Here is a 109160-nt window from a genome sequence, read left to right as displayed (position 1 = left end):
ACAAATGCCAGAAACAACAAAGCCCCGACTTACGTCGAGGCTCTGTCTTGGAATATGGTACCGGTGGGCGGACTTGAACCGCCACGCCCGAAGGCAACGGATTTTGAATCAAATTTAGCGGAGCTAAATGCGTGTATAAACAATTACTTGAAGTCATTTCCACACCAGAATCCATGGTAACTTATCGGCATGAAATGCACTGTTAGATTACGCAAGCAGAAACCCATCTAACCATCGCGTTTGCCCATAGCTCGCCAAGGAGCTCTAAGCGAACTACTGTTCAAAAGACGATTACATCAATCTATATAAATCATAGTGTTACATTACAATGAAAGCGAGTGATGAATTCCTTCGTGATCTTTTAACTATCTGCATTTAGCTCCAAATCTAAGATTCTAAATCACCCATATTAAAGCGATAAGAATCCAGTTTCCCTAATTCTTCACTATACCGTTTTCTAGTTTCATAACTAATAGACATATCATTTCTTAGGTTAGTTAGACACGCCTGACGAATCCCTTTGTATTGTTGACAGCTTTTATCGTGGAACTTATCCGTCAATATAAGAGCAGACTTAGCATCCCCTTTTTCCAAAGACAACATTGATATTTCACCATTCATAAGATAGCAATGAGAAAGCTCTCTCAATAACGCAAACCCTTTTCGTTTATGTTTTTCTGATTCCTTGTAAGCCTGGATTGCCTCTTTTATGCGACCTCTTTTCCTTTCCAAAAAGCCCTGTAAAAAATATATATTCTTGTAATCATCTATTGGATACAAATCATCAATCTGCTGTTGAGCTGCTTCCCATCGCTCATCTTGAATTAACGCCTTAATCAAGTATGTTCTAGTTGTAGCATTATCAGGGTTGTGCTCTAGAGCTTCGAAACCAAGCTTAATTGCATCTTTATATTTTCTTTGATGGTAAGCATCTTCAAGCATTTTAATGTAGTCAGAATTCAATTTGATGCCATTTTCACTAGCTTTGGAATCATTCAGGTAAAACCCTAACCTGAAAAGAACACGTGACAGTTCTAATTTTTTCTCATCTTCAACCTGTTCTATGTAATCGGACAAAGCTGGCAATATCGTTTGCAAAGCACTTGTATCTGCATACCCAAAAACACTATTTACTGAACCTTTTATTGGATCTGCAATTTTATATAGCTGTCCTGATTGAACCCTGATAAGAGAGCAATCAATCATGTCATAAATACGATCATGCGCTGTTATTTTGTCAAAGTCATCGTATAGTGAAAGAAGGGCATCAAGTGGCAAAGGAGAGTAACCAGCCAAAACTTGTAACACTTTTATGTCTGACTTTTGTAGGTCGTGATCTTTAAGGTGGTTTATAAACCTTTTTTGACTAAATTGTGCTAATTTACCTTTGTCATTCATCAAAGCGTCAATACCGTAGATCGATGCCTGCTTGATAGCAAAACTAGCTGCAGGTGGATAACCCGCTATATACTCCGTTAACTCTCGAATATGTTTCGATTCAATAGGTAAATTTGCTCGTCTAGACAAACTTGCTAATAACTGAGAAGTTGATTTATTGGAAAGCTGCTCAATAGCAAGTGACTTGACTTCTTGAGAGTTTTCCCTACTGATGCGACGAGTCAATATAAAAACCAAATAAGCATCATCACTATTTTCAACACCATCAACAATTTCATTTAGGAAGTTATGCAAGCAACCATCATTCTTTACAGCCCCCCCCATATCAATAAATAGGGGTAGCTCACCAGATCTAACGATATTACCAATATTTTTAATTGTTCTATTGATGGCATCTCTTTCTGGAAGATCCATTATTTCAGTAACGATATCTTTCAGCTCTTCTTGACAAGAGTAAGGTTCAATGACATCCGCTAGCTTTGCACAAATTGCGTTAGCGTTGTCACCAGAATCAACTTCTATCTCCACATACTTCTTTAGACTGTAAAGCTCTCTAATAGCACTTTTAATAAGAGCTCGCCTACCTACCCCTGGCAACCCAAATATAGATATAACTTGAGGGCTCTTGGTTCCATCAAATGGGTTTAAATACTCTTCTAATTCATCTCGTTCACTACCCCGCCCCAGAAATACAGGTCGTTGGAATTCATCCGCTTGCTTCTCCAAGTGATGCTTTATATCTCTCGCTATCGCGGAGGGAGAGTTTTCATTGACAATTAAAGCTGATTTCAACCAACTAGGAAGTAAGTCTAGGGAAACTCCACTACCAATGTTGTAGACGATAGACTTGCTGATCTGAGACTTCAATTGAGCATGAAATGCCTGACTTATTTCGAAGTTACACCAGAATGACTCTAGTGAGTTTCTAGTCATAAAAAATACGAATACTGATGAATTATCTAAGTGCTCCTGTATTGCATCTTCAAATTTGTCACCAACGTTAAAGCTTCTTTCATCAAAAACACAATGAAGCCTACCTAACTTATTTGCCACTTCTCGGACAAACTCTTTATCAATTGAGGAATGAGACAAAAAAGCTTTCAAATTCAGTATCCCTTTTATCATGTAAAAATAGGCTCTAGTTGACGATTGTCATTTTGAGCGAACCACCTTTTTTAACTCATCAGCAAATCTTTTTAGATTAGCATTTACAACTTCGATATTAGAAACTAACTGGTCATACTCTGGAAAATCACGCTGAATTTCTTGTGGAGACCTAGTTTTATTGTTATCAATATTTTTCGCAAACTCATACCATGAGCGATATTTAGCTTGCCACTCAGTCAAGTGTGGTCTTAGACCTTCATTTAACACTTTGGTCGAGATATCTATAAGCTTTTCAATATCAACTTGTTCTCGACCTCTAAGCTTTTCTACAGGGACAGCGGCTATTTGCTCCCTAACACAATGAAATAGAGAGTGCCAACTGTCATATACTTCAACAATAACGTCCTTATCACGTTGAAATGGAAGAGCAGCTTTCCTAGTAACTAACTCAGTCCAAATCCTATGAGCTACTTTTTTATCCTCAGTGTTAGCTTTTATTTTAATCTGACTTCCTGTGAATGGGTCTTTGACGGTAACTTCTTCTGCTCGAAAACCCTTAAAACCATCGAGTTTTATCTTTTTCATTATGCCTAAAACAAGGAGAATAGTTACAATTAAACTTACCGAAACAGGTAGGTTCACTTTTAGAGCTGTATTCAAACCATCTATGGTTATGGAAAATACATTAAGCTCGATAAGCTGACTGGCATTTGTATATGACAACATTTCGTTTTCTAAAGCCACTAGTGAATTACTCCGCAAACATTACAAACCTTGAGCCACCATTGGCTAGCTAACTCATTCTATATGCTCACACAATCTATGCAACAACAAGTCATATCAAGTACACATATGGAAACCCTCATCAGAGCATACATTTCGGCAATTAAACTACCAGCACCGAATCTCAGGCAACAAAAAAGGAAACAGCTACTCAACCAACTGTTCAATGAAACCATCAAACTCACCATCAACTTGATCCAGTGATAGATTGCGAACCTCACCTTGATTCTTAGCTCGACAAGCCTTGTCATTCAACGAGGTAATGGCCGTACCTAAATCACCACCAGAAACGAGACAAAAAAGCGCAGAATTCAATCAAGCAGTAACAAAGACCTGATCCCACTATAGGATCAGGCTCTCTATACCGCACATAAAGTCAGACCAAATCGCTCACCACTCACTATCAGGGTAATACCATATTAAATCGGACCTCCTAGCGGAGTTATTTATATGTTTAGTTACACTCGATGAAAAACAGCACCGTTTTGAGACTTCCCATACCCGGTATGGGTTTCTACTTTCATCAATTGCCCCACTCTCCATACCACACATCAAAATCTCAAAAATCATCGTTCTGCCCCTCCCACTTTCTACACAACCTTATCACTCACACACAAAACCAAGACGAAGCCACGCTCATCAGTGGATGAGCTCTGTGGTATAAAGAGGGACGCATCACCCGCCAACAATGCACTTGGTTATAAGAGAACAACGATGAACAATGAAAACAAACCTAACCATGTTGAAGCCATAGATAAAGAACTCGACGAATACTTCCAAGCAGAAACCACCGACCAAACCACAGTATCAAGCAGCATTGAACTCGACGCTTTTCTAGCGCAAGAGCAAACCGATGAATACTCAAGTAAAGCCGTCGATGATGAGCTCGATATCTACTTCGAGAATGAAAAACAATCACCATGGCAAGCACTCAAAGGTGATGATGAAGCGGTTCACATTGGTATAGACAGTGAGTACGTCTACAACGCCGAAGAAAACCGAAACGACATTCTGTCCTATCAATATTATCTAATCGCAGGTGAGCACCATATGAGTGATGTCGTGCTTACCCCCGTTGCTGATGTTATCAAGAAATCCAGAGCTGCGAACAAAAGCCGTGAAGATGAACTGAAAGCGATTAATCGCATAAAGAAACCTCGTAAGAAATTTGAAGAGTTCTTGGTTGAAGTACTCCAAACTGCAATGGGGCGCGGATTCATCACAGGATGGCCAAAGAAAATCTACATCTATGCTCACTACCTCAGAGCTGACATGGTGTCATTCGAAGCGTTCTGGGATACCAGTCAGAAAGCGAAACTGGAGGTCGTCAGAAGTACATTAACCTCCACGCGTGGCGCATACGGCATCGACCTCGACGCAGTGGGTAGAACCAAGCAAGCTTCAGAGCCCGTTCACTTTACAGACAAGAATGGAAAGAAACGTGAGAGTCGTGTCCGCTTTGTAGATACTTTACTACTTAGCCCAGGGCAAAGTGGACTTGATAGTGCGGGAGAACTCATCGGCATACCAAAAGAAGTGATCCCTGCTCCATATCGCAAAGACCGAATGGATGAACTACTCGTAGAGAATGAACCACTCTTCCTTCGTTACGCATTGAGAGACGCCGAAATCACCGTTAAGTACGGATTGGAAATGCAACGCTTCGCTCTTAACGACATCAAAGAATCATTAAAGGGTAAAATTCCAGAAAACAGGTTAGATAAACTTCAGTTTAAGCACCTACCATCAACACTGGGTAACTTCTCAGTATCACTCTTCAAAGCACTCACGGGTGATAAAGACGCATTAAACCAAGCACTCGGCATGGAGACCAAAACGATTCAATACTGGAATCAAACTCAAGGTCGAGTCATGCAGAAGAAAGAGACTGTCATCACAGCAGGTCGTCGTATCTTCGAACAGCTCAGTGTCGATTGTTTCCATGGCGGCAGAAACGAATGTTACGTGTTTGGTGGCGTAAACTTAGGCGATTACAACGATTTCGATCTTGCTACAGCGTACGTCAATGCCTTAATGGACATTAAACCCGTAGACTTCGAGAAAAGCTTCACTTCAACCAATATCAATGACTATCTCGGTCATAAAATGGGGTTTGCTTACGTTAAGTTCAGCTTCAATAAAGACACTACGAAATTTCCATGCCTACCCGTTAGAACTGACCTCTATGGATTATATTATCCGCTAGAGGGCTACTCTTACTGCACCGCACCTGAAATAGAAGTCGCATATAACATGGGATGTGATATTGAAATTCAGTTCGGAGTGATAGTTCCATGGATTGAAGATAAAGAGCCACTTTTCAAAGGCTTTACGGAACTCATCAGAGAGCAAAGACAAAAATACACGGATGAAGGCGATAAATTCAGAGAGAAGCTCTGGAAAGAAATAGGCAACACACTATACGGTAAATTAGGGCAGGGACTTAAAGGAAAACGAGGCTTCAACTCGTTAGATGGGTTAAGCAAAAATATCCCACACTCTCCTGTTACCAATCCATATTTCGCAGCTCATGCGACAGGGTTCGTTAGAGCGGTTCTCTCAGAGCAATTAGCAGGGTTATCGATACAGGATGATAAAGGTAATCACGACGGCGTTACCGTTGTAAGTGCCACAACAGATGGGTATCTCGTAGACTGTACTGAAGAACAACTCCATGTTTCAGGAACCATTAGCCAACGGTTCAGTAAGATATGCGAGCAAACGGGTGACGGTAAGATGATTAAGCATAAGCACCATGCTAAACAAATCATCGCAATGAAAACCCGTGGACAAATCACTGGTGAATATGGCGATACCGAACCTGTCATAGCAAAAGCAGGCGTTAAGCCACCAGAATCAGCCTTATCATCGGTAAAGGATGAAAATGCTTATATGGTCGAACTGTTCTTAGACCGCTACCCCGGACAGAAGATCCCAAACAACTCATTGATTTCACCTCGTGACATGTACCTTAAAGACATGGACTTGATAGAAATCCAACGAGAAAAGACGCTCAACTTAGAGTTCGACTTTAAGCGTAAACCCGTTAATCCTCGCATGACTAAAATCCGCCACCCTAAAGGTCACATCGTCGAACATATCTACTTCGATACCGTACCGTGGAAGAACGAGCAAGAGGGACAACAGATTCGCGCATTGTTTGATGGATGGCGACGCGATAACTGTCTTAAAACAATGGAAGATTGGGAGAACTGGATCGACTACAGCAAAACCAAACCACTACTGAAGGGATCATACATCAAGTATGAGGAAGGCGGTTCACAGGGTGCCCTGCTAAAACTCGCGTTAAGAGCTCTATCTAAAGAGAACTACGGACTCACCAAAACCATTAATGGTAAGAAACTTACTCTCAAACAACTTACTGAACTGTTTAACAATGCAGGATTTAGGATTGCAGATAATGCCATTAGTAATTCACGAGACACAGCCTTCCGTCCTAACGTACTCGCTGCAACCCCAAGACTAATCCCACTATTACGTTGGTTAATTGCAACGTTCCCTGACATGGAGATAGAACACTTTTTCCATAAAGACGAACTGGATGAAGTAAAAATGATGCTGAAGAACTCGTGATAGTTGGTAACGATAGCGGAAAACGTGAAGAGAACCGCTTACACACAAACACATAACTGGTTGATTTTAATAAATTATATCAACATAAATGGATGTTATATCTTGATAGGGGATTAGGTTAAAGATTTCGTGATGGGATTACTGACGTAATCAGAGGGGAATTGCGTGACCTAATTACACTATCAAGATACAACATCCATCTTTTAACTTAATATTATGATTTATATACCATTATTCAGTCAGAACTAAGTTTACCTATCCTAATTTTTTGCCTCTATTCAAACTAAAAAAGGAGTGGACGGTATCTACCCTCCATTCAAATGCATACAACGTGATCAGGTTCACAAAAATAACGCTAAAAATCTTGATCCAATTTGCTCTTGAAAAATCCGATACATGTCTAGCAGGCTCTTAAACCAATTCTCCCGAGTGGATTAATATCCCTTTTTAGTAACAAGCAATTCGGTAATACCCTCCTTACACGCCTTTTAAACAACGATACGCCCCCTTGTAATCCACTTTTCATTTTTTCACTATAAAACACTCAAATCCATAACTAAGTGATTGTTTTGAAAGAACTTTTACTATTGACCGAAAACTTAAAAGGGGATTAAATGGAGCTCTTTTTTAAGTATGGAGCCTAGAAAAATGACTGATGTAAACAAAGCATTAGAGCACATTGAAAACCTTTTAAGCGAGTTAGCCAATACAGCAGTAAACGCATTGTCGAACGCGGGGGCAGGTCGTGTTGTTGATAAGGAACTGTGTGAGCAAGCCCAGTACGATATTGGTGCTGCAATGCATGAAGCTAAGCAGCTCTTTCAAGGAAACAAGAATAAGTTCGGTAAATGGCGTGATGAAAATATTATCGGCAACGGTAAACGTACGGTAGATAAGCGCACGCTTACACGTTGGACTAACTTATGTGAATTCGGAACGCTAGATGAATGTCGTAAAGTAGGATTTACCAAAGTTTACAAGTTATCGAGTAAACGCTATGCACCTTTGCGTGAGCAAATTAAACAACACCTAGAACAACACCCGGGTGTTGAATCCGACACTATCAATGAAATGTTCAACGATTTTGCAACTCAAATAAAAACAGAGAAGAAACAAACCAACTCCGTTGTGAATGATGACTTGGTTGACAAAGTATCGGAGCTGGAAGCTCGCCTCAAAGAGCTAGAGCAGGAGAATGCCAACCTACGTCAACAATTAGAAGGTCAACCCACTCTTGAAGCTGCGTAACTTGTTACCGAAACGACATTATGACGTTTCGGTTTTGCTATCGACTATTAAGGAACACCCATGGCAACCGAAGTAAAAAAGAACACGGTGAACTTATTCAGTGTCAAGTTACAGGTGTCAACGAGTATCTTGGCATCAATCAATATCACTGATGGCAATATCAGTGTCAGAGCAGCGAGCGGTAAACAGCTAGCTCATTTGACTCTTAAAGATGAAGAAAGTGAGCAAAATCTCGATACGCTATTTGCTGACCTTGAGAAGCTTTGTATCCGAGACGCGAATTACTGGATAACCCTCCCAACAGGTAGTTGGGTGCGGAAAAACGCCATTCTAGGATATGAATGTCACCTTAGTGAAAAATATCAAGGACTTATCCTGAGAACTCAAGGTAACCGGATTCTTTCATTTATTCCCTGTGATGATCTAGATACACAGTTAATGATCAAACAGGAAATTCAGAAGGCTACAGCAGCCTCATCACCGTCCCGTCGTTACAAACCGACTTGGGACTTTTATCAAAAACGCAGTTTAACTGCATCTTTTACTTAACTATTGGAGTATCCATCATGAACATGTCTATCTATGATTTAATCGTTAATGCTTTCACCGCTGAAGCAAATCGCACGAACCAGAACCGCCAAACTCGCCTTCGTGAGGTTCGTAAAGTTGGTCAGAATATCGAGTCGAAAGGTGGCAAGATCCAACACTGGGATCAAATCCTTGATGAGCTTGAAACCGCGCTGGTGCACGACTATGACACTAAACGCGATTCTTTCGGTTACAAGGAGACAGCGAAACGCTTGAAGCAGGTGATTAGCGAAGTCACTGGTCACTAACGTGTTACAAGTTACTCTCACTACTTAATAGTTTTTTAATAGTACGTTTTTTATCAAATAAATTGCCCAGACCTTAGCGATTATTTCATGCAAGAATTTCCATATCCTATCTGAAAGGTGTTTGTTGACAGGCGTTAGCAAGCACCTTTCGACCTTCTGCTTTCCATTCTTGAAACAACATAATTTCAGCTCGAACCCACCAATAAAAAAGAAGCAGAGTCACCCCTACTTCTTCCTTTACTAGATAACATCTAGCTCATCTAACGCCCCTCCGATTAATGCACCTGCGACAAACCCGATCGCTCCACCAATCACGACACCCTGTGGACCATAGCGGGTACCGAGTGTGGCACCGTACTTCGCGAATTGAACACCTGTTGACGCGCTCGGCTTAAACCAGCGCTGCTGAGGGTTAGAGTGAAAATGTGTCTTCGCCATAATGTTTTTTCCTTTCCTATAGATACAGAAAAGGGCGATACCTTTCGATACCACCCTTGTTGATAAGCCTAATTTAGTGATGGGACTTAATCATCGTCATCATCAGCCATGAAGTCGCCGCCGAGCCAACCATCGTCGCCCGGTTCCATGTCGAAGTCCTGACTGAAGCCAGAATCTTCTGTGCCATCATCATAGTCACCTTGGTCTTCTGTCCAACCGCCCATAACGAATACTCCTTCTTAACTGTAATCCATTGCGCCACACGTATCGCATGACCCACCCTTGGTGACCCAACCGGGACAACCTAAAGAGCGGCATGAGTAACCTGATGCCATAAGTGGCTTAATGAATGTCACTTGCATTGCTTGTTTCCTTTAATTGACGTTGTAGTAAATCTACGTTGTGTAGTATCCCACTGCGCTCGGACAGGATGTGTCCAAGACCGCAGAGTGAGTGTGAAAATAGTCATCGTCATTGCCCTGCCTTATCCAATGAAAGCTATGCCAAACCTCAGTGCGCGACGGTTTGAAACATTTAAAAATGTTTTGCCCTCAACCTGTCCAAGGGAAACCGTACGCTAGTAGCATGAGCGATAAGAGTGAAAAGCTAGCTTTAAGGCTAGGTGACATATTGACGAGATTGTTTATGGGAGAAGTGCTCTCCCCTGAGCAGTTGGTCGCGGATTATCAGGTAAGCGAGAAAACCCTGAGACGCGATTTCAATGAAAGGCTAGTCAACGCTCCGATTATCCGCACTAATGAGGGTTATCGGTTAGATCCGGTAACTCGAAATAATGGTAATGCGAATACCAACAAGGTACTGCACGATACGGGTTTGTCTGCGCTACTACCTAATCACTACAAGTTCAACGGTCACACTCCCGTTCTGTTTAAGAACCCACGCTCCGAATCCATCGCGAAATTCGATGCGCTGTTTAGACAGTTGACCGAAGTTATTACCACTCACTCTGTTATTGACCTTATTTACAATGGCAAAACGTTTGAATCTGTCCATCCATATCGTTTGGTAAATGACCGTGGTATCTGGTTCCTCGCTGCGACCTACAGTGACCAGCTACATTCGTACCGATTACCGAATATTTCACGGATTCACCACCGGGAAGATAAATACAAACCGAGTCAAAAGGTCCACGAGGAGATACATAAACAAGGGATGGAGTGGCTAACTCCGGATGATGCTGAAGTGCTTGTACAGGTTGATAGGGACGTTGCCCCGCGCTTTCTTGAAAGTATGATTCTTCCCCACCAGCAGCTATTGAAAGAACTGAGCGACGGTAGTTTGTTGGTTAGCAGTCGAGTATCAAGATTGAGCGATATCTTGCCCTTGTTGAAGTCCTGGATGCCTCAAGTTGAGGTTCTCTCCCCAGTCAGCCTTAAGCTTGAACTGATACGCGATCTTCACGCTACTTTGGATCGTTACAAGTAGAAGACACGCTTCAGATGACCATACCCGATCAGCTTACGGAGTAATTAGATCATGATGATCCAAATGCTTTATTTGCTGTACGTAAATATTGTGTCATGACGTTGCCACGTTAATTAATGACGCCCTAGCGTTCCCTCTAGAAGCACAGCTCCAAAACAACAAAGAACCCCGACATAATGTCGTTTCACTACGCCGCGACCGACCGCCTTACCCATGAACTTGCCACTATGTACCGATTTTGAACTTACCTATGCTGGATAAGGGAAAGAGGTGATTTGACGAAACCTCAAACCGATACCGTTCAAGGGAAAACTCAAAATGATGCTGTTTTTCACCGAACGTAACCTAACTAATAAATAACTCCGCTAGGAGGTTGTTATTAAAGAGGTATAACCATGATGTCTGATGCACGAACTCTGCTCCAAATCACTCAGTCCAGTCCGTATTTTTACCTAGTTGATATCGCCAACTTGTTTAGCTTCACCGCCGTTGGCTATCTACTGGGTATGATGACTGGATAAACAGAGCCATGAATTGAACTTGTCACTATAGATTCCAGTGACAAGTTCCTTTTGTTACACCTAACCTGTTTTAACTAGCTTCTGAAAATAGGTGAAAAATTTGAGTAAAAGTTCATTTGTGTCAATCCATTCACGAATATCGTTATAAATCTATCAGTTAGACTAGTGTTTTATAAGTGAAGCATGTTTAATCCGCGTATCGAAACCAAAACAAAATAGGTACAAAAACATGTCTATTTCATTTAATAAAACAGAGCATCTACTTAACGACTGTCAAAGTGAGAAAATTGCCAAGTGTGCGGCAGCAGCTTGGGGACATGAAGCAACAATGGGAACTCAAATGTTTTTCGCAGAGTCGGATCACTACTCGATTCAGATGGCAGAAGAGCATTTGGAAAACCCAGAAAGCCAAGAAGTTATCTTCATTGAATTTCTAGCTTACAGCGACCATGAAAAGTCACGTACATCTGCGGTTGTTTACGAGAAAGAAGACCTCGTAATGCTTTGTCATTGGTTTTCATTTGGGGATGATGAGGAAGAATATTTTGAGCCTGGATACCCTATGACCACTTCCGGATTCTTCAGCTACCTGAACTCTCTACCAAATATAAAGAGACATGTTCACCCATCTGCACTAGATGACAAGTATCAGCTAGGTTTGTCTCTACTGGAAGAGCTAAGCCAGTAAGTTATACCTAATTCTGTTTGTACTGGGAGTAAATTGGATAAGTTGTCATTTCGTATGGCAACGTTGAAAATACCCAAGTTTTCGCGCCAAACTACGAACATAAGATTAAGGGGCGCCTCTCGTCGCATAATAGGCAAGCCTTTATCCCTAGTTGCAGAGATAGCATCAGACAAATCATTCTCTCGGTATTTTATATAGGCTTCCCATCCCTTACTGCTCCCATTGCTTAGACATAGCAATGGGAGCTTTTAATAACAAAACACCAGTGTAAACCAACCAAACTCGTTAAAATTAAGACTCCCTTCCTTGGTGTTTCCACCGTCCATTGCATCCAGCAACTTCATCCCCTCTGAATCCCGAAGGCAACGGATTGGGTAAACGTTGCTAAAACTTGCCCCAATGAAAAAGGCTTCCCATCACACCATGATTAACATGGAGCAATAGGAAGCCTCTGAGTCACTAGGAAGTGAGTAACCAATTTTATGGTTCATATACGGTGCTTTCAACTTGGTTCCAGACGAATGGACTAATCCACAGTGACTTTTATCTCATCGAACACGCCCATTTCGACGTAGCTGAGAAAGTTGGATTCCCACATCGAGTAGAACTCCATTACCTCACTATTTGTTATCGGCAGTTCTGGAACATAGGAAAAACTGGCTGTTCCAGATGAGAAGTTAAAATCCACCTCTTTAACCAGTTCGGGATAAGGACCACTGCAATACGCAAAGTCAGTGATGTAATCAAATATCCACTGGTCGTAGAGGCGAACAAGCCTGATTTCAACAGGGTGCCAACCGCCGTTTTCCGAACTATAAGATGAATCTCGGAAGTTGATCACCACCGATTGGATCATCGGTGTCCATTTGCCTGATTCGCTGATCACTCGGTTTAAAGCATCTTGAAGATCGACACTGACAGGCAGCAGTAATCGCTCAACGTCAAAAGTTAAGTTCATAATAAAGTCTCGTTTAAATTGTCAGGGAAGCACTCTTGTTAAGTGCTCAGTATGAAAGCCAGAAATGGTTTAGTAGGTAAGGAATGATGTGTTTTTGGGACTATTTAGCTTTGGTTTCAGAGTCCACTAATGACAGCAACTCATCACGACGTTGCTCGTAGTCTGTCGCAAGAACGTGGAGAAACACTGATTTCTCCGACTGGATGATAAGACCAAGCCCCCTACAACAAGCTGCCATAAAACCCGCGTTGTTCGCTGACTGCCCAGAAAACACACACTTCAGCACAGAACTCTTGAACGGCTTATCACCCTGCACATCCAGAACAGCGGTAATATCTTTAAGTGGTATCCATTCCTTGCTGTGCAGACCGCCACCTTCATTACCAGACATGCGGATATAGAGCTCGTTATCTCCATCATGAATGGCTATTTCATAGAACACGTGGTTCTCTGTTTTCGGACTTAACTTCTTCGCTTTGCCCTCGCGCACTATATGAGTGAAATGGTCTACTGGTTGATCGTCAGTGACCGTGACTTGTTCATTGCCCTCTAAGATTTCAGGTTGAACCGTTTCTTGTTTATTGCTTGGTTTACGTGCCATAGGACACCTCCTTTAAGATGGAATTGTTCAGGTTTAATTTGGTTTTAAGATTCAGTTTGGTCTGCTAACTTCACGACAGGGAACGTGGGACTGTTCATAGGAGCACAGCAGTACACGCCAGAGCCTTCCATGGTCACTATGGCAACCGCTAATAGCCAAGGACACTCATCGTCGTTTAACAACAGAACCCATTCAGGGTAGTTAGTAACAAAGCGAAGGAAGTGTTGGTCTTCCTCAGATTCCTCACTCAAGGTTTCGTCGGTATCGGACTCCTCAATCAAGTACAAAGTCGTACCGACCTCATCCCAGAACGCTTTCGTACTTTCTTCATCACCGAATGGCTCTATCAAGTGCTCTAGCAGCTTTGCTTTCACTGAATCAGGCATTGGCAGTGATTGAATGTCTTCAAACTTGTTTACTGTTTTCATTTCTAATCTCCGTTTAATAATGAAAAAGCCCCTGTTTAGCTCATCGCTAAACAGGGGCTTTTCTAATGTCGTTTCTAAATTAAATGGTTAAACCTAACTTCTTCATTCCCAACGTATCTCTGGCTTCGCAGTCACCATATCCGACAAACGAGAGCCAATCTCTCGTCTACGTCCAACGGTCAGCTTCGAATAGCGCCTTGTTGATGACAAGTCAGCGTGATTGAGCTGCTTGGCTATGTCGTGTAACGAAACACCTTGTGATGCCAGAAGACTACCAACAGTATGCCTTGCACTGTGCAGGGTTAGATTCGCTTTATCACCGGGTATGTCGGGCAGTCCCATCTTGACTTTGATAGCCTTGAAAGCATGCCTAGGTTGCCCTACTGGTTTACCCTTTTTGCGTCCAGGAAAGAGATACGGATTATTCGCCACATGAGGCACCGACCTCAAAATATCAAGCATGTAATCACTCAAGTAAATAACGTGGCTACTACCGTTTTTCGTATGCGGGATATTGAGTATTTTTTCCTCCCAATTCACATCGGATTTCAAGCGCAAACGCAGTTCCTTATCCCTTGCGCCAGTCAAAAACAGCAAAGCTAGGTACGCGCCGATGCTCTTATCCTCATGGTTCAGAGCGTGACCTATGAACTCCTTTAGCTGTGATTCAGACAAGTAACCAGTACGCACGTTATCCTCTTTCAACAAGCTCACCTTGTCAGCAATGAGCGGAGCATCCATCAACTTGTATGCTTGACGATTGATAGTTTTGAGCAGAGCTAGAACACGGTTAATCGAAGCAGGAGCATAAGGCTTGCCTTTAATCGTAACGGCGTTTTGCATCTCCATTTGGACTTTGATGATATCGGCGGCGGTTAGGTCGTGAATCGATATGTGATGTATTGACTTTGCTAAACGAAATCGCGCTACATCATCCTTCCAACTACGTTTCTGTTTAGCGAGAGGCAAATAGACTTCATCAAAGAACCGTTCCAGAGTCATCTCCTTAACGGTAGTCTGATTGTCACGCTCAAGCTTTGGATCAATACCTTCAATAATTTGCTGGCGATACTCTTTGGCTGTTTTGCGCAGTGTGGTGAGGTCAGTTTCAGGGTGCTTACCAAGACCAATAGATGCCTTCTTACCTGTTACCGGACTGGTATAACGCAGTAGGAAGCGTTTCCCTCCAGACTTACCCACTAAGCAGCGAACACCAGTAGGTAAGCCACTGTCTTTCATAGCAGATAAATTAACTTCGTAATCGGTAGATTTAGCGTTAGCCGAATTGGGTTTAAGGTTGTTGAGGAAAGTGGTGGTGAGTCGCTGTGATTTACTCATTCAAACCTCCATTAACTAGATATTCAATTAGTTAATATGTGTTTGAATGAGCGTTTGGTACGGGTAGTAGTTTGGGATAGCCCTAAGCTAAGATGAAATATCATTACTACCATAATCAAGTTTTGAAACGATCAATCACTTTATTTACTAACGCAGATCAACTTAAAGTTGAAGTAAGCACATACGGTATTTTTTCCTTTTTAGCTACATACATAGCTCTATCCGTCTTCTCTATTAACACTGATAATTCACGATCATCATGCGGATAAATGCCAATTCCGATACTAACTCCAACCGCAATATCACCATCGATCTTATCTACTGAAACAGGCTCTGAAATTAGTTCATGTAGTTTACTCGCAATACCTTTAGCTTCTTTTTCGTAGTTCTTGTGGTCATTAATATCAAACAATATAAGGATTTCATCCCCACCTACTCGAAAACAGATATCACTACTACGTAGCTGCCCTTTCAAGCGAGTAGATATCTCAACAAGAAGCTGGTCACCAATATCATGACCAAACGTGTCATTAATTAATTTAAATCCGTTTAAGTCTAGATAGGCAACTCCCAAACAACCAGAATCAAGCACGCTTAATGACTGATTTTCTAATACACTCTCAAGGTGTCGCTTATTAAATAAGCCCGTTAGTGCGTCAGTATTTGCTTCATCTTTCAGCTCATCAATTAACTCTTGAACTCTAGAGTAATCATGTAAAGTCGCTATCCCACATTGCATACCATTAAATACAATGTTTGCTATAGAGATTCTAGCGTTAAACCCGTCACCACTAGCATTTCGACAAGGCATAATACTTCTAGACATCATAGCTCTTGCTTGTGATTGGTTAAGTACAAAGTTACTAACCTTCGCATCGTGATGATTGACAACATCCGGTTGCATCAAGTCGTTCAGCCTAAGGGTTAACAATACATCTCTTTCATAACCAAATAACCGAGCGCATGACTTATTCGCAAACACAATATTAGAGTGTTGATCAACAATCAAAATGGCATCCACCAGAAAGTCTAAAAACTGAGAAATTTCATCTGATTGTTCCATTACCATACATATCCATACTAGTTAACATCAATAGATAATAGTTTGATTTCATATATATATCTTTGACTTAAGTACAACATCCACACATAAATACAGCCAATTAACATCACCAAACTAGTGGTATCAATAAGCTCTATCTTTAGCACCTAACCCATTTTTTCTTGGACTGAGGACTACGCTTGATTTGATTATTCTTTGATAGCTCATGAATAGCTCTAGAAAAGTCGGACTTTGACAGCCCTAGCTGCTTTTGAAAGCTAGGATCTAAAGCACGAGGAGACTTCAAAGCATGAAGAAGCTTGTCTTCAGGGGATTTTTGGGGTGTCTGTTGTGGCTTAACAATTGGAACAACTGTGTTCTCTCTAGTTCTGATGCTTTGAAAAGGTGCGCCTAATTGCTTGCACTGAAACTCAAATGCTGAGATCAAACTCTCATCATTACTGTAGAGCTCGAAGTGAACTGAACCCAGTTGCTTTTTATCTAAAGCGAGCAGCACCCTAGACAGATATGCAATGATATAGAAATCGGCTTGGTTCTGACCTGTCGGATAGTCAGACAAGAACAGGTACAACGACTTTTCACAAACAAGCTTGACTGAATCTGACTTAGAAAAAACAAAGACTTTATCAACGACAGACGCGTTTATTTTTTCTAATTCCTTCAGTCCTACATTTTCAGCATCGACGAAAATCATCTTCATAGTTGGCCAACCTCCATTTGTTCACCACTATAAAGAAGATTACACAGTTGCATATCGATATCAACTTGGGGTTAATTCATCTATGTGATTGACTGTAGATGTATTACCCCAACGCACTTGCGACACACAGCCAATCAATGCCCATAATAAAAGGCTTAAAGGAGGGCAGTGGAAACGAAATAACATCTCAGGCACCGAGTAGCAGCTTAAGCTATGCCCAGTTTACTTAGAAGCTTTCCATCTCGAATAAAAGCAGGAATATCAAGAGGTTCGTCATCATCATTTAACGATTTTGGAATTACTGCTTCTAGTTCCTCATACTTAACCTCGAAGAAGCGTGAGGCAGTCATAAGACCATTGATAAATTGCTTCTTACCAACCTTTTCAGCAATCAGTGAACTTGGAATATTAGCGTACTCTTCAAATTGCTCAGCTAAATGCTTTAGAAATGCTTCTTTACTCATGATATTAACCTTTAATAATCAAAGCCTAAATACAGAGTACATTTATAAAGCGCAATTATCCAAGCTTCCCACCCACGCAATTCATAAAAAGAATTCATTCACCGTAAAGTCACCATGGTCACACCATGGTTCTAGTAGCCCTGAATCCTTACTGATACTGGCTTGCGAGTTTACAGGATTTAGCATTTGTTGGATTTACTAGGATTCCCTTGCGCACAGAATCGACATGCGATGAACCATATATGGACCATGAGAGAGATTTTAAAGTTGATAAAGTGAGTCTAATCGAGCGAGAAAAGCGTCGATAACAAGGAAGGGGAAACGGGCTAAGCTTCTGATTTCTTGAGTGTTTTCAAAGCTTATAAACGACGAAAGGCCGCTATAAAAGCGACCTTTCTAATATGGTACCGGTGGGCGGACTTGAACCGCCACGCCCGAAGGCAACGGATTTTGAATCCGTCGTGTATACCAATTTCACCACACCGGCATCTCTGGGCTATTGCCTTTTGATGGTTGGCATTATACGGAAGCTTTTGACCTGCGCAAGCAGAAAAACCTTAAATAACTATCGTTTGCTGATAATTTCGCCACAAAGTGTGACAAAGCTAAGCTCGGAGGAGAAAATCAAATTCATCTTCACAAAAAACCGTGCAAAATTCTCTCGTTTAGAAAAGATTTACAGTCGATTCACTGTAATATCAGAAACGTAGCCATTGCCAATGTTAGCTAGCGAACCATGTATCATTAATGCTGCATCTTCTGCGCTCATAAAGCTACTCGTATCCAAGCTCTTACCACTGGTTTCCCAAAACTCCGTCGCCATTCCTCCCGGATACACGGCAATAATCTTCATTGGCTTACCTTTCAGCTCCAGACGAACCGATTCAATCAATCCTTTGACTGCCCATTTCACAGCGCAGTATGTGGATTCTTGAGCTTTGGGCTGCTGAGCCGCAGTAGACATGATCATCACTATATTAACAGGCTGATCCTTGTATCGCTTAACCAACTCACGAAGCACGTTAATCGCTGAGCTGAGATTATTCTCTATTAAGGTTTGAATCTGCTCTGGATCTTGCTCTTCTAACAACCCAAAGTACCCACTGCCTGCACTGTGAACCACCGTGCTCGGAATAGAATCTAACTGTTCAAACAATTGTTCCACTTCTTGATGGGATGCGAGATCACAAGCTCGATAGCCAACATTGTTCGATAAGCGGTTTGTGACTGTAGAGAGCTTACTCTCACTTCGGCCATTCAGATAAGTGGCTTTCCCTTCCGCATCATAAAGCTTGGCCAACTCCGCCCCTAAGCCGCTACTTGCACCTGTGATTACAATCATTTTCTACCTCGTTCGTAAAAATGCTTTCTAATGTGTGTACCAATTAAGGTAACGGAATATAGGCTGATTCACATCTTACGAACGCCATTCTTTGAAGCAGCATGACTTTCTGATTTTAACGCTCGTTAACTTCTAAATATGCCCAATAGTTTTCAAAACTATCCAATGGTTCGGATACCTGTACCTTGATCACGAAGCACAAAGAGAAACCGGAAATTTCACCTATGCTTAAACAAAGAATAACGTTTTGAATTTCCTATCGACTTTCTCACTAAAGATAAGAGGCACATGAGAATGACCGGCTCCAAATGGCAGTGGCTGCTTAAACAAATGACACGCAAACTGTGGGTTCGTACATCACTTTTCGCCTTACTTGCTGTTGTAACCGCCCTGATCTCTATTGTTTTAAATAAATTCATTACCCTGCCTCCCACCATCAATGTCAGTAATGAGCTGCTGAATAACATATTGAATATTCTCGCGACGTCGATGCTGGCGGTGACGACGTTTTCACTCAACATTATGGTTTCAGCGTACAGCGCGGCCAGTGCAGGGGTCACTCCTAGAGCTACTAAGCTATTGATGGAAGACAGCACAACGCAAAATGCTCTGGCGACTTTTCTTGGCTCATTCTTGTTTAGTTTGGTAGGCATCATCGCACTTGGTATTGGCGCCTATCACGAGCAGGCACAGATCTATTTGTTCATCGTAACCATGGTGGTGATCATTATGATCATCCTGACTCTACTTCGCTGGATTCAGCACCTATCTGTACTTGGTAGAGTCTCGGAAACCACCTCAAATGTGGAACAAGCGCTATTAAGTGCGATTCGAAAACGAGGCTGTGAGCCTTGGCTGGGTGCATTTCCTTGGAGTCATCCAGAGCACAAACCGAGAGGAAGCAAACCGATTGTCAGCAAAGAAATTGGTTACTTACAACATATTGATATGCACCACCTAGATAGTGTTGCTAAAGCCTCTCAATCCACTATCTATATTGAGAGGCAGCCAGGGAGTTTTGTTTATCTTGGTCAACCATTGGCTTGGGTCTGTGGCGAATTAACAGAAGAAAGTGAGGTAACGGCAGCGTTCACGATCCGAACTGAGCGATCCTATGACCAAGATCCTCGCTTTGGCTTAGTTGTACTTGCAGAAATAGCCTCGAGGGCCCTCTCTCCTGCCGTTAATGATAATGGTACTGCGATTGATGTTCTGGGACGTTCGATTCGGGCTCTTTCACTTTGGGGAGAACTTATTAGCCAACAGCCAACCAAAACTCGCTTCCCAAGATTGTTTGTGCCCTCGCTAAACTGCCAAGATTTATTCGATGATGTCTTTTTGCCGATAGCGCATGATGGGGCAGCTCAACTGCAAGTTCAGGTTCGCCTGCAAAAGGCATTACTAGCTTTGTCTAGTATGCATCCCAAGCTGTTTAGCGCTCCAGCAACCAAACTGTCAGAGAAAGCTTTAGAACTCACGTTGACCCAACATTTTACTGAAGATGAAAAGCATCAACTTGCGCAACTTTCGAACCAGGTAACTGACCCAAAAACACGGCGCTGACGATCCATTCAATCAGCATCGTTTTAAGCATACGCCTCAAACATGCGTATGCGCAGCCATCATCCTTCGTGAAAAGCTCTTAGATTTGGTCGTAATTGGAGAGTCTGTGCGTCAGCTCTCTTTTCACAGACTGGCGGAATCTATATCCTGACGCACAATTTTTAAGGTAAGTGATGGAATTATGACTACTTCTACAACTCTTCCACCAGCGGGATTTTTCCGTCGATTGGCCGCTTTGTTTTATGACACTCTAATTGTCTTAGCCATTGAGATGATGGCGGCGGGTGTCGTAATAGCAGTGGTGTTTGCTTTGAATGCAGCAGGCTTGCTGAGCTACGGAGAATATGTGGATGCCGCAGATATGTTAGGGAAACACCCGGTGTTGAGTCCGATATTCACACTTTATCTGGCGGTAGTCTGGATTTACTTCTTCGTCTTTTTCTGGACGCGAGCAGGTCAAACCCTAGGCATGCACGCTTGGAAAATGCAAATTCGAAACGCGAAAGACGGCGCTCCAATTACGGCGACCCAAGCATTAATCCGCCTTGCGACATCAGGCTTTGGTCTTGCGAACTTAACCGTGCCAATTGACCCGAAAAAACGTGGTTTCCACGATATCTGGGCAAAAACTGAAGTGGTGGTTTTGCCAAAAGCAAAATAAATCGCAGAGAAACAAAAAAGGAAGGCATAGCGCCTTCCTTTTTCTTTGATTATAGCTTTCTTCTCAGCAACGCCACCGCAATCGCCAAAAACGCTAAGCTCGGGGCTAAGGCACCAAATATCGGCGGTATACCATACACCAGAGTCAATGGCCCGAAGAACTCACTGGAGATATAGAAAGTGAAACCAGCCACAACGCCAGATAAAACTCTCGCTCCCATTGTTACACTTCGCAACGGGCCAAAGACGAAAGACAACGCCATCAGCATCATTACGGCAATCGACAAAGGCTGCGTCAGTTTACGCCAAAATGCGAGTTCGTAACGTGAAGCATCTTGCTCTGATGCTTTCAAATACGTCACGTAATCATACAAACCGCTCAGAGAGAGCTCTTCTGGTTTTACTGTCACCACGGCTAGCTTGTCAGGAGCCAACGACGTGTGCCATTCCATTTGATCCATCTCTTGTTTGGAAATCACGTTTTCGTCTTGCATGTTGGTGATTTGCACGTCACGCATCAACCAATTGTTATCTTGTTGGTAATCCACTTCTTCAGCGAAGATAACTTTTTCTAAGTTCTTGTCATCATCAAAGCGCCACATGTTCAACGCATACAACTTGTCATCTTCCACTTTACCGATAAAGATGAAGTCGTTGGCATCACGAGCCCAAACCCCAGCACGAACCGAAACGATGCTGCCGCCAGACAATGCAAAAGATCGCAAATCACGCGCCATTTTCTGAGCTTCTGGAGCCCCCCATTGACCTAAAGTCATCACGATAAGCATCAATGGAACGGCCGTTTTTAGCACGGACAAACCGATATCCAGCTTGGAGAAACCCGCCGCTTGCATGACCACAAGCTCAGAGCTCGACGCCAGCATACCCAAACCAATCAGTGCACCCAGCAATGCTGCCATTGGGAAAAACATTTCAACGTCACGAGGCACGCTCAACAAAACGAAGTACAAAGCGTGCGTCAGGTCATACACACCACGCCCCACTTTTCGTAGCTGTTCCACGTATTTGATGATACCCGATAGGCCAACAAACGTTGCCAAAACCAAGGCTGTGGTAGAAATGATGGTTCTACCGATGTAAAGGTCTAAGATTTTGAACACAGCTTACGCGAGCCTCTTCTTACGGAATTTTTCTTTCATTCGTCGAGCTGGAACACTGTCCATCATATTGGCCATGATCGCGACAATCAGCAACATCGCATTAATAGGCCACATGCCAATCGCCGCCGGAATCGCACCGTCTTCCAATGCCGATTTTGTCGCACTAATCGCAAGGAAGTATGCCAAGTAAATCAGAATCGCCGGGCCCATTTTGGCAAAGCGCCCTTGACGAGGGTTCACCGCAGACAAAGGAATCACAAGCATCGTGAGCAATGGAATACATACAAACAGAGAAATACGCCATTGCAGCTCCGCTTGCGCTTCAGGATCCGGATGGCCAATCAAATCCGCCGTTGGGTAAGCTTCCCAGTCACGACCTTTCTGTTTGACTTCACGCTGCCCGATCACCCCTTCATATTCATCAAATTTGGTGATCATATACTCCACGCGAGTTGGCACACCTTCATAGCGCGTACCTTCTTGCATCGTAATAACCTGACGGCCATCTGACAGTTCTTTTACTTCACCAGAAGAAGAGAACATCACGCTAGGTAGAACCGAATCTCGTGGACGCATTTGCGCGACAAACACGTTACTAAGCGTGCTGTCCTTAATATCGTCAATGAATACCACGGATGAACCGTCTGGCGTACCTTGGAACTGACCCTTTTTAAGTAAGTCGACGCTGTTTTCCGCCGCGACTTGTTCGTAAAGGTGCTCCACTCGGTCTTGAGACCAAGGTGATAACCAAAGTGCATTAAACGCAGCCACACCAGAGGTGATCAACGCCAAGTAAAGTGCAGCTTGCACTAGGAACTTGTTGCCGATCCCCGTCGCATTCATCACGACAATTTCGCTTTCTGCATAGAGACGACCAAAAGTGATCAATATGCCGATGTACAAACTCAATGGCAGCATCAATAAACCCATTGCTGGCATGTTCAAACCAACAATAGAGAAAATCAATCCAGCAGGAATATCCCCGTCAGAAGCATCAGCGAGAACACTGATGAACTTCTGGCTCACAAACACCAAAAAAAGTACGAAAAAAATCGCAAATTGACTCTTGAGTGTTTCGCGGATCAAATATCTAACAATAATCACGCTGAAATTACCTATACAAAACTTGTTTTTTTGGTCGAATCACTATAGTTTCCCGTTGAACCATTTATTTTTTTAAAAATTATAAACTAAATGTTAGTCGCTTAAATCAGCTCTGAATGTAAGCTAGGAGCTAAAATTCAACAAGTAAGCGATCATTATCTAACATTTAGAGCAATTTGTCTTCAGGATGTAGGAGTACGCATGGAGTTCAGTGTTAAAAGTGGCAGTCCAGAGAAACAACGTAGCGCATGTATCGTTGTTGGTGTGTTTGAACCACGTCGCCTTTCTCCAGTAGCCGAGCAACTTGATAAAATCAGTGACGGTTACATCAGTTCACTACTTCGCCGTGGTGATCTAGAGGGTAAACCTGGTCAGATGCTGCTACTGCATCAAGTACCAGGTGTTTTGTCAGAGCGCGTTTTACTTGTCGGTTGCGGTAAAGAACGTGAGCTTGGCGAGCGCCAGTACAAGGAAATCATTCAAAAGACGATCAGCACACTTAACGAAACAGGTTCGATGGAAGCTGTATGTTTCCTAACTGAACTGCACGTTAAAGGTCGCGATACTTACTGGAAAGTTCGCCAGGCAGTAGAAGCGACGAAAGATGGTCTATACACATTCAACCAATTCAAGAGCGTTAAACCTGAAACTCGCCGCCCACTGCGTAAACTTGTTTTCAACGTACCAACGCGTCGTGAATTGAGCCTAGGTGAAAAAGCAATCACCCACGGTCTAGCCATTGCGTCTGGTGTAAAAGCATCGAAAGACCTTGGCAACATGCCACCAAACGTAGCTAACCCAGCTTACCTTGCCTCTCAAGCTCGTCGTCTAGCGGACGATTACGAAAGCGTCACCACCAAGATCATCGGTGAGCAAGAGATGGAAAAACTGGGCATGACATCTTACCTAGCCGTAGGTCGTGGTTCGAAGAACGAATCTATGATGTCTATCATCGAGTACAAGGGTAACCCTGACTCAGATGCAAAACCTATCGTGCTTGTAGGTAAAGGTCTAACCTTCGATTCAGGCGGAATCTCATTGAAACCGGGCGAAGGTATGGATGAGATGAAGTACGACATGTGTGGTGCGGCATCGGTATTCGGTACAATGAAAGCGCTAGCGAAGCTAAACCTACCAATCAATGTAATTGGTGTTCTAGCAGGCTGTGAAAACATGCCAGGCAGCAACGCTTACCGTCCAGGTGACATCCTGACCACAATGTCAGGTCAAACTGTTGAAGTACTAAATACTGACGCAGAGGGCCGTTTGGTTCTGTGTGATGCACTGACTTACGTAGAGCGTTTCGAACCAGACTGTGTTGTTGACGTAGCAACGCTAACAGGCGCTTGTGTTATCGCACTTGGTCACCACATCAGCGGCGTTCTATCGAACCACAACCCACTGGCGCACGAACTTGTAAACGCTTCTGAGCAATCAAGTGACCGCGCGTGGCGTCTACCAATGGCGGATGAATACCACGAACAGTTGAAGAGCCCATTTGCTGATATGGCAAACATTGGTGGTCGCCCTGGTGGCACTATCACTGCGGGTTGTTTCCTGTCTAAGTTTGCGAAAAAGTACAACTGGGCACACATTGATATCGCAGGAACTGCGTGGAAGTCAGGCGCAGCGAAAGGCTCAACGGGCCGCCCTGTCTCAATGCTTGTCCAATTCCTTTTGAACCGCAGCGGCCAAGAGACAGAAGAGTAATTTCTGAACAAAATCGAAAAGGGCCGCAAGGCCCTTTTTTATTACCCCGATTTTCTTCATTGAAAATGGGCTTTAAGATGGTCTTAGGATGAGACCAAGGCAAGTGAGAGAGTAATGCAAACTGCGACCTTCTACATCATTAACGAAGAGAGCCCGCAAGCAACGACGGCTGGCTTTGAAGAGTACATCGTTTTTTTGGCGCAGCATTTCGCACGCCAAGGCGCTAAAGTGTACCTAAACTGCCAAGATAAACCGCATGCCGAACAGCTTGCTGAAGCTTTCTGGCAAATTGATGCAGACCAGTTCATGGCACATAATCTCGTTGGCGAAGGACCGAAATACGCCACCAATATTGAAATCGGCCACGATGGCGTGAAACCATCTTGGAATCGTCAACTGGTAATTAATTTGGCGGAAAATGAGACAACCTTTGCGAACAAGTTTGCTCAAGTGGTAGACTTCGTGCCTTGCGAAGAAAAAGCTAAACAGCTCGCAAGGGAAAGATATAAAATTTACCGACAAGCAGGCTACCAGCTGCAAACGATCGAAATTCAATATCCTTAGCGGTCAATCCTTATAGTTAAGCTCTCTCTTTAGAGAGTTCACTTATAGAGATTGACTAAGATTCAACCATCAACGTATCCATTTAAAGAGCGCTATGGAAAAGACATACAACCCAACTTCAATCGAACAAGCTCTGTATCAGACTTGGGAAGAGAAAGGCTACTTTAAGCCACACGGTGACACTACTAAAGAATCATACAGCATCATGATCCCGCCACCGAACGTCACTGGTAGCCTACATATGGGCCACGCGTTCCAAGATACGATCATGGATACGCTTATCCGTTGTGAACGTATGAAGGGTAAAAACACCCTTTGGCAAGTAGGTACTGACCACGCAGGTATCGCTACTCAGATGGTTGTTGAGCGTAAGATCGCAGCAGAAGAAGGCAAAACTAAGCACGATTACGGTCGTGATGCTTTCATCGACAAAATCTGGGAATGGAAAGGCGAATCAGGCGGCACAATCACTAAGCAGCTTCGTCGTCTTGGCGCATCGGTAGACTGGGATCGTGAACGCTTCACGATGGACGATGGTCTGTCTAACGCCGTTCAAGAAGTTTTCGTTCGTCTATACGAAGATGACCTAATCTACCGCGGTAAGCGCCTAGTTAACTGGGATCCAAAGCTACACACCGCTATCTCAGATCTAGAAGTAGAGAACAAAGACACTAAAGGCCACATGTGGCACTTCCGCTACCCGCTAGCAGATGGCGTTAAAACAGCAGATGGCAAAGACTACATCGTTGTTGCAACCACTCGTCCAGAGACCATGCTAGGCGATACTGGTGTTGCGGTTAACCCTGAAGATCCACGTTACAAAGATCTTATCGGTAAAGAAATCATCCTTCCTATCGTTGACCGTCGCATCCCAATCGTGGGCGATGAGCACGCTGATATGGAAAAAGGTACTGGCTGTGTGAAAATCACACCTGCACACGACTTCAATGACTACGAAGTTGGTAAGCGCCACCTGCTACCAATGATCAACATTCTAACTTTCGACGCAAACATTCGCGGTGCGGCTGAAGTATTCAACACAAACGGTGAGCCAAGCGACGCTTACTCAACAGAACTTCCTGCTAAGTACCATGGCATGGAGCGTTTTGCTGCGCGTAAAGCTGTTGTTGCTGAATTCGACGAGCTAGGCCTACTTGAAGAAGTTAAAGATCACGATCTACAAGTTCCTTACGGCGACCGTGGTGGCGTGGTTATCGAACCAATGCTAACTGACCAATGGTACGTACGTACTGCGCCTCTAGCGAAAACAGCGGTTGAAGCAGTTGAAAACGGCGACATCCAGTTCGTGCCTAAGCAATACGAAAACATGTACTTCTCTTGGATGCGTGACGTTCAAGACTGGTGTATCTCTCGTCAGCTATGGTGGGGTCACCGTATCCCAGCTTGGTACGACAACCAAGGCAACGTTTACGTAGGCCGTACTGAGGAAGAAGTTCGTAGCAACAACAACCTAGAGTCAGTCATTGAGCTGCACCAAGACGAAGACGTACTGGATACTTGGTTCTCTTCTGCTCTATGGACATTCGGTACTCAAGGTTGGCCAGAGCAAACTGACGATCTGAAAGTATTCCACCCTTCAGACGTACTAGTTACTGGTTTCGACATCATCTTCTTCTGGGTTGCGCGCATGATCATGATGACCATGCACTTCGTGAAAGACGAAGACGGCAAGCCACAAGTACCATTCAAAACCGTTTACGTTACCGGTCTAATCCGTGACGAAAACGGCGACAAGATGTCTAAGTCGAAAGGTAACGTACTTGACCCAATCGACATGATCGATGGTATCGACCTAGAGTCTCTGGTTGAGAAGCGCACTGGCAACATGATGCAGCCTCAGCTAGCGAAGAAGATCGAGAAGAACACTCGTAAGACATTTGAAAACGGTATCGAAGCATACGGTACAGACGCACTGCGTTTCACACTTGCAGCAATGGCATCAACAGGCCGCGATATCAACTGGGATATGAAGCGTCTTGAAGGTTACCGTAACTTCTGTAACAAACTATGGAACGCTAGCCGTTACGTAATGATGAACACAGAAGAGCAAGATTGTGGCTTCAACGGTGGTGACATTGAATACTCACTAGCGGACAAGTGGATCGAGTCTCAGTTTGAACTAGCAGCGAAAGCGTTCAACAACCATATCGACAACTTCCGTCTGGATATGGCGTCGAACACGCTTTACGAATTCATTTGGAACCAATTCTGTGACTGGTACCTAGAGCTAACGAAACCTGTTCTATGGAAAGGCACAGAAGCGCAGCAACGCGGTACTCGTCGTACACTAATCACGGTTCTTGAGAAGACACTACGTCTGGCTCACCCAGTGATTCCTTACATCACAGAGACTATCTGGCAAAGCATCAAGCCACTAGTAGATGGTGTTGAAGGTGAAACAATCATGCTTCAAGCTCTACCTCAATTCGACGAAGCGAACTTCCATCAAGAAGCGCTAGACGACATCGAGTGGGTTAAAGCGTTCATCACTAGCATCCGTAACCTACGTGCTGAGTACGACATCAACCCGGGTAAACCTCTTGATGTAATGCTAAAAGCAGCAAGCGAAGAAGATGCGACTCGTCTAGAAGCGAACAAGCAAGTACTGATGTCTCTGGCGAAGCTAGAAGCGGTACGCGTTCTTGAAGCTGGCGAAGAAACACCAGCGTGTGCAACAGCATTGGTTGGTAAGTCTGAGCTGATGATCCCAATGGCGGGTCTTATCGACAAAGACGCAGAACTTGCGCGTCTTGATGGCGAAATCAAGAAAACGCACGGCGAGATCAAGCGTATTGAAGGCAAACTTGGTAACGAAGGCTTCGTAGCGAAAGCACCTGAAGCGGTTGTTGCTAAAGAGCGCGAGAAGCTTGAAGGCTACAAAGAAACACTGGCTAAGCTAGAAGAGCAAAAAAACACAATTGCGGCTCTTTAATCGCTAAAGCAAAAACAGAAGCCAAACGCTTCTATGCTTGAATCAAAAAGGTTGGTCATCAAGGCCAACCTTTTTTGTATCTTCCCTTCGCAACGTACGCATTGATAGCTTTCCCCTATTGAATTAATACTCACCACCCATTGGCGACAATGAGAATTATTATCGATAATAAACACATCGAAACAAACACGATGAGTAATTATCATGAAAAAGACACTAACTTTCGCTGCATTACATTTTACTATCGCATTTAGTGTCGCTTACGTACTTACTGGCGACATCTTGATTGGTAGTTTAATTGCTATGATCGAGCCATCAGTAAACACGGTCGCTTTCTACTTTCATGAAAAAGCTTGGACAAGTGTTCCCGCTTTAAAAGCTCGTCAATTTATGACCAAGCTAAAAACCGCGAGTTTCGCAACAGTACACTTTAGCGTAGCGTTTACAGTGGTTTACTTGTTAACGGGTGATGCGTTTGTCGGCGGTATCATGGCGATGCTAGAGCCAAGCTTGAACACAGTGGCTTACTACTTCCACGAAAAAGTATGGATGCGTAAATCAGATAACCAAGCACCACAGTTTTGTTTGCACCAACACGCTAAAACATGGAGGCTCAATACGCCTCCTAACGAGTAAAATAACATTTACCATTGACAAAGTTGCGCACCGCAATTAATTTAATTGCGGTGCGCAACTTTACTTTTAGAGGTAAGTGATAATGAATGCTCGTCAACTCCGAAGCCACTCCCGTCAAGCCGTCCGATTACTTGGTATGCTCGATAAACAATGCGGCGATGTCGCTATCACTCCAGTGCAAGCACATGCGTTAGGTGAAATCCAATTGCAGCCGTTGACCATCAATCAACTGGCACAGCAGCTTAATGTCGACAAGTCCAATGCGAGCCGAACCGTTACCGGTTTGATTAAATTAGGCTTGGTTGAGAGCATCGAAAACCCAAAAGACAAACGTAGCCAGCTTGTAGCGCTTACAGAGCAAGGGCAACAGGCGTTATCGCAACTAGACCAACAGCAAAACAGCTTCTTTGAACAACTACTTACCCAACTCGATGACAGCGAGCAAGAACAACTCAAACTTGGTCTAGAGACTTACCTAAAAGGGCTAACGAAAGTGTGTCAGGCTGAGGAATACGTTCTTCGACCTCTTACCAAAGCAGATAACTCGCAAGTCGCAGACGTGATTCGTAAAGTCTCTGCAGAATACGGTTTAACCGCAGACAAAGGTTATGGCGTGGCCGATCCAACGCTTGATGACATGTACTCGGTTTACGACCAAATAGGCGCTGCCTACTGGGTGGTAGAATACCAAGGCGAGATTGTGGGCGGCGGCGGCTTTGCACCTTTAGCTGGTGAGCCAAATGTGTGTGAGCTGCAAAAGATGTACTTCTTACCTCAAACGCGAGGACACGGTTTAGCCAAGCGCATCGTCGCATTGAGCTTACAGCTAGCGAAACAGTTTGGGTATCAGCAGTGCTATTTAGAAACGACAGAATGTCTAAGAGAAGCGGTAGGCTTGTATGAAAAGCTAGGCTTTGAGCATCTCGATGCCCCGCTAGGACAAACAGGGCATGATGCATGTGAAGTCGTGATGCTTAAAACGTTATAGCGCTTTATCCCCAAACTTAAAGTACAAGGTGGGTAACACAGAGCTCTTGGCTAAGTGCCACAGTAAACGCTTGGCGTTGCCCATCCAACTCCACTGCGAGTTCGTAGAGATCTTTTGGATCGGGATCATTAAGATCGGCATACTTTGGCGCTTCGATCTGGAATAAAGCGCTCGCGTGATCCGCTCGGACATCAATAGGAATATGATAAGTCATGCCATTAAACTTAACCGATGCTGATACTAAACCCGGCGCAAAAGTTTGGTAGTACAAATCCACTTTAAACTCACAGCCACCACCGTGGTGCCAAATCTGCTCGGTTGCCACACGGTCTAAACGCACATTGCGAATAAACTGCAGATACGGCTCTTGCCATACCCCTAAGCGCTCGTCACTCTTTTGGTATTCATGATCCGCAAGTGAGCACAACTCTGGTTTATCCTCATCCAACAGAAGATCTTCGTCTTCCTCTAAGAACAAGATTTCAAAGCGGTTTCGCCCCATTTGCATGTAAGGGCGAATGTCTTTCTTGTAGACATTCTGAGAGCCATCGCAGTCAAACAATGCAACGCCATTCAAACGCACCTCAGCGTGGTAGTCCACCCCACCCAGCACCATTTCAACCGCCGGGAACGCCATCATGGATTCATCCACCTCAATGTCGTGCATCAAGTGCCATTCTTGTTGGCGAATGGCCGCTTCCGTCAATTCAGCGGGCAGCACCTGACTCAGAGGAGCAGGGAAAGTGATGTCATCCTGTGGGATAGAAAGGTCCGTCAGTGGAGAGACTTGCCATAATCCGGCGAGTGAGAGTTGCATATTTACCTTGAGCTAGATCAATTTTCACGCATTATAGGGAGAAATCCCCCATAAACTCAACGTGAATTGTTTATCGTTACTCACCATTGTCATTTTCTAGGCATAAAAAAACCAGCGATAAACGCTGGTTTTTCGAAAACATTAAATTACTCGTCTTCATCATCTTCGTCAGAGTAAAGCGCATCTTCGCCTTCGTAGTACGTACCCCAGCCATCGTAGATGATGTCGTATTTTTCAGCTAGGTGAACCAGCTTTTCAACTTGTGCGTCAATCGCCTCTGCATTTAGAGCCGATTCCATTGTCGCGTCACAACACAGCAGTTTGTTGCCGTCTTCGTCTTCTGTTTCTTCTGCTTCTAGAACTTCGAAGCCCATTTTGAACGCTTCAACAACCGCTTTTTCTAGCGTATCGAAATCTTCAGCAAAAAGGTGGTGCTCAATTTCGTATAGCGAATCTGGATCGCTGCCATCTTCTAGCAATGCTGCAATGATATCGCGAGTCTCTTCCTTTTGAATCTCAATTAATTCTTCTACTGATAGATATTCATCTTCGTGAGACATGTTTTTGGCTCCAGATTAGTTACTTGATGGAAACACTATACCCGATACTGAGTATGCTGATCCGGTGAAATATGGCATGGATTGCGATGAAAAGCCACAAACAAACGCCAAACCGCGATGATTCTTCCTGCCCAAATATTAAAACCCATCACAAAGAAACAAAAAGTTAACAAAAAACGGTATTTTTTAATATTCAGAAGATCCTAATTGAGCTCATTGTAGGATATTTGATGGTTTGTTGAGTGATTATGACGCCTGAGTGAATACAGCCACGCTACCAATTTGGAAGGATAACGAATAAAGAAAACTGAAAAACTGCATATTTTAGAATAGAAATGCACGTTTTATGCACTAAGCATGTAATCTTTCCTGCAAAATACAAAAAGAATAAAAACGCATTCATTTAAAAACCAGCAAGATGGAATTAAAAACCAAAAATCAAATACAAAAATGCCAACTAAAATAAAAACCACTAAAAATATAACCAATCACAACATTTAAACGAAGTTAACGAATTTGCATCTTTGCCGTAAGATTGTCATAACTAATGGCTAGAAAATTTGTAAGGATGCAAAATGAGTAAGCTGTACGTTGGATCAGAAGTTGGTCAACTTAGACGAGTACTTTTAAACCGCCCAGAGCGCGCCCTCACCCACCTCACGCCGTCAAACTGTCATGAGCTATTGTTTGATGACGTGCTTGCTGTAGAAGCCGCGGGTGAAGAGCATGATGCTTTTGCTCGAACTTTGAGAGAGCAAGATGTTGAAGTACTTCTGCTCCACGATTTACTGGTGGAAACCCTAGCCGTTCCAGAGGCAAAACAGTGGCTGTTGAACACGCAGATTTCTGACTTCCGCTACGGGCCAACCTTCGCTCGCGATTTACGCCAATATCTTTTGGAAATGGACGACGAACACCTCGCGACTATTTTGCTTGGCGGCTTAGCCTATTCTGAGTTACCTATTCAATCTTCTTCGATGCTACCGAAGATGAAGCGCCCACTGGATTTCGTGATCGAGCCACTACCAAACCATCTATTTACCCGCGACACCTCATGTTGGGTATATGGCGGTGTATCACTCAACCCAATGATGATGCCTGCGCGCCAACGCGAAACAAACCATTTACGCGCTATCTATCGCTGGCACCCGATCTTTGCAGGCCAAGACTTCATTAAATATTTTGGTGATGATGATCTGCATTACGACAACGCAAACGTTGAAGGCGGTGACGTACTGGTGATCGGTAAAGGCGCGGTATTGATTGGCATGTCTGAGCGAACCACTCCACAAGGGGTAGAAAACTTAGCGGCAAGCCTGTTTAAAGCAGGGCAAGCGAGCGAAGTGATCGCCATTGACCTGCCTAAGCACCGCTCTTGTATGCACTTAGATACGGTCATGACACATATGGATGTGGATACCTTCTCAGTCTACCCAGAAATCATGCGCAAGGATCTGGATACATGGCGTCTTACCCCGAAAGGCACAGACGGTGAAATGCATGTCGAAGCGTCACACAACTACCTACACGCGATTGAATCTGCTCTTGGTCTTGATCAGCTTAAAATCATCACCACAGGCGGTGACAGCTACGAAGCAGAGCGCGAGCAATGGAATGACGCGAACAACGTGCTGACTGTAAAACCAGGCGTTGTGATTGGTTACGAGCGCAACGTCTACACCAACGAGAAGTACGACAAAGCTGGCATCCAAGTGTTGACCGTTCCTGGTAACGAATTGGGCCGTGGTCGTGGTGGTGCTCGCTGTATGAGCTGTCCAATAGAACGAGACGATATATAGCCGATTCACCTTTTACATTAAGTGAATAAAAACTAAGGTTGATGTGAATGCATCAACCTTTTTTAGTTTTACTTTAAAATAATTATTCACAAATAAAGCATTTATATGTTTTAATGCAATGACTCAATTCAATCACACGTACTAAGGGACGAGCTATGGCTTTCAATTTACGTAACCGCAACTTTTTGAAGCTATTGGATTTCTCAACCAAAGAAATCCAGTTCTTGCTCGAACTGTCTGCAGAGCTAAAAAAAGCAAAATATGCAGGAACAGAGCAGAAGACACTTCAAGGTAAAAACATTGCACTCATCTTTGAGAAATCTTCTACTCGAACCCGATGTGCGTTTGAAGTCGCCGCCTTTGATCAAGGCGCACAAGTCACCTATATCGGTCCTTCAGGATCTCAAATCGGCCATAAAGAATCGATGAAAGATACCGCGCGCGTCTTAGGTCGCATGTATGACGGCATCGAATACCGAGGCTTTGGTCAATCCATTGTGGAAGAGCTTGGCGCTCATGCGGGCGTTCCGGTTTGGAACGGATTAACTGACGAGTTCCACCCAACGCAAATCCTCGCAGATTTCCTTACCATGCAAGAACATAGTCGTGGCAAACAGCTCCACGAAATGACCTTTGCGTACCTTGGCGACGCTCGTAACAACATGGGTAACTCATTGATGGTTGGCGCAGCGAAAATGGGCATGGACATTCGCCTAGTGGCACCAAAAGCATTCTGGCCAGAAGAACATCTTGTCGCGACTTGCCAAGACATTGCAAAACAAACCGGCGCGAAAATCACCTTGACGGAAAACGTCGAAGAAGGCGTGAAAGGCTGTGATTTCCTCTACACTGATGTTTGGGTTTCAATGGGTGAAGCAGCAGAAGCATGGGATGAACGTGTCGCGCTTATGACGCCTTATCAAATCAATATGGATGTCATCAAGCAGACGGGTAATCCACACGTGAAATTTATGCATTGTCTACCTGCGTTCCATAATGACGAAACCACTGTTGGTAAAGAAATCGCAGAGAAATACGGCATGAAAGGCCTAGAAGTTACCGAAGATGTGTTTGAATCAGAGTACTCTATCGTCTTTGATGAAGCAGAAAACCGCATGCACACAATCAAAGCCATTATGGTTGCAACGCTAGGAAGTTAGTGTTTTTTGGAAAGCAAAAAGCATGATGTAATCGCTTGCGCTCGCAAAAGTTAGGCGTATAATGCTCGGCAATTTGTCTGAGGATTAAGAAATGACCAAGCTGATTGCTGACGTAAAAACGCGATTTGCTCTAACTAAGCGACTACGCTTACGTGGTGTTATTTTCGTTAATTCTATCGATTTTTAAACCTCCCCATTTGGGGAGGTTTTTTTATGTCCAAAATTCCTCAGCGGTCAATTTTGGAGATAGTCATCACTGTTATAGGGAAGAAGATCATGGCGAACTCGCTTTACCAGAAGCACATCATCTCTATTCCAGAGCTTTCTCGTGAAGAGCTGGAACTTATCGTCGAAACTGCAGGTAATCTGAAAAAGGAACCTCGACCAGAACTGATTAAAAACAAAGTCGTTGCGAGCTGTTTCTTTGAGCCATCAACGCGTACTCGCTTGTCGTTTGAGACCGCGATTCAACGCATTGGTGGTGATGTCATTGGTTTTGATAACGATGGTAATACGTCTCTGGCGAAGAAAGGGGAAACGCTTTCTGATTCTGTACAAGTTATCTCTTCATACGTCGATGCATTTGTGATGCGCCACCCTCAAGAAGGTGCAGCGCGCCTTGCTTCCGAGTTTTCGAATGGCGTTCCAGTGATTAACGCGGGCGACGGTGCTAACCAACACCCAACTCAAACTCTGCTTGACCTCTACACCATCGCGGAAACGCAAGGTCGCTTAGACAACCTAAACGTGGCATTTGTCGGCGATTTAAAATACGGCCGCACCGTTCACTCACTGACTCAAGCACTGGCGAAGTTCAATAACATCCGCTTCTACTTTGTCGCTCCAGACGCATTGGCGATGCCAGAGTACATCTGCGAAGAACTCGATGAAGCTGGCATTGAATACAGCCTACACACAGAGATGGAAGCGGTAATTCCTGAGCTCGATATTCTTTACATGACTCGCGTTCAAAAAGAGCGTTTCGACGAGTCTGAATATGCGCACATCAAGTCAGCTTACATTCTGACGGCGGCTCTATTGGAAGGCGCGCGTGAAAATCTAAAAGTACTGCACCCGCTACCTCGTGTTGATGAAATCACGACAGACGTAGATAAAACCCCACACGCGTACTACTTCCAGCAGGCACAAAATGGCGTGTACGCTCGCCAAGCGCTGTTGGCTTTGGTTCTAAACGAAACACTGTAATCGAGGAGATAAAAACATGGCTAAAGAAACTCAATTGCAGGTAGAAGCAATCAAAAACGGCACCGTCATCGACCACATTCCAGCACAAATTGGTATCAAAGTGCTGAAATTGTTCGATATGCACAATTCTTCTCAACGTGTAACGATTGGTCTCAACTTGCCATCTTCAGCTCTGGGTCACAAAGACTTGCTGAAGATTGAGAACGTGTTCATCAATGAAGAACAAGCAAGCAAACTGGCGCTGTACGCACCGCACGCGACGGTAAACCAAATCGAAAACTACGAAGTCGTGAAAAAACTGGCTCTAGAGTTGCCAGAGAAAATCAACAACGTGTTTGAGTGTCCAAACTCAAACTGTATCTCTCACAACGAGCCAGTAGAAAGCAGTTTTAAAGTTTTCGAGAAGAAAAAAGAGATTCGTTTGAAGTGCAAATACTGTGAGAAAGTATTCTCACGTGAGATTGTGACTGAGCGATAATCTCGCCAACGTCCCGAACTCTCATACGCATGAAATACCCTGTCTCGGCAGGGTATTTTGCTCTTTACCTGCCGGAGGTTTAAAGGCAAACTGATTACCTTCAAGCATATTAATAAGGCTTGGGTATACTCTTTCTTCCCCTAAAACAGATGGAAAAAATCAAATGACGAAAGTACTTCACACTGAGTCTGCACCAGCAGCAATCGGTCCTTACGTTCAAGGCGTAGATCTAGGCAACATGGTTCTAACTTCTGGTCAAATTCCAGTAAACCCAGCGACAGGTGAAGTGTCTGCTGACATCGCAGAACAAGCTCGTCAATCTCTAGACAACGTTAAAGCGGTTGTTGAAGCATCTGGTCTTAAAGTGTCAGACATTGTAAAAATGACGGTTTTCGTTAAAGATCTAAACGACTTCGGTACAGTAAACGAAGTGTACGGCAAATTCTTTGATGAGCACGAAGTAGCAAACTACCCTGCTCGCTCTTGTGTTGAAGTTGCACGTCTACCAAAAGACGTAGGTATCGAAATTGAAGCAATCGCGGTTCGCAAATAATTGCGATATCAGATTGAATGAATAAAAAATGGGTAGCCTTAGCTACCCATTTTTGTATTCGGTGTTTAACCCGTTTAAGCGGCGTTACGCTGTTTTACTTCTTCATCCAGCGCTTCTAGCTTTTCCTTCATCTGCTCGCGGCATACATTTGCGAGTTCACGAATGCCATCTTTACCGTAACCTTCAGTGCTCACCGGAGGCAACATTTCAACAATTACATGACCATTGTTCCAGCGGTTAAGTTTAATGTGGTCAGTGGAGCTACATACGATTGGAATAATTGGCACTTCAGCGCCAATTGCCGCATGGAACGCACCCGTTTTAAACGGCAGCAAACCACGACCACGTGAGCGTGTACCTTCTGGGAACATCCAAACCGACACATCACTTTCTTTCATGCTGTTAACCACTTGGTCGATGGTACCTTTCGCTTTTGAACGGTTTGCGCGGTCAATCAGAATATTGCCCGTCAACCAGTAAAGCTGACCAAACAGTGGCATCCACGCTAGGCTTTTCTTACCGACGGTCACCACTTTTGGTGTCACTGCTGCAGACACAGTAAACATGTCCCAGTTGTTTTGGTGGTTAGCAATGTAAACGTGCTGACCACGAGAGTACGCATCTTCAGGAATACGTAATTCTAGCTTTACCCCAAATACGCGAGACATCTTGGCAAACAAGCGGCCAAATGTGAAAACGTGTTTAGGATTTCGAGGGCTTAATAGGCAGTAACCACAACCACCAATAAACATCACAATTGCGAAAATTGCGACAGCAAATACACGTAACAGTGCAATCATTCTTGTTCTCCAGGAACCGGCTTTTGCCAGATACAGCTATTAATATCGCTTTTTACATAGTCAGAAACTATGACAGAAAGCGCGATATAAAAAAGCCGAAACCTGAGTTTCGGCTCTCTTCATATCCAAGTCACCTGCGGTGCAGTTTAACTTGACTAGCTCACTCGCTCAATATTTGCGCCGAGTGCAGCCAGTTTATTTTCAATTTTGTCATAACCGCGATCGATGTGATAAATACGATCTACGATGGTTTCGCCTTTCGCGATACAACCAGCAATCACCAAACTTGCCGAAGCACGTAGATCCGTTGCCATCACTTGTGCACCACTTAGAGATTCAACGTCACCACAAATAACCGTGTTACCTTCAATCTCCGCTTTCGCCCCCATACGCATCAGCTCAGGCACATGCATAAAGCGGTTTTCAAAGATAGTTTCAGTGATCACGCCGCCGCCTTTTGCCATCATGTTCAGCAGAGTAAATTGCGCTTGCATGTCTGTCGGGAAGCCAGGGTGAGGCGCAGTGCGAATACTTACTGCTTTTAACTCGCGGTCTGTCATATCAACAGAGATCCAGTCTTCACCTGTCTCCACCAATGCGCCCGCTTCTTCTAGCTTCGCTAGAACCGCTTCAAGCAAGTGACCGTTGGTATTACGACAAACCACTTTACCGCCAGATACCGCTGCAGCTACTAGGAATGTCCCCGTTTCAATACGGTCTGCTACGACACTGTGCTTGCCGCCACCTAAGCGCTCAACACCTTCGATAGTGATGGTGTCTGTACCCGCGCCAGAGATTTTCGCGCCAAGTTTATTTAGGAAATCCGCCGTATCGACGATTTCAGGTTCGCGCGCTGCGTTGTCTAACGTTGTAGTACCTTCAGCCAGAGCTGCTGCACACATGATGGTAATGGTCGCGCCAACGCTCACTTTGTCCATCACGATGTGCGCGCCTTTCAGACGACCATCAACTTCAGCTTTCACGTAACCATCTTCAAGTGTGATGGTTGCGCCTAGTTGTTCCAGGCCAGTAATGTGCAAGTCAACTGGACGTGCGCCGATAGCACAACCACCAGGTAGAGAAACTTGACCTTGACCAAAACGAGCCACAAGTGGGCCTAACGCCCAGATAGAAGCACGCATGGTTTTAACTAGATCATAAGGAGCGCAATATTCATTGATGCTGCTTGGATCGACGTGAACAGAACCGTTACGGCTTACTTTAGCGCCAAGGCGTTTTAGTAGCTCCATGGTTGTGTCGATATCGCGAAGATGCGGTACGTTTGCCACTTCTACAGGCTCTTCAGCCAAGATAGACGCAAATAAAATAGGCAGTGCTGCGTTTTTTGCACCAGAAATGGTCACTTCACCAACTAGTGGTTTATCTGACCCAATAACTCGAAACTTTTCCATCAATAAACCTTAAAGCGACATCAGTTTCTTATCACGAGCCCACTCTTCCGGTGTGAACGCTTTGATCGATAATGCGTGAATGTCGTTACGCTGGATGTATTCCATCAGAGGACCATAAATCAATTGCTGCTTCTTAACGCGGCTCATTCCCTCGAAACAAGCATCAACAGCAACCACTTCATAGTGGCTACCTTCACCTTTTACATGCACTTCTTGAAGGTTTAGTGCTTCTTCTAATAACTGTTGTACTTTTGCGCTGTCCACAATTTACCCCTGATAATTCTTTATGTGTTTGGCCACTAAAGATTCAACGTTGCTAAGTTGAAACAAAGTGCGCAGTTGCGCCGGCACGAAACTGAGCATTATATGACAGTTTTGCTTTTTTGCATGCTCTAATAAGTGGATTAACATCACCATTCCTGCAGAGTCGACTCGTTCGATCTCTTCTAGTGAGCATTCCAGTTCTTTTTGCGACGGTTTCCACTGCTGGGCAAAGGCCCACAATGACGGCACTGAGTCTCTATCCAGCGCCCCCGTTAGTGTTAACGTATCTTGTTGCAACTGCCACTGTGCGTGAGACTGAGCCATTACTTTTTCGCCTCAAAGCGAATTGGCTCCGCTGCAAGTTTTTCAAGGTCTTGCGCTACCGCAAGAATACCGTCTTGGCGAATTTTGGTGTTCCACTCAGATTGCTTGCTTGAAAGTAAACTAATGCCTTCTGCAACCATGTCGAACGCTTCCCATTCGTCAGTTTTGTTGTCTTTACGCAGTTTAAATTCTAGTTTGATGTTTGGACGAGGTGCATCAATGATCTCAACTTTGATGCTGGTAATACGCTTAGAGTCGTCTAATTTCGGCTCTGGACCAAACTCAATTTGTTGATCGCTGTATTGCGTCAAGACTTGTGCGTAAGACGCAATCAAGTAAGCACGGAACGCATCGACAAACTCTAGCACGTCTTCACGTTTTGCCCCTTTCAAGTTAGGGCCAAGCAGTTTCAGTGCTGCATAACGGTCGTTGACGTAAGGCATCAGCTCTTGCTCAACAATCACCTTTAATAGATTAGGATCTTGTTTGATTTTTGGCTGTTCTGCTTTTAGTCGGGCAAATGTCACTTCAGCCACTTGCTTCATCATTTGATATGGCTGAGTTTTATCCACTTCTGCCGCGCCAACCCCAAAAGCAGTAAGCACCATTGAAAATGAAAGTAATAGTCTAGCTAACATAGTTATTCCTTACTTGAACCGTCTGAACCACCAACGCTGTAAAGTACCTGACCAATTAAGTCTTCAAGTACTAACGCAGATTTAGTGTCTTCGATGGTATCTCCGTCTACCAGCATAGCTTCGTCATCAAAAACAAACCCTGGTACTAAACCAATGTACTGCTCACCGATCAACCCTGACGTCAGAATTTGTACGCTGGATGTTTCTGGAAATTGATTGTACTGGCTGTTAATTGACAAGCTGACCACTGGCAACAAGTTATCTGGATTCAGAGTAATGTTACTTACACGACCGATAACCACGCCTCCAACTTTCACAGGAGAGCGTACTTTCAAGCTGCCAATATTATCGAACTCGGCTTTGAGGGTGTAAGTATCACCAGAGCCAATGCTTTTTACGTCAGCAACTTGAAAAATCATCACAAGAATCGCGCAAATTCCCGCTAATACAAAGCTGCCAACCCATAATTCTGTTTTACGTGTTTGTTGCATGATTAATTCCCAAACATCAATGCGGTCAGTACAAAGTCTAGTCCCAGTACTGCTAAAGAAGAATGCACAACAGTGCGCGTAGTTGCTCGGCTGATCCCTTCCGAGGTAGGAATCGCATCGTAGCCATTAAATAGAGCAATCCAAGTTACCGTAATGGCAAACACAAAGCATTTGATCATGCTGTTGCCGATATCTTGTCCCAACTCAACAGAAGATTGCATGGCTGCCCAAAAGCTGCCGTGATCCACACCTTTCCAATCCACACCGACGAGCTGTGCCCCCCAGATGCCAACAGCCATGAAGATCATCGCAAGTAGTGGCATTGAGATAGCCCCAGCCCAAAAACGTGGTGCAATCACTCGTTTCAGTGGGTCAACTGCCATCATTTCTAAGCTTGAAAGCTGCTCAGTAGCTTTCATCAAACCAATTTCTGCCGTCAGCGCAGAGCCTGCACGTCCAGCGAAAAGAAGCGCAGTAACCACCGGCCCAAGTTCACGCAGTAGTGACAACGCGACCATCTGACCAAGACTGCCTTCCGCGCCGTAATCCACCAGCACTACATAGCCTTGCAAGCTAAGAACCATGCCGATGAACAAACCGGAGACTACGATGATAGCCAGTGATTGCACGCCAACGGAATACAACTGTTTGATGAGTAGAGGAAAACTTTTAGAGGGTTGAGGCTTAGAGAAGATAGCGCCAACAAGCATCAAGGTTGCACGGCCAAAAGCTTCACAGATGGCGAGCGTGCGTCTTCCTAATGAAGCGACAAATTGAATAAAGCTAGCGACCATCAAATAGATCCTTTTCGATACTTTGCGCAGGAAAACGAAACGGCACAGGGCCATCTGCATCACCTTGTAAGAACTGCTGCACTCGCGGGTCTGGGTTTTGACTCAACTCCTCTGGCGTGCCAAACGCGATGATCTTGCCATCTGCTAGTAGGTAAACCCAATCAGCAATACTCATAACCTCCGGTACATCGTGTGATACCACAATAGACGTAAGGCCTAGAGCTTGGTTTAAGTCTTTGATCAACTCAACCAAAACCCCCATGGTAATGGGGTCTTGTCCCACAAATGGTTCATCGAACATGATTAAATCAGGGTCAAGTGCGATAGCACGAGCCAATGCGGCGCGCCTCGCCATACCTCCCGAAAGCTCACTTGGCATTAATTGCGCAGCTCCGCGCAGACCAACCGCTTCGAGCTTAAGCAGCACCATAGTACGAATCAAATCTTCTGAAAGATTGGTGTGTTCACGCAGTGGAAAGGCCACATTGTCAAATACATTCAAATCCGTGAACAGAGCCCCGGATTGAAACAGCATGCTCATTTTCTTACGAGCGTTGTAGAGTTTTTTGCGAGAGAGAGTCGGAATGTTGTCACCATCAAACCAAATCTCTCCTTGTTCGGGATACAACTGACCGCCAATTAAACGGAGCAGTGTCGTTTTACCGATTCCCGATGGTCCCATAATCGCCGTCACTTTACCTTCAGGAACATGCAGATCAATACCATCAAAGATCGTGCGATTTCCTCGTGAAAAAGTGAGGTTGTTCACGGTGACTAAATCGTTGTTCGACATATCATCTCTTCTACTGTCAGAGCATTAACGCTCGCAGAGTTGTCAAGTCAATCCACTTCCGAATAGCGCTAAGGGTTCCCTTATCGCCACTTCGGTACATTTATTAGGCTGCAATCATAAGCACATTGGCTTGGAATTTAAAGCACTGTTCGATTAAATAAAGCCGACCAAATTCAAGCTATTCTCCATAAATTATGGCCTGATCGTCACCAAGTGTTTAAATCCTAGACCAGAATCATCACTTTATTTGCAATGATTGAATGAGTGACAATTACATACATTTTCGTTACTAACCTTTAATTTATTCGTTGTTTATCTTCCATTTTAAGCTGCAAAAGGTCAAAATTAGCGGTTACTCATTTCACTCATTTAATACTTAGGAATTCTCATGCTCGAAGCCGTAGCGTTGCTTATCGTCGGTCTTGTTTTACTTGTTTGGAGCGCAGATAAACTTGTTTTTGGTTCTGCAGCTATAGCCCGCAACGTCGGTATTTCACCTTTAGTGATCGGTATGACCATTCTTGCAATGGGCTCATCAGCACCAGAAATGATGGTGTCAGCAACAGCCGCTTGGGACGGTAAAACCGATACCGCTGTCGGTAACGTTTTGGGTTCAAACATTGCTAACATTGCCCTAATCCTAGGTATTACTGCGCTGATCAAACCTCTTTCTATTAGTTCTGCAGTTATCCGTCGCGAATTACCATTAATGATCGCGGTAACCGTACTAGCCGGGATTTTACTGTGGAACAGCCACCTTGGTTTTTATGAAGGTGTCTTACTATTTGTTCTGTTTGGTGCTTTTTTATTTGCTATGTTGCAAATCAGCCGCAAAGAACAAAAATCTGGCGATGCGTTTCTTGAAGATCAAGAATCAGAAATCCCACAAGGCGTTAGCAACCCTAAGGCCATCATGTGGGTGGTTATCGGTTTAATATTGCTTCCTTTGGCAGCAAGCCTGCTGGTCGATAATGCGGTTATTATTGCTAAGCATTTCGGCATGAGCGACCTAGTGATCGGTCTGACAATTATTGCTATCGGTACGAGTCTTCCTGAGCTTGCAGCATCACTTGCTGGTGTATTGAAAGGCGAAGACGACATGGCAGTTGGTAACATCATCGGCTCGAACGTTTTCAATATTTTGGCGGTAATGGGCCTTCCTGGCATCATTAACCCATCCACACTAAGTGAATACGCAATGGGACGTGACTTTTGGGTCATGCTTGGCGTGTCACTGTTGTTAGTAGCAATGTGTTTAGGTAAATCACGTAGCATCAACCGCCTCGAAGGGGCGATTCTGTTTACGTGTTTCTTGGGTTACCAAGTGTACCTATTTGCCAACATGGCCGCTTAATCCCATTAATAAGTAGAGACAAATTGGAGCCCTGATATGTCCAATCCATTTGATTTTCGCGCTGCAGCTAAACAAGTTCTTGATATCGAAGTCGCGGCTCTGCAAGAGCTAGACAAATACTTTGATGAGCAGTTTGAACAAGCTTGCGAATTGATCCTTTCCAATAGCGGCAAAGTTGTCGTGATGGGTATGGGCAAATCAGGCCACATTGGCAACAAGATTGCAGCAACACTTGCCAGCACAGGTACATCAGCGTTTTTCGTTCACCCGGGTGAAGCAGCGCATGGTGACTTGGGTATGATCAGCGCGGGTGACATTGTTATCGCCATTTCTAACTCTGGCGAGTCCCATGAAATCTTGTCTCTCTTCCCAGTTCTAAAGCGTTTAAACATTAAAATCATTAGCATGACGGGCAAGCCAGAATCCAACATGGCCAAACTGGCTGACTTGCACTTGCAAATCACTGTCCCTCAAGAAGCTTGTCCACTTGGCCTTGCACCAACCAGCAGTACCACAGCAACTTTAGTAATGGGCGATGCGCTAGCAGTTGCCCTACTTCAAGCGCGTGGATTCTCAGCAGAAGACTTCGCTCTCTCACATCCTGGTGGTGCTTTAGGAAGAAAATTGCTACTTAAGCTGTCTGATATTATGCACTTCGGAAATGCATTACCGAAAGTGTCTCCAGATGCGTTGATTCGCGATGCGCTTTTGGAGATTTCAGAGAAAGGTTTGGGAATGACCGCAATCGTGGACGAGCACGATGCTATGCTTGGTATATTCACCGATGGTGACTTACGCCGCACTTTGGATAAGCGCATTGATATTCATACCACGGCTATTGGCGAAGTCATGACGAAAAATCCAACCACGGCACATCCAGAAATGTTAGCAGTGGAAGGATTGAACTTAATGCAGAACAAAAACATCAACGCACTTATCCTATGCAAAGAAGATAAAATCGTTGGTGCATTAAATATGCATGATTTACTAAAAGCTGGTGTGATGTAATATCGGCAACACGAAACATTCAAACGATTGATTACACAGATTAAGGCAATAGTCAGGGAAGTACTGAGCTAAACAAAAGGCCTTTAATATATGAGTTTTACTCGCCTTATTTATTTGCTCTTGGTTTTCGTCGTCGCATGGTGTGGTTATTACCTACTCACACCAAAAGGTAACGATGCAATTCAAGTAGCCCCAGACACCGAACTGCCATTGTTCAGTGGAACTGGTTTAGAAAACATCACCTATGGTGAAGATGGTGTACGTAGTTACATCATCCGCTCCAACAACTTAGATTACTATGCTAAGAGTGGAGAAACGATTTTTAACAGCCCTACCTTGATGGTTTACCGAGAAGGTAGCGTCGTCGAGTGGAAGGTAACAGCCACAAGAGCTGTTTTAGATGAAGACCAAGTGCTGACTTTGTACGACAAAGTCTTAATGCAAAACCTATTACCGGGGGCCAGTTTCGATACGATGGCGACCGATAAGTTGGTCATCAATCTAACCAATCGTGATTTTAAAGCCGATCAACAAGTAATGTTGGTTGGACCGCAATTTGAAACTACTGGAGGCGCGATGCAAGGAAACTTAAAACAGCACACCGCGACTCTAACGAATGAAGTTCAAGGTCGATATGAAACCGTTACACCTTAGTCTACTGGCACTAGTATTAGCAGCGCCTCAAGCGTTTGCACTTAAGTCGGATACTCAACAGCCGGTTTACATTAACTCTGACACCCAACAGGTGGACATGAAGAGTAACCAGGTCATTTTTAAAGGTGATGTCTCGCTTAAGCAAGGCAGCATCAATATCGATGCAGATAGAATTGTCGTCACTCGCGATCCAAAAACGGAAGCAATCAAACAAATTCAAGCATTTGGTAAGCCTGCGACATTTTCGCAGCTGATGGACGATGGTAAAACGTTAAGTGGTCAAGCAACCGAGCTCGATTACCGCATCTCGACTGACGAACTGACCATGAAAGGCCAAGCGCAGCTCGCTCAAGATGGTAACACCATCAAAGGCTCGTCGATTCGTTACCAAATCGGTCAACAGAAGTTGGTGGCTGACAGCTCTAAAAACGAGCGTGTAACCACGATTTTGCAACCAAATCAGATAGAGAACTAATATGGCGGTACTGAGTGCAAAAAATCTCGCAAAGAGCTACAAAAAGCGCAAAGTCGTCACCGATGTTAGCTTAGAAGTAGAGTCTGGTCAGATTGTGGGCTTACTTGGTCCTAACGGTGCCGGTAAAACCACCTCGTTTTACATGATTGTTGGTCTGGTGCCTCGTGATGAAGGCACCATCACCATTGACGACAAAGACATCAGTATTTTGCCAATGCACAGCCGCTCTCGCATGGGTATTGGCTATCTACCGCAGGAAGCGTCGATTTTCCGCAAACTGTCCGTGGAAGATAACATCATGGCCGTATTGGAAACTCGCCAAGAAATGACCCGCGAAGAGCGTCAGGACAAGCTGGAAGATTTGTTGGAAGAATTCCACATACAGCACATAAGAACCAGTGCGGGTATGGCACTATCGGGTGGTGAACGTCGCCGAGTCGAAATCGCTCGAGCTCTTGCGGCAAACCCACAATTCATTTTGTTGGATGAACCTTTCGCAGGTGTCGACCCTATTTCGGTTAATGACATCAAGAAAATCATCGAGCACCTACGCGATCGTGGCCTTGGTGTATTAATCACAGACCATAACGTACGTGAAACACTGGACGTATGTGAAAAAGCCTATATCGTAAGCCAAGGGCACCTCATTGCATCGGGAACTCCGGAAGAAGTTCTGAACAATGAACAGGTGAAACAAGTTTATCTCGGCGAACAATTCCGTCTATGATTACATTAGGAACGGTAAGATTCTGAGCATTACAAGGTAAGTAACACTGAATGAAACCTTCATTACAACTCAAGCTAGGTCAACAGTTAGCCATGACGCCACAGTTGCAACAAGCGATTCGCTTGCTGCAGTTGTCGACTCTCGATCTTCAACAAGAAATCCAAGAAGCATTGGACTCAAACCCACTATTGGAAGTTGAAGAAGGCCACGAAGAACCTCAAGCAAATGGTGAAGACAAATCAGCACTCGAAACTGCTGACAACAGTGCCAACGAGCCAACAGAAATCGAAGTTCCTGATAGTTCTGACGTCATCGAAAAGTCCGAAATCAGCTCAGAGCTTGAAATCGACACAACTTGGGATGATGTCTACAGCGCAAATACGGGCAGTACCGGTTTAGCGTTAGACGATGATATGCCGGTCTACCAAGGCGAAACCACCGAATCGCTACACGATTACTTAATGTGGCAACTCGACTTAACGCCTTTCAGTGAGACCGACCGTACGATTGCCATTGCCATCATTGATGCGATTGACGATTACGGCTACCTGACCCTATCTCCTGAAGAGATTCACGAAAGCTTCAACAACGAAGATATTGAGTTGGATGAAGTCGAAGCCGTGCGCAAACGCATCCAACAGTTTGACCCGCTTGGTGTGGCATCGCAGAACCTGCAAGAATGCTTACTACTGCAACTTGCAACCTTCCCAGAAGACACGCCTTGGCTTGCGGAAGCCAAAATGATTCTTGCCGATCACATCGATCACCTTGGTAATCGCGATTACAAACTGGTCATCAAAGAAACTAAGCTAAAAGAAGCGGATCTACGCGAAGTATTAAAACTGATCCAACAGTTAGATCCTCGTCCGGGCAGCCGCATTACCCCAGACGACACAGAATACGTCATTCCGGACGTATCGGTATTTAAAGATCATGGGAAATGGACCGTTTCCATCAACCCTGACAGCATTCCAAAGTTAAAAGTTAACCAACAATACGCTCAATTAGGCAAAGGCAACAGTGCGGATAGCCAGTACATTCGCAGCAATTTGCAAGAGGCAAAATGGTTAATTAAGAGCTTAGAGAGCAGAAACGAGACGCTACTCAAAGTTGCAAGATGTATTGTTGAACATCAACAAGATTTCTTCGAGTATGGTGAAGAAGCCATGAAGCCAATGGTACTCAATGATGTAGCCTTGGCGGTGGACATGCATGAATCCACAATATCTCGTGTTACGACACAAAAGTTCATGCATACGCCACGTGGCATTTTTGAATTGAAGTACTTCTTCTCCAGCCACGTCAGTACAGACAATGGCGGAGAATGTTCGTCAACAGCAATCCGTGCACTCATTAAGAAACTGGTCGCGGCAGAGAATACTGCTAAACCACTTAGTGACAGTAAGATTGCTGCTCTTCTGGCTGACCAAGGGATTCAGGTCGCAAGACGTACGATAGCTAAATATCGAGAATCCTTGGGTATTGCCCCTTCAAGTCAGCGTAAACGCCTACTTTAAGGCACTAACTGAAAAGGAAAGTCTATGCAAATCAATATTCAAGGCCATCACGTTGATCTTACCGATTCAATGCAAGACTATGTTCAATCTAAGTTTCAGAAGCTCGAAAGGTTCTTCGACCATATCAATCAAGTACAAGTTGTACTAAAAGTTGAAAAAATAAACCAAATCGCGGAAGCTACACTCCACGTAAATCATGGCGAAATCCACGCATCAGCCGATGACGAGAATATGTATGCCGCGATCGATTCGCTGGTAGATAAATTGGTTCGCCAACTTAATAAGCACAAAGAAAAATTAAACAGTCATTAATCATGCAACTGAGCGAAATACTGTCATTGGACTGCACGAAAAGTGCAGTCCACTGTACGAGTAAAAAACGCGCCCTCGAAATGATCAGCCAAATCGTCGCTGAACACACGGGCCAAGATTCTACCGAGCTGTTTGAGTGCATGCTCAACAGAGAGAAAATGGGCAGTACTGGTATCGGAAACGGTATTGCAATCCCACACGCACGAATGCAATCTAGCGACAAAGCCATTGCGGTACTTCTGCAATGCGATGAAGCAATTGAATTTGATGCGATTGACAATCGACCTGTCGACCTTTTGTTTGCACTCCTTGTACCAGAAGAACAGTGCAAAGAGCACCTCAAGACTCTATCCTCTATGGCAGAACGTCTGAGCGACAAGCAAGTACTGAAATTGCTACGCAATGCTCAGAGTGATGAAGAACTCTACGACATCATGATTCACCAATAAGCAGGACGATCACCATGCGATTAATTGTTGTTAGCGGGCACTCTGGTGCAGGCAAAAGTATTGCGTTGCGCGTGCTAGAGGACTTGGGGTACTACTGTGTCGACAACCTACCAGTAAACCTATTGGATGCGTTTGTACATTCCATCGCTGACAGCAAGCAAAATGTTGCGGTGAGCATTGATATCCGCAACATCCCCAAAAAGCTCAAAGAATTGACTGGCACGTTAGAGCAGCTAAAAACTGAACTCGATGTAACCGTACTTTTCTTAGACGCCAATAAGGAAACCTTGCTCAAACGCTACAGCGAAACTCGTCGTATCCACCCGCTATCATTAGGCGGTCAGTCTCTATCGCTCGATCAAGCTATCGAGCGAGAAAAAGAGATCCTGACACCACTAAAAGCGCATGCGGATTTAATCCTCAACAGTAGCGGTCAGTCTTTGCATGAACTGAGTGAAACAGTTCGCATGCGAGTAGAAGGACGTGATCGCAAAGGCTTGGTGATGGTGTTTGAATCATTCGGCTTTAAATACGGCCTCCCGTCTGATGCGGATTACGTATTTGATGTGCGATTCCTACCGAACCCACACTGGGAACCAGCACTGCGCCCACTGACGGGTTTAGATGCACCTATCGCTGCGTTTTTGGAACAGCACCAGTCGGTATTGAGCCTCAAGTACCAGATAGAAAGTTTTATTGAAACTTGGCTACCTTTGCTCGAAAAAAATAATCGCAGCTATCTCACCGTAGCCATTGGCTGTACTGGCGGCAAGCACCGCTCAGTGTATTTAACCCAACAGATTGGCGAGTACTTTGCGGATAAAGGACATCAAGTTCAGATTCGTCACACCTCGCTCGAGAAAAATGCTAAGGAGTAGCAGTGGAGTTAAGTCGTAAAGTATTGATTCAAAATCGTCTTGGGTTACACGCGCGCGCCGCAGTTAAGTTGGTAGAACTTGCGCAAAGCTTTGATGCTGTAGTAACCATCGACAACGAAGAAGACAAAACCGCCACCGCAGACAGCGTGATGGGGCTGTTGATGTTGGAATCGGCTCAAGGACAATACGTAACGATTCATGCCACAGGCGATCAAGCAGAGTTGGCGCTCGACGCTGTATGTCATCTGATTGAAGACAAGTTTGACGAAGGCGAGTAATTTACTCGCTTTTTTAGTTCCAATCTCTAGCCTCCAAACTGAATAGAGCGCAATCCCCTTTCCTAGCTAAAAAGCACAGCGATATCTCTCCCAAATCTTTGCGACTGCTCTGGTCACTCAGCAAATAATTTTGTCCTGTTTCACAAGTTGTTATTAAAAGGTGCCTAGAATTAAGTTATTATTCAAAGCATTGTAAATATCAGGAATTGGGAGGAACGAATGGCAGAGCAAATAGAATTCGACCAAGCTCACCAAGCCCTCCAAGAAGTCACAGAAGCGCTGGAAAACGGCCGCTTCGTCCATGTTCGTCGTCAGCTTCAGGACATGGAACCTGAGGATATTGCTCACCTTTTAGAAGCATCCCCACGTAAAAGCCGTGAAGTTCTTTGGCAACTTACCGACCCCGAAGATTACGGTGAAATTCTTGACGAACTAAACGAAGACGTTAAAGACAGTCTTGTATCAAAAATGGCTCCCGAAGACCTTGCAGAGGCGACGGAAGGCATGGATACCGATGACGTAGCATACGTCCTACGTAGTTTGCCAGATGATCTTTCCCGTGAAGTTCTCTCCCAAATGGATTCAGCAGATCGTGCTCGCGTCGAGACGGCACTGTCTTATCCTGAAGACACCGCTGGTGGGTTGATGAACACGGACGTTATCACGATTCGTGGTGACGTTGATGTCGACGTAGTCCTGCGTTATCTGCGTATGAAGGGCGAGCTGCCTGAAGCCACCGATGCACTCTACGTGATTGATGACGAAAGCAAACTGATTGGCGAACTCCCAATCACGACACTTATTACGACCCAACCCGACGTAAAAATTATCGACGTCATGGAAGATGCTGACGATGCGATTACCGTTGACACCAGTGACTCAGACGTTGCTAGCCTGTTTGAACGTCGTAATTGGGTGTCAGCACCCGTAGTGGATGAAAACCAGCACCTTGTTGGTCGTATCACCATTGATGACGTGGTTGACGTTATTCGTGAAGATGCCGAACACTCAATGATGAGTATGGCAGGTATGGATGATGACGAAGATACCTTCGCTCCCGTCTTCAAATCCGCGCGTAAACGCAGTGTTTGGCTCGGAGCCAATGTCCTAGCTGCATTAGCCGCAGCTTCGGTTTCCAACATGTTTGAAGCCACGCTGGACCAAATGGCGGCAATTGCGGTCTTGATGACCATCGTGCCATCCATGGGTGGTGTTGCAGGTAACCAAACCGTTGCACTGGTTATTCGTGGCCTTGCTTTAGGTCATATCGGTGACTCGAACAAACGTGAATTGTTGATGAAAGAAGCCGCGATCGGTTTGCTTAACGGCATCATGTGGGCGTTGATCATCGGTGGTATCGTTGTGGTTTGGAAAGGTAACTGGATGCTCGGAGGTATCATCTCTGCCGCCATGTTGACCAACCTGTTCGTGGCCGGGGTTGCAGGGGTAACCATCCCTGTCCTTCTGAAGAAGATGAATATCGACCCTGCCCTTGCTGGCGGTATGGCACTGACGACTGTCACTGATGTGATTGGCTTGTCTGTTTTCCTTGGTCTCGCAACCTTGCTGATCTAAGCCAGTAACCAACAATGAGCATTAAAAAAGCCTGATGAACACATCAGGCTTTTTGGTATTTCGCGCTAGTAACTATTATTCACCTGCGACTTTCATTGTATCGAGCAAGATAGAACCGGTTTGGATTTGTGAGCGTGTTTCAATATCACTACCAACTGCCACTATCTTCGTGAACATGTCTTTTAGATTACCGGCGATGGTAATTTCAGAGACTGGGTATTGGATTTCACCGTTCTCAACCCAGAAGCCTGCCGCACCGCGAGAGTAATCACCCGTTACTACATTTACACCTTGGCCCATCACTTCTGTTACCAAAAGGCCTGTGCCCAATTCCTTCAGCATTTGCTCAAAGTTTTGGCCTGTCGACTTCACGTACCAGTTGTGAATACCACCAGCGTGACCGGTTGGCTCCATCTTCATCTTGCGAGCGGCATAACTGGTCAGTAGGTAGGTCGCCAACACACCATCGGTAATGATTTCACGATCTTGCGTATAAACGCCTTCGCTATCGAATGGGCTGGAAGCCAAACCGCGCAATACATGCGGACGCTCTGAAATATTGAACCATTCAGGCAAGACTTGTTTACCCAAATGATCCAGTAAGAAAGAAGATTTGCGGTACAGGTTGCCACCGCTGATCGCCATCACTAGGTGACCAATCAAGCCAGTTGCCACATCTGCCGCAAACATAATTGGGTATTGGCCCGTTTTCAATCGTTGAGCATCCAGTCGGCTTACAGTATTTTCCGCCGCTTTGCGGCCGACGGTTTCTGGCGTCCACAAATCATCACGATGGCGGGCAACGGTATAGCTGTAGTCACGTTCCATTTCGCCATTTTTGCCTACGCCAATAACGCAGCAGCTTGTGCTGTGGCGGCTAGACGCGTAGCTTGCTAACAAACCATGGCTGTTTCCGTACACTTTGACGCCGTAGTGGCTATCGTAGCTTGCACCGTCACTTTGCTTGATTGCATCGCTGTAGCTTAGCGCTTCTTTCTCAGCGGCAATCGCCACTTGTGCTGCGTAGTCTGGGTCTGGAGAGTCTGGGTGGAAAAGGTCAAGATCTGGCACCTCTTTCACCATAAATTCTTTCGGCGCTGGGCCTGCGAACGGGTCTTCAGATGTGTAATGAGCGATATCAAGCGCGGCATTCACTGTCTGTTCAATCGCCGCTTCACTCAAATCAGATGTGGAAGCGCTGCCCTTACGTTGGCCTCGGTAAACGGTAATGCCAAGCGCACCATCACTGTTGAACTCGACATTTTCTACATCACCCATTCGAGTGGAAACACTCAAACCTGTGCTTTTAGTAATTGCGACTTCTGCTGCATCCGACTTCGCCGACGCGAGCTCCAATGCTCGTGCCACGGCTTGCTCTAGCTCGGTACGTTGCTCAGCAACCTGCTGTTTAATATCCATTGTCTTTCACATCTTGTATTCAATACGCAATAGAATAACAAGAATTTCGCTTTCTCCCCACGATTCTTGTTAAAATAGTCATAATATTAATCAAAACACAGGCAACTGAAATGGCACGTAAGAATCAAAAAGCGCCATGGGAACCAGAAGAAGAGATCATCTGGGTAAGTAAATCCGAGATGAAGCGAGACATGGAAGAGCTGCAAAAGCTTGGCGAAGAGCTTGTCGGCCTAAAGCCAGCAGTTCTCGAAAAGTTTCCATTGAGCGAAGACCTGCGAGAAGCAATTGCCGATGCACAGCGCTTTAAGAACGAAGCGCGTCGTCGTCAGCTACAACGTATCGGTAAATTGATGCGTTATGAAGACCCAGAACCAATCCAAGCGGCATTGGACAAAGTACGCAACAAACACTCACAAGCAACAGCAGCGCTTCATAAACTGGAAATGCTGCGTGATCGCGTTGTGGAAGAAGGCGACAAAGCCATTGATGACGTCATGGAATTGTACCCAGAAGCGGATCGTCAGCGTCTACGTCAACTTGCACGCCAAGCAGCGAAAGAGAAAAAAGCCGGTAAACCAGCAAAATCTTACCGTGAAATTTTCCAAATCCTGAAAGCGTTAAATGAAGAAGAAATCTAATCTTCCTTCGTAAACCATAAAGACAAAGCAGACCACTAGGTCTGCTTTTTTAATGCGGATAATCAACGCCCACTAAGCGAGGCGATTGAGGAGCTCTCCGCGCTGAAACGCGTTAATGTTCTCAATCAGAATGTCAGCCAAGCGTTGAATCGACGAATCACTTCCCCACGCAACATGAGGCGTTAACAGCAAATTCGGTAAGTGAATATTAGCGATCAGAGGGTTGCTCTCATCGGCAGGCTCCTGAGTAAATACATCAAAACCCGCAGCTGCGATCTCACCCTGTTTTAGCGCATCCACCAACGCTTGCTCATCAACCAAACCGCCACGACCGGTGTTGAGTAGAATCGCGTTTGGTTTCATTTGCTGTAACTCGGCTTTGCCAATCAAATTCTGCGTATGCTCGTTAAGCGGACAGTGCAAAGTCAACGCGTCAGAGTGTTTCAACACTTCCTCAAATGGCACATAACCTGGTCGACATTCTGCCGCTCCTTTACGCTCCGCAAATAAAACCGTCATTCCTAGCGCTTGAGCCAGATTCGCCGTGGCCTGCCCCAAGACACCACTACCGACGACACCTAGTGTACTGCCGCCAACATCCCCGATGGAATGAGTAAAAAAGCAGAACTGCTTATTTCGCTGCCATTCACCAGCCGCAATGTCTTGATGGTACCCAAGCAAGTTTCGACGCAAAGCAAACAACATCGCGATCACATGCTCAGGCACAGATCGAGTGGCATAACCACGCACGTTCGCGACTGCAATGCCATGTTCAGCACAATAGTTTACATCGACATTGTTAAACCCTGTCGCCGCAACGGCAATCATCTTGAGCTGAGGCAGCTGCGAAAGTACCGATTGATCCAGCACCACTTTATTGCTGATGACGATATCGGCATCAGCCAAGCGTTCAACCACGAACTCAGGCGGTGTCAGTGCATACTCCATCCAATGATGAGGAAACTCAGGGCGCGGGACTTGAATGTGATTGGGAATGGTGGCGCGGTCGAGAAAGACCACTTTAGGCAGTGACATAACGGCTCCTTGTTCACTGCCTAATGAAATCTATTTATGGGCGTGGCAGTGTTTTGTAATCAGGTAATTTACGCTCTGGATCGAAATAGTCAAAGATCATCTCTTCGGCTTCCTGGTAAAAGTCACACGGAACAAAAATACTGCGGAGCCAGTGACTTTTCGGATGGTAGAAGCTCAATTCAGAAGCGTGCAGTTCCAAACGCTCAGAGAAAGCTTTGGCTTCTTCGGTCGCGTAGAACTCGTCACCAACAATAGGGTGACCCAACGCTTGCATGTGCACACGCAATTGATGTGAGCGGCCAGTAATAGGCAGTAAACGTACGATGGTCGTCTTTGTTCCGTCTTCGTGTTCTTCTCGCTTCGCGACTTGGAAGAGAGTTTTTGATGGCTTACCATCTTCAAAACACACTTTTTGCAGCGGACGGTTTGGCCAGTCACAGATCAATGGCAGATCGATTTCGCCCTCTTCCTGCTCGACATGACCCCAAACGCGTGCGTAGTAAATTTTATGCGTTAAGCGGAACTGGAACTGCTTTTTCAACGCACTTTCTGCTCGCTTGTTTTTAGCCAGTATCATCAATCCCGACGTCGACATATCTAAGCGATGCACGACTTGGATATCTGGGTACTCTTCCTGTAAACGACTCCACATGCTGTCATGGTGCTCTGCAAGACGTCCCGGAACTGACAACAAACCAGATGGCTTATTCACAGCCAAGATATGGTCGTCCTCAAAAACGATGTCGATCCAAGGATCAGTTGGTGGGTTGTACTCAAGCATTGCCATGGGTGGGATCTCTAGAAAATAAAAACGCCGCGATTATAACGAGGGCTCAGCCAAAACGCATTTTAATTTCGCGACCAATGAAAACACCAAAACCAACATGGTTAATCAAGTCAATAAATTCGAAAAATAAAATAAAAACTGTTTTGTAAATATAGTTTGACAAGTACTGCGGGAGTGATATTTATAGAGTGGTTACCCAAATAACTTTATTCCGTTCGGAAAAGCACCCCATAACATTAAATAAGGTTTCACGCCGTTTGGATTCCCGCGAACCGTTCTCGCGGGGGAAGGTTATGCCGTTATACACAACATCAAAGGACAATAAGAAATGGAATCCGCCGTACCAGATCAACCCCAATCCAGAATATCGCTATTTTTCCGCTCACTTGGCCCAGGCATCCTAATGGCTTCTGCGGCGGTGGGTGGCTCTCACCTTGTAGCCTCAACCAAAGCGGGCGCCATCTATGGCTGGCAACTTGCCGCACTCATCCTGCTCGTAAACCTGTTTAAATACCCATTTTTCCGAGCTGGCGTGCAATACACGATGGGCACTGGGCTTACGTTAGTCGAAGGCTACGCGAGACTGGGTCGCCCTTACCTTTGGCTGTTTCTGTTCTTAAGTGTGGTGTCGGCGGTGATCAACACCGCAGCATTGTTGATGTTTAGTGCGAGCCTGCTGGGTTACTTCATACCGTTTTCACTGTCGATGGCATCGTTGAGCATCATCGTTTTGGTCACGTGTTTGATCATTTTATTCGCCGGCCATTACAAAGCACTCGACACACTTTCGAAAGTGATCATGTCCGTGCTCACCATTGCAACGCTGCTTGCTGTTGTAATTGCGTTTGGTAACCCAGTGGAACCCGTCGCGAACTTTGAATCACCTTCCCCTTGGTCAATTGCGGCAATTGGTTTCATCGTGGTTACGATGGGGTGGATGCCAGCACCAATTGAGATTTCGTGTTTAACCTCAGCGTGGCTAAAGCGCCAGTCGAGTCAGCAAGAAGTAACACCTCGCTCTGCTCTGTTTGACTTCAACGTTGGCTACATCGGTACAGCCGTTTTGGCGCTAGTGTTTGTTTCGCTCGGTGCGTTAATGCTGCACGGTTCTGGAATTGAACTGAAGAGCTCCGGGGTAGGCTTCTCGCATCAGTTGGTTGGCTTGTACGCTTCGACCATCGGGGAATGGTCACGTTACTTAATCGCGGTGATTGCGTTCTTCTGTATTTTCGGCAGCACAATTACCGTTATTGACGGTTACTCGCGCGTAATTGCTGACTCACAACGCCTGTTGCGCTCTCAAGCGGAAACCGATCCAAAAGCAACGTCAGCGATTATGTTGGCGGTATCATTGCTGGCGCTAGGTATCGTCGTATTCTGGGCATCGGCACTGCTACCTATGCTCGACTTCGCGATGGTTCTAGCGTTTATGACGACACCATTCTTCGCGCTACTGAACTACATCTTAGTGAGCAAAACGGACTTACCGGAACCGCTGGCGGTGGGACGCAAACTGAAATGGCTATCGATTGCTGGGCTGATTTACTTGTTTGGCTTCTTAGCTTTGTTTATTTGGTGGAAGTGGTTGATGTAATCCGCAGGCAAACCGCAGATAAAGAAAAAGGTCTTCGATTGAAGACCTTTTTTAATGCGTTTTACGCGATTAGTTGTGGCTCACCACGATCAGACGGAGCGAATCGAGCTGCACTTGAGCTTGATTGATGTAACCAGTCAGCTCTTTGATTTGTGCTTCAATCGCTTCAATCTCTTCATCACGAATGTTTGGGTTCACCGCTTTCAAGGCTTGTAAACGCTCTAGCTCCGCATTCAAGCTTTGCTGCATATCTTGCTGCGCTTGCTTACGAACGGCTTCCACTTTCTCTTCAACCAGCACATCACCCGCTTCAATCAAACGGTGCACGTCTTTTTGCACAGACGTCACCAGCTTGCTGCCAAGATGACGGTTTACTGGGCTAAGTTGACGGTTGAAACCTTCAAACTCTACTTGAGCCGATAGATCGTTACCACGCGAGTCCATCATCAGACGGATTGGCGTTTTCGGTAAGAAGCGCGTGATACCGCTGCGTTTTGGTGCTTGCGCATCTACCGCGTAAATCAGTTCAAGCAGAATCGTACCAACTGGCAACGCCTTGTTTTTCAACAGAGATACCGCAGAAGTACCCACACCTTCACTCATCAGAAGATCGATACCACCTTGGATCATTGGGTGTTCCCAACTGATGAAGTGCATGTCTTCACGAGAAAGCGCGGTATCGCGATCAAAAGTGATCGTCGCACCTTCGTATGGCAAACCAGGGTAGCTTGGCACCATCATGTGCTCTGATGGCGTCACCACCAGTGCATTTTCGCCTTTGTCGTCTTGGTTCAAACCAATCGTATCAAACAGAGAAAGCGCAAACGTGACTAGGTTTGTATCACCATCGGTTGATTCAATTTTCTCAACGATTTGCTGAGCTTTTTCGCCGCCGTTGGAGTGCATTTCTAGCAAGCGGTCACGACCTTGCTCTAGTTGCGATTTCAATTCTTTGTTCAGCTTCGCTGATTCTTCGATGATCTCATCCAGAGTGCTGGTATCTCCTGACGCCAGAATCTCAATCAGAGCGTCTGAGTACTTGTCGTAAACCGCACGACCTGTCGGGCAGGTTTCTGCAAAGGCGTTCAAACCTTCATCGAACCAACGCGCTAGGATCGCTTGCGATGTGCCTTTCAAGTAAGGAACATGAATGTCGATATCGCGGTTTTGACCGATACGGTCCAAACGTCCAATACGTTGCTCAAGCAAGTCTGGGTTGAATGGCAAGTCGAACATCACCAGTTGGTTGGCAAATTGGAAGTTACGACCTTCAGAACCGATTTCGCTACAGATCAGAACCTGTGCACCGCCTTCTTCTTGCGCAAAGTAAGCCGCAGCTTTGTCGCGCTCAAGAATCGACATACCTTCGTGGAAGACCGTCGCACGGATGCCTTCGCGTTCACGCAGCGCTTGCTCCAATTGCAATGCCGTGCTCGCACGAGAAGCAATCACGAGAATCTTCTCGCCGCGTTTCTCTTTTACTTTTTCAAGTAGCCAGTTCACACGTGAGTCAAACTGCCACCAGCTTGCGTCATCGCCTTCAAATTCTTGGAAAATTTCTTCCGGGTACAGGTTCTTCATCGCACGCGCTTCAGAACTCATCTTACCGCCAATCATCCCTGCCACACGCATTGACGTGGTGTACTGCTGTGGGATATCCATCGGCATAAGATGCACATTACGCGTTGGGAAACCTTTGATTGCCGCACGCGTGTTACGGAACAAAACACGCCCCGTACCGTGACGGTCCATTAGGTTATCGATAAGCTCTTGGCGCGCTGATGCTTTCGCCTCTTCATCGCTGTTGCTTTCGATAATTCGGAAAAGTGGTTCTACGTCTTGTTCAGACAACAGTTCAGTGATCTGGTTTTTCGCGTCATCAGGCAGCTTTTCGCCTGAGAATAGTGAAGTAATCGCATCAGCTACAGGCGCGTATTGCTCTTCTTCCTCGACGAACGCTTCGTAATCATAGAAACGATCGGGATCCAGCAGGCGTAGACGAGCAAAGTGGCTTTCACGACCAAGCTGTTCTGGCGTTGCCGTCAGTAGCAACACGCCCGGCGTACGTTCAGCCAAGCCTTCTACCACTTGGTATTCACGGCTTGGTTTGTCTTGGCTCCACTCAAGGTGATGCGCTTCATCGACAACAAGCAGATCCCATTCGCCTTCTAGCGCTTGTTCAAAACGCTTGCGGCTCTTACGTAGGAAATCGAGAGAACACAGCACGTATTGCTGAGTATCAAATGGGTTTTCAGCGTCCGCGAATGCTTCAATACAACGCTCTTCGTCGAAGATAGAGAAATGCAGGTTGAAACGACGCATCATCTCAACTAGCCATTGGTGTTGCAGTGTTTCAGGCACCACAATCAAAATGCGTTCAGCACGACCAGACAACACTTGCTGGTGAATGATCATGCCCGCTTCAATGGTCTTACCCAAACCTACTTCATCCGCCAACAAAACGCGTGGCGCGTGACGGCGACCGACTTCATGCGCGATGTAAAGCTGATGAGGGATCAAACCTGCTCGCATACCACACAAGCCACGCATTGGGCTCTTGTGCTGTTCAAACTGGTTGGTTAGCGCACGGTAACGAAGAACGAAGTTGTCCATGCGGTCGATTTGACCCGCATACAACTTATCTTGAGGTTTGTTGAAACGAATTTGGTTGCTAAGGAAAATCTCACGCAGAACAACTGCGGTTTCTTGCGTGTCTTCACGAGTACCGAAATAGGTGTACAGACCTTCATCTTCCAGTACTTCTTCAACTTTCAGAGACCAACCTTCTTGGCAATCGATGACATCACCGACGTTAAACGTTACTCGGGTAACAGGTGCATCGTTACGTGCGTAAACTCGGTTTTCCTCTGACGCTGCAAACATCAATGTCACAGTACGAGCATCCATTGCTACTACGGTACCTAAACCTAAATCGCTTTCCGTATCGCTAATCCAGCGCTGCCCCAAAGCAAATGTCATGAATTGACTACCTCGTTATTAGTTCTTGATTCGTATTTCTTGTTGGTCTACTCACACCCGAGGGCATGGATAATAGTTTAGATCTGATTCTGGCTTCTGCTATGCACATTGAGCTCGTCATGCGAGTGTGGACTGAACATTTTTAAGTCAGCTCAACATGATAAATCGGACGTAGCCTATGCGCAGAAAAAGGTCGCTAATCTTACTTGAAGCTGTGATTTAGGTCACGCCGAAACCGCACCAAGCGGAAACTTTTTTTCCCAAATTACAAATGCAATCAAATTGTAAAAAACTAATGCCAATTATTAAGTTGTTGGAAGTAAATATTACGTATACTTCTAATGAGGGGCGCTTAAAGACATTGCATATAATTTGAGCGCATTAGTACACGATTAGGATCAACACGGGTTTGCAGTAAGTTGTCTTGCTACTCGGTTGCTAACTAACCGACGATAGCCCGATAACCTCTATTGCAAGCAATCAGAGTTAGGTCATTTCTTATGTTGAATTTGGCTTAACCACTCGCAAGCAAAGCCGCGCTGCGGCAAGGAGACGCTATGGGCGATACCGATCGGAAACTGTTTGTACTTGATACCAACATCCTTCTTCATGAACCCTTCGCCATCTTCTCTTTCCAAGAACACGATGTCGTCATCCCTATGACCGTGTTGGAAGAACTCGACCGAATTAAAGACAGCAAACGCGATGTTGCAAGAGACGCACGCGTAGCTATTCGCGCTTTGGAAGATCTCTTTAAAGACGCAACGCCAGATGAAATTTCAGAAGGCATTCCCGTATCGAAAGAAAAACCAGACCAAGGCTCTATTTCCATTTTGGCGGATTTTGAATTGCAGGAAACCGTCAAAGCTTTCGCCGACAAAGCCGGTGACAACCGTATTCTCAACGCGGTGCTTTATCTGCAAAACAAACGAGCACCACGAGAAGTCGTGCTTATCACCAAAGACATCAACATGCGTCTGCGCGCGAAAGGAGCCGGAGTTCGCTTTGTTGAAGACTACCGAACCGACCAACTCATCGACGACATTCAATACCTCACTAAAGGCTTCCAACAACGAGAAGGCGATTTCTGGAGCGGCATTGATGAAGTTGAAAGCTACGCGTTGGGTGGCAGAACTTATCACAAACTCAGTCGTGAGCCTTTTGACCCAACGTTCATCAACCAATACGTCATTGATGAAGACAGCGATTTTGCAGGCCGCGTTGAAACCATCAATGAAGACAAGCTAACCCTACTCGACCTAAGCCGAGAACGCATGATGCACCGCCGAGCTTGGGACATCACACCAAAAAACATTTATCAGGCCATGGCGCTCGATGCCCTACTCGACCCTGATATTGATTTGGTGATCCTCACTGGTGCGGCGGGTAGCGGTAAAACGCTATTGGCTATGGCAGCTGCGCTCGAGCAAACTATTGAAAAAGGCATGTTTGATAAAATCATCGTCACGCGTAACACGCCAGACATTGGTGAGTCGATTGGCTTCTTACCAGGCTCAGAAGAGGAAAAAATGATGCCTTGGTTGGCGGCGGTAACCGATACTTTGGAGGCGCTGCATAAGCACGATCACTGCACCGAAGGCTCGTTGAAATACATCTGCGATAAAGCCAACATTCAGTTTAAGTCGATCAACTTTATGCGTGGCCGTTCGATTCAAAATGCGTTTGTGTTGCTTGATGAGTGTCAAAACCTCACTGCATCACAAATCAAAACCATCATCACCCGCTGCGGTGAAGGAACCAAAATCGTCTGCTCCGGTAACTTGGCGCAGATTGACTCACATTACCTCACCCCAGTGACGTCAGGTTTGACCTACATGGTTGAACGCTTCAAGAACTTTGAAGGCAGTGCGAACATTCACCTCAACGGCGTGGTTCGTAGCCGCTTGGCAGAGTTTGCAGAAGAAAACCTCTAACCCACATCGATTCACGCACAAAGTAAAAGAGCGCTCCAATGAGCGCTCTTTTTATCAAGATTCGAGTGATTTATTCGGTGCCACCAACAGTCAGTGAATCAAGCTTCAACGTTGGCTGACCAACGCCTACTGGCACGCTTTGCCCTGCTTTACCACAAACGCCAACACCTTTATCGATGCTTAAGTCGTTACCGACCATCGACACTTGCTGCATCGCTTCAATGCCTGAACCGATTAGAGTTGCCCCTTTGACGGGACGAGTCACTTTACCATCCTCAATCAAGTACGCTTCTGATGCAGAGAACACGAACTTACCAGAGGTGATATCCACCTGACCACCACCGAAGTTAGGCGCGTAGATGCCTTTCTTCACGGTAGAGATGATTTCTTCTGGTGTGTGTTCACCTGGCAGCATGTAGGTATTAGTCATGCGTGGCATCGGTAAGTGCGCGTAAGATTCGCGGCGACCGTTACCCGTTGGGTTTACCCCCATTAGGCGCGCGTTCAGCTTGTCTTGCATGTAGCCTTTCAATACGCCATTTTCGATCAGCGTGTTGTACTGACCATTCACACCTTCGTCGTCCACATTGAGTGAACCACGTAGATCTTTCAGCGTACCATCATCCACAATCGTACATAGCGATGACGTCACCTGCTGACCCATTTTGCCAGAGAATACCGACGACTCTTTGCGGTTGAAATCCCCTTCTAAACCGTGACCTACCGCTTCATGCAGCAGTACGCCCGGCCAACCAGAACCAAGAACCACAGGCATCATACCTGCAGGTGCAGCTTCTGCTTCTAGGTTAACTAACGCCATACGGATGGCTTCGTCCGCGAAGTGGAAGGCTTGCTTCACACCATCTGTTTCAGACAAGAAGAAATCGTAGCCAAAACGACCACCACCACCAGCACTGCCACGCTCGCGACGGTCACCTTTCTGTGCAAGTACACTGATGGATAGTCGAACAAGCGGACGAGTATCACCAGCGAAAGTGCCATCTGTAGCGGCAACTAGCATTTGCTCGTGCACGCCACTGATGCTGATAGAAACTTCTTTGATCAGAGGCTCTTTAGTGCGAATGTACGCATCCAAAGACATCAGTAACTCGGTTTTTTGTTGTTTTTCCCAGCTTGCTAGCGGGTTAACCGCATCATAGTAAGCTTGATTTTCCGAACGTTTGAATGCTTGAACTTTGCCATTTTGGCCCTGCTGCGCAATGCCTCGCGCCGCAATAGCACTTTGCTTCAAACCTTCCGGATTGATTTGATCTGAGTAGGCGAAACCGGTTTTTTCGCCCGTCACCGCACGCACACCAACACCACAATCAATGTTAAAAGAGCCATCTTTGATGATGCTGTCTTCTAGAACCAGAGACTCGTGCCAGCTGGACTGAAAGTAGATGTCCGCATAATCGATCTGGCGCGTAGCAATGCTGGCAAGCGTGTCAGCAATGTCCTGCTCTGTCAGACCATTTGGGGCAAGGAGTGCCTGTTCTATTTGGTTTGTGCTCATAGTTAGCTCTTTTATTTCCGTCTCAATTCATTTTGAAAGCGACTGTGTTGAGTCAGCGGCATATTCTGCCTTACTTGCTGGGTTTGTGACAAATCTATCTCTGCCACCAGCAAACCCACTTGGTCTTGAAGTTGTTTGTGAATGCGTCCCCAAGGGTCAATCACCATGGAATGCCCCCACGTTTTACGGCCGCAAGAGTGTGTTCCCGTTTGTCCACTGGCTAAAATCCAACATTGCGTTTCACTTGCTCGAGCTCGCAGCAACACTTCCCAGTGAGCTTGCCCAGTAACCGCAGTAAACGCGGCGGGAACAACAATGATATCCGCCCCCGCTAAACGCAGTGCTTTGTACAATTCGGGGAAACGAACGTCGTAACAAATGCTCAAGCCGACGCTGCCGATATCCGTTTCTGCCACCACAATTTGGTTGCCCGCGGTGAAAGTATCTGACTCTCGGTAGCTGCCATGGCCATCTTCTACATCGACATCAAACATATGCAGCTTGTCATAATGGGCAATGCATTTTCCGTGAGGTGGTAAAACGAGCGTCGTCGTTGTCACACCTCGCGCGGTTTGAATCGGCATACTACCAACGACAAGCGTCAGTTGATGACTCTTCGCGATATTGGCTAAACGCTCTTGAATAGCACCGCTACCTAACGGCTCTGCATGTTGATGGTACTCTTCTCGACTGGCAAACAACACCGCATTTTCCGGCGTGAGCACCAGCTTTACTCCTTGATTGGCCGCCAAAGTACATTGCTGGTCAATAAAGTCCAAATTCGCCTGAATATCAGGCCCCGAAGTCATTTGAATGATGCCAACACGTTCCATGTGTTCTCTTCCTTCTACCACTTAGTCGGGCGATCTATTTAGCCTGCTCACGCAGTTTTTCTGGCAGCTTGTATTCGCCTTTACTACGTGAAATCTCTTTTACGGTTGGTGAATCTAACGGGCCTTTGACCTCGTAATTCACTTGGGTGAACACCTCTACAACTGGAGAAATTACCGTAGAAATCGCCAGCACGTACAGAGCAGTTTGAGGGGCTACCGCAAACGCCGTCAACATTGGCAACCCTGACGTAATATCCGGCGTAAACTTCACTTCCGCATCCACCATTCTGCTGGTCATGTTTGCAATACCACGAATTTGCATTTCACCAGCTAGCGCATCCATCACAATATCATTAGTGATGAACACACCATCTTGGATTTTGCCTGTACCCGTGATGGAGTTGAACGCCATGCCTTTGTCGAATACGTCGGTAAAATCGAGCTGCATCTTACGAATGATGGAGTCCAAGCTAAATAGGCCAAGCAAACGCGCCGCGCCGCTGACTTCACTCACAACCCCTTTGCCAAACTCCGTCGAGACATTCCCCTGCAAGGTTGGTGTCTTCATCGACCAAGGCGCACCATCCCAATTCATATTGGCGTTGATCTCAAATGGCGCTTGCTGGATCCCAGACGTGATACCAAAACGCTCCATCAGATCCGTATTGTTATCGCCTTTCATTTTTAACGTCAGATTGGAATGGCTACGATCTTTGGTCAGCTCCCACCAACCATTCATATCGATGCGGTTTTTGCCGCTACTGAAGGTAATGTTTTTCCACTCCAAACGATCATCTTGACGCTGTAAGTCGACATTCACTTTGCCAACCTTGTAACCTTGCAGCCAAAAATCGTCGATGTTCAATGTTAAGTTTGGCATCTCTGCGTGAAACTTGCGGTCAAAGTTGGTAATAAGTGGCGCACTCTGATCTTCACTAGCGAAAATCGAACTGCGCTCTTTGGTCATTTCCTCAAAGTCTGGCAAGTACAAATGTAAATGGTCTAGAGACACCGATAAATCGTACGGTTTGAGGTACGTTGCTTTGCCTTTCACCTCTTGGCTACTCACGTCCAACTGCCAACTTAGGTTCTTTTTACTGGCATTCAATGCCACATCGTGAAACTCAATGCCGCCCAGCAACAAGTTCGGCGTTTCGACTTCAATACGCGTTGGTAAAGGAATCGTAGGCGTCTGCATGTTTGCCAGCACCGATTGCGCTTTACTCTCTGGCGTATCCAGTAACGTCGCCCACTTATCTAGGTTTAACTCATCTAGACGAATCGAAGCATCGTGCCCAACGACAGGGCTAATTTTAAAACCGCCTTTGCCTAACACTAAGTTGGTCGCGGTTAACACTGGCACATCGCCCGAGATATCAATTTCGGTCTGATATTTCGCATTTGGGATTTGCAAACGAGCCGAAATGCTCTCCTGATTCCCCGATGCTTGGAGTTTCGCCTGACCAGCTTCACCGACCTTTTTCGTCAATGGGTATGGGTATTCACTGGCTAATCGACCGAGCTGCGCCAACACATCCACTTGGTAAGTAAAACCCACATCGTTGAGCTGCAAGTCAATGTCCATTTGCCAAGGTGCATGACCGGAAACCAAGCTCAACCAACGTTCACCTAAATAAGGCTTGAGAGGCTCTACATCCCAATCACCTAAAGTATTGATGGTCACATTGTAGCCTTGGTCCGCACTTTCGCCGTGGAAATCGAGTGAAATAGGCTGCGAGAGTAACTCTGCTGATAAGCCAGATGTCGTCACCACATCGTTGTCGAACTGAATGCGTCCAGTGGCTTTTTCTAGCGTCATTGGCGGCGCATCAATATCAACACGGTTGTCTTTCAAATCCGCATAACCCCAAGCTCGTGCGTCTTTTTCCATATCAAAAGGAATGTTGAGCTGGAACTCGGAATACACCGGGCCACTGACTTGCAAGGCCGTCAAAGCGGCACCAACCGAGTCAACCAGCGGCGTAGCCATCATGTAGTCGCGAACTTCATTACCCGGAGCTGTGGCTTTAGCTTCAATTTCGATATGACCATCTTCAGCCAACTCCGGAATGCGCCCCGTGATGCGTTTAGCATGAACGCCATTTAACGTCGCCGATTTGGAATCCAGATACATGGCGTCGTTTTCAAACAATAGATCAAGCTGCAAGTCGGTAATGGTTGGCCACGCAGTATCAAAACTGAATTTCGCGTCTTTTAAGCCAACCCATGCCTGGAACATGCCGTTGTGCTCTTTGTAAGGAAAATCTCCTAACTCGCCATACCATAGCAATTTGGCCGTGTTTACTTTACCGCCTTGAATTGCGGTCGATAGGTAATCCGTTAGATCTTGGCCTAATGCCAAAGTTGGCAAGTAACGCCAAGTTTCACCAGCGTTGTAGAGATCCGCCTCAGCATAAAACGATAGGAATGGGCTTTGCTCTTTAGGGAAATCGAGTCGAAATGCGCCCAACACTTGAAGGTCCGGAGTCGCAGCCGTGACTTTATCCGACCACAAACGCCAACCTGTCTCATCTTGCTGCCAGATGATGTCGACTTCGCCTTGCTTGATGTTCAATGGGGCTTGGAATACATCCCCGTACGGGAAAACATCATCAATGACCGTGACTTTCGCTTTCGCTTGCTTCAAGTCACCCGCAACGCTGCCTTGCACATGTTGAAAGCCCGGCAACAGTTCCCACTGAGTCATAGCTAACTCATCGAGGTCCGCCGAATAACGCAGCGTATCTAAGCCACCATTCATGGCTAAACGAATGTCTTCAACACGACCTTTCGGCGCTAACTTATTGAGTAAGTCACTGGTTGATTCCGATTCCGGCGCGAGCTTAACGAGTGGAATCAGCGCCTCAATGTCGAGCTGAGAAAGATTGAGCTTCCAGCCATCTGGTTGCCAATCAAAAGCCGCATCAAGTTCAGGCCAGGATTTGTCATCGGTGCGAATTTGAAGTGAGTGACCATTTACTTTCCAACCTTGCTTATCAGGCAAGAGCTTAAACACTCCCGATTCGATAAACAGTTCATGGCGGCCATTTTCATTCCATACGAGCTCAGACGGTTGCAGCTCCACGTACGCATAATTAGGTTGGCTGTGTTTGAGAGTCAGCCAGGTATTCAAACTGACCTTGCCAGACTCCGCCCCCGACTCTTCTTGCATGTAAGTGGTAAGCCAAGGCGTTACCGAGACATCTTGCGCACTCACGTAAAACTCACCAGACACATCACGCAGCGAACCATGATCTTTAAAGTTAGCATTTACTAACAGTGAATTCAGGCTAGCGTCTGCAATACTGACTGTGCCTTCCGCTAAGTGACGTTTGCCTTGGTTACTCCAGCGAAGCTGTTCGATATCGAGTCGACGAGTTTCGCCCGATACCGATTTGTACCAGACGCGTGAATTCGTAATGGTGAAGTCTTCAAACTGGCGCAGCAATAGTGAGTCCAGCTGATCAATCAGCTTAACTTCATTTTGGTCAACATCAGTGGTCGGCTCTTGATTGCTCGACGTAGGTAGAAGATCGACCGTGCGAATATCTAATGCCAAGTTATGAATGGTTAAGTCGGCCACGACGGGCTTAAACTGAAGTAACGATTGAATCAAATCGAATTCAATTTGAATTTCATCAACGGCGAATCGAGCTTCTTGGTTATTCGGTAAGTTAGCTTCTAAGCCGAGTAACGCGATAGAGGGATGGCTATTACGCCAAGAACCAGCAACGCTGGAGATAGAAAAGTCAAAACCTGTGCCTTGTTTGACCCAGGTTTTGATCTCATCTTGGAAGTGGTTAAGTTGTGGCAATGTGACGCGTAGAGTGGTCACTAGAATGGCTAAAAAAACCAAGACAGTGACTAACGTCCACGCGCAAAAACGCCCAAAACGGTTAAAACCAGAATTCACAAATGTTCCAATTACATCATCACGACGTCAAACTGTTCCTGAATGTACAGGGGTTCAGCCTGAATACGGACTTGCTTACCAATAAATACTTCAAGTTCTGCCAACGCATGAGACTCATCACCCAAAAGCGCTTCTGCGACAAATGGCGATGCGTATACGACAAAGTTGTCGGCATCGTACGCTCGGTTTACACGAGTGATCTCGCGCAGAATCTCGTAACACACCGTTTCAACCGTTTTCACGGTGCCACGGCCTTCACAAGTAGGACAACCAGAACAAAGAATATGTTCAATACTTTCGCGCGTACGCTTACGCGTCATTTCAACCAGACCTAACTGCGTAAAGCCATTGATGTTGGTTTTCACGCGGTCTTTCGACAATGCTGCTTCTAACGAAGTTAGTACTCGCTGACGATGCTCTTCTGACGCCATATCGATAAAGTCGATAATGATGATGCCACCTAGGTTACGCAGACGTAACTGGCGAGCAATGGCTTGAGTCGCTTCAATATTGGTATTAAAGATGGTCTCTTCTAAGTTACGACGACCAACAAACGCACCCGTGTTGATGTCGATGGTGGTCATCGCTTCTGTTTGATCGATGATTAAGTAACCACCCGACTTGAGCTCAACTTTGCGCTCCAAAGAGCGTTGAATTTCGTTCTCAGTGTCGTACATATCAAAGATAGGCTTGTCACCTTCGTAAAGCTCAAGCTTATCGGTCAGCTCCGGTACGTACTCAGAAGTAAACTCTTTGAGGTTCTCATATTCTAAACGTGAATCGACCAAAATCTTGTCGAGTTCCGTTCCAACGAAGTCACGCAAAATACGTTGTGCAAGACCAAGCTCGCCATACAGCGTTGAACGTGTCTTGTACTTAGAACGACGCTCCATGACTTTCAGCCATAAGCGTTTTAGGAACGCAGCATCTTGAGAGAGTTCTTTCTCGTCCGCCCCTTCTGCAGCCGTGCGGATAATGAAACCACCGTGCTCATCGCAGTAGTGATTCACCACTTTTTTAAGGCGCTCACGTTCGCTTTCGCTTTCAATACGTTGCGATACACCAACGTGGCTAGCGCCAGGCATAAAGACGAGATAACGGGAAGGAAGTGTGATGTCAGTAGTTAAACGCGCACCTTTAGTGCCAAGAGGATCTTTAACTACCTGTACGACGATATCCTGACCTTGGCGAACCAATTCAGAAATGTCACGAACTTGAAACTGCTGTTTCTCGTTCTCTGCCACACATTCAGTATGCGGAACGATATCAGACGCATGTAAAAACGCCGCTTTATCTAAACCGATATCGACGAAAGCCGCTTGCATGCCAGGCAGCACTCGGCTTACTTTGCCTTTGTAAATGTTGCCCACAATACCGCGACGAGATTCGCGCTCGATATGAATTTCTTGTAGTACTCCACCTTCAATCATGGCCACACGAGTTTCACTCGGGGTCACGTTAAGCAGCAATTCTGCACTCATGTGCACACCTCAAAACAATTATAAAAATTCTTGAATTAGCTGATCGGTTTCGAACAAAGGTAAGCCTACTACAGCGTGATAACTGCCTTCGATTCGGGTGACAAATCGCCCTCCGAGTCCCTGAATACCATAACTTCCAGCTTTATCGCATGGCTCTCCTGACTGCCAATATTGTTCGATTTCTTCGTGAGTCAGTGGCTTGAACCATACGTCAGTGGTGACGACCACCGAGTGTTGTTGTTCCGATGATACGACGCTCACCGCTGTCATCACTTGATGACGACGACCGGATAAGTCAGTAAGCATACGCTTTGAATCTTCAAAACTTTTTGGCTTCTCTAAAACACGGTCATCGCATACTACGACCGTGTCTGAGCCCAATACAACGGAATCAGGCTTAGCCAACGCTAAGCCTGCCTGAGCTTTTTCCAAAGAAAGACGCAGCACGTAATCTTGTGCTTGCTCATCAGCCTGTTTGGCTTCTTCGATGTCCGGTAATACGATATCAAAGTCATAGCCTAGTTGAGCAAGCAGCTCTTTTCTTCTCGGAGAACCCGAAGCGAGAACGAGAGATAGGCTCTTTTTCACCGCATTACCTTACGTGCCAAGCGCGACGAACTCGTCGCATTAATAAAAACATCCATGGCCAAAGTATACAGTTTATTGCCGCCGTCCACAGAGATAATGGATTAAATACTACGTCCTGGTTCAAATATTCCCCACAGAATATCAAAACTTCCAATAACGCAGTAAAAAAGGCAATTAAAATCGACTGTTGCCACAATGCCATGTTACGAATTAGCAAGAAATTCAGTGCCACCAAGTAGATGACAATGGACATCATCATGCCCCGAATTCCTAGCGTTGAACCAATGAGAATGTCCCACAATAAGCCCAACACTAACGCCGTGCCGACGTTTACTCGATGCGGCAATGCCAGCACCCAATAACACGTCACCAAAAATAGCCATGAAGGACGAAGTAGGTCCAATACACCTGGCCAAGGAATGGTTTGCAGAACTAGCGCAACGAAGAAACTAACACCAATCACCATTCTGCTACGCAATACATTACTGGCCATTAGTTACCTCTTGTTCTTGCTCTAACCCGTCATTCGCATTGGATTGCAATACTTTGTGCTGACGATCTTCGTTTGGCCAGATCAACAGCAAGTATCGTAGACGATCAAACTCCACCACAGGTTCGGCTTTGATCGATGCAAATTCTTGACGAGTATCGTGATCCACATTCGTGACCGTCGCCACAGGGTAGCCTTCAGGGTAAATACCTCCCAGACCGGATGTCACAAGTAAATCACCAACTTGAATATCAGTACTGGTTGGAATGTGTTCCAGTTGGATTTCATCCATTTCACCATTACCTGATGCAATCACTCGAATGTCATTACGAATGACCTGAACTGGAATGGCATTTTTTGCATCTGTCAGTAGCAATACGCGCGCATTGTGCGCCGCAACAAACGTAACCTGACCGACAATACCTTTTTCGTTAATAACGGGCTGACCAACGTACACACCGTCAATTTGGCCTTTATCAATCACCACTTGATGACGATAAGGTGAAGTATCCACCGCCATTACTTCGGTCACGACCTTCTTCTCATCACGAACAAAAGACGAGCCAAGCAACTTACGCAAGCGTTGGTTCTCTTCTTTATATTGGTCGAGCAAGATCAATTCGCTTTTTAGACGAAGCACTTCGCGCTTTAAGTTGCGATTGCCTTCTACTAATGCCTGACGAGTATTAAAACGTTCGAATACACCGTCAAACATGCTACGAGGCATATTCGCTGCGTACTGAATTGGCGCAACCATACTGTTGAGTAGGTAGCGAACGTTGGAAAACGTATCTAGACGACTATCAGCCAGCATCAAGCTCGCCGACGCGATGACAGCAAAAAACAGACGTAATTGCAGAGACGGGCCTCTGCCAAAAATCGGTTTCATCTTGTTTTTAACCTGATTGCTTCCATGATTATTGAGCCTTACTTGGCAACCTGAAACGCGTTCAGATATGGAGCATGTTTGAATTACAGAGAGAGCAGAAAAGAAGGTGAAGCCCGTAATGAGCTTCACCTACATTTTTATTCTTCAGAGAACAGATCGCCACCGTGCATGTCGATCATTTCTAGTGCTTTACCACCACCACGTGCCACACACGTTAGTGGATCTTCAGCGATAACTACCGGAATACCCGTTTCTTCCATAAGTAGGCGATCAAGATCTTTCAGTAGTGCGCCACCACCGGTTAGCACCATGCCGTTTTCAGAGATATCTGAAGCTAGCTCTGGTGGACACTGCTCTAGCGCAACCATAACTGCAGAAACGATGCCTGATAGCGGCTCTTGTAGAGCTTCTAGGATCTCGTTTGAGTTCAAGCTAAAGCTGCGTGGCACACCTTCAGCAAGGTTACGGCCGCGAACTTCAATCTCTTGAACTTCATCACCTGGGTAAGCAGAACCGATTTCGTGCTTGATCTTTTCTGCCGTAGCTTCACCAATCAAACTGCCGTAGTTACGACGCACGTAGTTGATAACGGCTTCATCAAAGCGGTCACCACCGATACGTACAGAAGACGAGTAAACCACACCATTTAGAGAGATAACGGCAACTTCAGTAGTACCACCACCGATATCGACCACCATCGAACCTGTTGGCTCAGAAACACGCAGACCAGCACCAATCGCCGCCGCCATTGGCTCGTCAATTAGGTAAACTTCACGTGCGCCCGCACCCAATGCTGATTCACGAATCGCACGGCGCTCAACTTGAGTAGAACCACAAGGAACACAAACTAGTACGCGAGGGCTTGGCTTAAGGATGCTGTTATCATGCACTTGCTTGATGAAGTGCTGAAGCATTTTTTCGGTTACGTAGAAGTCAGCGATTACGCCGTCTTTCATTGGACGGATAGCTGAAATGTTACCAGGTGTACGACCCAGCATTTGTTTTGCTGCATGACCGACTGCCGCAACGCTTTTTGCAGAACCTACACGATCTTGACGAATAGCAACTACAGAAGGTTCATCAAGGACAATACCTTGTCCCTTTACGTAAATTAGAGTGTTGGCAGTACCCAAATCGATAGATAGATCGTTAGAAAACATGCCACGAAGTTTCTTAAACATACTCTTCGCTCATCCTGCAAAAATTTAGAAGACAAAAATTGTCCTAAATGTACCAATGCCTCGCTGTCACAGCAAGGCATTGGTACACAAACATGAGCAGAAAGCCTCAATTTCTTGCAGTTTCCTTACTTAACGCAAGAAACCGAAGTTGTTACTGTCCGGTTAATCCCGGCTCGCCACGATAAATCACGCGATCATTACCACGGTGAATACCAAATGTGACAACGGAAGATGGATTTTCTTCTCCAGCGTTCTTATTATCCCAGTTGTATTTGAGCCAAGGAAGGTTGTTGCCTGTAGAGTCAAGGTCTAGCCTAATTTGAGATTGCTGGCGCACCAATGAATCACATGAGTTTGAATCTTGCTCAGCAATAAAGTCTCGCATAATCCCACCAGAAAGCGTGCCACTCCCTTTTAGTAGAATTTCACAGTCGCTACCATCATTAGGCCAGATATACGTTGGCGTTTTTTCCAGCTTATTCATTACAGGCGTAGTACTGTGGTGTGAGTTAGTTACAAACCTCTCACCATCCCAATATTCTACCTTCAACGGTACCGTCAGTTTCGCACCAACTTGACCACTTACGTCACTCAAGTTCATGCGCCCATACCGAACATTAGGTTGGGAAGGTAAAATTTGGCTATCACTGCGCACGAATGTAGCAGACTGAGTTTTTTGGTCCGTTATTTCATATTTAAACGAGCTTGGATCATGACCTTCCTTAAGAGCCAGTGCTAACTGCGTAACCACTGATTTTTTATCATCACTAGAATTAAATGGACCATCAGGTTTAGATGCTTTCGACCACTCAATAGAATCCACCCATAACTTGTGCCATTTTGCATCCTTCCAACTTGATTTTAATAACTCTTTATCAGAATCAATATTCAATCTCTTTGCGTGATCACCTGTCAATTCGAAGTTCACTTTCAGAGAGTCATCAAACAGACCATAGTTGTTTGTGAGCTTGCTCGTTGCACTAAATGCAGAAACGGAAAATTGAACGTGTGTGAAAGGTTGCTCCATATAAACAGAGTCGTTCTGATTATCTGGATACGCCCACACCTTCTGATCTGAAATCTGGAAATAGTCGGGGTAGAAACGCCCAATCACTGCGCTATCCTCATTTAATAACATATCAACAAGGTAGGTCGCCGATGTTTTCAGACTCAACGAACCTACCTCATCCCATACGTATGGAACGCTTTTACCCGCTTTCGCCTCGTCTTTACTGAACTCTAACTCCGAGTCATTACTTACCGCTAAATTAGCAATATCACCACCCGTTGGATACGAGACAGAAAAATCGACTCCGAGTGGTGCGGTCGTAGATCCATCCGAGAAATAGTTTTGTGTCAGTGGGTAATCACAAACATTCTTTTCACTGTCTTGAGAATCCGAATGAACAATCGGCTTATAAGTTACGTTAAAGCGCTCTCCGGCAGGGATAAAACCATCCCCCAAGTCGTGAGTTGCCGGGTTTGCTTTTCCATCACTTATCGCAGCAATATCGCAAACAGCAATCTTCCAAGGACGAGATTTGACACTAAAAGAGCCATTAAGCACAACGGTTGACGCTTGCGTGCCACCGTCTACCGCAATTGGACAATTATCAGAGTAATTGGGGTCACAAGTAAAGTTCTCGTCTTCAAGCTTAATCGTGTACAACCCCGACTCCATCAGGCTAAAAATTTCATCTGATGATGTGCCTTGCTCTGAGCTGGTAAATTCCGGCGCATACGTCAGCAAGTTTTGATCACTTCGACCACCATTTGGGGCTTTAAGCTCTAACTGGATGCTTGGTGATCCAGTATAGCTTTTAACTACGGTTTGTTGACCATCGCTACACGCCAAGACTCTCGTTTCTATTGGATAATTTTGGCCAGCAACAATGGTTTGATCGCCAACATCAAACTTGAATGGTACAAACTTAAAGGTTGAAGTTTGCGTCTTTGATGAATCATTATTGACGGTAACCTTAACGGTATACTCTTTGTCGAGTTCAATACCATTTTGATCTGCAACGGCAATGCGCAACTTTAATTTACCAAGTTTCGAAGGCACACTGCTGGTAGTAAAGTTCGGATAGGAACCAGTACCCGTGCTCTCGACAACGCCTACTGTGAACTTATCTGCATCAGGATAAACTTGAACAGTGACCTTGGTGCTTTCTGCATGGCCATCATTTTGTGTTTGTATTTCAAACTGAGGTCGTTCAGTTCCGCACGTCAGGGCGTACTGAGTTGCTGGAGATAGTATTACTTTGTAATTATCTGAAGGTGTAAAGCAATGGTTGTCTGTTGCGATAATCTGGGCATCTCCCGTCATGTAGATTTGACGTGCAGTTATCGCCCCTCTAACAATACTGTTATTGTCTATCTGAACACTTGATTCACTGTATAGTAGACCTATAAACTCACTGTCTTCACTAAAGGTCACACCGGAGGCTTTTTTATCATCTTTATCATAATGGACAAGAACAATGAGCTCTCCTGATTTAGTTGAAGTTTTTTCTTCTTTAAACCAGCTTTTGTGATTGTGACCGTTTCCTTTACTTTTATCTTTGCCGCTCATTGAAAGACGTTTGACATGTATCGTAACTTTTTCACCAGCAGGTACCGAAATCACCCCTCCATTATTAATATCTATATTTCCGACCCAATAAGTACCTGTTTTGAAAATAACGGATCCCTTACCGACTCTTAAAGTACCTATCACCTCATTATTCGAAAATTCACGACTATCGTTCCAAACATTCACTTCTTTTAAGTGGTTGTCAACGCTAGGCTCCCTAAAGGTTTCAAGTTCTTGCTTGGTGACCATTAGTCCAGAATCACCTAAGCAGATCCCATCATCACAACTCTTATTTTTCTCCTCATTTGTTATATGAATCGAATTTGGAGAAAAGCCAACATACCGTCTACCATTACTAAGCTGAGCACCAATTATTTTTGCGCTATTACTCATCTGTAACAAAGCACTTGTGTTACCAGACCAAGTTTGAGCAGGAGATGGAAATAATTCACAGACTCCATCTACAGGTGGCTTTTCAAAAAGAAAATATGAAAACTCCTCTAATACATGGCCACGTTCAGAATCTGAATTCATATCTTCTTCATTAATAAGGTATACGCCGTCTCTTTCAACAGAACAGCGACGCAGCCAACCACCATTATCACCCTTTCTCAATTTCTTGGATGCAAGAAACACAGGCGCTTTCGTGAAAGTTACTCCTTGATTAAAAAAGGTTTTCGCATTCTCAGAATCACACCCATCTAATATCGGCCGAATTAGGTTATCATCAGAAGTATCTAACGTAGGGACTGTTTGTCCTTGGCCAAGCCAGAATTTTCTTCGATCATAGTAACCTTCACCTAAACCAGCCACATAAGCAACCTTCTCCTTGTATCTTAACCTATCGTTGCTTCTATTTGGTGTAATTTCCGACCTATCAATAATTAAGTCAAAAGAGTCGTCGTCTGGTTTAAAGGCGATAGCGGTTAACCAAAGAGGAGCATCCTGAGCCTCAGCTTTCTGGTTATTCTCATGCTGATTATTATTTCTTGTTTGCACTTGCACTAACACTCCGGGTTCAGCACCAGTAGAGAATCGAGACTTATAGAACACTTTCTGCTTATGCAAATCTAATCGGTTATTAGCTTTCGATGTAGTTAAGTCAGCATCCACATAGCCAGCAGATATTTTAGCGCCACTCGTGAAAGATATTTCACCAGGCTCAATAACTAAATAATCAATGCTGGTCATTGGTGCATTCACATACTTAACGGGGATTTGGTACTGACCTTCGCTTCTGCATCGCCATTTATATTCTTTCTCGCGATCCCGCTTACCGTAAGATAATCTTTTACATGCTTTAGCATGAGGAGCAATGACTTGCCTAATCACACTACTTTTTTTGTCTACACTCCAAACTCGCAAATCCGATGGGTATTCTGTTTCCGCTGATTTGACTTTTTTGTAGTAATTACCTGCTGAATGTGGATCCACCACATTTCCGTCTTTATCCAAAAACCGGGTCAAGCTCGAATCAATAGATGACATAACAAAAACCAACGGTGGCTCATCGTATGTGTTTTCAAACTGAATCTCACACTCAGCCAGATTATTTTCCTTAGAACACGCCACAGTACCAAATTCAAACTTAGGCTGTTCGCTCCCTGACGCTAGCGCTAAAGAAGATACGAACCAAAAAGAATATATAACTAATATTGCGAATATGTTTTTCATTGTTATTCTACTCCCTCACCCAAACTTCTTGCTGTCGCTGAACTTGTGATAAACCAGAACCACAACTTGCCACGCTTTTGATTGCATAAAGGCCAACACTCTCACCATTATCGGTTAATACCCCAGCATTTTGGCAATCCAACTTAGTAATTTGGCATCCCTTGTCGAATAAACCGCTGTCCGGTGCTAGCGAGCCATCTTTAATATCGTCACACACACTCACTACGGCCGCCGATAGACCAACGGGAAAAAACTGCGTTAACAGCCAGTCATTACTCGACTGAGCGGTAAGCCATGCTTTAGTCCCCAAAAACTCCCGTGTTACTCCGCTTTGGTTCGACCAACTCACCTTCATTAAAGATGCCGCTAAATAGCCCATCACAAGAATGACAAACAGAGTCACGATTAGTACATTGCCTTGTTGGTGATTACGGAACATTTAACACCTGCACATCTTGTTGGTACACACTCTTTTCACCGGATTGCTCAAACACCAATCTTAGGTGGACCAGCCCACCTCGGTGAAGCGAACTATCGTCATATTGAAAACGACTTTGAGATTGGTCATCTGCGTAAACCATGCCATCTGCAATAGTTTGGTTATTGCGTTGTATCTCAGATCCGACAAAGCAGTAGTTAATTATCGCCGATGGATCATAAATGTAGTGTCGATTAGAGACAGAGCGGCTAGTCAAAACTTCTGCCCCCTTCAAAATCTTATAAGACTTATTTGAGTCTATGGTAGTAGAGCCCACATCCACACTATGAGTAGATGAGCTTAAATCACTATGCCGCGTTGGGTTAATCACCATTTTTAAGCCCCCATTAAATTTAGGAGCATCACCAAAAAAGCCAACCACAAACTCAATGTCGTCACCTGCGATAGCGTAAAAACCCGAGTGCTTTATGGGCATAAACTGCAAGCAACTTTTATCATCCTCATCGATAAAAAAACTATTTGGCACCGCATGGCGAATCTCTCGGGATATTTTCTCAATCACAAATTGGGCTTGAGTCTGTAGCCTTTGCCTGTCGATGGTATCGGCATAACCTTTCGCACCAAGCTGCAAATAACCTGCGATACCAAGCATGATGATGCTACCCACCACTATCGTGATGACCATCTCCATCAAGGTAAAACCACGAGGCTTCATTAGTAGTTCCCCCGTATCGCAGACAGTGTTAAAGGCTGAGTCTGCCCGGGGTAAATGGTCATGGTGACGCGCTTATAATCGGTTGCAGCATTGGCAAGCGAGCCATCGCCGCTAACATAATTAACCTCCACCTCTACGCGAAAGTTTTTATAGTCACTTTCCATTGAGGTTCCGAGTACATTGCTTAACTGGCGCTGTGTGGTCGATTCGCAGTTCACCTTGGTGGTTTGTGTATACCAGCAACCAATATAGTCATCGACATCATTAAAACTGGCTGGATTTGATTCACCGCTATCTGCCCCAAGGCTTGTGGAACAATCCGTACCACCAAGGACGGTCTCACCGCAGCGCACTAACCCGCCAGTAAAATCACTGTTGTGATCAAAACCACGCGCGAGGATCTGTGACATAAAACCTTGGCCTAATGCAGCGGCACGAGTTTGATAATGGGGTATGGCTGAGTCTCGAATTTGAGGGACAAGAAAAGAAGTAAACGCCACCATCGCAATACCCATTAAAACAATCGCGATGATCATTTCTATTAAAGTCATGCCACTAGATTTCTTCATGAGCATGTACCTTTAGAAACGTAACCTTGAGAATTAATTTCAACTTGGCAGCGGCTTCGACCATGCTTATCTTCAATTAAGATGTTTACAGCACCACTGACAGGATTGCCGAGAAGGTTAAAATTAATTGTACTTGCGGCACCGCTGATAACGGAAAACTTTGCGGACTTATCGATAACCACGTCACTACGGGCATCTTGTGCACTATCTGTTAGTTCACAGGCAGCAACCGAACCAACACATGAGCTAGAAACTTGCAAACGAAAATTGTTATCAGGACTTGCAACATTAGACTGCATACGATTCACCTGTACTTGGCGAATCACAGAAATCACTCGTTCTTGTAATGTATATGCAGAGAAACTGCTAGAGCCCATAAAACGACTGGCTGCAAAAAATGAAAGGATAGAGAGGAGGACAACCACTAGGATTAACTCCATTAAAGTAAATCCTAATGCAGAGCTGCGAATTTTCATAACCCAACCTTAGGCTTAGAACAAGCGAGATAAGTATACGATGAAATTATGAGAATAATGATAGATTTATAATTTTTCGATTCGAAGTGTGAACAGATGAACAAATAACCAATGTCTAGTTATTTTGCCCCTTTGAACGACCAATTTCTTCTTCAATTCGATCATACGTTTCTTTGTTGCTTAGCGTTTCAGAAACGTGCTCAGCGGTTTGCTTGGTTTGCTCCCACTTTGCTTCGTAAGTTTCTGGCTCGAAGCTGATAAATCTTGGTAATAGCACATAGCCGAGCACACCTAAGATAATCAGCACAACCACAAATTCTATTGCACTCAAACCTGATGATTTACGCATAGGAACCATTCCAAGATTAATCAAAAATAAAGGGTTAAAGGCCAGGCTAGCTGGCCTATCCGTATCTTATGATGAGGATTTTTTATCGCAAGCAGTTTTAGGTTCGTTATTCTTTTCAGGCACCACGACAACAACTTTAGCTGGTTCTGTCGAACTTGCTTCAGTGTAACGAACACAACTTCCTTTATAGTTTTCAATACCATAAACAATTGAACCATCAGTACCCATTGCACCGTCAGTGCTAAGTACAATAAACTCACCTGATTGATCAATTGTTTTACCAATACCGTCTGTATTAGATGCAATAGGGTAGCCGTAAGAATGTTGAACATCTCCAATTTTGTTCTCTGCAGTACCTTTTACCCATTGAGCTTTCTCGATACCATCAATAGCGGCCTTACCAAATGAAATTCCCATACCACCAGCTATCGCACCACTCAAGCCTTCCAGCGTAGCGTCACGAGCATCATCTTGCAGGTTAAGGAAACGTGGTGCTGCAGTTACCGCTAGAATACCTAGGATTACAATAACCACTACTAGTTCGATAAGGGTGAAACCACCTTGTCTTTTCATTGTTTACTCTCTCTATGTAAGCATGCAGTGTGACTGCAAGGTTTCGTTTAGGTCACGCGACCATTTTGGATATTGTCAAAACGGTTTGGAGCAGCAACGTTCACTAAAACTGACCGTGAAGTGGATACTGTATCTACCGCTTGAGCAGAATGACGAATCGCCATTATTCCGAAAAGGTTTGATAACAAAGGTAATCATTTTATGGTTTACCTTTTATTACAACCTTAGGCTTATGGTAATGTTTGCATTATACCGACTTTCATTCCCATTTATAGTACTTAAGTGTCAAAAAATTCACTCCGCCGACATTTCGACGTCTATTATCAGTCGATTAGCGGTAGACATAACTAAAATTGTTTGGCCACTTTCGTAAGTATAGTTGCAGATATAACGATTACTTTTGATTGTTCCGCTAATATCTAATAACTCACTAGCCATAATCTTACGTTGCGGGTAATGAACAGCTAACCAATATCCGCAATCGAGTACGCCTTGTTGTGTGAACGGCGACACCAATCCCCCTTCAGTCATGGTGAGTTGAAAACCATCCATTTCCATATGATTGGGCTCACCTTGCACTAACCACGCTTGGTGATAACGCTGAACACTGTCTAGCATCCAAACCTTTGCGAGTTTGGCACCTGTCGCTTGTGCTTCTTCAGTGACTGGCTGCAATTTAATAGCCATTCCAACCACGATGATGACCGCAACTAAGCCAAACATAATGAGCGTTGCTCGGCTTTGATTCTCAACCACGCATTAGCCGCCTTTGATGATGTCCAGCATCCCCCACATTGGTAAGAAAATACCCAATGCAAGTACCATCACCATCCCAGCGACAATGACCAAAAGTAACGGTTCTATTCTTGCCGTCAGTGTTTTAAGGTCATAATCCACTTCTCGATCATAAAAATCTGAGACTTCGAGCAAAAGTTCATCAATACGACCCGTTTCTTCACCAACTGCAATCATTTGAATAACTAATGGCGTAAAAATATTGCTGTTGATGGCTGTAACAGAGATGGTGCTACCCGCTTCGATGGCTGCTTTCATCTCTAAAATTCGATTTTCTAAAAAGCGGTTACCCAATGCTTCACCAGCAAGTGCCAAAGATTGGTTGAGCGGCACACCTGATTTCAACATCAACGAGAATGTTCGAGCAAAGCGCGACAATTGAGCGCGATTTACGATATCGCCAACGATTGGTAAGCGGAGGCGAAATTTATCAAACTTCTCCCGCCCATCTGCTGTCGCAACCCAAGCTTTGAACACAAAGAATGCACCGACCATAGCGGCAATGAGCAATCCCCAGTAGTGAACAAAGAAGTTGGACGTCGCAATCAAGATCCGAGTTGGAAGCGGCAACTCAACCCCAAAACGAGTAAACATCGATGCAAACTCGGGGATAACCAGAATGTTCAGAATGAACATGGCGATGGTAATAAATACGATAACGAACGTCGGATAGCGCATCGCGGCTTTAATGCGTTTACGTGTTTCTAGCTCTTGCTCATAATAGTTTGCTAGCTGCAGCAATGCCTCATCGAGTCGACCGGTATTCTCACCCACGTTGATCATGGAAACGAATAACGGACTAAACACTTTGTTGTGCGGCTGCATCGCAGACGACAAGCCACGACCATTACTCAACTCAGAAACCACATCTTCTAGCGCTTCTTTAAGCTGTTTGTTTTCACAGTTTTGCAGCAAGCCGCGCATTGAGCGCAGCAAAGGCACACCAGCTTTAGTTAAGCTGAACAACTGACGAGAAAACAGGATAATCACTTCCAGTGGAATGGCAGGAACCAACAATTTAGACAAACTAACGTGGTTCTTTACGCCTTCTTTCTCTAAGCGCAGATTGAGCGGGATGATCCCTTTATTCATCAACGCTTCCGCTGCGGCTTCTGAATTCACCGCATCGATTTTGCCACTGGTTGATGAGCCGTCTAATGTGCGGCCTTGATAACGAAAAGTTGGCATTCACTTACCTACATGAAAATGGGATCAGTTTTACCCGAAGCGTCACCCTCGCCGAGGGTCATCACTTCATCTAGGCTCACAGCACCTTGCAGTGCAAGCTCCATTGCTGAGGCAAGAAGCGGTTTGTAGTTTTCTGAACGTCGAGCCGCTTGTGCAAAGCCAACCGCATCATTCGCACGCAGCTTGTCCATCATCTCATGTTCCAGCTCAAGCATTTCAAACACACCGATTCGACCTCGATACCCCGTCAAATTACAGTTTTGACAACCTGCTCCTTTGTGGAAAGTCACCCCAACTTGATTTGGAAAACGCCCCGCTAACCATTGTTGACGCGACTCATCGAGATGATCTTGAGTTTTACAATCTGGACAAACACGGCGAACCAATCGCTGAGCTACAACGGCACGCACGGCACTGGCAACGAGATAGCCTGGCGCTCCCATGTCGATCATACGCAGTGCGCTGTCGACCGCATCGTTGGTGTGCAACGTACTCAATACTAAGTGGCCGGTTAGTGCTGCTCGCAAGCCAATCTCTACCGTCTCTTGATCACGCATCTCACCAATCAAAATGATGTCTGGGTCTTGGCGTAAGAAGGTGCGTAGAACGCGTGAAAATGTCAGGTCGATCTTGCTGTTGATCTGTACTTGCGTGATACGTGGTAAACGGTATTCCACCGGATCTTCTGCGGTGATGATCTTTTTACCCGGTTCATTGAGCTCACTCAACGCGCCGTAAAGTGTCGTGGTTTTACCCGATCCCGTAGGGCCGGTTACCAAAATCATGCCATGAGGACGAGATAACTGACGACGCAAGCGCGCCAGTAGCTCAGGCGGTAAACCCGATTCTTCTAATGGACGTAAACCTGACGACTGGTTAAGCAGACGCATTACGACCGATTCACCGTACTGAGTCGGTAACGTCGACATACGAATATCAATCGATTGGCCACGAACTTTGATGTTGAAGCGACCATCTTGCGGCAGACGCTTCTCAGAAATATCCAAGTGCGCCATCAATTTAAGGCGTAATACCAATGCAGAAGCGATGTTCACTTCGTTCAGAATGGTTTCATGCAGCACACCATCGACACGCTGGCGTAAACGCAGGACTTTATCGTCTGGTTCGATATGGATATCCGATGCACCAACTTGCACCGCGTCTTCAAACATCGAATTAACCAGTTTTACAACGGTGACTTCTTCACTGTCGGCTTCATCGATGCCATAGTCAAAGCTTTGTACGTCTTGGTGCTCGGCTTGTAACTGCTCAGCAAAGGACGCGATCTCTTTGGTACGGCGGTAGTAACGGTCGAAACTGCTGATCAACTGACGCTCAGAGGCTATGATGAACTCAAGGTTGTACTCACCTAGCAAGTTCATTAAAGACTCTTGGGTAAACAGATCCGCCGGATCACTCATCGCAACACGTAAAGTGTCACCATTACGAGCCACCACCATTGCACGTAAGCGACGAGCATGCACTTCTGGCAGTATTTGCACCGCATCCGCATCCACTGGAGCACGTCCAAGATCGATCAACGGTAATCCTAGTTGCTGAGACAAAAACTCCAGCATTTGCTTTTCGGTAATAAACCCGAGGTCAATCAGGGCATCACCTAATTTTTGTCCGGTACTGCGCTGAGCTGATAGAGCTTGCTGGATTTGATCTTCCGATACGATGCCTTCTTCAACGAGTAGGTCACCTAAGCGTTTTCTCAACTGAATTTTCATTGTGTGCTCTCCAGTTGCTTTAAGATGGTTAATCGATCGCGAATGAAAGCTTGCGACTGATTCGAGATCCCTACTTTACCTAACGCTTCGTTGTAAGAGTTAATCGCAGCAGTAAAAGTGAGCGCTCGCTCTTGCTGAATCGCCAAACCAAGCCACCAGCGGGCATTGTCTGGCTCGCGTTGAGTCAGTAGCAGGTAACTTTCTAATGCGATGTCGTTTTGTTTTTGTTTCTGCGCAAGGGCTGCGCGCATTGCCAAGTAATCTCGACTCGGCATTGGAGGCAAGTGAACCAGTGGGCTCAGTGCCGCAGAAGGCTGATTGGCTTTAACCAATAGCTTCGACAACGCGAGTCTTAGCGGTTGGTTATCCTTATCAAGGTTGATGCCTTCTTGCAGGATTTCGTAAGACTTTCTGGTATCACCTTTACCGAAATAAAGCGCCGCCAGCTTTTGACGCGTTTCGATATTACTTGGTTCATAACGCAATGCTTCGGTATAAGCAGAAAGCGCCGTTTCCATATCGTTTGCATCAATGGCTTTTTCTGCTCGACTGATCGCTTTCAACGATAACTGACGGTGTGAAAGTTCAACTTGCTCAATGCGCATTGAACTCTCTTCAACCAAATTGGTGGTCGTATTGCTCGGTGCATTCGCTACTTGTGCGATCAGCATCGGAGCGTCTGAACTCATATCCGCATCCGCACGTGAACCAAATACGCCCTCACTAGGTTGAGGCGTTGGTAATGCTGCAACAGCTTGCGGTTTTTCTACAAGTTTAGAATAAACCACGTTGCTGGTTTCTGGCGTCATCTTATTGGTAGGAGAAGATGCCAGACGGTCAGCATTAGTGGTGTCTAAAGGTTGCGTTGCGCTTGGTTGGAACGATGTGATCTCATCCGAAGGTGCAGGGCCTTGGGACACAGCCCAGCCGCCTACGGCAAGACTTAATGAAAAACCAGCAACCAACCACAGCCAAGGCTTACTGCGTGAGACATTCGGAATCTCAGCACGAGTAAGTTCACTCGGTGATGTTTTTTCAGCAAGTTCAGATAATGCTTTATTGATGGCACTCAAGGTTGACTCCATCCCCAAAATACGGGTGTTTTAAACTTAGGTTTACGGGCATCAAACGTATCGTGCATGGCCGCATAAACGTGATGATTTTTCAGTAAGGTACAACGGTCGTTAAACGCAGCTAACAGAGCTTTATGGCTAATTTGGTTGATTAACCTTGGTATGCCCATGGCTGAACGCCAAATCGCTTTTTTCTGTTCAATGGAGAAAATGTGCGCCCCATTACCCGCTTTGTCTAAGCGATTATTGATGTACGCAACCCCTTCATCGACAGACAACGGACGCAGCCCACAACTGAACGTAATGCGTTGACGAAACTGCCGTAATTCGTGCATGGACAAGCGTTCATCCAATTCAGGCTGACCGAAAAGTACCAACTGAATCAATTTGTCTTGCTCGGTTTCTAAATTGCCGAACAAGCGCAGTGTTTCTAAAGCCTCAGGAGAAAGAGCTTGAGCTTCATCGACGATCAGAACGGTTTTCTTCCCGGTTGAATGCACACGAATCAAGTGTTCTTGAATTAAAGAAACAATGCGCAATGGATCGTCATTATCAATACCTAGCTCTCTTGCCACGGCAAACTGCAATTGCTCTCCGTTGAGCACAGGATTGGGTAGATAGACCAATTCCACTTGCGATTCGATCTGTTCAATCAGCTTGCGACAAACCATGGTTTTGCCCGTACCAACTTCACCTGTCACCTTAATCACCCCTTCACCCATCTGCACGGCAGCTAAGATGGTTTGAATCGCCTCATAGTGAGGCACTAACCCCAAAAACATTTCCGTATTTGGGGTCAGTGAGAAAGGCTGAACTCGAAATCCAAAATGCGACAAGTACATAACGAATCACAAACTCTTTGAAAAGCTAACGTTTCTTCTGCGCTTATTGCGCATCAGGGAACCACTCTTGCAGCAAATCACGCGAGCGCTCTAGCTCTTTTTGCCAAGAGTTCACGCCAACAACGGTCGGTTTAAGCAGAATAACTAGCTCGGTTTTTTGCGTCACATTCGAAGTGTTGCGGAACAAGTGACCCAGAGCTGGCACGTCGCCAAGGAATGGGACTTTTGACACTTGCTCGACATTTTGTTGCTTCATCAAGCCACCGATAACCACAACATCGCCATCTTTCGCACGAATGACCGAATCTGATTCTCGAATCGAGCTTTTTGCCAAAGGCAATTGAATGTTTTGAAAATCACCACCAAGATTTAACTGCTTCACTTCTTCTGTGACTTCAATGACCGCTGGATGCACATGCAAGAACACGTTGCCCTTGTTGTCGATTTGTGGCGTCACATCAAGTGAAATGCCCGAGAAGAATGGCGTCAGTTCTACTTCAGGAACCGCATTAGAGTTTTCACCATTACCCGCATTACTGGAAAGCTCAGTTACGAAGTACTGATCGGTACCAACTTTGATCACTGATTTTTGGTTGTTCGCCGCCGTAATACGTGGGCTTGAGAGTACATTGAGGTCGCCTTGCGTCGACATAAAGTTTAATACAGCTTCGAAGTTACCATCAGATATCGTAACGTTGGTTTGACCGCCAAGAAGCGTACCAATCGCATCTAATGGAGGCAGAGCAGAAGCGGGGCGATTAACAATGATACTGCCTGAGTTACCAATTGACGCCGATAAGTTCGACCAGTTAATACCTTGCTGGTAACCATCGCTAAGCGTGACTTCTAAGATTTTCGCTTCAAGAATCACTTGGCGTTGCATTCGTTCTTGAGACACACCCAAAAACTCACGCACTTCACGAATATCATCAGGGAAAGCTCGCACGGTGATCACACCAGCTTGTGGCGTAACTACCACACTTTGGCCTTTACCCGAACCAATTAAGTTCGCCACCGCTTGTTGCAACATTGGCCAAAAATCACTTTCGGTGATGGTTTCAATGCGCGTTCCGCCTGTTGATGTCGTCGAGCTATCATTGCCGTTATTGCTGTTGTTGGAATCTGAAGAGTCTGAGCTGTCAGAGCTACCACCAGAATTGGACGTACCAGCCGAAGTAACGGAGCCCGTGACAATGCTCGTCAGTGAGCGACCTGAGCGTTTAAACTGTAGGTAGTCGACTGGAATCGTCACCGTACGCATACCTGCCGGATAAACTTGGATTACTTTGCCCGATTTCATGACATCGTAACCGTACATGTTTTGTACAACGCTAAGCACTTCATCTAATGTCACGTCAGAAAGGTTGACCGTGATATTGCCTTGAACCGCTGGATGAATCGCAACGCTGTATTCTGTCCCTTTTACCAATGAAGCAAAGAAACTTCTCGCCTCTACTGCATTGGCTTGGATACGAAAACGCTTTGACGTTCCGTTATCGGAAGAAACATTGGAGTCTAAGTTAGGCATAAGATCCGCTTCTACCGAAGAAGGAATTTCCTCCAACGCGCGGCTATTCGCTTGATTGATAGATTCATTGAGAGCTTGCTTCACTTCAACCGGATCGCGGTGACCCATCGAACATCCCATTAAAGAAGCAATCGTTATTCCTACAACTAATTTGCGCATATCTGATCAGGCTCTGGTTATTATTTTTTTACGTTTAAACCAAAAAGCTCAAGGTTCCACTGACGGCTACCACGCTTTAAAGTTACAAATTCACTATTGATGCTTGCTACTCGATAACCGTTAAACAGTTCACCCTGTTCGACAAGCCGGTTATTCATGATTGCGACACATTCGGTATTCGGCTTACAGACAATGCTGTTCAGTGTCGGCAAGCGGTATTGTTTCGCTTTGGGCTTAGCAGACACCTCTGCTGGTTTTTGCCAACCAAGGGGTGCAGTTGGATCCTGATTTGCCAAGACTGAACCAGACAAGGCGATAGCCGCGATTGAGATAATGAGTTTTTTAACCACCGATAAACTCCTCTCGAGAACCTAATGTGTACACTTCAAGCACTAATTTCGCTTTTGGATATTCTTCTACTTTGTAACTGAAGCTACGCCAAAAATAGCTGGCAGGTAAGCTCTCTAACTTGTTTAAGTAGTTGGCGATAGAAAAGTAGTCACCAGTTAGCTCCATGCGTACTGGGTGTACGTAGTAGCCAGAGTATTGTGATGCTTCTTTATCTTCTGTGATCGGCTCAGATGGCAGAGTCTGCAATGACACCAAGTGAATGCCACTTTGCTGCTCTAATACGCTCTCTAATACGCCCGCCATTTGTGAAGGCGTTACCAAGTGTTCAATAATTTGCGACAACTGCATCGAAAGATGCTGACTTTCCGTCAACAGGTTGGAAATTTCCAAATCAATATCTGCGTTTGGATCTTTCTTCAATTGAGCCTTAACACGTAAAATATCAATTTCTGTTTTTTGGTTTGACTGCTTTAAGTTACTCAGCTGTCTTTCATTGTTTGAGATCTGATTGAGCTTAGGTTCTAGCACCAACGTAAACAGCAACATAACTACAGTCACGAAGCCACACAGCGCCACCAGCATTTTCTCGCGCGCGCTCATGTCTCCAAAGCGCTCTTCTAATGAGCTCCAGAATTCGTTCATTTCTCTTTATCCTCGCGCGTTTTCAACTCAAACGTCACTATGTCTTTCTCATTGCGACCGATTTTCACGTCGTCAAATGTTCTCCCAACAAGACTGATCTCATTCTTGAACTGGCTTACCCAACTCGGCACTGAACTCGGAGCTTTCGCTAAGCCTTTTAAATCCAAGATGTTGTTGTTGATGCGAATTTCGGATAAAGAGATTTCTTGGTTGCCCAATTTTGCTAATGACTGCATCACACCTGAGTAACCCGTGCGTTGCGAATCATCGTACTTGCCCACCGCTTTCAAGGAGTCTCGCTTAGCTTTGACTTCACGCTCTAGACGCGCTTTGGCCGCTAACTTATTTGGATCAGGCTGATGCTTACGCAGCTTCACTTGGTAGTAATCTAAGTCAGACTTAAGAATATCGCCCTTGCCTTTCACAATCGCGATTTCATCTTCCAAACCTTCACTTTGCCAAGACACGTAGCCGTAAGACAACAGAATCACTGCCGCAGCCGCACCCCAAGAAATCGCCACATTTTTTAGCGTAAGGAGATCTTTTTTCGGCTTTAAATGATCAGGATATAGATTGACGCGTCGATTTGTAGACGCCGCCGCCGCATCCGCAAGCACATGACCAGAGAGTTCATGTTCTTCAGGCAGTAGTGACGATACTTTGGTGCTTAAGCGGTAGTTAAGCGACTGAACCAATTCGTTCTCATCTTCTTCATCACAGCACACTTTCAATTGGTGTAACTGAACCTGACGAAGCTGAGCAGAGAGGTAATCTATCGAACGTTGCAGCTCCAGAGACAAACTGTCCATCTGTAGCTCGCTTGACGGTACGCCAGTAAGAGGAGGTGTCACGCTACGAATCGAACGATGAAATGCAATGGTGTGCTCAACAAAAGCACTGATGCGGAAATGCCCACGCGCGCTGCGTTGCAGCAACAAAAAGTTACCAAGCTCACCAGCGGTATCACCCCAAACATCATCTTCCGGAATGATCGCTTCTAACGGCAATTGAGCACGACTAGCCAGTAGCACAATTTTATCAAGCATCTTTCTTGATAAAACATAAGCTTGCACTTTACTTGAGTTTGGTAGCTCTACCGCATCAGCGATGATGTCGATGGCACGCTCAGAAATAAGCTCTTTGAGTAAAAACGGCAGCGCCACCGACCACTCTTGGCGTGGCATGGCTGGCTTGTCGATTTGATACATCTGATAGTAGTTGTGTGACAGCACTACGGTCAGAGAATCATAAGCACTCGCGGCAACGCTTAACGCTTGCTCAACAGCGCGTTCCCAATTTGATTCAGAAATTTCAAACTGAGACGGACGGCCACTTTTAGCTGGTGATGATAAATAAACTGCGTCTGGCTGAATAACCAAAAAACAAGAGCGACCACCACCAGATGATCGCATCAGCTTGTCGAATACTGCTTTAAATTCCATGATTATTATCTTTATTTTTTCCGCCAGCGATTTCGTCTTCCCAATTTAACTTGGGATTCTGATTGAGAATGTTGCGCTGTTTGTGGGCGAGGAAGATATTGCTGCTCTGCAGAAAAATAGCGTCCTTGTCCGCCGTACACACCTAATTCAAGAAGCGTGTTTAGCTCTTGTTGATTCTCAATTCCCACTGCTATGATTTTGGTTTTGCTGTTCGCCGCTGCACCTAGCATACTGCGGACAAAAAGCTGGTTCTCATGTCGCTGATCGATTTTTGCTACCAAGCTGCGATGAAGCTTGAGATAACGAATGTCCACTTCTTTTAGGTAGTGAGTGCTGACGATGGTTCGTCCCGCTTGCCCCACCATGAGATGGCATCCCAAACCGGCCAGCATTTTAGCGACTGGTCGCATAAAGTCTAAGTGTCTTACAAATTGTGCTTCCACAAACTCAAAATTGAGACACTTTCTCTGCTCGCGTGACAACTGTAAGAGTTCATCACGAAACCACTTGAAGTATTCGCGACTCGAAAAAGGCGTCACATTTAGATTTAGAGCATAATTTTTAGAGCTGTCAAAATTCTCTTTAAAGTCTTTTAAGAATTTATGAAGTACAGCTCTATCCATTTGAGCTTCATAGCCCACTTGTCTGATAGCAGAGATAAACCGGGACGCTTTAACAATGCCATTTTCAGGATCCCGAATTCGACATGTTAACTCTTCGTGTAAGGCTTTTTTATGCGTCGCATCACTTATTGAGTGAACCGATTGTGCGTAGAGTATCACATTTTCTGATGTAAGTGCCGTATCAAATAACGTACGCCATCTCACACTTCCGCGCGCTTCTTCATCGTGGTTCCATTTCTTAAAACGGCTCCAGTTATTGTTGTTTTGTAGCTGCGCACTTCTGAGTGCCGTTTCCGCCTCATCAATAATTTGGCTGTGTCGCTCTCCCTCTTTGTACATAGTGATACCAATATGGCACCAGTTGTCGGGGTCGAGCGGATCTGGCGGCGTAAGTTTCTCTAGTTGACGAATACATTGTGAGGCCAAGTTGGCAACATCTTTGGCGCTTTGATGAGGTAAGAACAGTGCAAAATCGGCATCGTAATAACGAGAGAACACCACGTCTGGGTAACGCTGCACTAAATTGGATAACAAGCTGCCGACTTCAACAATAAACTCATCGGTGATTTGCTTATCTTGCTCTTCTTCCACGAGCTTCCAATCTTGAATACGAATCAGCAAGACCGCGCCACGTGCGCCACTCTCTAAAAGAGCCGATTCCAGCTTGCTATCAAAGAGCACTCGATTGGCTGTTCCAGTGAGCTTATCGAGAAAAGTTTGAGTGCGGATAAAGGTATCAAAGCGGCTGCGCTCCTGGCGCGCATCCTGTAATTCTTCAATCAACACGTCAAGTGCTTCACTCGCGGTGTAAGGCCACTCTTTTTTATCTCCCTTGGCGTATTGCTCAACTCGCCCCGCCAAGATCATTCTTCCTCGCTCTTCCAGCATTTCTGAACCAGCAAGCTGCTCTTTTAGCCACGCAACACCGCGCATCAAACAAAAGATGATCAAAATAACGGCGAGAGTGATCGACCACAACGCCTGCATGGAGTAGCTGTAACCTAAGTAAGGAGGGATGGCTTTAAAGCGGATGACATAGTCTTGATTGTGAGTTAACTGGTACTCAGTTTCAAACAAGGCCGACGCTTCTATTTGATGCGAAGTGTCTTTGAACCGATAAACGACGGCGTTGTTTGTCGAGAGCGTCATTTCAACGATGTTGCTTGCTTGCAACATTTTGGGCATCCAACGCTGCATAGAATAAGCTGCATCAGGATCTTCCATCTCTTTATCAACAACCTCGACAATCCCTTCCAAGTAGTGGGTAAGATATTCTTGCCCAAGTCGTTTGAAAGAGAGGGTGCCGCCGACAAACAAGATAAACATTGCGCATATAACGATCATGGTGACAAAAGCCACCAGCCGCGTGCTTAGCTTAAGAGTTGGGGTATACCTCATGAATACCAAATTCCTTTTCTATTCATCATATACCTTATTGAAATATTTATACTTGATAAGTGCTCGGCAAACAATCGGATTAGTCTGATTGTGAGAGTTGGAAGCATATAGAGAATTGCTTTCATTGATAAGCTTTATCGTTAGTGCGAAGTGATTAAAAAGATCGGGCTCACATGCTGAATTCAGGCAATAAAAAAGCCGCGATATTCACGGCCTTTTCGATTCAAACATAGCGGGGATTTAGAACGGAATATCGTCATCAAAATCCATTGGTGGCTCGTTGTATTGCTGCTGTGGTTGCTGCGGAGCCTGTTGCTGCTGTTGAGGTGCATTGTATTGCTGCTGAGCCGGTTGTTGAGGTTGACCCCAACCGCCTTGCTGCTGTTGTTGACCGCCCATTGCAGGAGCGCCACCTTGAGCACGGCCACCAAGCATTTGCATTACACCATTGAAACCTTGAACCACAACTTCTGTTGAGTAGCGATCTTGGCCACTTTGGTCTTGCCATTTACGAGTTTGAAGTTGGCCTTCAACGTAAACTTGTGAACCTTTACGCAGGTACTCACCAGCAACTTCTGCCAACTTACCGAACAACACAACACGGTGCCATTCTGTTTTTTCGCGCTGTTCGCCAGTCGCTTTGTCACGCCATGACTCAGAAGTAGCAATCGTGATGTTTGCTACCGCACCGCCATTAGGCATGTAACGAATTTCAGGGTCGTTACCTAGATTCCCCACCAAAATAACTTTGTTAATTCCACGGCTGGCCATGATGTGCTCCGTTTCACTCTGGATCTGTATATTAATTTTAGCGCAATAGAATACACGCTTTGATGTTTTGGTTAAAGCCCAATGCCATTGTGTTCGATCACGCCCTACGCTAGAACCAAAATCTCAGTTCAACTTTCATATGTAGCATTTTTGATTCGCGTTGCAGACTTCATTCGTGAACCTTTGAATCTCAACGCATTTATTCACCAAAGCTATAGCTCTCCCCATACTTTAATGCCAACTTACGGCCTCTACTGAACCTTGGGAGATTTGAACACGTGAGAAAGTCGGCTTACGCAAGAAAGCTATTTCTGATTAGTATGGAAGACGATGCTGCGCAGAAAGTCGCATCATTAGAAAAGTACATCGATATGAGCATTCCTGTAATCTCAACCGATGCCCTAATGGAAGCGAAACCCGAACATCGAAATAAAATTCTACTCATTGACTTCAGTGAACATAAATCACTCGTTCAATCGATTAAAAACCTGCCATTGGTTTGGAAGAACTTTGAGACGGTCGTGTTCAACGTTCCAAAACGCCTCACTACGGATGAACTGCTCGCCTTCGGTCAATTAAAAGGCTTGTTTTACAGCGAAGATTCTTTAGAACAAGTAGGCGAAGGACTGAAAGGCATTGTCAACGGGCAAAACTGGCTACCACGCAACGTAACCAGCCAACTGCTGCACTACTATCGAAATGTGATAAATACTCACACCGCGCCAGCAACCGTCGATCTCACCATTCGCGAACTGCAAGTGCTGCGTTGTCTGCAAGCTGGAGCATCGAATAGCCAGATGGCAGAAGAACTGTTTGTTAGCGAATTTACGATCAAGTCGCACCTGTATCAGATCTTTAAAAAGCTCTCAGTGAAAAACCGAGTTCAAGCCATTGCTTGGGCCGATCAAAACTTGATGTCTTAACCTTACATTCATGTATTAAGACGACTAATAGAACCTGAGATTACGAGCCCAGCGAGTCGAATAGTGAACACAACGAGAGAGTAAGTTTCCTGTTTATTGTTAGACATAGCTCCTCAACAGCGGCACGGCCTGACTGATCATGCTTTTTTCCGCACTGCGTCTCACATTTTTTCCTACTTTATTCATGATTCATGCGCGACTCTCGTGTTAAAGTGTTGCGCAGATTCTTGATAATGACGAGAAAGGATATTCCCCCAATGATTAAAAAATGTCTGTTCCCTGCTGCAGGCTATGGCACGCGCTTTCTTCCGGCGACAAAATCAATGCCAAAAGAAATGATGCCAGTAGTGAACAAACCGTTGATTGAATACGGCGTTGAAGAGGCAATTCAAGCTGGTATGAACGGTATGTGTATTGTGACAGGCCGTGGCAAACACTCAATCATGGATCACTTTGATAAGAACTACGAGCTTGAGCACCAAATTAGCGGTACCAACAAAGAAGAGTTACTTGTCGATATTCGTGAGATCATTGAATCAGCGAACTTTACCTACATTCGCCAACGTGAAATGAAAGGTCTAGGTCACGCGATTCTCACGGGTCGTGAACTGGTTGGTGATGAACCTTTCGCTGTAGTACTTGCCGATGACTTGTGTGTGAACGAGGAAGAAGGCGTTCTTGCTCAAATGGTTGCGCTGTTTAAGCAATTCCGCTGTTCTATCGTGGCAGTACAAGAAGTACCTGCTGATGAGACGCACAAATACGGCGTGATTTCTGGTGAAATGATCAAAGATGACATCTACCGCGTAGATGACATGGTAGAAAAACCAGAACCAGGCACAGCGCCAAGCAATCTTGCGATCATTGGTCGTTACATCCTTACCCCTGATATTTTTGAACTGATCGAAAACACAGAGCCAGGTAAAGGTGGTGAAATCCAAATTACGGATGCGTTGCTGAAACAAGCAAAAGCAGGTTGTGTTCTCGCATATAAATTCAAAGGTAAGCGCTTTGATTGCGGTAGCGTAGAAGGCTACATTGAAGCAACAAACTACTGTTTCGAAAACTTGTACCTAAAAGATGAAAAGAAGTCTGAATTAGGTAAGCACGCAACAAAGAAAGAAGTGTAAACCTTTCATCAGCCTAGACTCTAAAGCCCGGTTTATACCGGGCTTTTTGTTTACTGTTTTTTTGTCCAGTATTCCTTTGCACATTTCTCACACTATGTAATACTTGCCCAACTTGGTTATACATAGAGCAAAAATGATGGATAAAATAGAAGTTCGCGGTGCCCGAACCCATAACCTCAAAGACATCAATCTGACTATTCCTCGCGATAAACTGACAGTAATTACTGGGTTAAGTGGCTCCGGTAAGTCCTCTCTCGCATTCGATACCTTATATGCAGAAGGCCAACGACGTTATGTCGAATCACTGTCTGCTTATGCTCGTCAGTTTTTGTCTCTTATGGAAAAACCAGATGTCGACCATATAGAAGGTTTATCACCGGCGATTTCTATTGAACAAAAATCGACATCGCATAACCCTCGCTCAACCGTCGGTACCATCACCGAAGTTTACGACTACTTACGTCTGCTTTACGCTCGTGTTGGTGAACCACGCTGTCCTACTCACCACGCCCCATTAGCCGCACAAACTGTCAGCCAGATGGTGGATAAAGTATTGGAACTGCCAGAAGGCAGTAAAATGATGCTGCTTGCTCCAATCGTAAAAGAGCGCAAAGGTGAGCATGTAAAAACACTAGAAAACCTTGCCGCACAAGGTTTTATTCGAGCGCGTATTGACGGCGAAACTTGCGATCTTTCAGATCCTCCAACACTTGAGCTACACAAAAAACACACCATTGAAGTCGTGGTCGACCGATTCAAAGTTCGCCCAGATCTGCAACAACGTTTAGCTGAGTCATTTGAGACGACGCTAGAGCTTTCTGGTGGTATTGCGGTGGTTGCTCCGATGGATGGCGATGGGGGAGAAATCATCTTTTCAGCGAACTTCGCTTGTCCGCAATGTGGTTACAGCATGCAAGAACTGGAACCGAGATTGTTCTCATTTAACAACCCAGCAGGCGCGTGTGGAACTTGTGATGGCTTGGGTGTACAACAGTATTTTGATCCAAGCCGAGTGATTCAAGATGACTCACTCAGTTTGGCACAAGGTGCTATTCGTGGTTGGGATCAAAAGAATTACTATTACTTCCAAATGCTGACTTCATTGGCGGATCATTATGGATTTGATTTGCACGCTCCGTTCAACTCTCTGCCAAAGAAAACGCAAGACGTTATTCTCAAAGGCTCAGGCCGCACCGAGATCGAGTTTAAATACATCAATGATCGCGGCGACATTCGTGTAAAGCGCCACCCATTCGAAGGGATTTTAAATACGCTTGAACGTCGTTACCGCGATACCGAGTCCAACTCAGTTCGAGAAGAGTTGGCTAAATACATCTCGACAAAATCATGCTCAAGCTGTGGCGGTACTCGTCTACGCCTTGAAGCACGTAATGTATTTATTGCCGATACTACCTTACCTGAGATCGTTGAGCTCAGTATTGCAGATGCCCTTACCTTCTTCCAAACACTCAAGCTAGAAGGTCAACGTGCGCAAATCGCAGAAAAGGTCATGAAGGAGATCAATGATCGTCTACAGTTCCTTGTAAATGTGGGCTTGAACTACCTTAATTTATCCCGGAGTGCAGAGACGCTATCCGGTGGCGAAGCACAACGCATTCGCTTAGCGAGCCAAATTGGTGCAGGTCTTGTTGGTGTCATGTACGTCTTAGATGAACCGTCAATTGGCCTCCACCAGCGTGATAACGAACGACTCCTAAAAACACTGACTCATTTGCGCGATTTAGGTAATACCGTACTCGTGGTAGAACACGATGAAGATGCCATTCGCTGTGCCGATCACGTGATTGATATTGGCCCGGGAGCGGGGGTACACGGCGGTAATGTGGTTGCCGAAGGAACGATGGATGAGATCATCGCCAACCCGAACTCTCTCACAGGTCAGTATCTAAGTGGCGCAAAAGAGATAGCAGTCCCTAAAGAGCGTACCCCTCGCGATCCAAAGAAAACCGTCGAGCTACTAGGCGCAACAGGTAACAACCTGAAGAACGTCGACTTGTCTATTCCTGTCGGATTGTTTAGCTGTATTACTGGCGTGTCTGGCTCCGGTAAATCAACGTTGATTAACGATACGTTTTTCAAAATTGCACACACCCAGCTCAATGGCGCTACTACTGCACACCCATCGCCTTATAAGTCGATTAAAGGTCTAGAACATTTCGATAAGGTTATCGACATCGATCAAAGCCCAATTGGCCGAACACCACGCTCGAACCCTGCGACGTACACGGGAATCTTTACCCCTATTCGCGAACTGTTTGCTGGTACGCAGGAATCACGTTCACGTGGTTACAAACCTGGCCGCTTTAGTTTTAACGTTCGTGGTGGTCGCTGTGAAGCTTGTCAGGGGGATGGTGTTATCAAAGTCGAGATGCACTTCTTACCAGACGTGTACGTGCCATGTGATGTGTGTAAAGGTAAGCGCTATAACCGCGAAACACTGGAAGTACGCTACAAAGGCAAAACCATCGATGAAGTACTGGAAATGACCGTCGAGGATGCTCGCACCTTCTTCGATCCTGTTCCTGCGATTGCCCGCAAGCTGCAAACTCTAATGGACGTTGGTCTGTCTTACATTCGTTTAGGTCAAGCGGCAACCACATTATCGGGCGGCGAAGCACAGCGAGTGAAATTAGCAAGAGAGCTATCCAAGCGTGATACGGGTAAAACCTTGTACATTCTGGATGAGCCAACAACTGGTCTGCACTTCCATGATATTCAGCAGCTATTGACCGTACTTCATCGCCTGCGCGATCACGGGAATACCGTTGTGGTTATCGAGCATAACTTGGACGTCATCAAAACAGCAGACTGGATCATCGACTTAGGACCAGAAGGCGGACAAGGCGGCGGAGAGATCATTGCCCAGGGAACACCAGAAGATGTGTCTCAGATCGAAGGTTCGCACACAGCTCGATTCCTTAAGCCTATGTTGAAATAGAAAAAACGGGTAAAGTACAAAGACCAGCCAACGCTGGTCTTTTTTCATTCAAAACAACGCAATATATATGGCTACTATACATGTAAGTGGAACCAAACTTTCTCCTGAAAAAGTACAAGTTCCTCTCAATCGCAAGTTTCTCATCGCTTTGGCCGTTCTGTTTTTACTGGCCATGCACTTTTTTATGCCCAATCCAGGTGGATCAGGGTTAGCCCTATCCTTCAACGCAACAACGTGGATTGCATTTAGCTTTGCGTTAGGTATCGGTTGCTATCAGCTCGCGAGTAACCGCATTTTACGCTATTCAAAGCTAACCATCGGGTTACTGATCAGCGCGATCATCATGACGTTGCCAGTATTCTACCCCAATGCGGACAGCACTCTGGCAGCGAACAAACTTATCGGCCTGTGGAGTGGTTTCCTGTTTTTTGTTGTCTTACAACAATTTCATTTCAGTAATAAGCATCGCCAACGGTTACTTTGGTTCATCGTACTGGCTGTCGTGATTGAAGCTCTATTTGGTCTGACGCAATATCTTTTTCTAAAACCAGGGAATCCTTTCGGCTACGACACGATTGCGAACCGTCCGTACGGGATCTTTCAGCAACCGAATGTGATGGCTAGCTTTCTCGCTACTGGATTAGTCATTGCCAGTTACCTTCTAGCTCGTCAACCCTATAAGTATTCACGTAAGCTAAGCGACGTTTACCTTTTGTATGCCGTACCTGTTGTTACCTTGCCGTTGATTGTCGCGTTAGCTTCGCGCACAGGATGGCTAGCGACCATCATCGGTTTGTTGTTAGTGATTCCGTATATGTATCGCTTTGCAACCAAAGGCCGCTTTATTCGCTGGATCGCAGCTTTGGTTACGGGCTTGGTGCTCTCGTTCGTTGTAATGAGCATTGCATTCCCGGATGGAAGTGGACTGGCGGCTGAGAAAGTGAATATGGAATCACCTCGAGCGTACACTTTCCCTCAAACCTTGGATATGGTGATCGAGAAACCGTTCACTGGCTACGGTTACGGTAAGTTTGAATCTGAGTACATGCTGTACACCGCGCGCCAGCATGCGCTGAATGAGAACTATCCTGCAGGCTTGCCATCGATGGATCATCCACACAATGAAATGTTGTACTGGGGCGTAGAAGGTGGGCTTCTGCCTGTATTAGGCATAATCCTCGCAATGGGATTGGTTTTACATAGGATTTATCAAGCCAAACGTGGCACACGCCTAGCGTTGCTTGCGTTATTCATTCCTATCGTACTTCACTCTCAGTTGGAATATCCGTTTTATCACTCTCTCGTGCACTGGCTGATTTTCATCATTTTGCTGTATTGGGTCGACCAGCGTGTCTCGCGCTATCGCCAAGTTGGGTTTAGCAAAGTGACCAAAAGTCTGCTACGTGTTTTTAGCTTGGTGATTCCGGCCGTGTTTACCTTCTATATGGTGAGCGCACTACACACGAACTACATTCTGACGAAGTTCGAAACTACGCGACCGACTAACCCTGATATTTTGAATCAGGTAAGTAACCCGGTCGTATGGAAAGACAGATTTGACTGGGACGTTTACAGTACCTTTTTGAATATTGGTCTGTACAAGCAAGATCCAAGTTTGATTCAACCTTATATTGATTGGTCATTGCAGATCATTAAAGATAAGCCACGCCCTGCGTTCTACAATAACTTAATCTTGGCTTATCAAGGACTGGATGACAGCAGTAAAGCAGAACAAATTCGTGCTGAGGCTCAATTCCTATTTCCGAACATCGACTTTAGCCAAGTAAATTATCAACCACCCTCACAAGCCAAATCGACAACGCCTAGCGTGTCCGATGCGGAATAGACAAACAAAAAAGCGAAGGACTTCCTTCGCTTTTTTGTTTTCAGCCCAATGATTTTAGGCCCTGTTGGTCTATGAGTAATAGAGTTCCAAGCTCTTGAGACGCTCTAATGCGCAACTCTTACTCAGTTAAAGACTCTTCCAGAGCCTTCAAGCACAGCGCGACATTTTCCGCGCGAGCACCGTATCCCATCAACCCAATACGCCATGCTTTGCCAGCTAACGCACCTAGCCCTGCACCAATTTCAAGGTTGTAAGTTTCAAGTAGATGCGCGCGAACTTTCGCTTCATCGATCCCTTCCGGCACATAAATCGCGTTCAATTGAGGTAAACGGTAAGCTTCTTCCACTACAAATTCAAAACCCAGTTTCTGAAGACCATCTTTCAACTTCTCATGCATCAATTGATGGCGAGCCCACGCGTTCTCAAGCCCCTCGTTCTGTAACACAAGCAGCGCTTCATGCAATGCATATAGGCTATTCACTGGAGCTGTGTGATGGTAGCTACGCTTACCTTCCCCACTCCAGTACCCCAACACTAAGCTTTGATCGAGGAACCAACTTTGAACTGGCGTAGTGCGCGATTGAATTTTTTCGATAGCAGCCGGAGACAGCGTCACCGGAGACAAGCCAGGTACACACGACAAACACTTTTGACTGCCTGAGTACACAGCATCAAGCTGCCATTCATCGACTTTTAACGGTACGCCGCCTAACGATGTAACGGCGTCCACAATCGACAACACATTATATTGCTTGGCTAACTTACCTAGAGTTTGCGCATCATTGACAGCACCGGTTGATGTCTCAGCATGCACAAAAGCCAGAATTTTTGTATCAGGATGTTGCTGTAGTGCTTGTTCAACTTTATCTACTGAAACAGGCGCACCCCATTCATCATCGACTAGCACCACTTCGCCACCAGCACGAATAACGTTTTCACGCATGCGCTCGCCAAAGACACCGTTTCGACAAACGATGACTTTGTCACCTTTCTCGATCAAGTTAACGAAACAAGTCTCCATCCCAGCACTGCCTGGAGCAGAAACCGCAATAGTGAACTCATTTTCGGTTTGAAAAGCGTATTTCAACAGCTGTTTAAGCTCATCCATCATCGCGATAAACAGAGGGTCTAAATGACCAACCGTTGGACGGCTAAGGGCTTGCAATACCTGCGGATAAACATCGGAAGGACCAGGGCCCATTAAAATTCGGTGAGGGGGAATAAAGCTTTGGATCGGCATGTCAGCTCCTTGATTGCAGTCATTTAGCCTGAAAGAAGTCATTTTTAGAATTATTTGCCATCAAAACATCGTCACTCTTCATGCTTTGCAAGAAAACTCACTTGAATTATTTAACAAGTCGTTCACCAGAAAACAGGAGCAATTTTCATTTCGATTAACAATACATTCAGGCATCAAAGGTTTCACACTAATGTATTTTGTTGCACACGGCAATTAGCCCTAAGTATAGAGGTCAAACCACTGTCACAATTTCGTTAATAAAAACCATCATTCTGGTTGAAATATTGATTGACATTGTGACGTCAAAACCGTTCAATGTTTGAGCTTTATGTAGAAGAGGAGCACTGCCCAGGCAGATGATTTGTGGAACCGCAATTCCAATACCAATCATTCAGGGGGAGTAGTGCCGAGGTAAGTCAAAATTGCAGGGTTTGGCTTGTCGGTTGACTTGGGTTGAGTCCCATCAACTGTCATCAGCACCGTCTGATGAAGAGCTTCTGAGGGTACATTTTCAAATGACAATCTAACTACCTCTCTTTTTGCTCTGTTCCTTTCCTCACAAAACATTGGATGTGTATATTTTTTAGGAAGTCGTGGGAGAAACGCAGTGAGCGCATTTAACGTAGCTAAATTCGGTGGGACCAGTGTTGCCAATTTTGAGGCAATGAGTCGTTGTGCCACCATCATCGAAAACAATCCAAATACTCGCCTTGTTGTTAGCAGCGCTTGCTCTGGGGTAACCAACATCTTGGTAGAACTAGCCAATGGCGTTCAAGATCAGGAACACCGTGCTGAGTTACTAAAGGACCTAGCTGAGATCCATGATTCCATTTTGGCTCAATTGGAAGATGCGACAGAAGCCTCTTCAGAGGTGTACGGAATTTTAGATACCGTGACCAGCCTTGCAGAAGCCGCCTCAATTCAAGCAAACACCAAACTGACCGACCACCTTGTGGCATGTGGTGAGTTAATGTCGACGCACATTTTGGCGCAGCTCATGCGAGAGCGTGGTATCAATGCAGTACGATTTGATATTCGTGAAGTACTAAGAACCGATGACAACTTTGGTCGCGCAGAACCGAATGTCGAAGCCATTGCTCAACTAGCGCAAGAGAAGCTTATCCCTTTATGCCTTGATTCTGTCGTCATCACACAGGGCTTCATAGGCTCTGACGAAGAAGGCAATACAACAACGTTAGGCCGTGGTGGTAGCGACTACAGTGCAGCCTTGATTGCTGAAGGTGTGAAAGCATCTGGACTTGAAATTTGGACAGATGTTCCTGGTATTTACACGACCGATCCTCGCATCGCACCAAAAGCGTCACCAATCCCAGAGATCAGTTTTAGTGAAGCCTCTGAAATGGCTAACTTTGGCGCGAAAATATTACACCCATCAACACTGGTCCCTGCTCTGCGCCATGATATCCCGGTTTTTGTTGGCTCATCCAAAGAACCAGAAAAAGGTGGCACGTGGATTCGTCATCAAGTCGAAAGCTCACCGCTGTTCCGTGCTCTCGCTCTGCGTTGTAATCAAACGATGGTCACTCTGCGTAGTGCGAACATGTTCCATGCGTACGGCTTCTTAGCAAAAGTATTTGAGATTTTAGCCAAGCACAAAATTTCGGTAGACCTTATCACCACTTCAGAAATCAGTGTGTCACTCACACTGGATCAAACTGATACCTCAGGAGGCGCACCACAACTTCCTCAAGCAGCACGTGAAGAGTTGGAAGAGTTGTGTAAGGTCGAAGTAGAACATGGCCTTTGTTTGGTAGCCTTGATTGGTAACAAGATGAGTGAACGTAAAGGCTATGCGAAGCAAGTGTTTGGTACGCTAGAAGATTTGAACTTACGCATGATCTGTTATGGAGCAAGCCCTCATAACCTGTGCTTCCTTGTGAATGAGTCGGTGGCGAAGCAAGCCATTCAGAAGCTGCATACAGAGCTCTTCGAACAATAACATTGGTTTGTTCCTCAAGTGACCACTAACGTGGTTCAAAAAGCATAACGTGGTTTTGAGGGAACAACGACAAATTAAAGGGCTGCACATTGGCAGCCCTTTTTTATTGCTTGTTCACTTGATTTAGCCGTTAATGTTTGGCCCCAACCATTTTTCAGCTTCGATCCTATCCCAACCTTTACGATCAGCATAACTCTCTAACTGGTCGTCTTGGATCTGAGCGATCGCAAAATAGCGAGAGTCTGGATGTGAGAAATACCAACCGGACACTGATGCCCCCGGATACATTGCATAGCTCGTTGTTAGTGACATACCGATGTTCTCTTCAACATTCAGTAACTCCCAAAGCGGGCCTTTCTCTGTATGCTCAGGACAAGCTGGGTAACCCGGTGCAGGACGGATCCCTTGGTACTTTTCACGAATGAGCTCATCATTCGATAGATTTTCATCTGCTGCATAGCCCCAAATTTCTTTCCTGACACGCTCATGCAAGTATTCAGCAAAAGCTTCGGCTAAACGATCCGCCACCGCTTGAATCATGATGGCGTTGTAGTCATCGCCTTGCGCTTTGTACTCATCGGCCAACTCACGCTCACCGATACCGCCAGTTACTGCAAACGCTCCAACCCAATCCTGTTTGCCAGATTCTTTTGGCGCGATGTAATCCGACAAGCAGTAGTTAAAGCCTTTAGGCTTTTCTGTTTGCTGACGAAGATTGCGCAATACTTTAGCAACCTCGGTACGCGACTCATCGGTGTACACTTCAATATCATCACCCACACTTGCCGCTGGGAATAGGCCACATATCCCGCGAGCCTTAAGCAATCCTTCACGCTCAACTCGATCAAGCAGCTCATTGGCATCATGGAATAGACGCTGAGCCTCCTCACCCACTTCTTCATGTTTGAAGATTGTCGGGTATTTTCCTACCAGCGACCACGTCATGAAAAACGGCGTCCAGTCGATATACTTGCGTAAGGTTGCGACATCAAAATCATCAAAAATATGGAGGCCTGGTTTTGCAGGAACTGGTGGCGTGTATGCATCCCAATCTATCGCGACTTTATTTTCACGCGCTTGTTCTAACGTGACAGGCTTAGTACGCGGCTTCTTACGATTGTGTTGGTCACGAACACGCTCATAATCTGCATCCAGTTTTTCTATAAAGGCAGGTCGACGTTCATCGGAGAGTAATGACGAACAAACCCCTACTGCGCGCGACGCATTGTTTACGTAAACCACCGGATTTTTGTAGTTCTGCTCAATCTTAACGGCGGTGTGCGCTTTGGATGTGGTAGCCCCACCAATCAGAAGCGGAAGATCAAAATTGAGACGTTCCATCTCTTTAGCAACATGAACCATTTCATCCAGAGATGGGGTAATCAACCCAGACAAACCGATAATATCAACATTCTCTTCTAGCGCGACTTTTAAGATCTTTTCACACGGTACCATCACGCCAAGATCGATGATCTCGTAGTTATTACACTGCAGTACAACGCCTACAATGTTTTTGCCGATGTCGTGCACGTCACCCTTCACTGTCGCCAACAAAATTTTTCCGTTACTGCTACCAGATTGTTTTTCGGCGTTAATAAAAGGCTCTAAATGCGCGACAGCTTGCTTCATTACACGTGCAGATTTCACTACTTGAGGTAAGAACATCTTACCCTCACCAAATAGGTCACCCACCACGTTCATGCCATCCATCAAAGGACCTTCAATCACTTCAAGTGGCTTTGCCGCATTTACACGTGCTTCTTCAGTGTCTGCGACAATGAACTCTGTGATCCCTTTAACTAACGCATGCTCTAAACGTTTTGCGACAGGCCAAGTTCGCCACTCAAGCGCAGAGGCATCTTCTTCTTTGCCAACGCCTTTATCTGCGTACTCAGCTGCGATATCTAACAATCTTTCTGTAGCGTCATCTCGACGGTTAAGCACAACGTCTTCTACTGCTTCTCGTAGTTTTTCCGGTACGTTGTCATAAATTTCGAGCTGCCCCGCGTTCACAATGCCCATATCCATACCGTTTTTAAAACAGTGATAAAGGAATACGGCATGGATTGCTTCACGAACGTAGTTATTACCGCGGAAGGAGAAAGACACGTTCGACACGCCACCGGAAATCATCGCGTGTGGCAAATCACGCTTGATGTCCGCTACAGCTTCAATGAAATCAACAGCATAGTTGTTGTGCTCATCAATACCCGTTGCGACGGCAAAAATGTTCGGGTCAAAAATAATGTCTTCTGGCGGGAAGCCAACTTCGTCTACCAAAATACGATAAGCATTTGTACAGATTTCTAGCTTGCGCGCGCGCGTTTCTGCCTGACCAACCTCATCGAATGCCATGACGATCACAGCTGCGCCATAACGACGGATCAGTTTAGCTTGCTCAACAAATTTCTCTTTGCCTTCCTTCAAAGAGATAGAGTTCACAATACCTTTACCTTGAATGCATTTCAGACCCGCTTCAATCACTTCCCATTTGGAAGAGTCGACCATGATTGGCACTTTGGAGATTTCTGGTTCTGAGGCACATAGGTTTAGAAAACGCACCATACAAGCCTGTGCGTCTAACATCCCCTCATCCATGTTGATGTCGATGATTTGGGCACCATTTTCAACTTGCTGACGCGCGACTTCTAATGCTTCGTCATACTGTTCTTCTTTGATCAAACGTTTAAAGCGAGCAGAACCTGTGACGTTAGTTCGCTCACCGACATTGATGAATAAAGTCTCTTTCTCAATCGTTAATGGCTCTAATCCAGAGAGACGACAAGCAACAGGCAAATCTGGCAAAGCGCGAGGTGTAACACCTTCAACGGCCTGCGCCATTTGGCGAATATGCTCCGGCGTTGTACCACAACAGCCACCAATCAGATTTAAAAAGCCGCTGCTAGCCCACTCTTTTACATGCTCTGCCATATCTTCTGGAGAAAGGTCATATTCTCCAAAAGCATTCGGCAAACCTGCGTTAGGGTGTGCGGAAACAAATGATTCAGAAATACGAGAAAGCTCTTCCACGTATGGGCGCAGTTCATCTGGCCCCAATGCACAGTTAAGACCGAAAGATAACGGCCTTACATGACGTAGAGAGTTGTAAAGTGCTTCCGTGGTTTGCCCTGATAACGTTCGGCCCGAAGCGTCGGTAATCGTACCGGAAATCATGACAGGCAGTGCAACACCAAGCTCTTCAAATACAGAATCGACAGCAAAGGCACATGCCTTTGCGTTCAATGTATCGAAAATAGTTTCGATCAAAATAAGATCAGCGCCACCTCTGATTAACGCTCGAGTTGACTCGGAATACGCTTCAACCAGCTCATCGAAAGAAACATTGCGGTAGCCGGGATCATTCACATCAGGGGAGATAGAGCACGTTCGGTTGGTTGGACCAAGTACACCTGCAACGTAACGAGGTTTGTCAGGCGTTTTCGCCGTCCACTCATCGGCAACTTCACGAGCCAGTTTTGCCGCGGCGAAGTTAATCTCTTCACTCAGGCTTTCCATCTCATAGTCAGCCATCGCAATGGTGGTCGCGTTAAAGGTATTGGTTTCTAGAATATCAGCGCCGGCTTCAAGGTAAGCGCTATGGATTTCCTTAATTAGTTGAGGCTGGCTTAGCACCAACAAGTCGTTGTTGCCTTTTAGATCACAGTGCCAATTGGCAAAGCGCTCTCCTCGGTAATCTTGCTCTTCAAGTTTGTACCCTTGGATCATGGTGCCCATACCACCATCAATCAATAAGATACGTTGCTTCAATTGAGCTTCAATCTGTTGTCTTACTTTGCTTCCCACAGTACAGCCTCATTCCTTTAGTTATGATTCCATCCTATCACACAAACTTCAGGAGTCTAGACGTCTAAATGGATATTTAATGATTATTTTATCTCCTTCTTAACTTGCAAAATAAACCCGAAAAAATGTTTGCTATTTAGACAGCATCAGCCGAGAATTCCATTCATAAAATGTTACAAATAGAGAGCTCTATGTCGGTCTATCATACTTTATGTTTTCTATCCGCAGCTGCAATGCTAATTGCTTTTGTAAACAGCAAGATAGGAAAGATGCAAACCACCATCGCCATTACAGCTGGTTCAATGGTTCTTTCTCTACTTATTTTGATCGCCGGTCAAAACAACTGGTTTCACCTTACGGAGATTGCAACCGAGACGGTAACAAGGATTAACTTTGAAGACTTTTTGTTGAAAGGCATCCTTGGATTTTTGCTTTTTGCTGGCGGCTTGGGCATCAAGCTACCCAACTTAAAAGATCAAAAGTGGGAAATCACGGTATTGGCTCTTGGAGCAACCCTGTTCTCAACCTTCTTCATCGGCTTTGTTCTTTATGGCCTTTGTATGCTGATCGGCATACAGTTTGATTTGGTTTACTGCTTGCTATTTGGCGCATTAATCTCGCCTACCGACCCGATTGCCGTTCTAGCTATCGTTAAAAAGTTAGATGCACCTAAACGTATCTCGACACAGATCGAAGGGGAGTCACTATTCAATGATGGCTTCGGCTTGGTTATTTTCGTCACGCTTTTCACCATTGCATTTGGCTCAGAAGCACCAACAGTCGGTAGCGTCACTCTACTCTTCATCCAAGAAGCGATTGGCGGGATCGTCTATGGCTTTCTATTGGGCTTAGTATTCCACTACCTAATCAGTGCTACTGACGATCATTCAATGGAGCTACTACTTACCATCGGTGTTCCTACAGCAGGTTACGCATTTGCTGAGTACATTCATGTTTCAGGCCCACTTGCGATGGTGGTGTCGGGAATTATGATCGGTAACTGGACGCGCTTTATTGGCTTCTCTAAAGAGAGTGAAGACCACCTAGACCACTTCTGGGAGTTAGTAGATGAGTTCCTAAACGGCGTGCTATTCCTATTAATTGGTATGTCGATGCTGCTATTTAAGTTCCATGAAGAAGACTGGATCATGATGGCAATTGCAGTCCCTCTGGTGCTAGCCTCTCGCTATCTCAGCGTCTTTATCTCATACATAGGCTTTAAACGTTACAGAAAATACAACCCATGGTCAGTAAAAATTTTGACTTGGGGTGGCCTACGTGGCGGCCTAGCGCTAGCAATGGCACTTTCAATTCCATCAGGGATTTGGGTGGTTCAAGACAAGCTGATCGATGTAAAAGAGATCATCCTTGTAATGACCTATTCGGTTGTGGTGTTCTCTATCCTTATTCAAGGTTCAACCATTACACCAATGATTGAAAAGGCGAAAGCTGAAGAAAAAAAGATGGAAGATGAAAAGCTAGCTCAAAGCTCTTTAGCAGAACAAAGAGAACAAACTGAAGCCTAATTCCATTCTCCCCATATTTAAAAAGCAGCTTTAGGGCTGCTTTTTTATGCTCTAAAATTCGAAGACTTCACCAACAATATTATCTAGAAACCTCGCCGTTCTACTCTCCTCAGAGCGAAGCCCGAGCCTAATACCAATCTAAGTAAAAATATGAACTAATTGAGGCCATTCAGATGAAAATGAGACTGCTGGCCCTTGCTCATTTCAAAGATGGGTACTCACGCACACAAATCGCCCAAGTTTCTCAAGATAAGCCGAACCAGTGTCAATAAGTTGGTCCAAACCTTTCTTGAAGAAAGGCTGGAAGGACGGCAAGAAAAGCCAATGATACACAAGACGGAGAACTGACTGGTTCCGACATCCACGCTTACATCATGAAAGAATTTGGCAAGCACTACCGCCCTGACTTTATCTATTACCTGCTCGACCACATGGGCTTTTCATGGATAACTTCCCGCTCAAAACACGACAACACACTTATGGACTGAAAAAGCAGCTCGCCCAAGAGCCGAGAAACAACAATTTGAGTATGCTTATCTGTTCGGTTCAGTCGTCGCAGAAGAGGAATTGGTGAGGCTATCATTGTCCCTGGGTTAATAAAGACATCATGATAGAGCACTTAAAACAAATATTGGCAGTCACGTAGGAAGGACGTCACGCCGTCGTTGTAATGGATGGCGCAGGATGGCATACAGAAGAAATTGCCAATGACTTTAAAATGTCAGTGTCATCAAACTTTCGCCCTATTCTCCAGAGCTAAACCCTATCGGACAAGTATGGCGTTGGTTGCGGCAACGCGATTTAGCCAATCAATATTTTACTGATTACGACGACATCACCTCCAAAGTCTTCGATGCATAGAATCGGTTTTGGATTGATCCAAAATAGTCACCCAATGTGCTCGAGAAGGTGGATAGACCTGACCAGTTAATTTTCCAGATTGGTATAAATGGCGAAGTCGTGGAACTGCAGATCATCGAGAATGGTCTTTCTTGGAAGGGAAAAGACAGCC

101 protein-coding genes, 1 tRNA gene and 1 riboswitch are annotated in these 109160 nt (G+C 45.3%); of the genes, 43 read left to right on the top strand and 59 right to left on the bottom strand.

Translation table 11 applies throughout. From position 1 onward, the window contains the following. The coding region (locus ACF8OV_RS12850) for a hypothetical protein (protein ID WP_392404372.1) at window positions 1–180 on the top strand (180 nt) is incomplete at its 5' end. 207 nt (window positions 181–387) lie between these two features. Here the strand turns inward: ACF8OV_RS12850 and ACF8OV_RS12845 are convergent. From ACF8OV_RS12845 to ACF8OV_RS12835, 3 genes are all read right to left on the bottom strand, one after another. After that, the gene (locus tag ACF8OV_RS12845; RefSeq protein ID WP_392404371.1) at window positions 388–2502 is read right to left on the bottom strand and encodes a TIR domain-containing protein; all 2115 of its coding nucleotides are present in this window, start codon (window positions 2500–2502) and stop codon (window positions 388–390) included. A 48-nt stretch (window positions 2503–2550) separates the two neighbouring features. Beyond that, on the bottom strand, window positions 2551–3249 hold the full coding sequence (locus ACF8OV_RS12840; RefSeq protein ID WP_392404370.1) for a hypothetical protein: 699 nt from the start codon (window positions 3247–3249) through the stop codon (window positions 2551–2553). A gap of 186 nt (window positions 3250–3435) precedes the next feature. Beyond that, window positions 3436–3603, bottom strand: coding sequence for a hypothetical protein (locus ACF8OV_RS12835; RefSeq protein WP_392404369.1), 168 nt, complete (start codon window positions 3601–3603; stop codon window positions 3436–3438). 399 nt (window positions 3604–4002) lie between these two features. On the opposite strand from ACF8OV_RS12835, the gene ACF8OV_RS12830 reads away from it, so the two are divergent. From ACF8OV_RS12830 to ACF8OV_RS12815, 4 genes are all read left to right on the top strand, one after another. Further along, window positions 4003–6882, top strand: a complete 2880-nt coding sequence (locus ACF8OV_RS12830) for a DNA polymerase (protein WP_392404368.1) — start codon at window positions 4003–4005, stop codon at window positions 6880–6882. A 648-nt stretch (window positions 6883–7530) separates the two neighbouring features. After that, entirely contained in the window at window positions 7531–8130 is a 600-nt protein-coding gene (locus ACF8OV_RS12825; RefSeq protein ID WP_392404367.1) for a hypothetical protein, read from the top strand. A 60-nt stretch (window positions 8131–8190) separates the two neighbouring features. Continuing rightward, window positions 8191–8679 (top strand): hypothetical protein, encoded by a 489-nt coding sequence (locus ACF8OV_RS12820; protein ID WP_392404366.1) that lies wholly within the window; start codon window positions 8191–8193, stop codon window positions 8677–8679. 17 nt (window positions 8680–8696) lie between these two features. After that, entirely contained in the window at window positions 8697–8966 is a 270-nt protein-coding gene (locus tag ACF8OV_RS12815) for a hypothetical protein (RefSeq protein WP_258516350.1), read from the top strand. A 240-nt stretch (window positions 8967–9206) separates the two neighbouring features. On the opposite strand, the gene ACF8OV_RS12810 is transcribed toward ACF8OV_RS12815, so the two are convergent. From ACF8OV_RS12810 to ACF8OV_RS12800, 3 genes are all read right to left on the bottom strand, one after another. Beyond that, complete coding sequence (locus ACF8OV_RS12810; RefSeq protein ID WP_025589478.1) at window positions 9207–9404, bottom strand: glycine zipper domain-containing protein; 198 nt, start codon at window positions 9402–9404, stop codon at window positions 9207–9209. 86 nt (window positions 9405–9490) lie between these two features. Further along, window positions 9491–9628, bottom strand: coding sequence for a hypothetical protein (locus tag ACF8OV_RS12805; RefSeq protein ID WP_023585706.1), 138 nt, complete (start codon window positions 9626–9628; stop codon window positions 9491–9493). 15 nt (window positions 9629–9643) lie between these two features. Next, window positions 9644–9766, bottom strand: a complete 123-nt coding sequence (locus ACF8OV_RS12800) for a hypothetical protein (protein ID WP_254901957.1) — start codon at window positions 9764–9766, stop codon at window positions 9644–9646. A 178-nt stretch (window positions 9767–9944) separates the two neighbouring features. Here ACF8OV_RS12800 and ACF8OV_RS12795 point away from each other — a divergent pair, with 178 nt between their 5' ends. From ACF8OV_RS12795 to ACF8OV_RS12785, 3 genes are all read left to right on the top strand, one after another. Beyond that, the gene (locus ACF8OV_RS12795) at window positions 9945–10850 is read left to right on the top strand and encodes a YafY family protein (RefSeq protein WP_258516349.1); all 906 of its coding nucleotides are present in this window, start codon (window positions 9945–9947) and stop codon (window positions 10848–10850) included. 395 nt (window positions 10851–11245) lie between these two features. Then, window positions 11246–11371, top strand: a complete 126-nt coding sequence (locus tag ACF8OV_RS12790) for a hypothetical protein (RefSeq protein WP_258516348.1) — start codon at window positions 11246–11248, stop codon at window positions 11369–11371. Between the two features lie 229 nt (window positions 11372–11600). Further along, on the top strand, window positions 11601–12059 hold the full coding sequence (locus tag ACF8OV_RS12785) for a hypothetical protein (protein WP_039554733.1): 459 nt from the start codon (window positions 11601–11603) through the stop codon (window positions 12057–12059). Between the two features lie 526 nt (window positions 12060–12585). Here ACF8OV_RS12785 and ACF8OV_RS12780 read toward each other — a convergent pair. The 9 genes from ACF8OV_RS12780 to ACF8OV_RS12740 all read right to left on the bottom strand — a co-directional run bounded on the left by ACF8OV_RS12780 (window position 12586) and on the right by ACF8OV_RS12740 (window position 18953). Continuing rightward, a complete protein-coding gene (locus ACF8OV_RS12780) occupies window positions 12586–13017 on the bottom strand; it encodes a DUF2787 domain-containing protein (protein ID WP_273982547.1) in 432 nt (143 codons plus the stop codon). A gap of 100 nt (window positions 13018–13117) precedes the next feature. Then, complete coding sequence (locus ACF8OV_RS12775; protein ID WP_392404365.1) at window positions 13118–13618, bottom strand: hypothetical protein; 501 nt, start codon at window positions 13616–13618, stop codon at window positions 13118–13120. A gap of 44 nt (window positions 13619–13662) precedes the next feature. Then, window positions 13663–14046 carry a hypothetical protein gene (locus tag ACF8OV_RS12770; protein ID WP_392404364.1) on the bottom strand — a complete coding sequence of 128 codons (384 nt, stop codon included), beginning with the start codon at window positions 14044–14046 and terminating at the stop codon, window positions 13663–13665. A 102-nt stretch (window positions 14047–14148) separates the two neighbouring features. Then, window positions 14149–15384, bottom strand: a complete 1236-nt coding sequence (locus ACF8OV_RS12765; protein ID WP_392404363.1) for a tyrosine-type recombinase/integrase — start codon at window positions 15382–15384, stop codon at window positions 14149–14151. 157 nt (window positions 15385–15541) lie between these two features. Further along, window positions 15542–16447, bottom strand: coding sequence for a sensor domain-containing diguanylate cyclase (locus ACF8OV_RS12760; protein WP_158083926.1), 906 nt, complete (start codon window positions 16445–16447; stop codon window positions 15542–15544). Between the two features lie 139 nt (window positions 16448–16586). Then, entirely contained in the window at window positions 16587–17147 is a 561-nt protein-coding gene (locus tag ACF8OV_RS12755) for a hypothetical protein (RefSeq protein ID WP_258516341.1), read from the bottom strand. A 206-nt stretch (window positions 17148–17353) separates the two neighbouring features. After that, a complete protein-coding gene (locus tag ACF8OV_RS12750; RefSeq protein ID WP_258516340.1) occupies window positions 17354–17611 on the bottom strand; it encodes a hypothetical protein in 258 nt (85 codons plus the stop codon). A 402-nt stretch (window positions 17612–18013) separates the two neighbouring features. Then, window positions 18014–18098, bottom strand: a tRNA-Leu gene (locus ACF8OV_RS12745). A 189-nt stretch (window positions 18099–18287) separates the two neighbouring features. Further along, window positions 18288–18953, bottom strand: a complete 666-nt coding sequence (locus tag ACF8OV_RS12740) for an SDR family oxidoreductase (protein ID WP_203505123.1) — start codon at window positions 18951–18953, stop codon at window positions 18288–18290. Window positions 18954–19247: 294 nt separating this feature from the next. Between ACF8OV_RS12740 and ACF8OV_RS12735 the strand changes: the two genes are divergently transcribed. Both ACF8OV_RS12735 and ACF8OV_RS12730 read left to right on the top strand, forming a co-directional pair. Further along, window positions 19248–20516 carry a DUF2254 domain-containing protein gene (locus ACF8OV_RS12735; RefSeq protein ID WP_203505121.1) on the top strand — a complete coding sequence of 423 codons (1269 nt, stop codon included), beginning with the start codon at window positions 19248–19250 and terminating at the stop codon, window positions 20514–20516. Window positions 20517–20697: 181 nt separating this feature from the next. After that, on the top strand, window positions 20698–21177 hold the full coding sequence (locus ACF8OV_RS12730) for an RDD family protein (protein WP_392404362.1): 480 nt from the start codon (window positions 20698–20700) through the stop codon (window positions 21175–21177). Window positions 21178–21226: 49 nt separating this feature from the next. On the opposite strand, the gene lptG is transcribed toward ACF8OV_RS12730, so the two are convergent. Both lptG and lptF read right to left on the bottom strand, forming a co-directional pair. Then, entirely contained in the window at window positions 21227–22297 is a 1071-nt protein-coding gene (lptG, locus tag ACF8OV_RS12725; RefSeq protein WP_005461103.1) for an LPS export ABC transporter permease LptG, read from the bottom strand. A gap of 3 nt (window positions 22298–22300) precedes the next feature. Next, the gene (gene lptF, locus ACF8OV_RS12720) at window positions 22301–23401 is read right to left on the bottom strand and encodes an LPS export ABC transporter permease LptF (RefSeq protein ID WP_005461105.1); all 1101 of its coding nucleotides are present in this window, start codon (window positions 23399–23401) and stop codon (window positions 22301–22303) included. A gap of 201 nt (window positions 23402–23602) precedes the next feature. On the opposite strand from lptF, the gene pepA reads away from it, so the two are divergent. From pepA to ACF8OV_RS12695, 5 genes are all read left to right on the top strand, one after another. Then, window positions 23603–25111: a leucyl aminopeptidase gene (gene pepA, locus ACF8OV_RS12715; RefSeq protein WP_005461107.1), complete on the top strand. Its 1509-nt coding sequence runs from the start codon at window positions 23603–23605 to the stop codon at window positions 25109–25111. Between the two features lie 114 nt (window positions 25112–25225). Then, window positions 25226–25675, top strand: coding sequence for a DNA polymerase III subunit chi (locus ACF8OV_RS12710; protein WP_005497325.1), 450 nt, complete (start codon window positions 25226–25228; stop codon window positions 25673–25675). A gap of 94 nt (window positions 25676–25769) precedes the next feature. Then, window positions 25770–28628 (top strand): valine--tRNA ligase, encoded by a 2859-nt coding sequence (locus tag ACF8OV_RS12705; RefSeq protein ID WP_203505119.1) that lies wholly within the window; start codon window positions 25770–25772, stop codon window positions 28626–28628. 204 nt (window positions 28629–28832) lie between these two features. Continuing rightward, on the top strand, window positions 28833–29264 hold the full coding sequence (locus ACF8OV_RS12700) for a DUF2061 domain-containing protein (RefSeq protein WP_392404361.1): 432 nt from the start codon (window positions 28833–28835) through the stop codon (window positions 29262–29264). Window positions 29265–29346: 82 nt separating this feature from the next. After that, window positions 29347–30252, top strand: a complete 906-nt coding sequence (locus ACF8OV_RS12695) for a bifunctional helix-turn-helix transcriptional regulator/GNAT family N-acetyltransferase (protein ID WP_203505115.1) — start codon at window positions 29347–29349, stop codon at window positions 30250–30252. Window positions 30253–30268: 16 nt separating this feature from the next. Here ACF8OV_RS12695 and ACF8OV_RS12690 read toward each other — a convergent pair whose 3' ends face one another. Then, window positions 30269–31069 carry a hypothetical protein gene (locus ACF8OV_RS12690; RefSeq protein ID WP_203505113.1) on the bottom strand — a complete coding sequence of 267 codons (801 nt, stop codon included), beginning with the start codon at window positions 31067–31069 and terminating at the stop codon, window positions 30269–30271. A gap of 146 nt (window positions 31070–31215) precedes the next feature. Then, window positions 31216–31629: a ribonuclease E inhibitor RraB gene (rraB, locus tag ACF8OV_RS12685; RefSeq protein WP_005455099.1), complete on the bottom strand. Its 414-nt coding sequence runs from the start codon at window positions 31627–31629 to the stop codon at window positions 31216–31218. A 575-nt stretch (window positions 31630–32204) separates the two neighbouring features. Between rraB and arcA the strand changes: the two genes are divergently transcribed. The 6 genes from arcA (at window position 32205) to ACF8OV_RS12655 (ending at window position 36825) form a co-directional block, all read left to right on the top strand. Next, on the top strand, window positions 32205–33428 hold the full coding sequence (gene arcA / locus ACF8OV_RS12680) for an arginine deiminase (protein ID WP_005455102.1): 1224 nt from the start codon (window positions 32205–32207) through the stop codon (window positions 33426–33428). 155 nt (window positions 33429–33583) lie between these two features. Continuing rightward, window positions 33584–34588 (top strand): ornithine carbamoyltransferase, encoded by a 1005-nt coding sequence (locus tag ACF8OV_RS12675; RefSeq protein WP_005484915.1) that lies wholly within the window; start codon window positions 33584–33586, stop codon window positions 34586–34588. A gap of 91 nt (window positions 34589–34679) precedes the next feature. Continuing rightward, window positions 34680–34775 carry a hypothetical protein gene (locus ACF8OV_RS12670; RefSeq protein ID WP_005497312.1) on the top strand — a complete coding sequence of 32 codons (96 nt, stop codon included), beginning with the start codon at window positions 34680–34682 and terminating at the stop codon, window positions 34773–34775. Between the two features lie 89 nt (window positions 34776–34864). Then, entirely contained in the window at window positions 34865–35794 is a 930-nt protein-coding gene (gene pyrB, locus ACF8OV_RS12665) for an aspartate carbamoyltransferase (RefSeq protein ID WP_005484879.1), read from the top strand. 16 nt (window positions 35795–35810) lie between these two features. Next, window positions 35811–36272, top strand: a complete 462-nt coding sequence (gene pyrI / locus ACF8OV_RS12660; protein ID WP_029795269.1) for an aspartate carbamoyltransferase regulatory subunit — start codon at window positions 35811–35813, stop codon at window positions 36270–36272. Window positions 36273–36435: 163 nt separating this feature from the next. Next, window positions 36436–36825: a RidA family protein gene (locus ACF8OV_RS12655; RefSeq protein ID WP_005455108.1), complete on the top strand. Its 390-nt coding sequence runs from the start codon at window positions 36436–36438 to the stop codon at window positions 36823–36825. Between the two features lie 74 nt (window positions 36826–36899). On the opposite strand, the gene ACF8OV_RS12650 is transcribed toward ACF8OV_RS12655, so the two are convergent. From ACF8OV_RS12650 to mlaF, 8 genes are all read right to left on the bottom strand, one after another. After that, the gene (locus tag ACF8OV_RS12650) at window positions 36900–37625 is read right to left on the bottom strand and encodes a 1-acylglycerol-3-phosphate O-acyltransferase (RefSeq protein ID WP_005455109.1); all 726 of its coding nucleotides are present in this window, start codon (window positions 37623–37625) and stop codon (window positions 36900–36902) included. A 155-nt stretch (window positions 37626–37780) separates the two neighbouring features. After that, complete coding sequence (gene murA, locus ACF8OV_RS12645; protein ID WP_005455110.1) at window positions 37781–39037, bottom strand: UDP-N-acetylglucosamine 1-carboxyvinyltransferase; 1257 nt, start codon at window positions 39035–39037, stop codon at window positions 37781–37783. A 9-nt stretch (window positions 39038–39046) separates the two neighbouring features. Next, entirely contained in the window at window positions 39047–39301 is a 255-nt protein-coding gene (gene ibaG, locus ACF8OV_RS12640; protein WP_005484869.1) for a BolA family iron metabolism protein IbaG, read from the bottom strand. Window positions 39302–39304: 3 nt separating this feature from the next. Beyond that, entirely contained in the window at window positions 39305–39625 is a 321-nt protein-coding gene (locus tag ACF8OV_RS12635; protein ID WP_005455113.1) for a lipid asymmetry maintenance protein MlaB, read from the bottom strand. Further along, the gene (locus ACF8OV_RS12630; RefSeq protein WP_024701158.1) at window positions 39625–40263 is read right to left on the bottom strand and encodes a phospholipid-binding protein MlaC; all 639 of its coding nucleotides are present in this window, start codon (window positions 40261–40263) and stop codon (window positions 39625–39627) included. Before ACF8OV_RS12630 ends, ACF8OV_RS12635 begins: the two co-directional genes overlap by 1 nt. A gap of 2 nt (window positions 40264–40265) precedes the next feature. Continuing rightward, on the bottom strand, window positions 40266–40754 hold the full coding sequence (mlaD, locus tag ACF8OV_RS12625; protein WP_005455116.1) for an outer membrane lipid asymmetry maintenance protein MlaD: 489 nt from the start codon (window positions 40752–40754) through the stop codon (window positions 40266–40268). Between the two features lie 2 nt (window positions 40755–40756). After that, entirely contained in the window at window positions 40757–41548 is a 792-nt protein-coding gene (mlaE, locus tag ACF8OV_RS12620) for a lipid asymmetry maintenance ABC transporter permease subunit MlaE (RefSeq protein ID WP_005455118.1), read from the bottom strand. Beyond that, a complete protein-coding gene (mlaF, locus tag ACF8OV_RS12615; RefSeq protein ID WP_005455119.1) occupies window positions 41538–42341 on the bottom strand; it encodes a phospholipid ABC transporter ATP-binding protein MlaF in 804 nt (267 codons plus the stop codon). Before mlaF ends, mlaE begins: the two co-directional genes overlap by 11 nt. A gap of 388 nt (window positions 42342–42729) precedes the next feature. Between mlaF and ACF8OV_RS12610 the strand changes: the two genes are divergently transcribed. The 11 genes from ACF8OV_RS12610 to mgtE all read left to right on the top strand — a co-directional run bounded on the left by ACF8OV_RS12610 (window position 42730) and on the right by mgtE (window position 51568). After that, on the top strand, window positions 42730–43695 hold the full coding sequence (locus tag ACF8OV_RS12610) for a calcium/sodium antiporter (protein WP_005455122.1): 966 nt from the start codon (window positions 42730–42732) through the stop codon (window positions 43693–43695). Between the two features lie 36 nt (window positions 43696–43731). After that, window positions 43732–44703 (top strand): arabinose-5-phosphate isomerase KdsD, encoded by a 972-nt coding sequence (gene kdsD, locus ACF8OV_RS12605; protein WP_005484881.1) that lies wholly within the window; start codon window positions 43732–43734, stop codon window positions 44701–44703. 90 nt (window positions 44704–44793) lie between these two features. Further along, window positions 44794–45357 (top strand): LPS export ABC transporter periplasmic protein LptC, encoded by a 564-nt coding sequence (lptC, locus tag ACF8OV_RS12600; protein WP_005467805.1) that lies wholly within the window; start codon window positions 44794–44796, stop codon window positions 45355–45357. Next, complete coding sequence (lptA, locus tag ACF8OV_RS12595) at window positions 45338–45832, top strand: lipopolysaccharide transport periplasmic protein LptA (RefSeq protein WP_005467803.1); 495 nt, start codon at window positions 45338–45340, stop codon at window positions 45830–45832. The genes lptC and lptA overlap by 20 nt, the downstream gene beginning before the upstream one ends. A 1-nt stretch (window position 45833) precedes the next feature. Next, window positions 45834–46559, top strand: coding sequence for an LPS export ABC transporter ATP-binding protein (lptB, locus tag ACF8OV_RS12590; RefSeq protein WP_005467801.1), 726 nt, complete (start codon window positions 45834–45836; stop codon window positions 46557–46559). Between the two features lie 50 nt (window positions 46560–46609). After that, a complete protein-coding gene (locus ACF8OV_RS12585) occupies window positions 46610–48076 on the top strand; it encodes an RNA polymerase factor sigma-54 (protein WP_005497310.1) in 1467 nt (488 codons plus the stop codon). 24 nt (window positions 48077–48100) lie between these two features. Continuing rightward, window positions 48101–48388 carry a ribosome hibernation promoting factor gene (gene hpf, locus ACF8OV_RS12580; protein ID WP_005467451.1) on the top strand — a complete coding sequence of 96 codons (288 nt, stop codon included), beginning with the start codon at window positions 48101–48103 and terminating at the stop codon, window positions 48386–48388. A 2-nt stretch (window positions 48389–48390) separates the two neighbouring features. Beyond that, window positions 48391–48837, top strand: coding sequence for a PTS IIA-like nitrogen regulatory protein PtsN (gene ptsN, locus ACF8OV_RS12575; protein WP_005467453.1), 447 nt, complete (start codon window positions 48391–48393; stop codon window positions 48835–48837). Window positions 48838–48851: 14 nt separating this feature from the next. Continuing rightward, window positions 48852–49715: an RNase adapter RapZ gene (rapZ, locus tag ACF8OV_RS12570; RefSeq protein WP_005468663.1), complete on the top strand. Its 864-nt coding sequence runs from the start codon at window positions 48852–48854 to the stop codon at window positions 49713–49715. A 2-nt stretch (window positions 49716–49717) separates the two neighbouring features. Further along, complete coding sequence (locus ACF8OV_RS12565; protein WP_005468661.1) at window positions 49718–49993, top strand: HPr family phosphocarrier protein; 276 nt, start codon at window positions 49718–49720, stop codon at window positions 49991–49993. A 219-nt stretch (window positions 49994–50212) separates the two neighbouring features. Further along, window positions 50213–51568, top strand: a complete 1356-nt coding sequence (mgtE, locus tag ACF8OV_RS12560) for a magnesium transporter (protein ID WP_005468659.1) — start codon at window positions 50213–50215, stop codon at window positions 51566–51568. A 75-nt stretch (window positions 51569–51643) separates the two neighbouring features. Here the strand turns inward: mgtE and pmbA are convergent, their stop codons facing one another. Further along, window positions 51644–52987 carry a metalloprotease PmbA gene (gene pmbA / locus ACF8OV_RS12555; protein WP_025555695.1) on the bottom strand — a complete coding sequence of 448 codons (1344 nt, stop codon included), beginning with the start codon at window positions 52985–52987 and terminating at the stop codon, window positions 51644–51646. A 110-nt stretch (window positions 52988–53097) separates the two neighbouring features. Between pmbA and yjgA the strand changes: the two genes are divergently transcribed. Next, window positions 53098–53625, top strand: coding sequence for a ribosome biogenesis factor YjgA (gene yjgA / locus ACF8OV_RS12550; RefSeq protein ID WP_005457057.1), 528 nt, complete (start codon window positions 53098–53100; stop codon window positions 53623–53625). A 72-nt stretch (window positions 53626–53697) separates the two neighbouring features. On the opposite strand, the gene ACF8OV_RS12545 is transcribed toward yjgA, so the two are convergent. Together ACF8OV_RS12545 and rluA are read right to left on the bottom strand one after the other, a co-directional pair. Next, window positions 53698–54660, bottom strand: a complete 963-nt coding sequence (locus tag ACF8OV_RS12545) for a D-2-hydroxyacid dehydrogenase (protein WP_203505110.1) — start codon at window positions 54658–54660, stop codon at window positions 53698–53700. A gap of 34 nt (window positions 54661–54694) precedes the next feature. Next, window positions 54695–55447 carry a bifunctional tRNA pseudouridine(32) synthase/23S rRNA pseudouridine(746) synthase RluA gene (gene rluA / locus ACF8OV_RS12540; RefSeq protein WP_029815573.1) on the bottom strand — a complete coding sequence of 251 codons (753 nt, stop codon included), beginning with the start codon at window positions 55445–55447 and terminating at the stop codon, window positions 54695–54697. Window positions 55448–55775: 328 nt separating this feature from the next. Here rluA and ACF8OV_RS12535 point away from each other — a divergent pair, with 328 nt between their 5' ends. Then, the gene (locus ACF8OV_RS12535; protein ID WP_025625478.1) at window positions 55776–57041 is read left to right on the top strand and encodes an NRAMP family divalent metal transporter; all 1266 of its coding nucleotides are present in this window, start codon (window positions 55776–55778) and stop codon (window positions 57039–57041) included. 69 nt (window positions 57042–57110) lie between these two features. On the opposite strand, the gene rapA is transcribed toward ACF8OV_RS12535, so the two are convergent. Then, on the bottom strand, window positions 57111–60020 hold the full coding sequence (gene rapA / locus ACF8OV_RS12530) for an RNA polymerase-associated protein RapA (RefSeq protein WP_140078383.1): 2910 nt from the start codon (window positions 60018–60020) through the stop codon (window positions 57111–57113). Window positions 60021–60577: 557 nt separating this feature from the next. Between rapA and ACF8OV_RS12525 the strand changes: the two genes are divergently transcribed. Beyond that, window positions 60578–61954 (top strand): PhoH family protein, encoded by a 1377-nt coding sequence (locus tag ACF8OV_RS12525; protein ID WP_023585526.1) that lies wholly within the window; start codon window positions 60578–60580, stop codon window positions 61952–61954. Window positions 61955–62024: 70 nt separating this feature from the next. Here the strand turns inward: ACF8OV_RS12525 and tldD are convergent, their stop codons facing one another. The 26 genes from tldD to ACF8OV_RS12395 all read right to left on the bottom strand — a co-directional run bounded on the left by tldD (window position 62025) and on the right by ACF8OV_RS12395 (window position 92760). Beyond that, on the bottom strand, window positions 62025–63470 hold the full coding sequence (gene tldD / locus ACF8OV_RS12520) for a metalloprotease TldD (RefSeq protein ID WP_020835343.1): 1446 nt from the start codon (window positions 63468–63470) through the stop codon (window positions 62025–62027). A gap of 11 nt (window positions 63471–63481) precedes the next feature. Continuing rightward, complete coding sequence (locus ACF8OV_RS12515; RefSeq protein ID WP_203505108.1) at window positions 63482–64303, bottom strand: carbon-nitrogen hydrolase family protein; 822 nt, start codon at window positions 64301–64303, stop codon at window positions 63482–63484. A 34-nt stretch (window positions 64304–64337) separates the two neighbouring features. After that, window positions 64338–68216 carry a YhdP family protein gene (locus tag ACF8OV_RS12510; protein WP_274056185.1) on the bottom strand — a complete coding sequence of 1293 codons (3879 nt, stop codon included), beginning with the start codon at window positions 68214–68216 and terminating at the stop codon, window positions 64338–64340. A gap of 11 nt (window positions 68217–68227) precedes the next feature. Next, on the bottom strand, window positions 68228–69697 hold the full coding sequence (gene rng, locus ACF8OV_RS12505) for a ribonuclease G (RefSeq protein ID WP_005461826.1): 1470 nt from the start codon (window positions 69695–69697) through the stop codon (window positions 68228–68230). An 18-nt stretch (window positions 69698–69715) separates the two neighbouring features. Further along, entirely contained in the window at window positions 69716–70285 is a 570-nt protein-coding gene (locus ACF8OV_RS12500; protein WP_005461824.1) for a nucleoside triphosphate pyrophosphatase, read from the bottom strand. Window positions 70286–70289: 4 nt separating this feature from the next. Further along, a complete protein-coding gene (gene mreD / locus ACF8OV_RS12495) occupies window positions 70290–70778 on the bottom strand; it encodes a rod shape-determining protein MreD (RefSeq protein ID WP_005461823.1) in 489 nt (162 codons plus the stop codon). Beyond that, entirely contained in the window at window positions 70768–71664 is an 897-nt protein-coding gene (mreC, locus tag ACF8OV_RS12490; RefSeq protein WP_203505106.1) for a rod shape-determining protein MreC, read from the bottom strand. The genes mreD and mreC overlap by 11 nt, the downstream gene beginning before the upstream one ends. Before the next feature lie 137 nt (window positions 71665–71801). Continuing rightward, window positions 71802–72845 carry a rod shape-determining protein gene (locus tag ACF8OV_RS12485; protein ID WP_005381144.1) on the bottom strand — a complete coding sequence of 348 codons (1044 nt, stop codon included), beginning with the start codon at window positions 72843–72845 and terminating at the stop codon, window positions 71802–71804. Between the two features lie 151 nt (window positions 72846–72996). After that, a complete protein-coding gene (locus ACF8OV_RS12480) occupies window positions 72997–77094 on the bottom strand; it encodes a DUF6701 domain-containing protein (RefSeq protein WP_182021043.1) in 4098 nt (1365 codons plus the stop codon). Window positions 77095–77101: 7 nt separating this feature from the next. Further along, entirely contained in the window at window positions 77102–77533 is a 432-nt protein-coding gene (locus ACF8OV_RS12475; protein WP_203505104.1) for an MSHA biogenesis protein MshP, read from the bottom strand. Continuing rightward, window positions 77523–78248 (bottom strand): PilW family protein, encoded by a 726-nt coding sequence (locus tag ACF8OV_RS12470; RefSeq protein ID WP_203505102.1) that lies wholly within the window; start codon window positions 78246–78248, stop codon window positions 77523–77525. Before ACF8OV_RS12470 ends, ACF8OV_RS12475 begins: the two co-directional genes overlap by 11 nt. Further along, a complete protein-coding gene (locus ACF8OV_RS12465) occupies window positions 78248–78817 on the bottom strand; it encodes a prepilin-type N-terminal cleavage/methylation domain-containing protein (protein WP_182023912.1) in 570 nt (189 codons plus the stop codon). The genes ACF8OV_RS12470 and ACF8OV_RS12465 overlap by 1 nt, the downstream gene beginning before the upstream one ends. After that, window positions 78814–79293 (bottom strand): type II secretion system protein, encoded by a 480-nt coding sequence (locus tag ACF8OV_RS12460; RefSeq protein ID WP_182023913.1) that lies wholly within the window; start codon window positions 79291–79293, stop codon window positions 78814–78816. The genes ACF8OV_RS12465 and ACF8OV_RS12460 overlap by 4 nt, the downstream gene beginning before the upstream one ends. Window positions 79294–79408: 115 nt before the next feature. Beyond that, window positions 79409–79642 (bottom strand): type II secretion system protein, encoded by a 234-nt coding sequence (locus ACF8OV_RS12455; protein ID WP_025795972.1) that lies wholly within the window; start codon window positions 79640–79642, stop codon window positions 79409–79411. 66 nt (window positions 79643–79708) lie between these two features. Beyond that, the gene (locus ACF8OV_RS12450) at window positions 79709–80215 is read right to left on the bottom strand and encodes a type II secretion system protein (RefSeq protein ID WP_140126035.1); all 507 of its coding nucleotides are present in this window, start codon (window positions 80213–80215) and stop codon (window positions 79709–79711) included. A gap of 294 nt (window positions 80216–80509) precedes the next feature. Further along, window positions 80510–80971: an MSHA biogenesis protein MshF gene (locus ACF8OV_RS12445; RefSeq protein WP_203505100.1), complete on the bottom strand. Its 462-nt coding sequence runs from the start codon at window positions 80969–80971 to the stop codon at window positions 80510–80512. Between the two features lie 3 nt (window positions 80972–80974). Beyond that, window positions 80975–82198, bottom strand: coding sequence for a type II secretion system F family protein (locus ACF8OV_RS12440; protein WP_021484749.1), 1224 nt, complete (start codon window positions 82196–82198; stop codon window positions 80975–80977). An 8-nt stretch (window positions 82199–82206) separates the two neighbouring features. Beyond that, window positions 82207–83931: a GspE/PulE family protein gene (locus ACF8OV_RS12435; RefSeq protein ID WP_005456306.1), complete on the bottom strand. Its 1725-nt coding sequence runs from the start codon at window positions 83929–83931 to the stop codon at window positions 82207–82209. Further along, window positions 83928–85004 carry a lipopolysaccharide assembly protein LapB gene (locus ACF8OV_RS12430; protein ID WP_203505098.1) on the bottom strand — a complete coding sequence of 359 codons (1077 nt, stop codon included), beginning with the start codon at window positions 85002–85004 and terminating at the stop codon, window positions 83928–83930. Before ACF8OV_RS12430 ends, ACF8OV_RS12435 begins: the two co-directional genes overlap by 4 nt. After that, window positions 85001–85846 carry an ExeA family protein gene (locus tag ACF8OV_RS12425; RefSeq protein WP_005456312.1) on the bottom strand — a complete coding sequence of 282 codons (846 nt, stop codon included), beginning with the start codon at window positions 85844–85846 and terminating at the stop codon, window positions 85001–85003. The genes ACF8OV_RS12430 and ACF8OV_RS12425 overlap by 4 nt, the downstream gene beginning before the upstream one ends. A gap of 43 nt (window positions 85847–85889) precedes the next feature. Further along, on the bottom strand, window positions 85890–87533 hold the full coding sequence (mshL, locus tag ACF8OV_RS12420) for a pilus (MSHA type) biogenesis protein MshL (RefSeq protein WP_005456314.1): 1644 nt from the start codon (window positions 87531–87533) through the stop codon (window positions 85890–85892). A 20-nt stretch (window positions 87534–87553) separates the two neighbouring features. Beyond that, window positions 87554–87883, bottom strand: a complete 330-nt coding sequence (locus ACF8OV_RS12415; RefSeq protein WP_005481006.1) for an MSHA biogenesis protein MshK — start codon at window positions 87881–87883, stop codon at window positions 87554–87556. Next, window positions 87876–88526: a type II secretion system protein GspM gene (gspM, locus tag ACF8OV_RS12410; protein ID WP_005497276.1), complete on the bottom strand. Its 651-nt coding sequence runs from the start codon at window positions 88524–88526 to the stop codon at window positions 87876–87878. The genes ACF8OV_RS12415 and gspM overlap by 8 nt, the downstream gene beginning before the upstream one ends. Continuing rightward, window positions 88523–89968 carry a hypothetical protein gene (locus ACF8OV_RS12405; protein ID WP_021454231.1) on the bottom strand — a complete coding sequence of 482 codons (1446 nt, stop codon included), beginning with the start codon at window positions 89966–89968 and terminating at the stop codon, window positions 88523–88525. Before ACF8OV_RS12405 ends, gspM begins: the two co-directional genes overlap by 4 nt. 11 nt (window positions 89969–89979) lie before the next feature. Then, window positions 89980–91989, bottom strand: a complete 2010-nt coding sequence (gene csrD / locus ACF8OV_RS12400) for an RNase E specificity factor CsrD (protein WP_011106082.1) — start codon at window positions 91987–91989, stop codon at window positions 89980–89982. A 240-nt stretch (window positions 91990–92229) separates the two neighbouring features. Further along, a complete protein-coding gene (locus ACF8OV_RS12395; RefSeq protein ID WP_005466625.1) occupies window positions 92230–92760 on the bottom strand; it encodes a single-stranded DNA-binding protein in 531 nt (176 codons plus the stop codon). A 278-nt stretch (window positions 92761–93038) separates the two neighbouring features. Between ACF8OV_RS12395 and ACF8OV_RS12390 the strand changes: the two genes are divergently transcribed. The 4 genes from ACF8OV_RS12390 to ACF8OV_RS12375 all read left to right on the top strand — a co-directional run bounded on the left by ACF8OV_RS12390 (window position 93039) and on the right by ACF8OV_RS12375 (window position 99618). Next, on the top strand, window positions 93039–93683 hold the full coding sequence (locus ACF8OV_RS12390) for a LuxR C-terminal-related transcriptional regulator (RefSeq protein WP_005480993.1): 645 nt from the start codon (window positions 93039–93041) through the stop codon (window positions 93681–93683). A 257-nt stretch (window positions 93684–93940) separates the two neighbouring features. Further along, window positions 93941–94813 (top strand): UTP--glucose-1-phosphate uridylyltransferase GalU, encoded by an 873-nt coding sequence (gene galU, locus ACF8OV_RS12385; RefSeq protein ID WP_005466627.1) that lies wholly within the window; start codon window positions 93941–93943, stop codon window positions 94811–94813. 136 nt (window positions 94814–94949) lie between these two features. Beyond that, window positions 94950–97772, top strand: a complete 2823-nt coding sequence (gene uvrA, locus ACF8OV_RS12380) for an excinuclease ABC subunit UvrA (RefSeq protein ID WP_029830918.1) — start codon at window positions 94950–94952, stop codon at window positions 97770–97772. Window positions 97773–97839: 67 nt separating this feature from the next. Next, window positions 97840–99618, top strand: coding sequence for a PglL family O-oligosaccharyltransferase (locus ACF8OV_RS12375; RefSeq protein WP_025522375.1), 1779 nt, complete (start codon window positions 97840–97842; stop codon window positions 99616–99618). Between the two features lie 118 nt (window positions 99619–99736). Here ACF8OV_RS12375 and ACF8OV_RS12370 read toward each other — a convergent pair whose 3' ends face one another. Further along, the gene (locus ACF8OV_RS12370) at window positions 99737–100858 is read right to left on the bottom strand and encodes an alanine--glyoxylate aminotransferase family protein (RefSeq protein ID WP_258496226.1); all 1122 of its coding nucleotides are present in this window, start codon (window positions 100856–100858) and stop codon (window positions 99737–99739) included. Window positions 100859–101184: 326 nt separating this feature from the next. Further along, a riboswitch (Lysine riboswitch) is annotated at window positions 101185–101363 on the top strand. Between the two features lie 102 nt (window positions 101364–101465). On the opposite strand from ACF8OV_RS12370, the gene lysC reads away from it, so the two are divergent. Continuing rightward, entirely contained in the window at window positions 101466–102818 is a 1353-nt protein-coding gene (gene lysC / locus ACF8OV_RS12365) for a lysine-sensitive aspartokinase 3 (protein WP_140249449.1), read from the top strand. Between the two features lie 123 nt (window positions 102819–102941). Here lysC and metH read toward each other — a convergent pair whose 3' ends face one another. Continuing rightward, a complete protein-coding gene (metH, locus tag ACF8OV_RS12360; protein WP_317676113.1) occupies window positions 102942–106622 on the bottom strand; it encodes a methionine synthase in 3681 nt (1226 codons plus the stop codon). A gap of 191 nt (window positions 106623–106813) precedes the next feature. Between metH and ACF8OV_RS12355 the strand changes: the two genes are divergently transcribed. The 3 genes from ACF8OV_RS12355 to ACF8OV_RS12345 all read left to right on the top strand — a co-directional run bounded on the left by ACF8OV_RS12355 (window position 106814) and on the right by ACF8OV_RS12345 (window position 109009). Then, on the top strand, window positions 106814–108148 hold the full coding sequence (locus tag ACF8OV_RS12355; protein WP_011106084.1) for a sodium:proton antiporter: 1335 nt from the start codon (window positions 106814–106816) through the stop codon (window positions 108146–108148). A gap of 374 nt (window positions 108149–108522) precedes the next feature. After that, complete coding sequence (locus ACF8OV_RS12350; RefSeq protein WP_229612582.1) at window positions 108523–108636, top strand: winged helix-turn-helix domain-containing protein; 114 nt, start codon at window positions 108523–108525, stop codon at window positions 108634–108636. 241 nt (window positions 108637–108877) lie between these two features. Further along, window positions 108878–109009 (top strand): transposase, encoded by a 132-nt coding sequence (locus ACF8OV_RS12345; RefSeq protein ID WP_203505125.1) that lies wholly within the window; start codon window positions 108878–108880, stop codon window positions 109007–109009. Window positions 109010–109160 lie beyond the last annotated feature (151 nt).

The sequence above is a fragment of the Vibrio sp. GLN_1 genome (assembly GCF_043106015.1).
Classification (GTDB): domain Bacteria; phylum Pseudomonadota; class Gammaproteobacteria; order Enterobacterales; family Vibrionaceae; genus Vibrio; species Vibrio parahaemolyticus.
Note: the sequence above shows the minus strand (reverse complement) of the source record. Positions and strands in the feature narration are given on the sequence as shown.

Excerpts from the sequence above, each read along its gene's own strand:
- ACF8OV_RS12830 (WP_392404368.1), top strand. The coding sequence starts at position 4,003 with ATGAACAATGAAAACAAACCTAACCATGTTGAAGCCATAGATAAAGAA.
- ACF8OV_RS12825 (WP_392404367.1), top strand. The coding sequence starts at position 7,531 with ATGACTGATGTAAACAAAGCATTAGAGCACATTGAAAACCTTTTAAGC.
- ACF8OV_RS12820 (WP_392404366.1), top strand. The coding sequence starts at position 8,191 with ATGGCAACCGAAGTAAAAAAGAACACGGTGAACTTATTCAGTGTCAAG.
- ACF8OV_RS12815 (WP_258516350.1), top strand. The coding sequence starts at position 8,697 with ATGAACATGTCTATCTATGATTTAATCGTTAATGCTTTCACCGCTGAA.
- ACF8OV_RS12810 (WP_025589478.1), bottom strand. The coding sequence starts at position 9,404 with ATGGCGAAGACACATTTTCACTCTAACCCTCAGCAGCGCTGGTTTAAG.
- ACF8OV_RS12805 (WP_023585706.1), bottom strand. The coding sequence starts at position 9,628 with ATGGGCGGTTGGACAGAAGACCAAGGTGACTATGATGATGGCACAGAA.
- ACF8OV_RS12800 (WP_254901957.1), bottom strand. The coding sequence starts at position 9,766 with ATGCAAGTGACATTCATTAAGCCACTTATGGCATCAGGTTACTCATGC.
- ACF8OV_RS12795 (WP_258516349.1), top strand. The coding sequence starts at position 9,945 with ATGTTTTGCCCTCAACCTGTCCAAGGGAAACCGTACGCTAGTAGCATG.
- ACF8OV_RS12790 (WP_258516348.1), top strand. The coding sequence starts at position 11,246 with ATGATGTCTGATGCACGAACTCTGCTCCAAATCACTCAGTCCAGTCCG.
- ACF8OV_RS12785 (WP_039554733.1), top strand. The coding sequence starts at position 11,601 with ATGTCTATTTCATTTAATAAAACAGAGCATCTACTTAACGACTGTCAA.
- ACF8OV_RS12780 (WP_273982547.1), bottom strand. The coding sequence starts at position 13,017 with ATGAACTTAACTTTTGACGTTGAGCGATTACTGCTGCCTGTCAGTGTC.
- ACF8OV_RS12775 (WP_392404365.1), bottom strand. The coding sequence starts at position 13,618 with ATGGCACGTAAACCAAGCAATAAACAAGAAACGGTTCAACCTGAAATC.
- ACF8OV_RS12770 (WP_392404364.1), bottom strand. The coding sequence starts at position 14,046 with ATGAAAACAGTAAACAAGTTTGAAGACATTCAATCACTGCCAATGCCT.
- ACF8OV_RS12765 (WP_392404363.1), bottom strand. The coding sequence starts at position 15,384 with ATGAGTAAATCACAGCGACTCACCACCACTTTCCTCAACAACCTTAAA.
- ACF8OV_RS12760 (WP_158083926.1), bottom strand. The coding sequence starts at position 16,447 with ATGGAACAATCAGATGAAATTTCTCAGTTTTTAGACTTTCTGGTGGAT.
- ACF8OV_RS12755 (WP_258516341.1), bottom strand. The coding sequence starts at position 17,147 with ATGAAGATGATTTTCGTCGATGCTGAAAATGTAGGACTGAAGGAATTA.
- ACF8OV_RS12750 (WP_258516340.1), bottom strand. The coding sequence starts at position 17,611 with ATGAGTAAAGAAGCATTTCTAAAGCATTTAGCTGAGCAATTTGAAGAG.
- ACF8OV_RS12740 (WP_203505123.1), bottom strand. The coding sequence starts at position 18,953 with ATGATTGTAATCACAGGTGCAAGTAGCGGCTTAGGGGCGGAGTTGGCC.
- ACF8OV_RS12735 (WP_203505121.1), top strand. The coding sequence starts at position 19,248 with ATGACCGGCTCCAAATGGCAGTGGCTGCTTAAACAAATGACACGCAAA.
- ACF8OV_RS12730 (WP_392404362.1), top strand. The coding sequence starts at position 20,698 with ATGACTACTTCTACAACTCTTCCACCAGCGGGATTTTTCCGTCGATTG.
- pepA (WP_005461107.1), top strand. The coding sequence starts at position 23,603 with ATGGAGTTCAGTGTTAAAAGTGGCAGTCCAGAGAAACAACGTAGCGCA.
- ACF8OV_RS12710 (WP_005497325.1), top strand. The coding sequence starts at position 25,226 with ATGCAAACTGCGACCTTCTACATCATTAACGAAGAGAGCCCGCAAGCA.
- ACF8OV_RS12705 (WP_203505119.1), top strand. The coding sequence starts at position 25,770 with ATGGAAAAGACATACAACCCAACTTCAATCGAACAAGCTCTGTATCAG.
- ACF8OV_RS12700 (WP_392404361.1), top strand. The coding sequence starts at position 28,833 with ATGAAAAAGACACTAACTTTCGCTGCATTACATTTTACTATCGCATTT.
- ACF8OV_RS12695 (WP_203505115.1), top strand. The coding sequence starts at position 29,347 with ATGAATGCTCGTCAACTCCGAAGCCACTCCCGTCAAGCCGTCCGATTA.
- ACF8OV_RS12690 (WP_203505113.1), bottom strand. The coding sequence starts at position 31,069 with ATGCAACTCTCACTCGCCGGATTATGGCAAGTCTCTCCACTGACGGAC.
- rraB (WP_005455099.1), bottom strand. The coding sequence starts at position 31,629 with ATGTCTCACGAAGATGAATATCTATCAGTAGAAGAATTAATTGAGATT.
- arcA (WP_005455102.1), top strand. The coding sequence starts at position 32,205 with ATGAGTAAGCTGTACGTTGGATCAGAAGTTGGTCAACTTAGACGAGTA.
- ACF8OV_RS12675 (WP_005484915.1), top strand. The coding sequence starts at position 33,584 with ATGGCTTTCAATTTACGTAACCGCAACTTTTTGAAGCTATTGGATTTC.
- ACF8OV_RS12670 (WP_005497312.1), top strand. The coding sequence starts at position 34,680 with ATGACCAAGCTGATTGCTGACGTAAAAACGCGATTTGCTCTAACTAAG.
- pyrB (WP_005484879.1), top strand. The coding sequence starts at position 34,865 with ATGGCGAACTCGCTTTACCAGAAGCACATCATCTCTATTCCAGAGCTT.
- pyrI (WP_029795269.1), top strand. The coding sequence starts at position 35,811 with ATGGCTAAAGAAACTCAATTGCAGGTAGAAGCAATCAAAAACGGCACC.
- ACF8OV_RS12655 (WP_005455108.1), top strand. The coding sequence starts at position 36,436 with ATGACGAAAGTACTTCACACTGAGTCTGCACCAGCAGCAATCGGTCCT.
- ACF8OV_RS12650 (WP_005455109.1), bottom strand. The coding sequence starts at position 37,625 with ATGATTGCACTGTTACGTGTATTTGCTGTCGCAATTTTCGCAATTGTG.
- murA (WP_005455110.1), bottom strand. The coding sequence starts at position 39,037 with ATGGAAAAGTTTCGAGTTATTGGGTCAGATAAACCACTAGTTGGTGAA.
- ACF8OV_RS12635 (WP_005455113.1), bottom strand. The coding sequence starts at position 39,625 with ATGGCTCAGTCTCACGCACAGTGGCAGTTGCAACAAGATACGTTAACA.
- ACF8OV_RS12630 (WP_024701158.1), bottom strand. The coding sequence starts at position 40,263 with ATGTTAGCTAGACTATTACTTTCATTTTCAATGGTGCTTACTGCTTTT.
- mlaD (WP_005455116.1), bottom strand. The coding sequence starts at position 40,754 with ATGCAACAAACACGTAAAACAGAATTATGGGTTGGCAGCTTTGTATTA.
- mlaE (WP_005455118.1), bottom strand. The coding sequence starts at position 41,548 with ATGGTCGCTAGCTTTATTCAATTTGTCGCTTCATTAGGAAGACGCACG.
- mlaF (WP_005455119.1), bottom strand. The coding sequence starts at position 42,341 with ATGTCGAACAACGATTTAGTCACCGTGAACAACCTCACTTTTTCACGA.
- ACF8OV_RS12610 (WP_005455122.1), top strand. The coding sequence starts at position 42,730 with ATGCTCGAAGCCGTAGCGTTGCTTATCGTCGGTCTTGTTTTACTTGTT.
- kdsD (WP_005484881.1), top strand. The coding sequence starts at position 43,732 with ATGTCCAATCCATTTGATTTTCGCGCTGCAGCTAAACAAGTTCTTGAT.
- lptC (WP_005467805.1), top strand. The coding sequence starts at position 44,794 with ATGAGTTTTACTCGCCTTATTTATTTGCTCTTGGTTTTCGTCGTCGCA.
- lptA (WP_005467803.1), top strand. The coding sequence starts at position 45,338 with ATGAAACCGTTACACCTTAGTCTACTGGCACTAGTATTAGCAGCGCCT.
- lptB (WP_005467801.1), top strand. The coding sequence starts at position 45,834 with ATGGCGGTACTGAGTGCAAAAAATCTCGCAAAGAGCTACAAAAAGCGC.
- ACF8OV_RS12585 (WP_005497310.1), top strand. The coding sequence starts at position 46,610 with ATGAAACCTTCATTACAACTCAAGCTAGGTCAACAGTTAGCCATGACG.
- hpf (WP_005467451.1), top strand. The coding sequence starts at position 48,101 with ATGCAAATCAATATTCAAGGCCATCACGTTGATCTTACCGATTCAATG.
- ptsN (WP_005467453.1), top strand. The coding sequence starts at position 48,391 with ATGCAACTGAGCGAAATACTGTCATTGGACTGCACGAAAAGTGCAGTC.
- rapZ (WP_005468663.1), top strand. The coding sequence starts at position 48,852 with ATGCGATTAATTGTTGTTAGCGGGCACTCTGGTGCAGGCAAAAGTATT.
- mgtE (WP_005468659.1), top strand. The coding sequence starts at position 50,213 with ATGGCAGAGCAAATAGAATTCGACCAAGCTCACCAAGCCCTCCAAGAA.
- pmbA (WP_025555695.1), bottom strand. The coding sequence starts at position 52,987 with ATGGATATTAAACAGCAGGTTGCTGAGCAACGTACCGAGCTAGAGCAA.
- yjgA (WP_005457057.1), top strand. The coding sequence starts at position 53,098 with ATGGCACGTAAGAATCAAAAAGCGCCATGGGAACCAGAAGAAGAGATC.
- ACF8OV_RS12545 (WP_203505110.1), bottom strand. The coding sequence starts at position 54,660 with ATGTCACTGCCTAAAGTGGTCTTTCTCGACCGCGCCACCATTCCCAAT.
- rluA (WP_029815573.1), bottom strand. The coding sequence starts at position 55,447 with ATGGCAATGCTTGAGTACAACCCACCAACTGATCCTTGGATCGACATC.
- ACF8OV_RS12535 (WP_025625478.1), top strand. The coding sequence starts at position 55,776 with ATGGAATCCGCCGTACCAGATCAACCCCAATCCAGAATATCGCTATTT.
- rapA (WP_140078383.1), bottom strand. The coding sequence starts at position 60,020 with ATGACATTTGCTTTGGGGCAGCGCTGGATTAGCGATACGGAAAGCGAT.
- ACF8OV_RS12525 (WP_023585526.1), top strand. The coding sequence starts at position 60,578 with ATGGGCGATACCGATCGGAAACTGTTTGTACTTGATACCAACATCCTT.
- tldD (WP_020835343.1), bottom strand. The coding sequence starts at position 63,470 with ATGAGCACAAACCAAATAGAACAGGCACTCCTTGCCCCAAATGGTCTG.
- ACF8OV_RS12515 (WP_203505108.1), bottom strand. The coding sequence starts at position 64,303 with ATGGAACGTGTTGGCATCATTCAAATGACTTCGGGGCCTGATATTCAG.
- rng (WP_005461826.1), bottom strand. The coding sequence starts at position 69,697 with ATGAGTGCAGAATTGCTGCTTAACGTGACCCCGAGTGAAACTCGTGTG.
- mreD (WP_005461823.1), bottom strand. The coding sequence starts at position 70,778 with ATGGCCAGTAATGTATTGCGTAGCAGAATGGTGATTGGTGTTAGTTTC.
- mreC (WP_203505106.1), bottom strand. The coding sequence starts at position 71,664 with ATGAAACCGATTTTTGGCAGAGGCCCGTCTCTGCAATTACGTCTGTTT.
- ACF8OV_RS12485 (WP_005381144.1), bottom strand. The coding sequence starts at position 72,845 with ATGTTTAAGAAACTTCGTGGCATGTTTTCTAACGATCTATCTATCGAT.
- ACF8OV_RS12480 (WP_182021043.1), bottom strand. The coding sequence starts at position 77,094 with ATGAAAAACATATTCGCAATATTAGTTATATATTCTTTTTGGTTCGTA.
- ACF8OV_RS12475 (WP_203505104.1), bottom strand. The coding sequence starts at position 77,533 with ATGTTCCGTAATCACCAACAAGGCAATGTACTAATCGTGACTCTGTTT.
- ACF8OV_RS12470 (WP_203505102.1), bottom strand. The coding sequence starts at position 78,248 with ATGAAGCCTCGTGGTTTTACCTTGATGGAGATGGTCATCACGATAGTG.
- ACF8OV_RS12465 (WP_182023912.1), bottom strand. The coding sequence starts at position 78,817 with ATGAAGAAATCTAGTGGCATGACTTTAATAGAAATGATCATCGCGATT.
- ACF8OV_RS12460 (WP_182023913.1), bottom strand. The coding sequence starts at position 79,293 with ATGAAAATTCGCAGCTCTGCATTAGGATTTACTTTAATGGAGTTAATC.
- ACF8OV_RS12455 (WP_025795972.1), bottom strand. The coding sequence starts at position 79,642 with ATGCGTAAATCATCAGGTTTGAGTGCAATAGAATTTGTGGTTGTGCTG.
- ACF8OV_RS12450 (WP_140126035.1), bottom strand. The coding sequence starts at position 80,215 with ATGAAAAGACAAGGTGGTTTCACCCTTATCGAACTAGTAGTGGTTATT.
- ACF8OV_RS12440 (WP_021484749.1), bottom strand. The coding sequence starts at position 82,198 with ATGCCAACTTTTCGTTATCAAGGCCGCACATTAGACGGCTCATCAACC.
- ACF8OV_RS12435 (WP_005456306.1), bottom strand. The coding sequence starts at position 83,931 with ATGAAAATTCAGTTGAGAAAACGCTTAGGTGACCTACTCGTTGAAGAA.
- ACF8OV_RS12425 (WP_005456312.1), bottom strand. The coding sequence starts at position 85,846 with ATGTACTTGTCGCATTTTGGATTTCGAGTTCAGCCTTTCTCACTGACC.
- mshL (WP_005456314.1), bottom strand. The coding sequence starts at position 87,533 with ATGCGCAAATTAGTTGTAGGAATAACGATTGCTTCTTTAATGGGATGT.
- gspM (WP_005497276.1), bottom strand. The coding sequence starts at position 88,526 with ATGAACGAATTCTGGAGCTCATTAGAAGAGCGCTTTGGAGACATGAGC.
- ACF8OV_RS12405 (WP_021454231.1), bottom strand. The coding sequence starts at position 89,968 with ATGGAATTTAAAGCAGTATTCGACAAGCTGATGCGATCATCTGGTGGT.
- csrD (WP_011106082.1), bottom strand. The coding sequence starts at position 91,989 with ATGAGGTATACCCCAACTCTTAAGCTAAGCACGCGGCTGGTGGCTTTT.
- ACF8OV_RS12395 (WP_005466625.1), bottom strand. The coding sequence starts at position 92,760 with ATGGCCAGCCGTGGAATTAACAAAGTTATTTTGGTGGGGAATCTAGGT.
- galU (WP_005466627.1), top strand. The coding sequence starts at position 93,941 with ATGATTAAAAAATGTCTGTTCCCTGCTGCAGGCTATGGCACGCGCTTT.
- uvrA (WP_029830918.1), top strand. The coding sequence starts at position 94,950 with ATGGATAAAATAGAAGTTCGCGGTGCCCGAACCCATAACCTCAAAGAC.
- ACF8OV_RS12375 (WP_025522375.1), top strand. The coding sequence starts at position 97,840 with ATGGCTACTATACATGTAAGTGGAACCAAACTTTCTCCTGAAAAAGTA.
- ACF8OV_RS12370 (WP_258496226.1), bottom strand. The coding sequence starts at position 100,858 with ATGCCGATCCAAAGCTTTATTCCCCCTCACCGAATTTTAATGGGCCCT.
- ACF8OV_RS12355 (WP_011106084.1), top strand. The coding sequence starts at position 106,814 with ATGTCGGTCTATCATACTTTATGTTTTCTATCCGCAGCTGCAATGCTA.
- ACF8OV_RS12350 (WP_229612582.1), top strand. The coding sequence starts at position 108,523 with ATGAAAGAATTTGGCAAGCACTACCGCCCTGACTTTATCTATTACCTG.